The 112945-nt window shown below is 69.6% G+C and carries 100 protein-coding genes and 3 tRNA genes (2 of these 103 cut by a window edge); 53 read left to right on the top strand and 50 right to left on the bottom strand.

Annotated elements, in window-relative coordinates; all coding sequences use genetic code 11:
- The 5 genes from AC1RN0_RS15050 to AC1RN0_RS15030 form a co-directional block, all read left to right on the top strand.
- On the top strand, window positions 1–653 hold the 3' portion of the coding sequence (locus AC1RN0_RS15050; RefSeq protein WP_492788269.1) for an NADP-dependent oxidoreductase. It extends 373 nt beyond the left edge of the window; 653 of the gene's 1026 nt are visible here — the last part of the coding sequence; its start codon lies off the left edge, out of view; its stop codon occupies window positions 651–653.
- The gene (locus AC1RN0_RS15045; protein WP_492788268.1) at window positions 653–1444 is read left to right on the top strand and encodes an enoyl-CoA hydratase/isomerase family protein; all 792 of its coding nucleotides are present in this window, start codon (window positions 653–655) and stop codon (window positions 1442–1444) included. Before AC1RN0_RS15050 ends, AC1RN0_RS15045 begins: the two co-directional genes overlap by 1 nt.
- Before the next feature lie 142 nt (window positions 1445–1586).
- Window positions 1587–2750, top strand: coding sequence for an acyl-CoA dehydrogenase family protein (locus AC1RN0_RS15040; RefSeq protein ID WP_492788267.1), 1164 nt, complete (start codon window positions 1587–1589; stop codon window positions 2748–2750).
- Window positions 2747–3898, top strand: a complete 1152-nt coding sequence (locus AC1RN0_RS15035) for an acyl-CoA dehydrogenase family protein (RefSeq protein ID WP_492788266.1) — start codon at window positions 2747–2749, stop codon at window positions 3896–3898. Before AC1RN0_RS15040 ends, AC1RN0_RS15035 begins: the two co-directional genes overlap by 4 nt.
- A 208-nt stretch (window positions 3899–4106) precedes the next feature.
- Window positions 4107–4892 (top strand): YMGG-like glycine zipper-containing protein, encoded by a 786-nt coding sequence (locus AC1RN0_RS15030; protein WP_492788265.1) that lies wholly within the window; start codon window positions 4107–4109, stop codon window positions 4890–4892.
- Between the two features lie 85 nt (window positions 4893–4977).
- Here AC1RN0_RS15030 and AC1RN0_RS15025 read toward each other — a convergent pair whose 3' ends face one another.
- Entirely contained in the window at window positions 4978–5988 is a 1011-nt protein-coding gene (locus AC1RN0_RS15025; RefSeq protein WP_492788264.1) for an adenosine deaminase, read from the bottom strand.
- A gap of 122 nt (window positions 5989–6110) precedes the next feature.
- Between AC1RN0_RS15025 and AC1RN0_RS15020 the strand changes: the two genes are divergently transcribed.
- The 7 genes from AC1RN0_RS15020 (at window position 6111) to pgsA (ending at window position 13599) form a co-directional block, all read left to right on the top strand.
- Complete coding sequence (locus tag AC1RN0_RS15020) at window positions 6111–6305, top strand: hypothetical protein (protein ID WP_492788263.1); 195 nt, start codon at window positions 6111–6113, stop codon at window positions 6303–6305.
- A gap of 138 nt (window positions 6306–6443) precedes the next feature.
- Window positions 6444–7700 carry a GTP cyclohydrolase II gene (locus tag AC1RN0_RS15015; protein ID WP_492788262.1) on the top strand — a complete coding sequence of 419 codons (1257 nt, stop codon included), beginning with the start codon at window positions 6444–6446 and terminating at the stop codon, window positions 7698–7700.
- 128 nt (window positions 7701–7828) lie between these two features.
- Window positions 7829–9007 carry a DUF1688 family protein gene (locus AC1RN0_RS15010; RefSeq protein ID WP_492788261.1) on the top strand — a complete coding sequence of 393 codons (1179 nt, stop codon included), beginning with the start codon at window positions 7829–7831 and terminating at the stop codon, window positions 9005–9007.
- Window positions 9007–9645 carry a uracil phosphoribosyltransferase gene (gene upp, locus AC1RN0_RS15005; RefSeq protein ID WP_492788260.1) on the top strand — a complete coding sequence of 213 codons (639 nt, stop codon included), beginning with the start codon at window positions 9007–9009 and terminating at the stop codon, window positions 9643–9645. The genes AC1RN0_RS15010 and upp overlap by 1 nt, the downstream gene beginning before the upstream one ends.
- Window positions 9646–9866: 221 nt before the next feature.
- Window positions 9867–10658, top strand: a complete 792-nt coding sequence (locus tag AC1RN0_RS15000) for an enoyl-CoA hydratase/isomerase family protein (protein ID WP_492788259.1) — start codon at window positions 9867–9869, stop codon at window positions 10656–10658.
- Window positions 10659–10892: 234 nt separating this feature from the next.
- Complete coding sequence (gene uvrC, locus AC1RN0_RS14995; RefSeq protein ID WP_492788258.1) at window positions 10893–12752, top strand: excinuclease ABC subunit UvrC; 1860 nt, start codon at window positions 10893–10895, stop codon at window positions 12750–12752.
- A 214-nt stretch (window positions 12753–12966) separates the two neighbouring features.
- Entirely contained in the window at window positions 12967–13599 is a 633-nt protein-coding gene (pgsA, locus tag AC1RN0_RS14990) for a CDP-diacylglycerol--glycerol-3-phosphate 3-phosphatidyltransferase (RefSeq protein ID WP_492788257.1), read from the top strand.
- 137 nt (window positions 13600–13736) lie between these two features.
- Here the strand turns inward: pgsA and AC1RN0_RS14985 are convergent, their stop codons facing one another.
- The 4 genes from AC1RN0_RS14985 to AC1RN0_RS14970 form a co-directional block, all read right to left on the bottom strand.
- The gene (locus AC1RN0_RS14985; protein WP_492788256.1) at window positions 13737–13895 is read right to left on the bottom strand and encodes a hypothetical protein; all 159 of its coding nucleotides are present in this window, start codon (window positions 13893–13895) and stop codon (window positions 13737–13739) included.
- Window positions 13896–14048: 153 nt separating this feature from the next.
- Entirely contained in the window at window positions 14049–14912 is an 864-nt protein-coding gene (locus AC1RN0_RS14980) for a pirin family protein (RefSeq protein WP_492788255.1), read from the bottom strand.
- 72 nt (window positions 14913–14984) lie between these two features.
- Window positions 14985–16307, bottom strand: a complete 1323-nt coding sequence (locus tag AC1RN0_RS14975) for a tetratricopeptide repeat protein (RefSeq protein ID WP_492788254.1) — start codon at window positions 16305–16307, stop codon at window positions 14985–14987.
- Window positions 16288–16785 carry an Lrp/AsnC family transcriptional regulator gene (locus tag AC1RN0_RS14970; protein WP_492788253.1) on the bottom strand — a complete coding sequence of 166 codons (498 nt, stop codon included), beginning with the start codon at window positions 16783–16785 and terminating at the stop codon, window positions 16288–16290. Before AC1RN0_RS14970 ends, AC1RN0_RS14975 begins: the two co-directional genes overlap by 20 nt.
- 141 nt (window positions 16786–16926) lie before the next feature.
- On the opposite strand from AC1RN0_RS14970, the gene AC1RN0_RS14965 reads away from it, so the two are divergent.
- The gene (locus AC1RN0_RS14965; protein WP_492788252.1) at window positions 16927–20337 is read left to right on the top strand and encodes an indolepyruvate ferredoxin oxidoreductase family protein; all 3411 of its coding nucleotides are present in this window, start codon (window positions 16927–16929) and stop codon (window positions 20335–20337) included.
- 257 nt (window positions 20338–20594) lie between these two features.
- Here AC1RN0_RS14965 and AC1RN0_RS14960 read toward each other — a convergent pair whose 3' ends face one another.
- Window positions 20595–21353, bottom strand: a complete 759-nt coding sequence (locus AC1RN0_RS14960; protein WP_492788251.1) for an acyl-homoserine-lactone synthase — start codon at window positions 21351–21353, stop codon at window positions 20595–20597.
- Window positions 21354–21410: 57 nt separating this feature from the next.
- The gene (locus AC1RN0_RS14955) at window positions 21411–22691 is read right to left on the bottom strand and encodes a tetratricopeptide repeat protein (protein ID WP_492788250.1); all 1281 of its coding nucleotides are present in this window, start codon (window positions 22689–22691) and stop codon (window positions 21411–21413) included.
- Window positions 22692–22757: 66 nt separating this feature from the next.
- Between AC1RN0_RS14955 and AC1RN0_RS14950 the strand changes: the two genes are divergently transcribed.
- Entirely contained in the window at window positions 22758–23873 is a 1116-nt protein-coding gene (locus AC1RN0_RS14950; RefSeq protein WP_492788249.1) for an NAD(P)/FAD-dependent oxidoreductase, read from the top strand.
- Window positions 23874–24008: 135 nt separating this feature from the next.
- On the opposite strand, the gene AC1RN0_RS14945 is transcribed toward AC1RN0_RS14950, so the two are convergent.
- Genes AC1RN0_RS14945 through AC1RN0_RS14935 form a run of 3 tightly spaced genes read right to left on the bottom strand, consistent with a single transcriptional unit; the run spans window position 24009 to window position 28046 of the window.
- Window positions 24009–25232 carry a PQQ-dependent sugar dehydrogenase gene (locus AC1RN0_RS14945; protein WP_492788248.1) on the bottom strand — a complete coding sequence of 408 codons (1224 nt, stop codon included), beginning with the start codon at window positions 25230–25232 and terminating at the stop codon, window positions 24009–24011.
- A gap of 13 nt (window positions 25233–25245) precedes the next feature.
- On the bottom strand, window positions 25246–27018 hold the full coding sequence (asnB, locus tag AC1RN0_RS14940; RefSeq protein ID WP_492788247.1) for an asparagine synthase (glutamine-hydrolyzing): 1773 nt from the start codon (window positions 27016–27018) through the stop codon (window positions 25246–25248).
- A complete protein-coding gene (locus tag AC1RN0_RS14935) occupies window positions 27018–28046 on the bottom strand; it encodes a glycosyltransferase (RefSeq protein WP_492788246.1) in 1029 nt (342 codons plus the stop codon). Before AC1RN0_RS14935 ends, asnB begins: the two co-directional genes overlap by 1 nt.
- Before the next feature lie 123 nt (window positions 28047–28169).
- On the opposite strand from AC1RN0_RS14935, the gene AC1RN0_RS14930 reads away from it, so the two are divergent.
- Window positions 28170–28246, top strand: a tRNA-Met gene (locus AC1RN0_RS14930).
- Between the two features lie 128 nt (window positions 28247–28374).
- Window positions 28375–28911 (top strand): hypothetical protein, encoded by a 537-nt coding sequence (locus AC1RN0_RS14925; protein WP_492788245.1) that lies wholly within the window; start codon window positions 28375–28377, stop codon window positions 28909–28911.
- A gap of 15 nt (window positions 28912–28926) precedes the next feature.
- On the opposite strand, the gene AC1RN0_RS14920 is transcribed toward AC1RN0_RS14925, so the two are convergent.
- Together AC1RN0_RS14920 and AC1RN0_RS14915 are read right to left on the bottom strand one after the other, a co-directional pair.
- Window positions 28927–30435, bottom strand: coding sequence for a hybrid sensor histidine kinase/response regulator (locus AC1RN0_RS14920; protein ID WP_492788244.1), 1509 nt, complete (start codon window positions 30433–30435; stop codon window positions 28927–28929).
- A 134-nt stretch (window positions 30436–30569) separates the two neighbouring features.
- Window positions 30570–33347 (bottom strand): TonB-dependent receptor, encoded by a 2778-nt coding sequence (locus tag AC1RN0_RS14915; protein ID WP_492788243.1) that lies wholly within the window; start codon window positions 33345–33347, stop codon window positions 30570–30572.
- 375 nt (window positions 33348–33722) lie between these two features.
- Between AC1RN0_RS14915 and queC the strand changes: the two genes are divergently transcribed.
- On the top strand, window positions 33723–34457 hold the full coding sequence (gene queC / locus AC1RN0_RS14910) for a 7-cyano-7-deazaguanine synthase QueC (protein WP_492788242.1): 735 nt from the start codon (window positions 33723–33725) through the stop codon (window positions 34455–34457).
- Entirely contained in the window at window positions 34454–35086 is a 633-nt protein-coding gene (gene queE, locus AC1RN0_RS14905; RefSeq protein WP_492788241.1) for a 7-carboxy-7-deazaguanine synthase, read from the top strand. Before queC ends, queE begins: the two co-directional genes overlap by 4 nt.
- Before the next feature lie 10 nt (window positions 35087–35096).
- Here queE and AC1RN0_RS14900 read toward each other — a convergent pair whose 3' ends face one another.
- The 3 genes from AC1RN0_RS14900 to AC1RN0_RS14890 form a co-directional block, all read right to left on the bottom strand.
- On the bottom strand, window positions 35097–35312 hold the full coding sequence (locus tag AC1RN0_RS14900) for a hypothetical protein (RefSeq protein WP_492788240.1): 216 nt from the start codon (window positions 35310–35312) through the stop codon (window positions 35097–35099).
- Window positions 35313–35371: 59 nt separating this feature from the next.
- Complete coding sequence (locus AC1RN0_RS14895) at window positions 35372–35869, bottom strand: response regulator (protein WP_492788239.1); 498 nt, start codon at window positions 35867–35869, stop codon at window positions 35372–35374.
- A 145-nt stretch (window positions 35870–36014) separates the two neighbouring features.
- Window positions 36015–36710 (bottom strand): pirin family protein, encoded by a 696-nt coding sequence (locus AC1RN0_RS14890; protein WP_492788238.1) that lies wholly within the window; start codon window positions 36708–36710, stop codon window positions 36015–36017.
- Between the two features lie 170 nt (window positions 36711–36880).
- Here AC1RN0_RS14890 and AC1RN0_RS14885 point away from each other — a divergent pair, with 170 nt between their 5' ends.
- Window positions 36881–37369 carry a DUF1579 domain-containing protein gene (locus AC1RN0_RS14885; RefSeq protein WP_492788237.1) on the top strand — a complete coding sequence of 163 codons (489 nt, stop codon included), beginning with the start codon at window positions 36881–36883 and terminating at the stop codon, window positions 37367–37369.
- A 9-nt stretch (window positions 37370–37378) separates the two neighbouring features.
- Here AC1RN0_RS14885 and AC1RN0_RS14880 read toward each other — a convergent pair whose 3' ends face one another.
- Window positions 37379–37804, bottom strand: coding sequence for a hypothetical protein (locus AC1RN0_RS14880; protein ID WP_492788236.1), 426 nt, complete (start codon window positions 37802–37804; stop codon window positions 37379–37381).
- Between the two features lie 143 nt (window positions 37805–37947).
- Here AC1RN0_RS14880 and AC1RN0_RS14875 point away from each other — a divergent pair, with 143 nt between their 5' ends.
- Window positions 37948–38760 carry a helix-turn-helix domain-containing protein gene (locus tag AC1RN0_RS14875; RefSeq protein ID WP_492788235.1) on the top strand — a complete coding sequence of 271 codons (813 nt, stop codon included), beginning with the start codon at window positions 37948–37950 and terminating at the stop codon, window positions 38758–38760.
- 68 nt (window positions 38761–38828) lie between these two features.
- The gene (locus AC1RN0_RS14870) at window positions 38829–39221 is read left to right on the top strand and encodes a limonene-1,2-epoxide hydrolase family protein (protein WP_492788234.1); all 393 of its coding nucleotides are present in this window, start codon (window positions 38829–38831) and stop codon (window positions 39219–39221) included.
- A gap of 8 nt (window positions 39222–39229) precedes the next feature.
- On the opposite strand, the gene AC1RN0_RS14865 is transcribed toward AC1RN0_RS14870, so the two are convergent.
- From AC1RN0_RS14865 to AC1RN0_RS14855, 3 genes are all read right to left on the bottom strand, one after another.
- Entirely contained in the window at window positions 39230–39616 is a 387-nt protein-coding gene (locus tag AC1RN0_RS14865) for a VOC family protein (RefSeq protein WP_492788233.1), read from the bottom strand.
- A gap of 24 nt (window positions 39617–39640) precedes the next feature.
- Complete coding sequence (locus tag AC1RN0_RS14860; RefSeq protein ID WP_492788232.1) at window positions 39641–40213, bottom strand: TetR/AcrR family transcriptional regulator; 573 nt, start codon at window positions 40211–40213, stop codon at window positions 39641–39643.
- Between the two features lie 118 nt (window positions 40214–40331).
- Window positions 40332–41201: a LysR substrate-binding domain-containing protein gene (locus AC1RN0_RS14855; RefSeq protein WP_492788231.1), complete on the bottom strand. Its 870-nt coding sequence runs from the start codon at window positions 41199–41201 to the stop codon at window positions 40332–40334.
- A gap of 96 nt (window positions 41202–41297) precedes the next feature.
- Between AC1RN0_RS14855 and AC1RN0_RS14850 the strand changes: the two genes are divergently transcribed.
- Complete coding sequence (locus AC1RN0_RS14850; RefSeq protein WP_492788230.1) at window positions 41298–42269, top strand: sodium-dependent bicarbonate transport family permease; 972 nt, start codon at window positions 41298–41300, stop codon at window positions 42267–42269.
- 28 nt (window positions 42270–42297) lie between these two features.
- Here the strand turns inward: AC1RN0_RS14850 and aroC are convergent, their stop codons facing one another.
- Window positions 42298–43419 (bottom strand): chorismate synthase, encoded by a 1122-nt coding sequence (gene aroC / locus AC1RN0_RS14845; protein WP_492788229.1) that lies wholly within the window; start codon window positions 43417–43419, stop codon window positions 42298–42300.
- 51 nt (window positions 43420–43470) lie between these two features.
- A complete protein-coding gene (locus tag AC1RN0_RS14840) occupies window positions 43471–44145 on the bottom strand; it encodes a DnaJ C-terminal domain-containing protein (protein WP_492788228.1) in 675 nt (224 codons plus the stop codon).
- Window positions 44146–44242: 97 nt separating this feature from the next.
- Between AC1RN0_RS14840 and pdxH the strand changes: the two genes are divergently transcribed.
- Window positions 44243–44911 carry a pyridoxamine 5'-phosphate oxidase gene (gene pdxH, locus AC1RN0_RS14835; RefSeq protein WP_492788227.1) on the top strand — a complete coding sequence of 223 codons (669 nt, stop codon included), beginning with the start codon at window positions 44243–44245 and terminating at the stop codon, window positions 44909–44911.
- A gap of 18 nt (window positions 44912–44929) precedes the next feature.
- Here pdxH and AC1RN0_RS14830 read toward each other — a convergent pair whose 3' ends face one another.
- The 3 genes from AC1RN0_RS14830 to udk all read right to left on the bottom strand — a co-directional run bounded on the left by AC1RN0_RS14830 (window position 44930) and on the right by udk (window position 46318).
- Window positions 44930–45232 (bottom strand): TetR/AcrR family transcriptional regulator C-terminal domain-containing protein, encoded by a 303-nt coding sequence (locus AC1RN0_RS14830; RefSeq protein WP_492788226.1) that lies wholly within the window; start codon window positions 45230–45232, stop codon window positions 44930–44932.
- The gene (locus AC1RN0_RS14825) at window positions 45148–45459 is read right to left on the bottom strand and encodes a TetR/AcrR family transcriptional regulator (RefSeq protein WP_492788312.1); all 312 of its coding nucleotides are present in this window, start codon (window positions 45457–45459) and stop codon (window positions 45148–45150) included. The genes AC1RN0_RS14830 and AC1RN0_RS14825 overlap by 85 nt, the downstream gene beginning before the upstream one ends.
- A 187-nt stretch (window positions 45460–45646) precedes the next feature.
- Window positions 45647–46318 carry a uridine kinase gene (gene udk, locus AC1RN0_RS14820; RefSeq protein WP_492788225.1) on the bottom strand — a complete coding sequence of 224 codons (672 nt, stop codon included), beginning with the start codon at window positions 46316–46318 and terminating at the stop codon, window positions 45647–45649.
- A gap of 136 nt (window positions 46319–46454) precedes the next feature.
- On the opposite strand from udk, the gene AC1RN0_RS14815 reads away from it, so the two are divergent.
- Entirely contained in the window at window positions 46455–49382 is a 2928-nt protein-coding gene (locus AC1RN0_RS14815; protein ID WP_492788224.1) for a long-chain-fatty-acid--CoA ligase, read from the top strand.
- Window positions 49383–49571: 189 nt separating this feature from the next.
- Here AC1RN0_RS14815 and AC1RN0_RS14810 read toward each other — a convergent pair whose 3' ends face one another.
- Window positions 49572–50465: an MBL fold metallo-hydrolase gene (locus AC1RN0_RS14810; RefSeq protein ID WP_492788223.1), complete on the bottom strand. Its 894-nt coding sequence runs from the start codon at window positions 50463–50465 to the stop codon at window positions 49572–49574.
- Window positions 50462–51391: a hypothetical protein gene (locus tag AC1RN0_RS14805; RefSeq protein ID WP_492788222.1), complete on the bottom strand. Its 930-nt coding sequence runs from the start codon at window positions 51389–51391 to the stop codon at window positions 50462–50464. The genes AC1RN0_RS14810 and AC1RN0_RS14805 overlap by 4 nt, the downstream gene beginning before the upstream one ends.
- 152 nt (window positions 51392–51543) lie before the next feature.
- Between AC1RN0_RS14805 and AC1RN0_RS14800 the strand changes: the two genes are divergently transcribed.
- A complete protein-coding gene (locus AC1RN0_RS14800) occupies window positions 51544–51693 on the top strand; it encodes a hypothetical protein (protein WP_492788221.1) in 150 nt (49 codons plus the stop codon).
- Window positions 51694–51873: 180 nt separating this feature from the next.
- Here AC1RN0_RS14800 and AC1RN0_RS14795 read toward each other — a convergent pair whose 3' ends face one another.
- On the bottom strand, window positions 51874–52281 hold the full coding sequence (locus AC1RN0_RS14795) for a TIGR01244 family sulfur transferase (protein WP_492788220.1): 408 nt from the start codon (window positions 52279–52281) through the stop codon (window positions 51874–51876).
- A 97-nt stretch (window positions 52282–52378) separates the two neighbouring features.
- Between AC1RN0_RS14795 and oppB the strand changes: the two genes are divergently transcribed.
- Both oppB and AC1RN0_RS14785 read left to right on the top strand, forming a co-directional pair.
- Window positions 52379–53302, top strand: coding sequence for an oligopeptide ABC transporter permease OppB (gene oppB / locus AC1RN0_RS14790; RefSeq protein ID WP_492788219.1), 924 nt, complete (start codon window positions 52379–52381; stop codon window positions 53300–53302).
- Window positions 53299–54207: an ABC transporter permease gene (locus AC1RN0_RS14785; protein WP_492788218.1), complete on the top strand. Its 909-nt coding sequence runs from the start codon at window positions 53299–53301 to the stop codon at window positions 54205–54207. The genes oppB and AC1RN0_RS14785 overlap by 4 nt, the downstream gene beginning before the upstream one ends.
- Before the next feature lie 10 nt (window positions 54208–54217).
- Here AC1RN0_RS14785 and AC1RN0_RS14780 read toward each other — a convergent pair whose 3' ends face one another.
- Complete coding sequence (locus AC1RN0_RS14780) at window positions 54218–54760, bottom strand: hypothetical protein (RefSeq protein ID WP_492788217.1); 543 nt, start codon at window positions 54758–54760, stop codon at window positions 54218–54220.
- Between AC1RN0_RS14780 and AC1RN0_RS14775 the strand changes: the two genes are divergently transcribed.
- Both AC1RN0_RS14775 and AC1RN0_RS14770 read left to right on the top strand, forming a co-directional pair.
- Window positions 54759–56426 (top strand): peptide ABC transporter substrate-binding protein, encoded by a 1668-nt coding sequence (locus tag AC1RN0_RS14775; RefSeq protein ID WP_492788216.1) that lies wholly within the window; start codon window positions 54759–54761, stop codon window positions 56424–56426. The two genes, AC1RN0_RS14780 and AC1RN0_RS14775, sit on opposite strands and share 2 nt — an antisense overlap.
- Window positions 56427–56723: 297 nt before the next feature.
- Window positions 56724–59570 (top strand): TonB-dependent receptor plug domain-containing protein, encoded by a 2847-nt coding sequence (locus AC1RN0_RS14770; RefSeq protein ID WP_492788215.1) that lies wholly within the window; start codon window positions 56724–56726, stop codon window positions 59568–59570.
- A gap of 988 nt (window positions 59571–60558) precedes the next feature.
- Here the strand turns inward: AC1RN0_RS14770 and AC1RN0_RS14765 are convergent.
- Window positions 60559–62601: an alpha/beta hydrolase family protein gene (locus AC1RN0_RS14765; protein WP_492788214.1), complete on the bottom strand. Its 2043-nt coding sequence runs from the start codon at window positions 62599–62601 to the stop codon at window positions 60559–60561.
- 360 nt (window positions 62602–62961) lie between these two features.
- On the opposite strand from AC1RN0_RS14765, the gene AC1RN0_RS14760 reads away from it, so the two are divergent.
- Window positions 62962–65976 carry a TonB-dependent receptor plug domain-containing protein gene (locus AC1RN0_RS14760; RefSeq protein ID WP_492788213.1) on the top strand — a complete coding sequence of 1005 codons (3015 nt, stop codon included), beginning with the start codon at window positions 62962–62964 and terminating at the stop codon, window positions 65974–65976.
- An 86-nt stretch (window positions 65977–66062) separates the two neighbouring features.
- Window positions 66063–67661, top strand: coding sequence for a sulfotransferase family protein (locus tag AC1RN0_RS14755; protein WP_492788212.1), 1599 nt, complete (start codon window positions 66063–66065; stop codon window positions 67659–67661).
- Between the two features lie 3 nt (window positions 67662–67664).
- Here AC1RN0_RS14755 and sppA read toward each other — a convergent pair whose 3' ends face one another.
- Window positions 67665–69476 (bottom strand): signal peptide peptidase SppA, encoded by a 1812-nt coding sequence (gene sppA / locus AC1RN0_RS14750; RefSeq protein WP_492788211.1) that lies wholly within the window; start codon window positions 69474–69476, stop codon window positions 67665–67667.
- A gap of 121 nt (window positions 69477–69597) precedes the next feature.
- Window positions 69598–69674 (bottom strand) — tRNA-Pro (locus tag AC1RN0_RS14745).
- 145 nt (window positions 69675–69819) lie between these two features.
- Here AC1RN0_RS14745 and AC1RN0_RS14740 point away from each other — a divergent pair.
- The 4 genes from AC1RN0_RS14740 (at window position 69820) to AC1RN0_RS14725 (ending at window position 76120) form a co-directional block, all read left to right on the top strand.
- Window positions 69820–69893: transfer RNA gene (locus tag AC1RN0_RS14740), tRNA-Gln, on the top strand.
- A 173-nt stretch (window positions 69894–70066) separates the two neighbouring features.
- Window positions 70067–70915, top strand: coding sequence for a universal stress protein (locus tag AC1RN0_RS14735; protein ID WP_492788210.1), 849 nt, complete (start codon window positions 70067–70069; stop codon window positions 70913–70915).
- Window positions 70916–70953: 38 nt separating this feature from the next.
- A complete protein-coding gene (locus AC1RN0_RS14730) occupies window positions 70954–73500 on the top strand; it encodes a cation-translocating P-type ATPase (protein WP_492788209.1) in 2547 nt (848 codons plus the stop codon).
- Between the two features lie 94 nt (window positions 73501–73594).
- Window positions 73595–76120, top strand: a complete 2526-nt coding sequence (locus AC1RN0_RS14725; RefSeq protein WP_492788208.1) for a CHASE3 domain-containing protein — start codon at window positions 73595–73597, stop codon at window positions 76118–76120.
- 125 nt (window positions 76121–76245) lie between these two features.
- Here the strand turns inward: AC1RN0_RS14725 and AC1RN0_RS14720 are convergent, their stop codons facing one another.
- The 4 genes from AC1RN0_RS14720 to AC1RN0_RS14705 all read right to left on the bottom strand — a co-directional run bounded on the left by AC1RN0_RS14720 (window position 76246) and on the right by AC1RN0_RS14705 (window position 80786).
- Entirely contained in the window at window positions 76246–77577 is a 1332-nt protein-coding gene (locus tag AC1RN0_RS14720; protein ID WP_492788207.1) for a hypothetical protein, read from the bottom strand.
- 45 nt (window positions 77578–77622) lie between these two features.
- On the bottom strand, window positions 77623–77928 hold the full coding sequence (locus AC1RN0_RS14715; RefSeq protein WP_492788206.1) for a hypothetical protein: 306 nt from the start codon (window positions 77926–77928) through the stop codon (window positions 77623–77625).
- Window positions 77929–78072: 144 nt separating this feature from the next.
- Window positions 78073–78630 (bottom strand): GNAT family N-acetyltransferase, encoded by a 558-nt coding sequence (locus AC1RN0_RS14710; protein ID WP_492788205.1) that lies wholly within the window; start codon window positions 78628–78630, stop codon window positions 78073–78075.
- Complete coding sequence (locus AC1RN0_RS14705) at window positions 78615–80786, bottom strand: S9 family peptidase (protein ID WP_492788204.1); 2172 nt, start codon at window positions 80784–80786, stop codon at window positions 78615–78617. Before AC1RN0_RS14705 ends, AC1RN0_RS14710 begins: the two co-directional genes overlap by 16 nt.
- A gap of 121 nt (window positions 80787–80907) precedes the next feature.
- Between AC1RN0_RS14705 and AC1RN0_RS14700 the strand changes: the two genes are divergently transcribed.
- The gene (locus tag AC1RN0_RS14700; protein WP_492788203.1) at window positions 80908–81729 is read left to right on the top strand and encodes a trypsin-like serine peptidase; all 822 of its coding nucleotides are present in this window, start codon (window positions 80908–80910) and stop codon (window positions 81727–81729) included.
- Between the two features lie 63 nt (window positions 81730–81792).
- On the top strand, window positions 81793–82011 hold the full coding sequence (locus tag AC1RN0_RS14695) for a CsbD family protein (protein WP_492788202.1): 219 nt from the start codon (window positions 81793–81795) through the stop codon (window positions 82009–82011).
- A 162-nt stretch (window positions 82012–82173) separates the two neighbouring features.
- Here AC1RN0_RS14695 and AC1RN0_RS14690 read toward each other — a convergent pair whose 3' ends face one another.
- A complete protein-coding gene (locus tag AC1RN0_RS14690; RefSeq protein WP_492788201.1) occupies window positions 82174–82623 on the bottom strand; it encodes a MaoC family dehydratase in 450 nt (149 codons plus the stop codon).
- A 140-nt stretch (window positions 82624–82763) separates the two neighbouring features.
- Between AC1RN0_RS14690 and AC1RN0_RS14685 the strand changes: the two genes are divergently transcribed.
- The gene (locus AC1RN0_RS14685) at window positions 82764–83543 is read left to right on the top strand and encodes a thioesterase family protein (RefSeq protein WP_492788200.1); all 780 of its coding nucleotides are present in this window, start codon (window positions 82764–82766) and stop codon (window positions 83541–83543) included.
- A 4-nt stretch (window positions 83544–83547) separates the two neighbouring features.
- On the opposite strand, the gene AC1RN0_RS14680 is transcribed toward AC1RN0_RS14685, so the two are convergent.
- From AC1RN0_RS14680 to AC1RN0_RS14660, 5 genes are all read right to left on the bottom strand, one after another.
- Window positions 83548–84036 (bottom strand): SRPBCC family protein, encoded by a 489-nt coding sequence (locus AC1RN0_RS14680; protein ID WP_492788199.1) that lies wholly within the window; start codon window positions 84034–84036, stop codon window positions 83548–83550.
- 30 nt (window positions 84037–84066) lie between these two features.
- Window positions 84067–84858 carry an SDR family NAD(P)-dependent oxidoreductase gene (locus AC1RN0_RS14675; RefSeq protein ID WP_492788198.1) on the bottom strand — a complete coding sequence of 264 codons (792 nt, stop codon included), beginning with the start codon at window positions 84856–84858 and terminating at the stop codon, window positions 84067–84069.
- Window positions 84859–84957: 99 nt separating this feature from the next.
- Window positions 84958–86766, bottom strand: a complete 1809-nt coding sequence (locus tag AC1RN0_RS14670; protein ID WP_492788197.1) for an acyclic terpene utilization AtuA family protein — start codon at window positions 86764–86766, stop codon at window positions 84958–84960.
- Complete coding sequence (locus AC1RN0_RS14665; protein ID WP_492788196.1) at window positions 86766–88304, bottom strand: acyl-CoA synthetase; 1539 nt, start codon at window positions 88302–88304, stop codon at window positions 86766–86768. The genes AC1RN0_RS14670 and AC1RN0_RS14665 overlap by 1 nt, the downstream gene beginning before the upstream one ends.
- 38 nt (window positions 88305–88342) lie before the next feature.
- Entirely contained in the window at window positions 88343–90013 is a 1671-nt protein-coding gene (locus tag AC1RN0_RS14660; protein ID WP_492788195.1) for a GMC family oxidoreductase, read from the bottom strand.
- Between the two features lie 186 nt (window positions 90014–90199).
- Between AC1RN0_RS14660 and AC1RN0_RS14655 the strand changes: the two genes are divergently transcribed.
- The 7 genes from AC1RN0_RS14655 (at window position 90200) to AC1RN0_RS14625 (ending at window position 96428) form a co-directional block, all read left to right on the top strand.
- Entirely contained in the window at window positions 90200–91543 is a 1344-nt protein-coding gene (locus AC1RN0_RS14655) for a cytochrome P450 (protein ID WP_492788194.1), read from the top strand.
- A gap of 70 nt (window positions 91544–91613) precedes the next feature.
- Window positions 91614–92498 (top strand): crotonase/enoyl-CoA hydratase family protein, encoded by an 885-nt coding sequence (locus tag AC1RN0_RS14650; RefSeq protein ID WP_492788193.1) that lies wholly within the window; start codon window positions 91614–91616, stop codon window positions 92496–92498.
- 90 nt (window positions 92499–92588) lie between these two features.
- Complete coding sequence (locus AC1RN0_RS14645; RefSeq protein ID WP_492788192.1) at window positions 92589–93842, top strand: DUF2336 domain-containing protein; 1254 nt, start codon at window positions 92589–92591, stop codon at window positions 93840–93842.
- A gap of 212 nt (window positions 93843–94054) precedes the next feature.
- Window positions 94055–94474 carry a Ros/MucR family transcriptional regulator gene (locus tag AC1RN0_RS14640; RefSeq protein WP_492788191.1) on the top strand — a complete coding sequence of 140 codons (420 nt, stop codon included), beginning with the start codon at window positions 94055–94057 and terminating at the stop codon, window positions 94472–94474.
- 205 nt (window positions 94475–94679) lie between these two features.
- Complete coding sequence (mopJ, locus tag AC1RN0_RS14635) at window positions 94680–95171, top strand: motility/cell cycle regulatory protein MopJ (protein ID WP_492788190.1); 492 nt, start codon at window positions 94680–94682, stop codon at window positions 95169–95171.
- Window positions 95172–95349: 178 nt separating this feature from the next.
- A complete protein-coding gene (locus AC1RN0_RS14630; protein ID WP_492788189.1) occupies window positions 95350–95718 on the top strand; it encodes a helix-turn-helix domain-containing protein in 369 nt (122 codons plus the stop codon).
- Window positions 95715–96428 (top strand): DUF6456 domain-containing protein, encoded by a 714-nt coding sequence (locus AC1RN0_RS14625; protein ID WP_492788188.1) that lies wholly within the window; start codon window positions 95715–95717, stop codon window positions 96426–96428. The genes AC1RN0_RS14630 and AC1RN0_RS14625 overlap by 4 nt, the downstream gene beginning before the upstream one ends.
- Here AC1RN0_RS14625 and AC1RN0_RS14620 read toward each other — a convergent pair.
- Both AC1RN0_RS14620 and AC1RN0_RS14615 read right to left on the bottom strand, forming a co-directional pair.
- On the bottom strand, window positions 96413–96847 hold the full coding sequence (locus tag AC1RN0_RS14620; RefSeq protein ID WP_492788187.1) for a SufE family protein: 435 nt from the start codon (window positions 96845–96847) through the stop codon (window positions 96413–96415). The two genes, AC1RN0_RS14625 and AC1RN0_RS14620, sit on opposite strands and share 16 nt — an antisense overlap.
- Window positions 96848–96869: 22 nt before the next feature.
- Window positions 96870–97649, bottom strand: coding sequence for a sensor histidine kinase (locus tag AC1RN0_RS14615; RefSeq protein ID WP_492788186.1), 780 nt, complete (start codon window positions 97647–97649; stop codon window positions 96870–96872).
- A 273-nt stretch (window positions 97650–97922) separates the two neighbouring features.
- Between AC1RN0_RS14615 and AC1RN0_RS14610 the strand changes: the two genes are divergently transcribed.
- Window positions 97923–99545 (top strand): sensor histidine kinase, encoded by a 1623-nt coding sequence (locus tag AC1RN0_RS14610; RefSeq protein ID WP_492788185.1) that lies wholly within the window; start codon window positions 97923–97925, stop codon window positions 99543–99545.
- On the opposite strand, the gene AC1RN0_RS14605 is transcribed toward AC1RN0_RS14610, so the two are convergent.
- Window positions 99546–100460, bottom strand: coding sequence for a hypothetical protein (locus AC1RN0_RS14605; RefSeq protein WP_492788184.1), 915 nt, complete (start codon window positions 100458–100460; stop codon window positions 99546–99548).
- Window positions 100461–100542: 82 nt separating this feature from the next.
- Between AC1RN0_RS14605 and AC1RN0_RS14600 the strand changes: the two genes are divergently transcribed.
- From AC1RN0_RS14600 to AC1RN0_RS14570, 7 genes are all read left to right on the top strand, one after another.
- Window positions 100543–100875, top strand: a complete 333-nt coding sequence (locus tag AC1RN0_RS14600) for a DUF1491 family protein (RefSeq protein WP_492788183.1) — start codon at window positions 100543–100545, stop codon at window positions 100873–100875.
- A gap of 95 nt (window positions 100876–100970) precedes the next feature.
- Complete coding sequence (locus AC1RN0_RS14595; protein ID WP_492788182.1) at window positions 100971–101351, top strand: hypothetical protein; 381 nt, start codon at window positions 100971–100973, stop codon at window positions 101349–101351.
- Window positions 101352–101426: 75 nt separating this feature from the next.
- Window positions 101427–102944 carry a tetratricopeptide repeat protein gene (locus AC1RN0_RS14590; RefSeq protein ID WP_492788181.1) on the top strand — a complete coding sequence of 506 codons (1518 nt, stop codon included), beginning with the start codon at window positions 101427–101429 and terminating at the stop codon, window positions 102942–102944.
- 7 nt (window positions 102945–102951) lie between these two features.
- Complete coding sequence (locus AC1RN0_RS14585; protein ID WP_492788180.1) at window positions 102952–104499, top strand: DUF1570 domain-containing protein; 1548 nt, start codon at window positions 102952–102954, stop codon at window positions 104497–104499.
- Window positions 104500–104532: 33 nt separating this feature from the next.
- On the top strand, window positions 104533–106143 hold the full coding sequence (locus tag AC1RN0_RS14580) for a peptide chain release factor 3 (RefSeq protein ID WP_492788179.1): 1611 nt from the start codon (window positions 104533–104535) through the stop codon (window positions 106141–106143).
- A 164-nt stretch (window positions 106144–106307) separates the two neighbouring features.
- Window positions 106308–107657, top strand: a complete 1350-nt coding sequence (locus AC1RN0_RS14575) for a hypothetical protein (protein ID WP_492788178.1) — start codon at window positions 106308–106310, stop codon at window positions 107655–107657.
- A gap of 38 nt (window positions 107658–107695) precedes the next feature.
- A complete protein-coding gene (locus AC1RN0_RS14570; protein ID WP_492788177.1) occupies window positions 107696–108364 on the top strand; it encodes a TonB family protein in 669 nt (222 codons plus the stop codon).
- A 3-nt stretch (window positions 108365–108367) separates the two neighbouring features.
- On the opposite strand, the gene AC1RN0_RS14565 is transcribed toward AC1RN0_RS14570, so the two are convergent.
- The 6 genes from AC1RN0_RS14565 to AC1RN0_RS14540 all read right to left on the bottom strand — a co-directional run.
- The gene (locus AC1RN0_RS14565; RefSeq protein WP_492788176.1) at window positions 108368–109474 is read right to left on the bottom strand and encodes a DUF2336 domain-containing protein; all 1107 of its coding nucleotides are present in this window, start codon (window positions 109472–109474) and stop codon (window positions 108368–108370) included.
- Complete coding sequence (locus tag AC1RN0_RS14560; protein ID WP_492788175.1) at window positions 109471–110214, bottom strand: hypothetical protein; 744 nt, start codon at window positions 110212–110214, stop codon at window positions 109471–109473. The genes AC1RN0_RS14565 and AC1RN0_RS14560 overlap by 4 nt, the downstream gene beginning before the upstream one ends.
- 55 nt (window positions 110215–110269) lie before the next feature.
- A complete protein-coding gene (locus tag AC1RN0_RS14555) occupies window positions 110270–111028 on the bottom strand; it encodes an ABC transporter permease (RefSeq protein ID WP_492788311.1) in 759 nt (252 codons plus the stop codon).
- Window positions 111029–111033: 5 nt separating this feature from the next.
- Entirely contained in the window at window positions 111034–111774 is a 741-nt protein-coding gene (locus AC1RN0_RS14550; RefSeq protein ID WP_492788174.1) for an ABC transporter ATP-binding protein, read from the bottom strand.
- Window positions 111771–112766 carry an ABC transporter substrate-binding protein gene (locus AC1RN0_RS14545; RefSeq protein WP_492788173.1) on the bottom strand — a complete coding sequence of 332 codons (996 nt, stop codon included), beginning with the start codon at window positions 112764–112766 and terminating at the stop codon, window positions 111771–111773. Before AC1RN0_RS14545 ends, AC1RN0_RS14550 begins: the two co-directional genes overlap by 4 nt.
- A gap of 86 nt (window positions 112767–112852) precedes the next feature.
- Window positions 112853–112945, bottom strand: the 3' portion of a protein-coding gene (locus AC1RN0_RS14540; RefSeq protein ID WP_492788172.1) for a DsbA family oxidoreductase. Its footprint extends 582 nt past the window's final position; only the last 93 of its 675 coding nucleotides appear in the window; the start codon falls outside the window, past its right edge; it ends in the stop codon at window positions 112853–112855.

Raw genomic sequence — 112945 nt, 5'->3', positions numbered from 1 at the left:
TCGGCATCCTCGGCGTGCCGGGCCTGACGGCCTGGTTCGGCCTCAACCGCGTGGGGCAGGCGAAAGAAGGCGAGACCCTGCTGGTCACCTCCGCCGCCGGCCCGGTCGGCGCCACGGCCGGCCAATTGGCGAAGAAGCTCGGCCTGCGCGTCGTCGGCATCGCCGGCGGGACCAGGAAGTGCGCCTGGCTGAAGGACGAGGCCGGCTTCGACGCGGTCATCGACTACAAGGCCGAGCCCGACCTGACCGCCGCCATCCGCGCGGCCTGTCCGGAGGGCGTCGACATCCTGTTCGACAACGTCGGCAATGAAATGGTCGACCGGGTGCTGCCGCTGATGAAGCTGCGCGGCCGGGTCGTCGTCTCGGGCCAGGTGGCCGACTACAACGTGCCGGTCGAGCAACGGTACGGCCTGAAACACACCGACGTCTTCATCACCCACCGGGTGCGGATGGAGGGGCTGGTGGTGTTCGACGACATCCGCCAGTTCGGCGCCGCCCAGAGCCAGATGGCCGACTGGATCGCCGACGGCTCGCTGAAGTTCGCCATCGAGGAGTTCGACGGCCTGGAGCGGGCGGCGGAGGCCTTCTGCGGACTGTTCCGCGGCGAGAATTTCGGCCGCCGGCTGGTGCGCGTTTCCGGGGATCCCGCCTGATGAAGTTCGAGGACTACCAGCGCTTCACCTTCCGCCGCGACGGCCGGATGCTGATCTGCGCCTTTAGCGGCAACGCGGTGAACGCCGTCGACGCCCGCATGCACGACGAGCTGGCCGAGCTGTTCGTCGACCTGCAGCACGACGAGGACAGCGACCTGATCATCCTGACCGGCGAGAACCGCGCCTTCTGCGCCGGCGGCGACTTCGACTGGTTCGACGAGCAGATCAGCGACCCCCGGAAGTTCCGCGCCATCGCCTATGACGCCAAGCGTATCGTCAGTGGTCTGCTCGACCTGGAAAAGCCGGTCATCGCCCGGCTCAACGGCGCGGCGGCGGGGCTTGGCGCGACCATCGCCCTGCTGTGCGACGTGATCATCGCCGACGAGACGGCCAAGATCGGCGATCCCCATGTGAAGGTCGGGCTGGTCGCCGGCGACGGCGGGGCGATCATCTGGCCGCAGCTGATCGGCTTCGCCCGCGCCAAGGAACTGCTGATGACCGGCGACCTGCTGTCGGCGCCCGAGGCCGCGCGCATGGGCCTGATCAACTACGCGGTGCCCTCGCGGGAGCTCGACGCAAAGGTCGACGAGATTGCCGGCAAGATCCTCGGCAACCCGCGCTGGGCCGTGCGCTGGACCAAGATGACGGCCAACATCGCGCTCAAGCAGATCATGGTCGCCACCAGCGACGCGGCCGTGGCCTACGAGTCCCTCTCCAACATGACCGCCGACCGCAAGGAGGCCGTCGCCGCCTTCCGCGAGCGCCGGCCGATGAACCTGACGGGGGAATAGGGATGGGGCTGACATCGTGCGTCCTTCGAGACGCTCGCTTGAGGCTCGCTCCTCAGGATGACCGGAAGGGATGGGCGACACAAAAGCTCGTCATGGTGAGGAGCGCGAAGCGCGTCTCGAACCACGCAGGGTCTCACCGCGCATGAGCCTTCCCCCCGAACCCGAACACGTCACCGCCCTGCGCGCGATCCTCCAGCGGTTCGTGCTGGAGAAAGCCCCGGGCGAGAAGCGCCGCGAATGGGACCGCAGCCACACCTTCCCGCGCGACCTGTTCCGCCAGCTGGCGGACATCGGCCTCTGCGGCCTGACCATTCCCGATGCGTACGGCGGCACGGGCCCGGACATCCTCGCGGCCGTCGCGGCCATCGAGGAGCTGTGCCGGGCGGGATCGTTCCTCGCCGGGCCGTTCATCCAGTGCGCCTTCTACGGCGGCATGAACATCGTCGAGAACGGCTCGCCCGAGCAGAAGGCCGCCCTGCTGCCGAAGCTGGCCCGGGGCGAGCTGTTCTTCGCCTACGGCCTGTCCGAGCCCGACGTCGGCGGCGACCTGTCCCAGGTCACCACCCGCGCCCGGCGCGAGGGCGACGAGATCGTCATCACCGGGGCCAAGCGCTGGTGCACCGGCGCGGACTTCAGCGACTACATCTACTGCCTGGTCCGCTCGGACGCCGACGCCCCCGCCCGCAATGGCCTCAGCTTCGTGCTGATTCCGACCAACGCGCCCGGCGTGACCATCACCCCGATCGACCATGTGAACCTGCGCTACACCCTCTCGTCCGACGTCCATTTCGATGACGTCCGGCTGCCGCTGTCGGCGATCGTCGGCGGGCCGGAGAAATGGAACCAGGGCTGGAAGATGCTGGCCGGCCGGGCGCTCGACATCGAGAAGCTGGAGATCAGCGCCTGCGCCTTCGGCATCGCCCAGGCGGCGCTGGAAGAGGCCTGGCGCTACGCCCACGATCGCGTGCAGTTCGGCAAGCCGATCGGCGGCCACCAGGCGGTGCGCCACGCCCTGGTCGACGCGAAGACCAAGCTGGAGGCCTGCCGCCTGATGCTGTGGAACGCCGCGCGTCTGGCCGACGCCGGCGAGCCCTGCGCGGCGGAGACCAGCATGGCCAAGCTGTTCATCGCCGAGGCCGGCGTCGAGATCGCCCTGACCTGCCAGCGGGTGATGGGGGCCTACGCGATGTCGGCGGACTACGATATCGAGCGTAACGTGCGCGACCTGCTGGGCATGCCGATTGTCGGCGGCTCCTCGAACATGCAGCGAAACAACCTCGCCGCGCTCTGGAAACTGCCCTCATGAGTTTCAACGCCGTCGCCGTCGCCCAGTCCTTCGCCGAGGAGATCAATCGCCGCGCGCCCGAGATGGAAAGCGTCCGGCGCCTGCCCGCCGATCTTGCGAGGAAATTCGCCGACGCCGGCCTGTTCCGCATGGTGCTGCCCGCCGCCCTCGGCGGTCAGGACACCCCGCCGGCGCAGATCGCCCTGGCCCTCGAGACCCTGGCCCAGGCCGACGCCTCGGCCGCCTGGTGCGTGATGATCGGCGCGACCATGGGGGCCATGGCCAACCGGCTGCCGGCCGGCGCGGCGCGCGAGGTGTTCGGCGAGCCCGGCGTCATCTCGGCCGGGGTTTTCGCGCCGATGGGCCGGGCGGTCGAGGATGGCGACCACTGGATCGTCAACGGCCGCTGGCAGTGGGGCAGCGGCTCGCAGAACGCCGCCTGGATCGCCGGCGGCGCGGTGCTGATGGGCCCTGATGGTCCGCTCAAGGACGATCACGGCCAGCCGCTGCACCGGATGATGATCTTCCCCGCCGACCAGGTCGAACTGATCGACACCTGGCGCACGGCCGGCCTTTGCGGCACCGGCAGTCTCGACTTCGCCTTGAAGGATGTGCGGGTGCCGAAGGCGCGCAGCGTCGCCCTGCACGCCGACCCGGTGACGGTCGACACGCCGCTGGCCCGCTTCCCGGTGTTCGGGCTGCTGGCCATGGGCGTGGCCGGTGTGGCGCTGGGCAACGCGCGCGGCGCCCTGCTGGCCGCCGGAACGGCCGCCCAGACCCGCAAGGCCTCGGGATCGCAGCGCGTGACCGCCGAGCGCAACGTGGTCCAGGCCGACTACGCCCGCGCCGTGGCGAAACTGTCGGCCGCCCGGGCCCACTATTTCGAGACCATCGGCGTCCTCTGGGCCGCTGTTCAGTCGGGTGAGGCCGGGACCGAGCCGCGTAACCGCCTGCGCCTGGCCTGCGCCCACGCCGCCGAGACCGCCGCCGACGTCAGCAAGGTCGCCTACGACATGATGGGCGGATCGGCGGTCTATCTCGACAACGACCTGCAGCGCCGCTTCCGCGACGCCAATGTCATCACCCACCACGCGATGGTCGCGCCGGCGATGTACGAGCTGACCGGCCGCATCCTGCTGGGTCTGCCGACGCGGACGGACCAGCTCTGACACCGGGGACCTGTACGGCAGGTCCGTGTCCCCAACCGCTTCAAGGCTGCTGGGACGCGCACTGAAGTGCATGTCCCCGCTCCGCGCACGCAACCGGTTGACGTGACCCGCGTTCTGTCAGCGTATCGGGGGTTGGGCGCTCGCGAGAGCGTCGGCCGGTCGCAGGACCGGTCTCCGCTCCGCCCAGTCAGGAAACGGAGCGACGACCATGAAGACCAGGACCATAGCCCTCTCCCTCGCCAGCATGCTGGCTCTCGGCGCCGGCGCCGGCGCCGCGCTCGCCCAGAGCCGCGTTCCCACCTGGGACGAATACAACGCCCAGCAACGCGCCTACGAACAGCAGCAGGGCGACTACCAGCGCCAGCAGGAGGCCTACCGCGACCGTCAGTCGGCCTACGCCGACCAGCGTCGCGCCTATGAAGCCAAGCGCGCCCAGTATCTGCGCGACCAGGCCGCCTATGACCGCCGCTACGGCCGCGGCGCCTACGAACGTCGCTACGGCGCCTGGCGCTATGAACCGGGCTACGCGGCCAACGACGCCGGCTACTACGGCCGGGACGCCTCCACGGGCGGCTACGACCGCTATCGCAACAGCCCCTGTGAGCAGCGCCGCAGCGGCAACACCGCGGCCGGCCTGATCATCGGCGCCCTGGCCGGCGCGGCCATCGGCTCGAATGTCGCCGCCGGCGATGTGCAGACCGAAGGCGCGGTGCTCGGCGCCGTGGTCGGCGGCGGTCTCGGCGCCAAGATCGGTCGCGACAGCGCCCGCTGCGACGCCAGGGGCTACTGGTACAGCAAGAGCGAAACCATCCCCTACCGCGAGGCCCGCTACTACCGTGATCGCGGCGAGCGCAGCGGCCAGTACGGCTACAACGACTACTACCGTCGCGGCTGCCGCCTGGCGGCCGCCCCGACCGAATACGGCGGCCGCACGGACTATCGCTACGTCCGCGTCTGCCCCGACCGTCAGGGCCGCTACCGCATCACGGGCTAGTTGAAGACGGGGACATGTACCGAAGGTACGTGTCCCCTAAGCCCGCGCCCTCGATTGGGGGACACGTACCTGCGGTACATGTCCCCTAGGCCGCATACGCGTCGATCGCCGCCAGGTGCAGCGCGACCCGCTCTTCATCGAGGAACGACCCCGTGAAGCTGTTCTTCGCCAGGGTCACGATCTCCGCCCGCGACAGGTCGAGCGCCCGCGCGGTCTGGACGAAGTTCTCGCCGATGTAGCCGCCGAAATAGGCCGGGTCGTCGGAGTTGCAGGTCGCCTTCAGACCCAGGTCCAGCATCCGCTTCATCGGGTGGTCCTTCAGGTCGTTCACCACACAGAGCTTCAGGTTCGACAGCGGACAGACGGTCAGGGTCATTTCGCTGGCCACCAGCCGCTGCACCAGCGCCGGATCCTCAAGCGCCCGGTTACCGTGGTCGATGCGGTCGACCTTCAGCAGATCCAGCGCCTCCCAGACATAGTCGGGCGGGCCTTCCTCGCCGGCGTGAGCGCTCAGCGTCAGGCCGCGCTCCTTGGCCGCCTTGAACACCTTCTGGAACTTAGACGGCGGATGTCCGACCTCGGAGGAATCCAGCCCGACCCCGACCAGATGCTCGAGCCACGGCTCGGCAGCCTTCAGCGTGGCCATCGCCGAGTCCTCGTCGAGGTGGCGCAGGAAACACATGATCAGGCCCGAGCTGATGCCCAGCTCCCGCTCGGCCGTCTTCATCCCGGCCAGCAGGCCGTCGATGGCGATCGAGAAGGGCAGGCCGCGGTCCGTGTGCGTCTGCGGGTCGAAGAAGATCTCGGCATGGACCCCGCCGTCGGCGTGCAGCCGGCGGAAATAGGCCATGGCCATGTCGTGGAAATCCTGCTCGTTCTGCAGCACCCCTGCGCCCTGGTAGTAGATGTCGAGGAAGTCCTGCAGGTTGGAGAAGGCGTAGGCGGCGCGCACCTCCTCGACCGAGTTGAACGGCATGTCGATGCCGTTGCGCCGGCCGAACTCGAACATCTGCTCGGGTTCGAGGCTGCCCTCGATGTGCAGGTGCAGTTCGGCCTTGGGCAGGCCGCGGATGAAGTCTTCGTCGGTGTCGGTCATGACGCCATTCCACGGTTTCGGGCCGCCGGGGTCAAGGCGCGCCGGATGTCGGCGAGACGACACACCGTGTCGAACCCGCATGTTATGTATCACCTCGCTATACCCAAAACGGGGATCGAGGCTTGCGCACCTATACGTTCTACATCTGGGATGCGCGGTACTCGGTGCCGTCGCTGGCCTTCATCGATGCCCGCGCGGACGCGCTGGTCGCCGACCTCGCGCGGCGCAAGCTCGAGGAGTCCGATCATCACCTGGCGGTGGAGGTGCTCGACGGCGACACCCTGCTGCTGCGCATCGCCCGCGAAAACGCCCAGTAATCGCGCCGACCGGGCCCGCTTTTCCGCCGCTTGCCAAGTCGAAATCTCCGGAGCACTATCCTCGCTCAAAGGCTCCTCGCCGGCGAAAACCGGGAGGAGCCTTTTCGATTCTGGAGGCGCCGAGCGCGCGCGAACTGAATGTCTGTAAATCGCCAAGGCCACATCCGCCTGACATCCCACCCGGGATCAGGCTCGCCCAGCCGTTTCCCCCTGACCTGGGGCGCCCCGACCGCCCGTGAGCGCGGCCCGGTCGTCGCCACGGTCAATGCGGGCGGGGACCGCAACGCCATCGGCGCCCACGGCGGCGCCTATTCCATCTACCGCTCGCTGGCCATCGCGTCCGGCGCGCTCAATCCGCTGGTCCGGCCCGACCTGACCGACACCGCGCCGGTCGTCGACGTCGGCCCGTTCGGCCAGTGGGCTGATCCTCACAAGATCGTCTCGCTCGATCCGTGGGGCCACCGCATCCAGCAGGACTTCGCCGCCGAGGTGGCCGAGGGGGTCGACATCCGCCCCTCGATCGCCATCACCAAGGCCCGCCTGACGCTGCCGGAGATCAGCGACGCCATCGACGCCGGCCGGTTGAAGATCGACGGCACGGTGATCCACGAGACCCGCGACGTGGCCGTGACCAAGGCCGCGCTCGATCCGGTCTGGTACCTGCCCGGCATCGCCGAGCGCTTCGAGGTCGACGAAACCACCCTGCGCCGCACCCTGTTCGAGCAGACCGGCGGCATGTACCCCGAGCTGGTCACCCGGCCGGACATCAAGGTGTTCCTGCCCCCGATCGGCGGCATCACCCTGTACATCTTCGGCGACCCCGCCGCGATCGCCGATCCGGCCCGCCGCCTGACCTGCCGCGTGCACGACGAGTGCAATGGCAGCGACGTGTTCGGCTCCGACATCTGCACCTGCCGCCCCTATCTGATCCACGGCATCGAGGAGGCCGTGCTCGAGGCCCAGAACGGCGGCGCCGGCCTGATCGTCTACAATCGCAAGGAGGGCCGGGCGCTCGGCGAGGTGACCAAGTTCCTCGTCTACAACGCCCGCAAGCGCCAGCCGGGCGGCGACCAGGCCGCGACCTACTTCGAACGCACCGAATGCGTCGCCGGGGTTCAGGACGCCCGCTTCCAGCAGCTGATGCCGGACGTGCTGCACTGGCTGGGCATCAAGCACATCGACCGTTTCGTCTCGATGTCCAACATGAAGCACGACGCCCTGGTCGAGGGCGGCATCACCATCGGCGAGCGCGTGCCGATCCCCGCCTGGCTGATCCCCGATGACGCCAGCGTCGAGATGGAGGCCAAGAAGGCCGCCGGCTACTTCACCCCCGAAGGCGCCCCCTCGGCCGAAGACCTGAAGAAGACGGTGGGACGTGATCTTGGGGAGTTCTGAGGCCGGGCGGGTGCAAGCAAAAATGGCTGTCATCCTGAGCAGCCGCGCAGCGGCGTGTCGAAGGACGCACAAGCGGTTTGCGTGGTTCGACACGCGCTCTTCGAGCGCTGCTCACCATGACTAGTGAAATGCAGGCCGCCCGAACCCTGCTCTCCGCCGCCGCGGTGCGCGAGCGGGCGCATGAGATGCTGGCCATCGCCGAGGCCGGCGGCCTCGCCGACTGGCGCGTCGACCTGGCCCGGCTGCCGGCCGCGGCCGACATCGTCGCCGGCGTGATCCGCGGGCAGTACCCGACGCTGCAGGTGCCGTTCCACGCGCGCTGGCGGCACTTCGTGGTCGGCGGCCGCGACCTGTGGGCCGAGCTGGCCGCCACGGCCGACTGGCCGGACGCGCAGACGAAAGCCCGCGCGGCCTTCGACTTGGCCATCACTTCGGTCCTGCTCGACGCGGGCGCAGGGCCCAGCTGGCGCTACCTCGACGCGCCGACCTGCACCGAGACCAGCCGCTCCGAAGGCCTCGGCGTCGCCAGCCTGCGGCTGTTCCAGTCGGGCGCCCTGTCGGCCGCCGAGGACCGGCTGCGGGCTGACAACCTGGCCAACCTGACCGCCGCCGCCCTCGCCGACGCCTTCCAGGTCTCCGACCGCAATCCGCTGGTCGGGCTGGAGGGCCGCGCGGCCCTGCTGCGCCGGCTGGGCGCGGCGGTCGGCCGGCCCGGCGACCTGTTCGACGTGATGGCCGCCCGCGCGACGGACGGCCGCCTGCCGGCGCCGGTCATCCTCGAGGTGCTGCTCGAGCGGCTCGGCCCCATCTGGGAGAACCGCCTGAGCCTCGGCGGCCTGCCGCTTGGCGACACCTGGCGCCATCCGGCGATCAAACGCGACGACGCCACCGACGGCCTCGTGCCGATCCACAAGCTGTCGCAATGGCTGGCCTACAGCCTGATCGAGCCGCTGGAAGAGGCGGGCATCACCGTCCACAGCCTCGACGGCCTGACGGGCTTGGCCGAATACCGCAACGGCGGCCTGTTCATCGATGACGGCGTGCTGGTCCTCAGGGACCCGCTCGACCTGACCCGCGTGCATGGTGTCGGCGACCCGCTGGTGGTCGGCTGGCGCTCGATGACCGTGGCCCTGCTCGACCGCATCGCGCCGCTGGTGCGCGAGCGGCTGGGCGTGGCCGAGGCCGACTTCCCGCTGGCCCGCGTGCTCGAAGGCGGCACCTGGGCCGCCGGGCGCGTGCTGGCCCGCGACCGGCGCGACGGCGGCGGCCCGCCCCTGACCATCACCAGCGACGGGACCGTCTTCTGATGCGCAAGTTCTCCGGCGTCACCGTCGTCGACCACCCGCTGGTGCAGCACAAGCTGAGCCGCATGCGCGACCGGGCCACCTCGACCAAGACCTTCCGCGAGCTGATGCGCGAGATCTCGACCCTGCTCTGCTACGAGGTCACGCGCGACCTGGCCCTGACCGACCGGCCGGTCGAGACGCCGCTTGAGACCACCACCGCCCCGGAGATCGCCGGCAAGAAGCTGGTCTTCGCCCCGATCCTGCGGGCCGGGGAGGGGATGCTGGAGGGCATGCTGACCCTCGTCCCCTCTGCCCGCGTGGCCCACATCGGCCTCTACCGCGACCCGGGCACGAAGGCGGCGGTGGAGTACTATCTCAAGGTTCCCGAGACCATGGCCGAGCGCCAGGTCATCGTCATGAACCCCCTGCTGGCCACCGGCGTCACCGCCCGCGCCGCCGTCGACCGGCTGAAGGAGGAGGGGGCGAAGGACCTGCGCTTCGTCTGCATCCTGACCTGTCCCGAAGGCATCGAAGCCCTGCGCGGCGACCACCCTGACGTGCCGATCTGGACCGCGGGTATCGACCGCACGCTCGACGAGCGAGGGTTCATCCTGCCGGGCCTGGGCGACGCCGGGGACCGGCTGTACGGGACGCGGTAGGTCGAGCCCGTCCCGTTCTCCTTCCTCCCCCGTGAGGGGGAGGGGGACCAGCCGGAGGCTGGTGGAGAGGGAGACACAACGGGTCGCCGATGAAGGCACGGGCGATCCGCCCATCCCCGCCAACCCTCGCGCCTCCCTCTCCACCCTGCTCCGCAGGGTCCCCCTCTCCCTCGCGGGAGAGGAATGGAAGAGAGCGACAGGAACGGCTATCCCTTCCCCCCATGAACGAAGCCTTCGAAACCCTGCTCACCGAGACTCCCGCCGAGGGCGTGCTGCTCGTCACCCTCAACCGGCCCGAGGCCGGCAATTCGCTGTCGACCCGGATGGCCGAGGAGCTGCTGGCCCTGTGGACCGACCTGGCGACGCCCGGCGCCACGCGCGTCATCATCCTCACCGGGGCGGGTGCGAAGATCTTCTGCGCCGGCGCCGACCTGAAGGAGCGCGACGGCATGACCGACGCGCAGTGGAAGGCGCAGCACGTCCTGTTCGAGACCATGCGCGACGCCCTGGTCGCCCTGCCGGTCCCGGTCATCGCGGCCGTCAACGGCGCGGCCTACGGCGGCGGCTTCGAGATCGCCCTGAACTGCGACTTCATCTACGCCGCCGACAGCGCCCGCTTCGCCCTGCCGGAGGTCAAGCTGGGCATCATGCCGGGCCTCGGCGGGGTGCAGAACCTGGTCCGCGCCGCCGGCGAGCGCCGCGCCCGCGAGATCCTGCTCGCCGGCGACCCGTTCACCGCCGCCCAGGGGCTTGCGTGGGGCGTGATCAACGCCGTCTACAACCCCGCCGGCCTGATCCCCGAAGCCGTCGACCTCGCCAAACGCATCGCCGCCAACGCGCCGCTGTCGGTGCGCAACATTCGCCGCGTGGCGCGGGAAACGGCCGTGCTGGGCGGGGCGGAGGCGATCGCCGTCGAACTGGCCGCCTACAACGAACTCACCCCCACCGAAGACCGCCGCGAGGGCGTCGCGGCCTGGGGGGAGAAGCGGAAGGCTGAGTGGAAGGGGCGGTAGGCGCTGACCCTTCCTCCCTGGCGTAGCCGGGGAGGGGGACCGCCCGGAGGGCGGTGGAGGGGCGGCGCGAGTGCGAGCGGCCCAATCCTGAATTCGGGTCTTTCCGGCGCGTCCGGCGCTGACCCCTCCACCATGCTCCGCATGGTCCCCCTCCCCGCGAGCGGGGAGGAACAGCGTCGTGTTGCTGCCAACACCCCCTGACCAGCCCCGCCCGACTCCCCTATATCTCTACGCGTGACCACCGCCGCTGACATCCCCCTCACGGGCGCCGCCCTCATCGCCGACCACGCCAGGCGGCTGCCGGACGCGCCGGGCGTGTACCGGATGATCGGCGAGGATGGCGAGGTGCTCTATGTCGGCAAGGCGCGCTCGCTGAAGAAGCGGGTGATCCAGTACGCCCAGGGCCGTTTCCACACCAACCGCATCGCCCACATGGTCGACCTGACCCGGTCGATGGAGTTCGTCTCGACGCGCACCGAGACCGACGCCCTGCTGCTCGAGATCAACCTGATCAAGCAGATGAAGCCCCGCTTCAACGTGCTGCTGCGCGACGACAAGAGTTTCCCCGAGATCGTCATCCGCCGCGATCACGCGGCGCCGCAGCTGCGCAAGCATCGCGGAGCCCACACCATCAAGGGCGACTATTTCGGCCCGTTCGCCTCGGCCGGCGCCGTCAATCGCACGCTCAACACCCTGCAGAAGGCCTTCCTGCTGCGGTCCTGCAGCGACAGCGTCTACGAGAGCCGCACCCGGCCCTGCATGCTGCATCAAATCCGCCGCTGCGCCGCGCCCTGCACCGGGCTGATCGCGCTCGACGACTACGCCAAGCTGGTCGAGGAGTCCGAGGCCTTCCTGCGCGGCAAGAGCCGGGCGGTGATGCAGCGGCTGTCCGAACAGATGCAGGCGGCCTCCGACGAGCTGGAGTTCGAACGCGCCGCCCGCCTGCGCGACCGCATCCGCGCCCTGTCGTCGGTGGCCCAGGAGACCCAGGTCAATCCCGAGACGGTCGACGAGGCCGACGTGTTCGCCCTGTTCGCCGAGGGCGGCCAGGCCTGCGTGCAGGTGTTCTTCTTCCGCGCCGGCCAGAACTGGGGCAACCGCGCCTACTTCCCGCGCGTCGACAGGAGCGACACCGACGCGGAGGTGATGAGCGCCTTCCTCGGCCAGTTCTACGACGACCGGCCGATCCCCCGGTCGATCCTGGTCAACGTCCAGCCGTTCGAGCACGAGCTGTTCAGCGAGGCCTTCTCGATGAAGGCGGGCCGGAAGGTCGAGATCGTCCAGCCCAAACGCGGGGAGAAGAAGGCGCTGGTCGACCAGGCTGTGCTCAACGCCCGCGAGGCGCTGGGCCGCAAGATGGCCGAGAGCTCGGCCCAGGGGAAACTGCTGGCCGGGGTGGCCGAGGCCTTCGGGCTGGAGAGCCCGCCCGAGCGGATCGAGGTCTACGACAACAGCCACATCCAGGGCACCAACGCCGTCGGCGGCATGGTCGTGGCCGGGCCCGACGGCTTCCAGAAGAACCAGTACCGCAAATTCAACATCAAGGGGACCGAGCTGACCCCCGGCGACGACTACGGCATGATGAAGGAGGTGCTGCGCCGCCGCTTCGCCCGCCTGGTCAAGGAAGAGGAGGAGGGCGACGACAGCGCCCGCCCGGACCTGGTGCTGATCGACGGCGGCAAGGGCCAGCTCGACGCGGTGCTCGAGGTGATGGCCGACCTCGGCGTGGACGACATCCCGGTGGTCGGCATCGCCAAGGGCCCGGACCGCGACGCCGGGCTGGAGCGGATGTTCATGCCGGGCAAGACGCCGTTCATGCTCGAGCCGAAAAGTCCGGTGCTGTATTATTTGCAGCGTCTGCGCGACGAGGCCCACCGCTTCGCCATCGGCACGCACCGCACCAAGCGGTCGATGGAGATGAAGAAGAACCCGCTCGACGAGATCGACGGCGTCGGCCCCGGCCGCAAGCGCGCCCTGCTGCACGCCTTCGGCTCCGCCCGCGAGGTCGGCAAGGCCACCGTCGGCGACCTGATGAAGGTCGACGGCGTCAGCGAGCCGCTGGCGCAGCGGATCCACGACTTTTTCCGGAAGTAGAGCCGTCAGTCCTCCCCGCACCGCGGGGAGGGGGACCATGCGGAGCATGGTGGAGGGGTTGCGCGGAACCAGCCCGGAGGACCGGAATTCAGGATAGGGCCGCTGGGGCCGGCGCCGCCCCTCCACCGCCGTCCCGGCGGTCCCCCTCCCCAGCAGGCTGGGGAGGACCGGCCACAGCATTGGCCCCCGCGCCAAAACCCGCTACTCAACCCCGATGAAACACCTGCCCAACATCCTCACCGGCCTGCGGCTGATCCTGACCCTGGTGGTCTTCCTGGCGATGCTGGGGCTGGCCTCGCAGCCGTTCGCCATGTGGGCCGCGGGCAAGGGCGCCGATCCGGCGACGGTCCAGAGCACGCTCTACTTCACGGCCTTCTGGGGCTTCGTCGTCGCGGCGGTGACCGACTTCTTCGACGGCTGGCTGGCCCGCCGGTACAAGGTCGAGAGCCTGCTGGGCGCGATCCTCGACCCGATCGCCGACAAGGTGTTGGTCGCCGGGGCGGTCGTCGGACTGGCGATCCTCGGCTCCTGGATGGTGGCGGCCGCCGGCGGCCTGATCCTGTTCCGCGAGTTCGCCGTCAGCGCCCTGCGCGAGACCCTGGCGCCGAAGGGCCTGAAGCTGCCGGTGACCCTGCTGGCCAAGTGGAAGACGACGCTGCAGCTGGTGGCGCTGGCCGGACAGCTGTTCGTGCCCGGCTGGGGCTTCTGGGACCTGCCGCGCGACATGGCCCTGGTGCACCAGGCGATGATGGCCGCCAACGTGGTGCTGTGGGTCGCCGTGGCGGTGACCCTGTGGACCGGGATGGAATACGGCCTGGCGGCCAGGAAGGCGCTGAAGGTCGGCTAGAGCCTGCGTCCTTCGAGACGCTCGCTTGAGGCTCGCTCTTCAGGATGACGTAGAAGGTTGGGCTGCAAATCGGGTCGTCATGGTGAGGAGCGGACCCTCAGGTCCGCGTCTCGAACCACGCACGCCGCCCGACGCCCTCACTCCGCCGCCAACAGCCACGGTTCCTCCGGCGGCTCAACCTCCACCACTTCCGGATCGGTCGGCCCGAACAGCAGCCAGTCGCTGACCGGCTCCCGCTCCTGTTCGGCCCGCAACAGTCGGGCGATCTGACCGGGTCCCAGGCCTTGGAGAATCATCGTCGCCTCCGCGATTGCGTTCCAGTTGAGAATGGTTCGCAATTGGGGCGGAGGCAAGGCCCCTGGTAGGGGCTAGGGAATAGGGACTAGGGGTTAGTTGGCCTGTCGCACTGCATCTAGCCCCTAGCCCCTAGCCCCTAACCCCTGTCTGCCCTACGGCAGCGGAATAAACTCCCCATCATCCAGGTCCGGCAGCTTCATCCGGCCGGCGCGCCAGTCGGCCTTGGCCTGTTCGATGCGGTCCTTGCTGGAGGACACGAAGTTCCACTCGATGAACCGCTCGCCGACCGGCTCGCCGCCGATCAGGATCACGCTCGCCGCCGTCAGGGCCTTGATCGGCACGGTCTGGCCCGGCTCGAAGATAACCATCTGGCCCTCGCCGATCATCTGGCCGTCGATTTCGACGCTGCCCTTGGCGATATAGGCCGCGCGCTCGGGGTATTCCGCCGGCAGGCCCGCGGTGACGCCCGCGCCCAGCTCCCAGTGCACATAGAACAGCGGCGAGAACACCGGCACGCTGGCCTTCACCCCGAAGGCCGAGCCGGCCACCAGCCGCGCGGTCATGCCGTCGCCCTGGTAGAAGGGCAGGTCCGCGTCGCCGGCGTGATGCGAGAAGGCCGGCGCGGTCTCCTCGGCCTCATTGGGCAGGGCCAGCCAGGTCTGGATGCCGTCCATTCGCCCGCCGTGCGCGCGCAGACCCTCGAACCGCTCCGAATGGGTGATGCCGCTGCCGGCGGTCATCCAGTTGACCTCGCCCGGCTTGATGACGATGTCCGAGCCGACGCTGTCGCGATGGGTCATCTCGCCGTCGAACAGGTAGCTGAGGGTCGACAGGCCGATGTGCGGATGCGGCCGCACGTCGACGCTGCGCGGGAAGCCGGGCTGGAAGTCGGCCGGGCCCATGCGGTCGAAGAAGATGAACGGCCCGACCATCCGCCGCGCGGCCTGGGGCAGCACGCGGCCGACCTCGAACCCGCCGAGATCGCGCCGGTGCTGGTCGAGGATGAGGTCGATCATGGAGAGCTCCTGGTCAGGGGGGCGGATCGCGGAAGATGGCCCCTGCTCTCGCGGACGGGAAGAGGGGACGGCTCAGAACATGCCCTTCGGCAGGGTCAGGCGGAACACCCGGACAGGTCCCGGCGCGGGCGTCACAAGGCGCCCGTCATCGGCCCGCGTGTCCCAGCGCGCATGGCCGACGAAGACGACCTCGGCGCCGCGCACGCCGGCGAGCGACAGGTCATCCATGCCCGGCAGGTTCGCCGCCAGCACCATGGTCCGCTCGACCTCGCTGCAGCCGGGATTGATCTGCAGCAGCATAACGCGCTGGGGCGAAACACCGTTCTGGGTGATCACGGCCGCAAACGGCTTCTCGCCCCGCAGACCGAAATCGAACCCGGGCGCGGCCACCAGGCCGTCGGTTCCGGCGAGACCGGCCATCAGCCCTTCCAGCGGCCGGTCTTCACCGCTGGCCAGGTCGACCCGGTGCAGGCCGGTCGCGTAGTCGGCGACCAGCATCGCTGTCTCGCCCGGGCACAGGACCATGCCCTGTGGCGAGGCCATGTGGCCCGGCTCGACCACAGGGTCGAGCGCCGCGCTGCCGGGCTTCAGCCGCCAGACGCCGCCGCCGACCGAGTCCGTGGCGTAGACGGTCCCGTCCTTCGCCAGCACCAGGTCGCCGATCTGGCGCCGTGCGCCATCGTCGGGCAGCGGGTAGCGCGCGAGGATGGTCCCGTCCCGGACGGAGACCTTGAGCAATCCGGTGCGGGCGGGCCCCGCCGCGCCGGGCACGCCGTCGCCCCTGGCTTCGGCGGCCCAGAGCACGCCCCGCCGCGCGTCGATCGCCAGTCCGAAGATGGCGCCGGTATCGGCGTCCGCCTTGAGAAAGGGCGTCGTTCCATCCGGTGTGAGGCGGACGATCGTCCGGCCCGCCACGGTCCCCAGCAGCCAGCCCTGACCGTCGTTGACGAGGCCTTCGCCCATCAGCTCGGGCGCGCCGCTGAGCGTGGCGACCGCCTCGATGTCGCCGACAGGCTCGGCGTTCTGCGTGAACAGCGCCGCCACGTCGGCATAGCCCGGCAGCTGTGCGAGGGCCTTGAGCGCTGGATCCTTGTCTACGTCGAACAGCAGGCCCATGCCGGCGTAGAGCTGAACATTGGTCAGGGCCGCGTCCAGGTCGCCCGCGGCGGCCTGAACCCGCGCCAGCCGGATGTAGGATCCCGGGACATCGGGGTACAGGTCGAGCGCTTCCCGGAAGGACTCGAGGGCCTTGTCGAGGTCACCGGTCTGGACGGCGGCCGCGCCTTCGCGACGCAGGCGCTGGTACTGCGCCAGCCGTCCTTCCGGCGCGGCGGCGGCGATCAGCAAAAGGGCGGCCAGCGCCGCCCCGAAAACCCTAGCCGTGCGGGCTGACATAGGGGCTGACCATGCCCAGCGGCACGGCGGTGGTGTTCTTCACGCCGCGGATGACGATGCGGCTCTCGATGTTCGACACCAGCCCGAGGCTGAGGATCTTGTCGCGCAGGAAGTCGTCGAAGGCGTGCATGTCGCGGGTGACGATGCGCAGCTCGTAATCCGCCGCGCCGGTGACGGTGGCGCACTGCACCACCTCGGCCCATTTGATCACATTGCTCTCGAACTGCTCGAGGTTCTCCTTGGTCGGCAGGGAGAGCTTCACGGTGCAGTAGACCTCGAAGCCGAGGCCCAGCTGTTCGCGGTCGAGGATGGTCACCCGGCGCTGGATGATGCCGGCGTCCTCGAGCCGTTTGATCCGCCGCCAGCAGGGGCTGGAGGACAGGCCGACGCGTTCGGCGATTTCGGCAACCGACAGGCTCGCGTCGTGTTGAATGAGATCGAGAATCTTTGCGTCAACCGCGTCTAGCTGCTCTGCCAAACCTTTTTCCCCCAATATGCCGTTCCGCGCCCTGATCGTGCCGAACTGCACGGTGAAAGGGGCACGGCTTTGGCAAGCAATTTCGCCGCGCTTGTATGATCTTGCAAGCCGAACCGACCCCGTCACAGGAAAGATTTTTCAATGCGCCACGACAATGTGACGCTAGACGACAAATATCTGCTCGAAAACGGTCGTGCCTTCATAACCGGCGTGCAGGCATTGATCCGTGTCATGCTCGACCGTCGGCGCCTCGATTTGCGTGACGGGCTGAACACGGCGGGGTTCGTTTCCGGCTATCGCGGCTCGCCGCTCGGGGGTCTGGACCAGCAGGCCAACCGCGCCGGCAAGCTGCTGAAGAGCCATGAGATCGTCTTCAAGGAGGGCCTCAACGAGGACCTCGCCGCGACGGCCGTCTGGGGCAGCCAGCAGGCCAACCTGTTCCCGGGCGCGAAGTTCGATGGCGTCAGCGCCATGTGGTACGGCAAGGCGCCGGGCGTCGACCGCACGGGCGACGTGTTCAAGCACGCCAACTTCGCCGGCACGACGCCCAAGGGCGGCGTCATCGCCGTCGCCGGCGACGACCATAACTGCAAGTCCTCGACCCTGCCGTCGCAGTCGGAATACGCCTTCCAGGACTTCGAGATGCCGGTGCTCTCGCCGGCCGACGTGCAGGAGGTGCTCGACTACGGCCTGCTCGGCCTGTCGATGTCGCGCTTCAGCGGCCTGTGGGTCGGGCTGATCGCGCTCGCCGACACCATGGACAGCGGCGTGACCATCGACGTCTCGCTCGACCGCCACAAACACGTCGTCCCCGACAACTTCGCCCTGCCGCCCGGCGGGCTGCACATCCGGCTGAAGGATCAGCCGATGGACAAGGAGCAGCGGCTCCGCAACTACCGCATCCCGGCCGCCCTGGCCTTCGCCCGCGCCAACGGCATCGACCGGGTGGCGCTCGCCGCGCCGCGGCCGCGCCTCGGCATCGTCTGTTCGGGCCAGGCCTACAAGGACGTGCTGGAGGCCTTCCAGGCCATGGACCTGGGCCTCGAGGAAGCCGCCGCGCTGGGCGTCTCGATCTACAAGGTCGGCATGCCCTGGCCGCTGGAGCCGCAGGGGCTGCGCGCCTTCGCCGCCGGCCTCGAGACGCTGATGTGCATCGAGCACAAGCGGCCGCTGATCGAGGACCAGGCCCGGGCCGTCCTCTACGATCTGCCGGCCCACGCCCGGCCGAGGATCATCGGCAAGAAGGACGAGAACGGCCGGCCGCTGATGGAGCAGACCGGCTCCCTGACCGTCGCGGCCATCGCGCTCGACCTCTACAACTACCTGCCGGACGGCCCGCACCGCGAACGGGCCCAGGCCTATCTCGACAAGGTCTCGGCCGCTTCGATGGCCGCCGTCACCCTGGCCAGCGACCAGCAACGCAAGCCGTTCTTCTGCTCGGGCTGCCCGCACAACACCTCGACCCGCCTGCCCGAGGGCAGCCGCGCCCTGGCCGGCATCGGCTGCCACTACATGGCCAGCTTCAACGACCCCTCGACCGACCTGAACACCCACATGGGCGGCGAGGGCCTGACCTGGGTCGGCGCCGCGCCGTTCACCACCGAGAAGCACGTCTTCCAGAACCTCGGCGATGGCACCTACAACCACTCCGGCTCGCTGGCGATCCGGGCGGCGATCGCCGCCGGGGCCAACATCACCTACAAGCTGCTGTTCAACGACGCGGTGGCCATGACCGGCGGACAGGCGGCCGAGAGCGGCTTCACCCCCGCCCAGATCACCCGCCAGCTGGCCAGCGAAGGCGTGACGAAGACGGTCATCGTCGTCGACGAGGTCGATCGCTACGCGGCCGTCACCGACCTGGCCCCCAATGTCGAGATCTTCCCGCGCTCGGACCTGATGAAGGTCCAGCGCATGCTGCGCGACACCACCGGCGTGACGGTGCTGCTCTATGACCAGACCTGCGCCACCGAGAAGCGCCGTCGCCGCAAGCGCGGCACGATGGAGAAGGCCCCGCGCCGGGTGTTCATCAACCCGCTGGTCTGCGAGGGTTGCGGCGACTGCTCGGTCAAGTCCAACTGTGTCTCGGTTGAGCCGCTGAACACCGAGTTCGGCCGCAAGCGCAAGATAAACCAGTCGACCTGTAACCAGGACTACAGCTGCGTCGACGGCTTCTGCCCATCGTTCATCACCCTGGAGGGCGCCGAGAACGCCACCCGCCAGAAGATGGCCGCCCTGACCGCCGACGCCACGCCGCTGCCCGAGTTCGAGCCGCTGACCGGGGTGCGCCGCATCCTGTTCACCGGCATCGGCGGCACGGGGGTGACCACGGTCGCCTCGATCCTGGCCATGGCCGCCCACGTCGACGGCCGCGCCGCCAGCGTGGTCGACATGACCGGTCTGGCCCAGAAGGGCGGCTCGGTGTTCAGCCACGTCAAGATCGGCGAGCGCGAGGACACCGTGGTCGGCGGCCGCGTGCCGGCGGCCTCGACCGACGTGCTGATCGCCTGCGACCTGCTGGTCGCGGCCAGTCCGGAAGGCCTGGCGCTGTTCTCCAAGAAGACCACGCGCGCTTTCGGCAACGCCGACTTCTCGCCGACCGCCGACTTCGTCACCAACCGCGACGTGCGCTTCGATACCGGCGGCATGGCCCGCAAGATCGCCGCGGCGACGAAGAGCTACGAGGCCTGCCCGTCGCAGGCCCTGGCCGAGCACAAGCTGGGCGACGGCATCTACGCCAACATGATCATGCTGGGCTTCACCTGGCAAAAGGGCGTGATCCCGATCTCCAGCCGCGCCATCTATCGGGCGATCAAGCTCAACGGCGTGGACTACGAGTCCAACCTCCAGGCCTTCGAGGTCGGCCGCAAGGCCGCCATGGACCCGGACTTCAGGGGCGAGCCGGAAGACGCGGTCGCCACGCCCGAGACCATGGCGCTGGACGACCTGATCGCCAAACGCACGGCCGAGCTGACCGCCTATCAGGACGCCGCCTACGCCGACCGCTATGCCAGGCGCGTCGCCCAGGTGCGGGCGGCCGAGGCTCCGCTGGGCGGCGAGGCCCTGACCCGCGCCGTGGCCGTCAACCTCTACAAGCTGATGGCCTACAAGGACGAGTACGAGGTCGCGCGGCTCTACACCGACGGCCGGTTCGCCTCGGAGCTGGCCGGCACCTTCAAGGGCGGCAAGGTCAAGGTGTGGATGAGCCCGCCGCTGATCGCCCCGAAGGACGCCGACGGCAAGCCGAAGAAGATCGCCCTGGGCGGCTGGATGATCGACCTGGTGTTCCCGCTGCTGACCAGGATGAAGGGCCTGCGCGGCGGTCCGCTGGATATCTTCGGCATGACCGGGGAGCGGAAGATGGAGCGCGGGCTGATCGTCTCCTACGAGGCCCAGCTGGACATGATCCTCGCCGGCCTGACCGCCGAACGCCTGCCGCTCGCCGCTCGCATCGCCGCCGTCCCGCAGCAGATCCGCGGCTACGGCCACATCAAGGACGCGGCGGTGAAGACGGCCAAGGCCGACGAGGCGGCGCTCTGGGCGGAGTGGGGGTAGGTGGAGCGGGGACATGTACCGACGGTACGTGTCCCCTAAACCCGTAGCCGCTCGATTGGGGGACACGTACCTGCGGTACATGTCCCCGGCATCAGACCATCCTCTCCCGGAGGGAGAGGTGGCCCGGCGGAGCCGGGTCGGAGAGGGATGAACAGCTGACAGACGGGATCGCGCGGGGTCATCCAGCGCCGGCGTCTCCCTCTCCACCATGCTCCGCATGGTCCCCCTCTCCCTCCGGGAGAGGAAAGATGCGTCAGCTACCCCAACCTCTCCCGCCAGTAGGCCTCCGCCATCTCCTCCGGCCGCAGGTGCACCCGCTCCAGCGGCGTGAACCCCGCCGGCGGCCGCCAGTCCGGCCCCACCGGATCAACCCGCAGCACATCCGCATACAGCCGGGGCGCCTCGTCCGGCCCGTCGGCCCACCAGATCGCCGGCCCCGTCTGGCCGCGCGCCCGGCGCAGGTTGCGGGCGGCGATGGCGGTGGCGTGGGTCATCACCCCGACCAGCACCCCGTCGCGCGTGCGCTGTGGCAGGCCCAGCGGCTCGGGATGGCCGCCCCAGGCGAGCAGCGCCTGGGCCAGCTTCAGCTCCATGATGGTCAGGGCCCCGCGTCCGCCGACGATCCGCTGCAGTTCGGCCGCCGCCACCAGCAGCTCGCTGATCACCGGGCTCAGCAGGTCCTTCAGCGCCGCATGCGACCGGGCGAACAGCCGGCTCATCTCGAGGAAATCCTCGCCGATCGGCGGGGCGTCGGCGAACAGCTCGGGCAGGATCTGGCCGGCCAGGGTCGGTCCGCCGCCGCCGTTGAACCGCGCCCCGCCCAGCACCCGCCCGTCGACCACGGCCAGCAGATAGGCGGCGTCCGCCCTGTCCCACGGATCGGTCTCGCGACCGTCGGACCGGCGCAGCTCTTCCCAGCCCTTGAGGTCGACGAACACCTCGTGGCGGATGCGGAACATGTCGTCCATCAGCGCCCGGAAGGCGTCGCGGTTGGCGGCGTTGAGCAGCAGGATCACGGGCCAGGTCTCCGGCCCACCCGAGGATGTCAGTCCCGCGAAGACAACTATAAGGTGTTAATCGATCACGCGCAACCGCGCGGCGGCCCGGTCGGCTTCCAGCGCGGCGACAAGGCCGTGGTCGCCCGCCCGCCGCGCCGCCTCGACCAGCGTCAGGTCGATGACGTCGCGCTGGGCATGGCTGCCGCCGAAGCGGTGGGCCACGTCCCGCACGGGCCGCAGGGCCGCCAGCGCGCCGCGCCAGTCGCCCTCGCCGAACGCGGCCAGCCCCCGCACCACCGGCTCGCCGACCTGCACGAAGGCGGCGTTGTCGCCGCCGGCGGCGATCGCCCGCGCCTGGGCCTCGCGCAGGGCCGCCAGGGCGTCGGTCCGTCCGGCCCCGACGAAGGCCATGGCCGCGTGGGCGTCGTTGAAGGCGTAGAGGCTCTCGGCCACCGCCGGCTGCCAGCGGTCGGCCAGCTCGCCCCACCGGTCGCCGACGTCGACGCTCTGCAGCTGCAGCCGCCAGAGCAGGGCCGAGGCGTCGACCATATTGTAGGCCAGCTCCGACCGGTCGCCCCAGATGGGATCGTCGTACAGCGCCAGCGCCGCGTCGGTGTCGCCCAGCCCCAGGTGGAACAGCGCCAGATGCCACCAGTTGTGCACCTGGAAATAGCTGTCGCCGGTCCAGCGGGCGAGGTCCTCGCGCATCCAGGCGACGCCTTCCTCGCGGCGGTTCTGCATCTCCAGCACATGGGCCACGGCGTGCTGCGCCCAGCCGTTGCGCGGTTCGATCTCGATCGCCCGCCGCCCGGTCGCCTCGGCGGCGACGTAGTGGCCGGTCTCCTCCAGCCCGAAGGCGTGCAGGCCGAGCACGGCGTGATAGCCGGGCATGTCCGGCGTCCAGTGGGGCAGGGCGGCGCCGATCCGGTCACGCAGCATCCGTGCGTCGCCGCGCAGGAAGTCGAGCAGCTGGCCGATCTGCAGGGCCAGGGCGTCGCGGGGATACCGTGCCGACACGTCCCCCAGCACGCGCGCGGCCGCCGCGATCTCGCCGCGCGCCATATGGCCCAGCGCCGTCACATGGCCGGCCTCGCGGTCATTGGCCGGCAGGGCCAGCGCCCTGGCATGGCAGTCGAGGGCCACCGGCAGCGGGGCGGCGTCGGTGCCCGCCGCGTGCAGGTAGCCGAGGAACACATGCGCCATGACGAAGTCCGGACTGTCGGCCAGCGCCGCGCGCAATCCCCGCACCGGGTCGCCGATGAAGCACTGATGCCCGGCCAGCACCGTCTCGTAGAGATCGAGGGCCGCCGCGCTGGCCCCCGTGGGCCGCTGCGCGGTGGCGATGTCGAAGGCCATGGTCTGCTCGTCCGTTGCGGAAATCACAGCTTGGCCTGACCGGCCGCCGTGGTCTACGCCTTGGACATGAGTGACTTCGACTTCGACGCGATGGTGGTCGGCGCCGGCGCGGTGGGCCTGGCCACGGGCTACGCCCTGGCGCAGCGCGGCCTGTCCGTGGTGGTGCTGGAAAAGGAGAAGATCATCGGCCAGGGCGTGTCCTCGCGCAATTCCGAGGTCATCCACGCCGGACTCTACTACCCGACCGGCTCGCTGAAGGCGCGCTTCTGCGTCCAGGGTCGCCGGCTGCTCTACGCCTTCCTCGACAGGCACCACGTCGACTACCGCAAGTGCGGCAAGCTGGTCGTGGCCAACGGCCCCGCCGAGGTCGAGCATCTCGACGCCATTCTCGAACAGGCCCGGATCAACGACGTCGAGGGCATGGCGCGGCTGACCGGCGCGGCGGCCATGGCCATGGAGCCGCGCCTGAAGTGCGACATGGCCCTGCTGTCGCGGGAGAGCGGCGTTTTCGACAGCCACGGCTACATGACCGCCCTGGTCGGCGAGATCGAGGCTCACGGCGGGGCGGTGGTCACCTCAACGCCGTTCGAGGGCGCGACGCCCCTGCCGGGCGGCGGGTTCAGCGTGCGGGCCGGCGGCGAGGCGCCGACGACCCTGACCGTGCGCAGGCTGGTCACGGCCGCGGGCCTGGGCGCCCAGGCGGTGGCGGCCCTGATCGAGGGCTTCCCGGCCGACAGGATCCCGGCCCGCCACTTCGGCAAGGGCGTCTACTTCCGTCTGGCCGGCAAGGCGCCGTTCGAGCACCTGATCTATCCGCCGCCGATCCACGGCGCGCTCGGCACCCACTACCGCAAGGACCTCGGCGGCCAGGCGGTGTTCGGCCCCGATCTGGAGTTCGTCGAGACCGAGGACTATTCGGTCGACCCGACCAAGGCCGCGGCCTTCGCCGCCTATATCCGCAAGTTCTGGCCCGCCGTGCCGGAGGACCACCTGTCGCCCGACTACGCCGGCCTGCGCCCGAAGATCCACGGTCCCGACGAGCCGCAACCGGACTTCCGGCTGGACGGCGAGGACGTGCACGGTCTGCCGGGCCTCGTGGCGATGTTCGGCATCGAGAGCCCGGGCCTGACGAGTTCGCTGGCGATCGGGGAGGAAGTGGCGGTGCGGTTGGGGCAGGACTGATCAATGCCCTGCGTCCTTCGAGACGCGATCCTGAGGGATCGCTCCTCAGGATGACGTGGAGGGTTGGGCTTCACCGATAGTCGTCATGGTGAGGAGCGAGGCCGCAGCCGAGCGTCTCGAACCACGCAGTTCGGCTCAGCTCTTCGGAACCAGCCTCAGCACCTTCCCGTCGGCGTCGTCGGTGGCGACATAAACCGCACCGTCCGGCCCCACCCGCACATCGCGGATGCGCAGGCCAAGGTCCTGCAACAGCCATTCCTCGCCGACCACGCGGTCGCCCCTGAGCGTCAGCCGTACGAGCTTCTTGCTCGACAGGCCGCCGACGAACAGGCTGCCCTTCCAGGCCGGAAACAGGGCCGCGTCATAGAAGGCCATGCCCGACGGGGCGATCACCGGATCCCAGTAGTAGACCGGCTGCTCCATCCCGGCCCTGGCGGTGATGCCCTCGCCGATCGGCTGGCCCGAATACTCCTCGCCATAGGTGATGGTCGGCCAGCCGTAGTCCTTGCCGCCCTGCGGGATGTTCAGCTCGTCGCCGCCTTTGGCGCCATGTTCGACTGTCCACAGCCGGCCCGTCCACGGGTTGATCGCCGCCGCCTGCAGATTGCGGTGGCCGTAGGACCAGATCGACCGGTTCGCCTCGGTCACGGCCGCGAACGGATTGTCCTTGGGAATTGAGCCGTCGGGATTGATGCGCACGACCTTGCCGAGGGTCCCGTCCAGCCGCTGGGCCTGGACGCGACCGGGCAGGATCGACCGCTCGCCCGTGGTGATGAACAGGTGGCCGTCCGGCGCGAAGGCCAGCCGGCCGCCGAAGTGCATGGTCGAGTCGAGCGTCGGCGTCATGCGCCAGAGCACCTGCACGGCCTCGACCCGCGCCCGGGCCCCTTCGACCACCAGCTTGCCGCGCGCGGCCGCCGTGCCGTTGCCGCCGTCGCGCGGCTCGGCGTAGGTCCAGTAGATCAGCCCGTCCGTCGCGAAGTCCGGCGACAGCGCCACGTCCAGCAGGCCGCCCTGGCCGCGCGCGTCGACCTTCGGCAGGCCGTCGACCGGCGCCGACAGGGTCCCGTCCTTCGCCACGATGCGCAGCCGGCCGGCCCGCTCGGTGACCAGCATCCGGCCGTCGGGCAGCCAGGCCATGGCCCAGGGATGGTCGAGGCCCGTGGCGACCGTCTGGACCTCGAAGGTCACGCCAGCGCTGACCAGCGGCGCGCGGGTCTGGCCGGGAAAGGCCGGCGTCTGGCCTTCGGCGTTGGGCGGCCGGGTCTCCAGCGGCTGTCCGGCGGTCTGGGCGCCGGACGGCTGTCCGCCGCAAGCGGCGAGGATCAGGGCGGCGAGAGCGAGCGGGGCAGGGCGCATGGCGGCAGTCTCCTCAGGCGTCCCCGGTCAAAGAGGCCAGCGCCGCGCGGGGTTCCGCGCCCTCGAGGTGAATCCGCGACCACAGGGCGAAGACCATCAGCGGCCAGCGGTTGTGGGCCTGGGCCGGGTCGGTGAACACGGCGCGGACGGCCTCGACATCGCAGGTCTCGGCCACGGCCTTCACCCCGGCGATGCGCGGACCCAGGTCCCCGGCGCGCGGCGCGATCCAGCTGGCCACCGGGACGGTGAAACCCTTCTTCTTCGCCCACGGCTCGGCCGCCGGGCAGTGCCGCTCCAGCCACTTGCGCAGGATGTACTTGCCGTACTTGCCGCGCACCTTCATCCGGTCCGGCAGGTTGAACGCGAAGGCCGCGACCTCCCTGTCGAGGAATGGCGTGCGGCCCTCCAGCCCATGCGCCATCAGCATCCGGTCGAGCTTCAGCAGCAGGTCGTTGGGCAGCCAGGTGGCGATGTCGGCATACTGGGCGCGCTGGAGGGGGGAGAGGCCGGGCGGCGGCGCCGACGCCTCCCGCCAGCGTGCAAGGGCGCCCTTGCCGCCATCCTTGAGGAAGGCCGCGTCGATCTGCGGCTCTGCCGGTCGCCCGCCGAGCCAGGCCGGCCGCAGGGCGCGGCGATAGCGGCCATAGCCGCCGAACAGCTCGTCCCCGCCTTCGCCGCTGAGCACCACGGTCAGGGTGCCTTTCGCGGCCTCGGCCAGCTTGTAGGTCGGCAGACAGGCGTAGTCGGTGGTCGGATCGTCTAGGGCCCAGGCGACCTGTGGCGCGATGCGCCAGAAGTCCTCCTCGCCGAAGGTCGTCTCGCGCCAGTCGAGGTTCAGCGCCTTCGCGACCCGCTCGGCCGCCCCCCGCTCGTCGCGCGCGTCCGGCGCGTCAAAGCCGCAGGTGTAGGCGGTGACCGGGCGTTCGTTCAGGCGGGCCATCAAGGTCGCGATGGCGCTGCTGTCGATCCCGCCCGACAGGAACAGGCCGTAGGGGACATCCGACCGCTGATGGACAGTCACGCTATCCTCAAGGACCGCGTCGAGGCGATCGAGCAACTCTGCATCCCCGAGAGACGACGATGGAACCGGCCTCCGAGCGCCGCCTGTGTTCGAGGGTTCGAATAGCAAACTGCCCGTCCGGAAACCCAGAAGCCCGTGGCCGGTCGTGACCTGAAAGCCTTCTAACGGGCGCAGACGTATAACGTTTTCTGCGGCTTGCGGATCAGTGATCCCATAGCCCAGTGCCAGTACCTCGCCCGCATTGTCAGCTGACGCCCCGGTCAGGGCTTCAGGCGTAGGGCCAGGCAAGGCCCTTAGTTCGGAGGCGAAGGCCGTGCCTTGGCCGCGTTGGGTAGTATACAGCGGCTTGATCCCGAACCCGTCGCGCACCAGCCAGGTCCGCCCGTCACATCCGATCAGGCAGAAGGCGTACATGCCCCGCAGCCGCTCGAAGGCCTTTTCCCCCTCCTGCGCATACATATGCAGCAGCGGTTCGAAGTCCGAGCCCGTCGCCAGCTTCCCCTTCAGCTGGAATTCCTCGGTCAGCTCCAGGTAGTTGTAGATCTCGCCGTTGCCGATGATCGTCGAGCCGGCGGCGTGCAGCGGCTGCCAGCCGCCTTCAAGGTCGATGATCGAGAGGCGCGCATGGGCCACGCACCAGCCCGGGCCGCTTTCGACCCGGATGCCGTTGGGCCCGCGGTGGGCGATGCGCTCGATCATCGCCCGCACATCGCGCTCGGCCTGCGCCGGGTCGGTGACGCCCAGAATGCCCGCGATGCCGCACATCAGCCTTCACCCAGCCGCGAGAACAGATGCCGCCATTCGGCGACCACGGCGGCCTCGGCGAACTCGGCCTCGACGCGGGCGTGGCCATTCTGGATCAGCCTGATGCGCAGCATCGGGTCGGCCAGCACCGCCTTGACCCGGTCGGCCAGGGCCTCGGCGTCGTCCACCGGCGTCAGGAAGCCGTCCTCGCCGTCGCGGATCAGCGCGCCCGGTCCCTGGCTGTCAGCGGCGACCACGGGCAGGCCGTGGGCCCAGGCCTGGATGACAACATTGCCCAGCGGCTCGAACCGCGAGGGAAACACGCAGACGTCGGCCGCGCGATACAGCGCCGCCGCGTCCTGCCGCCAGCCGAGGAATCGCACCCGGTCGGCCACGCCCAGGGCGCCGGCCATGGCCTTCAGTTTCTCGTCCAGCGCGCCGGACCCGGCGATCCACAGCACGGCGTCCGGGATCAGCGTCAGGGCCTTGAGGCTGACGTCATGGGCCTTGGCGTCGTGCAGCCGGCCCATGCCGAGCAGCAGGGGAACGCCCTCGGGCGTGTCCAGCGAGGCGCGGCTGACCGGCGCGGCCTCCTCGGTCCCGCCGGCGAAGTTGGGGATGTAGCTGACCTGCGGCGACGGCCAGCCCTGGGCGATCACCCAGTCGACGATGTCCCGGGTGTTGCCGACCAGATGGTCGAAGCCGCGATAGTATTTCAGGCTGTAGTAGCCGCCGAGCCGGCCGATCCGCTTCCACGGCCCGGTCGGGGTGTGGCGCGCGGCGCGGTTCATCCAGGCGACCATCACCTTCGCATCCATGCGCCGGCCGAAGGCGGCCACGCCCGGGCGGGTCAGGATGTCCAGCGGACTGCCGAAGCCGAAGTCGCGGCTGACGACGCCCGCCTCGGCCAGCGCCTTGCCACGGGCGGCGTGCCGGCGGATCGCGCAGGCCTCCGCGACCCCCGCGCGATGCAGGGCCGTGACGAGGTCGACGAAGTAGGTCTCGGCGCCGCCGTCACCGCCGGACCCGAGCAGATGGAGCACGCTCATGTGAGCGGGACCCTATCCGCTGAGCCGCGCTTTCCCAAGCCGCATGACGCGCTCTTGAAGCGGAACCGATGCGCCCGTATAAGGCCGCCTCTCGCGCTCGCGGATTGATTTGCCGTCGCGTGTGGCTGGGTAGCTCAGATGGTTAGAGCGGTGGATTCATAACCCACAGGTCGGCGGTTCGATCCCGCCCCCAGCTACCACTTTTTCCCGAACCCGGGCCGCTGGCGGGCCCGTTTCAATCTTTACACGATCGCGCCCTATTCCCGCTCCCGGGCAGGGCCTAGGGTCCGGACGGCTCCCGCGTCTCCCCCGGAGCCCGGGAAGCGTCATGCACAGTCCAGCCGCCATCGCCTTCGTCGCCGTCCTCGCCCTGGCCGGTCAGGCGTCGGCGCGGACGCCGCCCGTGGACGGCCCTGTCAGCACGGCGCCGGCCGGCGGCGGCTCGCCCCTGTCCACCCGGCAGCAGATCGACCAGTACCTCGCGCCCTCGGCCGGGGACGCGTTGTCACGCGCCGATCTCGCCGGGGCCGACCGCGACGCCGACCGCCGCATTCACGGCGAGGTGTCGCTGGCGGTCGGCTCGAACGGCTATCGCGGCGGGTCCGTCATCGCGGTGATCCCGCTCGGCGAAGCGTCGACGCTGGCGCTCAGCTACAGCCGGTCAAAGGGCGGCTATGGCTACGGATACGGCTATGGCTATGGCGAGCCGGGGTACGGATACGACGGCCTGACCGCGCCGCTCGACCCCGACGCAGCCTGCGTCGCGACCCGCTACGGTTACGGCGGCTATGACCGGCCGGTGCTGACGGGGTCCTCGATGGATACGGTGCAACGCTGCCCGTCCCGCCTGCGCCCCAACGACTAGGTCGAAAGGGGTGGCCTACGCCGCCGCTGACTGCGCGTCGGCGGCGTCGAGCGCGGCCTGCAGGGCCGCCAGCATGCGCTCGGCCTTGATCGGCTTTTCGACCACGTCGTTCATGCCCGCCTCGAGATAGTTGCGCACGTCCTCGGGGTCGGCGTTGGCGGTCAGGGCGATGATCGGCGTCCTGCTGACCGGGCCGGGCAGGGCGCGGATCGCCCGGGTCGCCGCCACGCCGTCCATGCGCGGCATCTTGATGTCCATCAGGATCAGGTCGAACCGGCGGGCCTGCACGGCGTCCAGCGCCTCCAGGCCATCGACGGCCTGTTCGGAGGTGCAGTCGAACATCTCGCACAGCGCCTCGGCGACCATGCGGTTGGTGGCGTTGTCGTCGACGATCAGGATGTGCGCCGCGTGATCGGGCGCGGCGGCGCCCACCGGATCGGACGAGGCGGCGGACTTGGCGGTGCGGGCGATGAACTCGAACACCACGGTCACCCCGGCGCCCGGATTGCTTTCGGCGTGGATCACGCCGCCGGCGCTGGTGGTGATGCGGCTGGCGAGCGCCATGCCGAGGCTGACCGACAGGCCTTCGGAGGGATCGTCGCCGGTCGAGACGGGCTCGAAGATGCGCGCCAGCCGCTGCGGCGACATCTCGCTGCCGGCGTCGCGCACGCGGCCTTCGAGGATCAGGCCGTCGGCGGTCGGGCGGACCTTCAGGGTCGCCTCGATGGCGCCCCGGCGGGTCTCGTTCAGCGCGCGGTAGATCAGGGCGTCGAACACCTGCAGCAGGCGCGCCTCGTCGATCTGCGCGGCGTCCTCGGGATCGCCGTCGTAGGCGGTCAGCAGCGTCAGGCCGCTGGCGGCGGCGCGGGCCTTCCAGCGCGCGTCCACTGTGTCCATGAACGGCTGCAGCTGGCAGGGATGGTTATTGAACGACAACACGCCCAGGTCGGCCTCGTGCAGGTCGACGGCGCGGCGCATCAGGGCGGTCAGGTCGTCGCCGGTCTCGCTGATGGCGCGCACGCAGGCCTGGGCGTCCGGCGGCAGGTTCTGGCGCGCCAGGCGGGCGGTGAAGTCGGCGACGCCTTCCAGGTGGCGCAGGATCTCGCCGCTCATGCGCTGCACCAGCAGCGCGGCCGGATCCTGCTTCGGGGCGGGTCGGGCGCGGCGCGCCGACAGCAGCACGGCGGGCGTCCCCGCGCCGAGATAGCGGCCGTCCTCGACGATGATGAAGCCACGGCCGAGGGCTTCGGGACGGGTGGCCAGCAGGTGTTCGCGGAAGCCCCAGGGCGAGAGACCGGCCTCGGCGATGGCGGGGCTGGCGTCCATGACGGCGTCGACCAGGCGCTCGCCGTCGGTCTGGGACAGGATGACGTCGCGGGTGACCAGGCCGACGGGCTGCTCGCGCTCGGTCACGGCCAGCACAAGGGCCTCCGGCTCGGCGGCGAAACGCGCCGCGGCGGCCGCGCAGCTGGAGCCGGCCGGCAAGGGCGCACGACGGTCGGCAAAGGTGGAAAAGGTGTCCATCGGGTCGCACGCAGGGGTCAATTCGACCCTCACCCTGACAGATTGCGCTTGAAGAGAGGTTAAGCGCCGGGCGGACAAAGAAAAACGGCGGGGATTTGCATCCCCGCCGTTCCTGTCTTCAAAGGCCTTGCGGCTTAGAAGGACTTGGTGATCGAGACGCCGTACAGACGCGGGTCCGTGATCTGGATGTTCGTGAACAGGCCCGACGAGTCGTCGGTGACGTAGGACGCCTGGATGGAGTCATCGTCGCCGAGGTTCTTCACGTAGGCCTGCAGCAGCCAGCCGGCGCTCTGGTTTTCAACGACCAGGGAGAGGTTGACGATGCTGTAGGCGTCCAGGTGGTCATGCGAGGAGTTGTAGATTCGCGAGAACTGCTCATCCTGCCAGTAGTAGTCGGCCCGCGGCGTCACGGCCCAGTCGCCCATCACCCAGGTGTACTGGGCGCCGAACGACACCGTGAATTTCGGCGCGTAGGGCAGCTCCTTGCCTTGCAGATCGACCGCGAAGCCTTCGCTGACGATCGCCGAGGTGCTGGAGGTGCTCAGACCCAGCGGAACGCCGGAGTGTTGGATGGCGGCCAGGACCTGCATGCCCGAGCAGCTCATGTAGTAGTTGTAGCTGCTGAACAGGGGCGAGATGGCCCCGCCGCTGGCCGTGCTCGGGTTCGGCAGGCCGAAGTGTCCGGGGGTGTTGATGATCGTCTGGGCCACGGCCAGGTCAGCGGTCTTGGCGATGCAGTTGGACGTCGTCAGGTCCTTCAGCACTTGCCAGCCCGCCGTCCCTTGCGTGCGGTCCAGGGTGTCGATCGAGTCGCCGCCGGTGATCTCGGTGTCGAGGTAGCCGACGGTCAGGTTGAAGCGCAGGTTGTCGACCGGCTCGACGATGGATTCCAGTTCGAGGCCCTTGATCTTGGCGTCGATGTTCTCGTTGACCGACGTGCGGTTCACGATCTTCGAGATCTGGTAGCCGGTGTAGTCGTACTGGAAGGCCGTCAGGTTCAGGACCATCTTGCCGCCCATCAGGACGTTCTTCATGCCGAATTCGAAAGCGTTGACGAATTCAGGCGCAAAGGCGTCCGGCGTGCCGCCCAGGCCAACCGCGCCCGGCGGGTTGAAGCCGCCCGGCTTGTAGCCGCGCGAGAAGCCGCCGTAGATCAGGGTGCGATCGGTGAACGACAGGTCCGGCGTCCAGTCGACGTTGATGCGGCCCGTCGACTCTTCAAACGTCGTCACCTGGTTTTGGGTGGCGCCGGTGCTGGAGCCGAGCAGGGTCGTCTTGTAGGTCTCGGCGGTCTTCTGGTCGCGGTTGAAGCGCAGGCCGCCCGTCACCTTGATGGTGTCGGTGGGCTGCCAGTAGATTTCACCGAACGCCGACCGCGAGGTCAGGCCATAGACGGTGCGGTTGTCGAAGGTGTTGAACGCGTTGCGACGGGTGGGCGGGTTGCCCAGGTCGAGCGTGGAGGCCGGGAAGAGGATTTCGGCCGGCACGTTCAGGCCGTTCGAGAACACGAAGTAGTCGCTCTGGGCGTTGAACTCGATGCCGTTGACGCCGGCGCTGAAGTTGAACGGCCCGTCGAACGACGACTGGATGCGCAGTTCGACCGTCGACTGGTCACTGTTGCCGCTCTGGATGTCCTGCACCCGAAGCTTGTTCGACGTGCCGACCTGCGGGTCGGCGACCACACCGGCCGTGGCGACGCCGGGCACGGTGAACAGCGGGTTGAAGCTGCCGGCGGGCACCGAGCGGTTGTAGTCCGCGCGGGTGAAGTAGGTGCCCTCGGTGTAGGCGCCCTGCAGCGAGACGGTCAGGGTGTCCGTAACGTCCCAGGACGCGAAGGCTTCATAGGCGTCACCGGTGCTCTTGTACTGCGGGTCGAGCGAGGACTCGATCGAGCGCAGGTCGCTGCTGATGACGGTGGTGGCGTTCATGTCGCCGGTGGCCAGCGGCTGGCCGGTGAAGGCGGCGATGGCGGTGCCGTAGTAGCCGGCGAGGCTTTCAGCGGTGTTGAAGGCGCCGAAGTTGGCGTTGCCGTAGATCGAACCGTTCTGGCAGCCCTGGCTGAGGAAGTTGGCGGTGACCGAGTTGGTCGCCACGCCGCCGACGGTGGCCTTGCCCGGATCGTGACGGCAGAGCTGCTTGCCGACCCGGTTGCGGTCGTCGTCCTCGTTGAACTTCGAGTACATCAGGTAGGCGTTGAACGTGTCGCTCGGGTTGAACGCCAGCGTGAAGCGCGTCGAATAGAGGTCGCGGCCGTCCTGCGTGTCGTTGAGGTAGGTGTTGTCGAAGAAGCCGTCGCGCTTCAGCACGATGCCGGCGGCGCGGAACGACAGCATGTCGCCGATCGGCAGGTTCACGAAGCCCTTCACGCGGGTCGAGTCGTAGTTGCCGTATTCGCCGGTGATCGAGGCGCCGAACTGGTCGGTCGGCTTGGCGGTGATGATGTTGACCACGCCGCCGGTCGCGTTGCGGCCGTACAGGGTGCCTTGCGGGCCGCGCAGGATTTCGACGCGTTCCACGTCGAAGAAGTCGGCGTCGCCGAGGTTGTTGCTGATCTGCGGGACGTTGTTGGAGTGGATGCCCACGCCGCCGTCGCCGGTGACCGACACGGCCGCCGAACCGATGCCGCGGATCTGGAAGTTATAGCCGCCGAAGTTGCCGCGACCGAAGCTGACGTTGGGAACCTGTTGTAGCAGGTCCTGGCCGCCTTCGATGCGCTGGCTTTGCAGGGCTTCGCTGGAAATTGCCGTAACGGCGATGGGGACTTCCTGCAGCGACTCTTCGCGCCGCTGAGCGGTCACGACGACTTCACCGACGGTGGTGTCCTGGGCGAAGGCCTGTGCCGCGCCGCCAAGCATGGCGGCGGCGGACACGCCGGCGATAAGCAGACTGCGCAGGCGCAGAGATTCGGTCATTCGTAACCCTCCCCGGACGGCGCGGCCCCATCCAGGGGGCTCGGCGGCGTCGTTGTTTCCTCGTATATCGCGCTTTGTTTACCACCGGGGTCGCACGACACATCCCCCCGCAGCTTCCTCGAATTCGATACGGGCAAAGGGCGGGTGTCAACGGGCGCCGTCACGTAAACGCCGTCAAGTTGCCGCTTTTCACCTTGGTGTTGCAGGCCTGCGGCGCCTTGCCACGCTTGGAAAACGACTTCTTCGCCCCTTGCGGGAGCCGCGCGGTCCGATACCCGCCGGACAGGATCGCGGCGCCGTTTCGGCGGACGGCCGGGTCGTGTACAGAAGCCGTGCCGACGATCCTCGTTCCGACCCGCCTGAAAAGCCCCTTTCATGACCCCCACGCCCCCGCTCGCCGACGGCGCCCTCGTCCTGTTTTCCGGGGGGCAGGACTCGGCCGTCTGTCTCGCCTGGGCGCTCGACCGTTACGCCCGGGTCGAGACGGTCGGCTTCGACTATGGCCAGCGTCACATCGTTGAAATGCAGGCGCGGCAACGGGTTCGCGCCGGCGTGCTGGAGCGGTTTCCGGCCTGGGCGGAGCGCCTGGGCGAGGATCACGTGCTCGATCTGCGCGGCTTCGGGGCGGTGGCGGAGTCGGCCCTGACGGCCGATCGCGAGATCGAGATGACCGCGCGCGGTCTGCCCTCGACCTTCGTGCCGGGCCGCAACCTGGTGTTCCTCGTCTACGCCGCGGCCCTGGCCGACCGGCGCGGGCTGACGGCCCTGGTCGGCGGCATGTGCGAGACGGACTACTCCGGCTATCCCGATTGCCGCCGCGACACGCTCGACGCGATGGAGGCGGCTCTCAATCTGGGCATGGAGCGCACGTTCCGCATCGAAACGCCGCTGATGCGGCTGACCAAGGCGGAAACCTGGCGGCTCGGCGCGGCGCTGGGCGGCGATTCGCTGGTCAGCCTGATCGTCGAGGAGAGCCACACCTGCTACCGCGGCGAGCGTGGCGAGCGTCACCCCTGGGGCTACGGCTGCGGCCAGTGCCCGGCCTGCGAGCTGCGCGCGGCCGGCTGGGACGCCTGGGTCGCCGACGGTCGCCCGGCGACCGCCCCATGACCTACAGCGTCAAGGAGATCTTCCTCACCCTGCAGGGCGAGGGCGGCCAGGCCGGCAAGGCGGCGGTGTTCTGCCGGTTCGCCGGCTGTAACCTGTGGAGCGGACGCGAGCAGGACCGCGGCAAGGCCGTCTGCACCTTCTGCGACACGGATTTCGTCGGCATGGACGGGGAGGGCGGCGGCCGGTTCGTCACGCCCGACGCCCTGGCCGCGGCGGTCGAGGCGGCGTGGACCGGCCCGGCCGACAACCGGCTGGTGGTCTGCACCGGCGGCGAACCGCTGCTGCAGCTGGATGAACCCCTGATCGAGGCCCTGCACGCGCGCGGCTTCATGATCGCGGTCGAGACCAACGGCACGCTCAGGGCCCCGCCGGGCGTCGACTGGATCTGCGTCAGCCCCAAGGCAAACGCCCCGGTGGTCCAGACGTCGGGTCAGGAGCTGAAGCTGGTCTATCCCCAGCCGGGCGTGGATCCGGCGCGCTTCGCCGCGCTCGACTTCGAGCGCTTCTACCTGCAGCCGATGGACTCCGCCGACCGCGAGGCCAACACCGCCGCCGCCGTGGCCTACTGCCTGGCCCATCCGCAGTGGCGTCTCAGCGTCCAGACCCACAAGTATCTCGGCCTGCCCTGATCGGCGGGGATCAGTCCCTGCGGTCGTTGTTTTTCTTCTTTTTCCGGTCGCCGTCGGGGATCGCCGCGCCGACCACGGCGCCGCCGACCCTGGCGGCCGTGCCGACCACCGCGCCGGTCACGCCGACGACGGCGCCGGCCGTGGCGCCCACCACGGTGGCCACGCAGCCCTGCAGGCCGACGGCGGCCATCACGGCCAGAAGCGGAACAAGGCGGCGCGGGGTCATCGGCGAAACTCCAGGATCGCCGCCACCCTGACGGTCAAACTGCACGAAAGAATGGCCGGTCAGGCCTCAGGCTGCGGGTCGCTGCTGCGACGCCAGGGGCCGGCGTAATGGCCCTCGACCTTGCGTCGACGGTCCGGGCCGAAATAGTCGTCGGCCCGGACGTAGGGCCGCGGATGCTCGATGATCTCGCCGATCCGCTCGATGACGCCGCGCGCGGTGACCGGCTTGGCGAGGAACTCGTTGACCCCGGCGTCGCGCGCCTCGGCCACCCGGCGCGAGGTCGAATGGCCCGTGATCATGATCACCGGGCACATCTGGTTGGGGCTGTCGGGCGAGTTGCGCAGCAGGCGGACGAAGTCGATGCCGTCGAGCGGCTGCATGGCCAGGTCGGTCATGACCACGTCGATCTGGTGCATGCGCATGATCTGCAGCGCCTCGGCCCCGTCGGTGGCCTCGTGGATGTACCGCACGCCGATGGCGCGCAGAATCTCCGTCAACAGCACCCGCATGTGGTGGTTGTCGTCGACCAGCATGATCCGGACGAGATCGAAGCGCACGGCGGCGAGGTCCCTGAACCGACGGGTCCGGCGACGTCATGTCGCCGGACCTCCATTACGGAACGGTAACTCGTAGGGGGCTCGTTCCGGGCCGGTCAAACGAAAAAGCTGAACCCGTTCACCCACTTGCCCGGTTTTGGGGACTTCACGCGGAGTCGACGAGCACCAGTTCGGCGTCGGCGGCGGCGGTGATGGTCAGCAGCGGCTCGTCCTTGATGGCCGCGCCGTCGCGGGCGTTCAGCGTCACGCCGTTGACCGAAACCTCGCCCACGGCGGCCACCAGATAGCCGTGGCGGCCTTCGCCCAGCGCATAGGTCGTCGACTCGCCGGCTTTCAGCGTCGCGCCCAGCACCCGCGCATCGGTGCGGATCGGCAGCGCGCCCTCCTCGCCGAAGCCGCTGGCCAGGGCGACGAACTTCCCGGACCGGTCGGCCTTCGGAAACGGCTTCTGGCCCCAGGACGGCGGCGCGCCGCGCTCGCGCGGCTCGATCCACAGCTGGAACAGCGTCGTGGTCTCGTCCTCGAGATTGTACTCGGCGTGGCGGATGCCCGTGCCGGCGCTCATCACCTGCACGTCGCCCGCGCCGGTGCGGCCCTTGTTGCCCAGGCTGTCCTGGTGGGTGATCGCGCCGGTGCGGACATAGGTGATGATTTCCATGTCGTTGTGCGGGTGCGGCGGAAAACCGGACTTCGGCGCGATCTCGTCGTCGTTCCAGACCCGCAGCGCGCCCCAGCCCATGCGGGCGGGGTCGTACCAGTTGGCGAAACTGAAGTGGTGACGGGCGTTGAGCCAGCCGTGGTTGGCGTGGCCGAGCTGCCCGAAAGGCCTGCGATCAATCATGGGGTATCTCCCTTTCGACAGGAGAGATAGGAAGGGGCGTGACCAATTGCAACTGATCTGGTGCCAGATTATCGACGGTCGGCGCCGACCCCGCCACCATGCTGACAGGTCCGGGTCCAGGCAACGGGTATGAGGCAGCTCCACGTCACGACAACGCGAGCCTTCAGCCCATGACCACAGCCGCAGACATCCGCGACGGCCGCGAGGATTTCGACTTCCTCGTCGGCCGCTGGACGATCCGCCACCGTCGTCTCAACGCCCGGCTGGCGGGCTGCGCCGACTGGACCGCGTTCGACGGGACCTGCGTGATGCGCAAGATCCTCGGCGGCCTCGGCAACATGGACGACAACGTCCTGGATTTGCCGGAAGGCGGCTATGCGGCGGCGACCTTCCGCCGCTTCGACCCGGCCCTGCGCCGCTGGTCGATCTGGTGGCTGGACGCCCGCTGCCCGGACATCGACCCGCCGGTCCACGGCCGGTTCGACAACGGCGTCGGCGCGTTCTACGGCGACGACCTGTTCGAGGGGCGCCCGATCAAGGTCCGCTTCCTCTGGTCGGCGATCACCGCGACCACCTGCGAATGGCGCCAGGCCTTCTCCGCCGACGACGGCGCGACCTGGGAGACCAACTGGGAGATGGCCTTCACGCGGGCGGACTAGGCCCCGCCGTCACACCGGCCGCTTCAGGGCCCCGCTGCCGACAAGGGCCACGACATACATCCCGGCCAGACCGAGATTGGGGACCACGTTCAGCCCGAACCCCGTCGCCACCGAAAGGGCGCTGTCGATCAGGAACCAGCTGACCATGCCGGCGGACACCGCGGTCCACAGCGGCCGACCCTGGTCGCCGAGGGCGATGGCGGCCCTGATCACGGCGAACAGCGTCACCGCCCAGCCGATCGACACCGCGCCCATTACCGCGAGACTGAACCGTAACGCGGGATCGAACAGGGCCTCGCCCGGCCCCCGGAGGCCGGCCAGAACCAGGCGGACCGGCCCGCTTGTCGCCTCGAAGGCTCCGCCCGACAGCACCGCGCCGAACAGGCCGATCAAGACACACCAGATCGCGAACCACCCGCGCCAGAACCCGCTCATCGCCATCTCCGCCCTGCCTGTCCGGCCAGACTGGTCTCGACGGTCAGGCGCGGCAATTACCTTGCGGGTCATTGAACCGCTTCGCGCGGTGGGTGACACAGGCGAGAGGCGGTGAGGGGTCGGGAATGTCAGTGTCTCCGCAATTGCGTCCGCGGACGGAAGCCGGCTTTCCCCGGCTGTTGCGCGCGTGGCGCCAGAAGCGGCGGCTGTCGCAACTGGATCTGGCGCTCTCGTCCGGGGTGTCCCAGCGCCATGTCAGCTTTCTCGAGTCCGGCCGGGCCAACCCCAGCCGCACCATGATCCTGCAGCTGAGCGAGACGCTCGACGTGCCGCTGCGCGATCGCAACGACTGGCTGGCGGCGGCGGGCTTCGCGCCGGTCTTCCGTTCCCGCGCCCTCGATGACCCGCAGATGGGTCAGGTCATGGCCGCCGTGCAGATGATGCTCAAGGCGCACGAGCCCTTTCCGGCGATCGCGTTGGACCGGGCATGGAACGTGCGCCTGTCCAACCGGCCGTTCGATCTGCTGGGCGCCATGCTCGGCGATGACATCTGGACCCGGGTGGGCGGAGGGGAGCGCAATCTGATGCGGCTGTTCTTCCACCCGCAGGGCATTCGCCCGTTCGTCACCAACTGGGCGGCCGTCGGACCGCTGATGTGGCGGCGCGCCCAGCGCGAGGCGGAGACCCTGGCCGGGCTGGAGATGAAGGCGGTGCTCGATGACCTCGCGCCGTTTCAGGACCCCGACATCCTCTGGTCGGCCGTGGATGCCGCCCTGGTGCCGGTGATGGCGTTCAACATGCAGGTCGGTGACCTGAAGATGTCGATGTTCGCGGTGGTGGCCACGTTCGGCACGGCCCAGGATGTCACCGCCGACGAGCTGCGGATCGAGACGCTGTTCCCTGCCGATCCGGAGACGGAGGCGCTGTTCCGCGGCGCCGCGGCCGGCCGCCCATAACCCCGTGGGTAATTGCGCCGGAGGCGACGGGTCCTGACCATGGCGACCTGCAATTCACGGAGATCCTCATGTCGGCAGCCCCCGCGACGCCCCTCGACACCGTCACCCGGTTCATGAAGCTCATGGAGCCGTTGAACTACGACGACGCCCTGAGGCTCGTCTCGGACCAGTGCGAATACACCAACCCCCCGCCGCTCGGCACGGTGCATGGCCCGGCCGCGATCCGCGCGGTGCTGGAACCCTTCTTCGGCCCGACCGTGGAAAACGAATTCCGCGTGCTGCGGGCCTCCGCGGCGGGCCCGGTGGTCTTTCTGGAACGCCTGGACCGGCACCTCTTCGGCGACCGCTGGGTCGAGCTGCCGGTGACCGGCGTCTTCGAGGTGCACGGCGGCCTGATCACCTACTGGCGCGACTATTTCGACGCCGCGACCATCCTGTCGCAGCTGCCGCCGCCCCGGTAACCAGGCGGCTAGCCCCGTCCGGCCGGCTGGAACAGCTCGACCAGGTTGCCGGACGGGTCCTCGGCGAGGATCTGCGAGCCGCCGGGGCCCGAGAGAATGTCATTGCGGAAGGTCACGCCGCGGCCCTTCAGGCGTTCCACCTCCGCGGCGATGTCGGCGACGACCAGCTGGAAGCGGTTCCAGCCGCCCGGCTGGGGCAGCCGTCCGTCCGGCATGGCGCGCCCGGCCGAGCTGGCCCGACCGCTCAGCAGCAGCCGCAGGGGGCCCAGCTCCACCGAGGCGAACGCCGGGGCGGCGTTCATCTGCTCGCGGAAGCCGAAGTGGCCGACGTACCAGTCGACGGCCTGTTGCACGTCGCCGACGATGTAGCGGACGTTCACGGCGGTCTCGCTCATGGGCAGGTCCTCCTTCTGTGACGGTCAGGGCGCCAGCGCGCGGCGGAGCAGGGTCCGCAGCGCCGCCAGCGTGGACTCGCGGTCGGCCCCGCCGGCGACGGCGTCGGCCGACTCGTGGATCACCGCGAACAGCAGCCGCGCGGTGGGATCGGGATCGACGGGGCCGAACGCCCCGGCCTCCTGGCCCGCGCGGATCACGGCCGACAGGCGCAGGATGCCGTTGTCGGCCAGCGGTCGCCGCTCGGCGAAATCGGAGTGGAACACCGCGTCGCCGAAGCCCCGCCGCGACAGGGTCCAGTCGATGAAGGCGGCCGCCTGGGACTCGACCAGCCCCGGCCAGTCGATCGGCCCTTCGGCCTCGGTGGGCAGGGGATACGTCCGGTCGAACTCGGTCACCAGCCGCTGGCGCACGGTCTCCAGCAGGTCGTCCCAGCTGGGGAAGTAGAGGAAGAAGGTGCCCTTGGCGACGCCGGCCTCGCGTACCACGTCCTCGACCCGCACCCGGGCGCCGTCGACGGCCAGCAGGCGTTCCGCCGCCTCGATGATCTCCAGCTTCCGCGCCTCGGGATGGAGGCGGCGACGGACGGGTCTGGGCATGGGGTCGCTCCCTAATGACCGGGAGTCATTAACTACTGACCAGCGGTCAGTGTCAAGGCGTGCGGCCGGGCCAGCGCCATGTCAGCGTTGCAGGGATGAGCGGTCTTGAGCACTGACGCTAGGCTGTCGGCGGTCCGCGTTCGAGCGCGCGCAACACCTCCTGGGCCAGCAGGCCGGCGGGGCCGCCGGCGCCGCGGGCGACCATCAGGGCGATCTCGCTGTCGCTCAATGGGGGAAGCGGGGCGTGGAGAACGGTCAGATCCCTTGGCGCCATCGCGGCCGGCAGCACACCCACACCCAGTCCCGCGCGAAGAGCGGCCATCTGGCCCGCCAGACTGGGCGAGGTGAAGGACGCCCGGAAGGGAATGCCAACCTGCTGGAGCGCGCCCAGGGCCCGCTTGCGATAGATGTCTGGCGCCGGCGCAATGATCAGGGGCAGGGGCGTGATCTCGGCCAGGGCGGCCTCGATCGCCACCCAGACCAGAGGCTCGCGCCAGACCCTGACTCCAAGTTCGGGCCCTACCGGCTCCCGTTTTATCAACGCCAGATCCAGCATGCCGCGCGACAACTGGTCCAGCAGATTGGCGGTGTAGTCGCAGGTCACGGCCAGCTTGATCCGCGGGTGGCTTCGGGCGAACGCGCCCAGAATGCCGGGCAGGTGCATGGTGGCGATGTCTTCGGGGGCCCCGAACCGCACCTCACCCTCCAGGTCGCCGTCGCCGAGCGCGGCGATGATCTCATCGTGCAGCCGCAGCAACCGACGGGCCTGCGGCAACAACCCCGCGCCCTCGGTGGTCAGGCTTACGGATCTGGCTTCGCGGAGGAACAGCGGCGCGTGGAGCTGATCCTCCAGGCGACGAATCTGCAGGCTGACCGCTGGCTGGGTCCTTCCGAGACGGGCGGCGGCGCTGGTGAAACCGCCGGTCTCGACGACCGCCAGGAAGGCCCGCAACAGATCGAGATCCAAGGTCGTCAGCCGTTCGCCCATGCCATTTCAAATGGTTATCGATCGCATGATGTCAATAAATTTCCGCATGGACAGGCGCTGGCCCATATCGGCGCTCCACCCACGGAGTCCATTTCCATGCCTGATCTCGTCGCGAGCCTGGAGCTGCTCACGGCCCCCGCCATCCTGTTCTTTTTCCTGGGAGCGGCCGCGGCCCTGGCCCGGTCGGATCTGTCGATCCCCGAGCCTGTGGCCAAAGGACTTTCGCTGTATCTTATGCTTTGCATCGGGTTCAAAGGCGGGGTCGAGGCGCGGGCGGCGGGCGTCCATGGCGACTTCCATCTGGCGGGAGCGATCGGCCTGGCGCTCAGCGCCCTCATGCCCCTCATCGCCTATTTCCTGTTGCGTCGCATGACCCGGCTGGACCGGCCGACCCTCTGTGCGCTGGCGGCGACCTACGGATCAGTGTCAGTCGTGACCTTCGCCGCCGGTCAGCAACATCTGGCCGCCCTCGGGCTGGCGCCAGGAGGCTATATGGCGGCGGTTCTGGCGTTGATGGAAACGCCGGCGATCCTCACGGCGCTGGTCCTGATGAACAGCGTTGCGGGCGGGGCGACCCGCCGCCCCGAAGTCCTGCGCGAGGTCCTGGTGGGCGCGCCGACCGTCATGCTGCTGGGCAGCTTTCTGATCGGGCTCCTGTCCGGAAAGCCCGGCATGGCGCGGCTGGAGCTATTCGTTGGCCCGTTGTTCCAGGGCGCGCTGTGCTTCTTCCTGCTCGACGTCGGCCTGATCGCCGCCCGCCGACTGCTCGAATCCCGGGGCAGGTTGACGGCCGGAGTCATCACGTTTGCGCTCGGCTTTCCGCTGCTCTCGGCAATGACGGCCCTGGGTCTCTGCCGCTGGGCGGGACTGCCGCTCGCCGATGCGGCCCTGCTGGCGATCCTCGCCGGCTCCGCCTCCTACATCGCCGTCCCGGCCGCCATGCGCATGGCCGCCCCGACGGCTGATCCCGGCGTCTTTGTGACCGCCTCGCTCGCCGTCACGTTTCCCTTCAATCTGACAGTCGGGATTTCCCTGTACACGGCGGTCGCAATACTGCTCTGGCGCTGAGGGGCTGACGGGCGCGGGAGACAAAGGCCTACCCCCGCCCGTCAGCCCCCGGCGCGTACGCCCCGCCGCCCGTCTGGCCGCGGTGCCGCAGGAACGCGTCCGCCAGCACGCACGCCGTCATGGCCTCGACCACCGGCACGGCGCGGATGCCCACGCACGGGTCGTGCCGCCCCTTCGTCCGCAGCTCGACCTCGTCGCCGGCCTCGGTGACGGTCTCGCGCGGGGTCAGGATGGAGGAGGTCGGCTTGAAGGCCACGCGGGCGACCACCGGCTGGCCGGACGAGATGCCGCCCAGGATGCCGCCGGCCTTGTTCGACAGGAAGCTGAGGCCCGCGTTGCCCATGCGCATCTGGTCGGCGTTCTCCTCGCCGGTCAGGGCGGCGGAGGCGAACCCGGCGCCGATCTCCACGCCCTTGGCGGCGTTGATCGACATCAGGGCGGCGGCCAGTTCGGCGTCGAGCTTGCCATAGAGCGGCGCGCCCCAGCCGGCGGGGACGCCGACGGCCTCGACCTCGACCACGGCGCCGGTCGAGGAGCCGGCCTTGCGGATCTTTTCCAGGTGCTCTTCCCAGACGGGGACCATGTCGGCGTCGGGGCACCAGAAGCTGTTCTCGCGGGTCTGGTCCCAGTCCCAGCGGTCGCGGTCGACCGCGTGCGGGCCGATCTGCACCAGGGCGGCGCGCACCGTGACGCCGGCGATGACCTTGCGGGCCACGGCCCCGGCGGCCACCCGGGCGGCCGTCTCGCGGGCCGAGGACCGGCCGCCGCCACGATAGTCGCGCACGCCGTACTTGGCGAAATAGGGCCAGTCGGCGTGGCCCGGCCGGAAGGCGCGGGCGATCTCGGAATAGTCCTTCGAGCGCTGGTCGGTGTTCTCGATCATCAGGCTGATCGGCGTGCCGGTGGTCACCGGGCCGCCGGTGCGGTCGTCCTCGAACACGCCCGACAGGATGCGCACCGCGTCCGGCTCCTGGCGCTGGGTGACGAACCTGCCCTGGCCAGGCTTGCGCTGGTCGAGCCAGACCTGGATGTCCTCCGCCGTCAGCGACAGCCCCGGCGGGCAGCCGTCGACCACGCAGCCCAGCGCCGGGCCGTGGCTCTCGCCCCAGGTGGTCACGCGGAAAAGATGGCCGAAGGTGTTGTGCGACATGGCGGGCCTTCTAGACCAAAGGTTCGCGGGTCACAAAGCCGCGCGGCCGCATCAGGCGGCCCAGGCGGCGGCGAACTGGCGCAGCAGCCTGCGGGCCGGGCCTTCGGCGCGCGCCGCGCCGGCCGCCAGGCGCACGAACAGGTCGCCCTGGCGGTGGTCGTCGCGCGCGGGCAGACCCTCGCCCGGCAGCCGCACCAGCGCCCGCGCGCCGGCCTTGCGGTTGACCCAGACGGTGCGCTCGCCGCGCGGGGTCATGATCGCCACCCGGCCGCCGTCGGTCAGGATGGCCGGGTCGACCGGCGCGGTGATCCACAGGTCGTCGCCGCGCACGATGGCGCCGTCGCCCCGCACTACGACGGTGAAGGACTCCGCGCCGGCGCGCACCGCCTCGCCCGGCCGCATGCCCGGCGGCAAGGCCACGCGCAGCCGCCGGCCGTCGGCGGCCTCGACCAGCGCCAGCCCGCCGAGCACGGCGATCTCCGGCGGAATCTCCAGCTCGGCCCGGCGCAGCGCCGGCGCGGCCGGAACCGGCGCGTGCTCCAGCGGCTCGGGTCCGGTCGCCTTGAGGACGCGGTAAGCTTCCACGAGTTCGCGAAAGGCGACGGCGTCGCCGCCCGGCCGGTCGGGGTGATCGCGCTTGGCCGCCTCGCGGAACGCGGCGCGCAGCGCGCGCTCGTCCGCGCCCGGTCCGACCCCGAGCCGTGCGCGCGCCAGTCGCGCCGTCATGTTGCGCCCGTCCCCGGTCATGGCGGGCAAGGTGAGGGAACAGGGTCAATGGTCAGTTAAGCTGAACAAACGCGCCGGCCGCGCTATATCGTGACCCATGACCGACAAGTCCCAGCTGATCCCGCCGTCGCCCGCCGAGGCCGACTACGTCAAACAGGTGACCGAGGCCGAGCCTCTGCCCCTGCTGCCGGAGGGCGATCCGATCGATCTGTTCGAGACCTGGCTCAAGGCGGCCCATGCCTCGGAGGTCAGCGACGGCAACGCCATGGCCCTGGCCACGGTCGACGCCGACGGCATGCCGGACGTGCGCATGGTGCTGCTGAAGGATGTCGATGCCGACGGCTTCGTCTTCTACACCAACCTGCAGAGCGCCAAGGGCCGGGAGCTGGCGGCCAATCCCGTGGCGGCCCTGCTGTTCCACTGGAAGTCGCTGCGGCGCCAGGTGCGGGTGCGCGGTACGGTCGCGCCGGTCAGCGACGCGGAGGCCGACGCCTATTTCGCCTCGCGCGCCCGCCACAGCCAGATCGGGGCCTGGGCCTCGGACCAGTCGCGGCCAATGACCGAGCCGATGCAGCTGGGCAAGCGCGTCGCCGAGGCCGGCCTGCGCTTCGGCCTGGGCAAGGTGCCGCGCCCGCCGCACTGGTCGGGCTTCCGCCTCACGCCGCAGTCGATCGAGTTCTGGCGCGACCGGCCGTTCCGGCTGCACGAACGCCTGGTGTTCAATCGCTCGGTAACGGGCTGGACGACGAGCCGGCTGTTCCCGTGACCGCGGGATGACCGCGGATCAGACGCCCTTTCCCCGGGCGCCGTAGCGGGCCAGGAAGGTCTCGACCGCGTCGGCGACCACCGCCTCGACCGGCCGGTTCGGCACGACGTCGTCGCCCGCGATCAGTCCGAACGTCAGCGTGGCGTGCTCGATCATGCCCTGCAGCTGTCCGGCCGCCCAGGACGCCTTGTCGATGACGATCTGCCCGGACGCGGACAGCTCCTCGAGAATGTCGATCAGCGGCCCGGCCAGTTCGGTCCGGCCGCGCTCCTGGAAATGGTCGGCCAGTTCGGGAAACCGTCGCCGCTCGGCGACCACCATGCGGAACGTCGCCCGCGATGTCGGCTCGCAGTAGAAGGCGGCGTAGGCGCAGCCGAGGCGTTCAGCCGTGTCCGGGCGTCTCCGTCGAGCGTCGCGGTGTGCCGCACCCGGCCGGCGATGTCGGCGATGTTGTCCTCGATGACCACCCGGAACAGATCGGCCTTGCCGGGGAAATGGGCATAGAGGGTAGCGGTGGAGACGCCGGCGTCGCGCGCCACCTGTTCCATGCCTGCATGCGAGAAGCCCTCTCGCGCAAAGATTGAGCGGGCCGAGTCCAGGATATGCTTGCGCTTGCGCGCCGAGCGCGAATCCCCCTGCGACGTGGACATGAACAACCCGAACCAAACCAATATGAAACTCAGCCTATAGGCGAAAAATCCATACCGGCAAGAACGGGGCGCCTCAATTTGGGTTTCAGGCCCAGGGCCGCAGCAGGGGATGGGTCAGCACCGGCGCCAGCAGGCGGTCCAGTTCGGCGGGATCGTCGGGAATCACCGCCCCCCGGTCATCGGCGATCACGACGTCGGCCCGCGCCCGCGAAGGCTCGATCAGCCGCTCATGCGCCGGTCGCACGGTCGCCAGGTACTGCTGGATCACCGAATCCGCCGTCCGGCCGCGCTGGGCCTGGTCGCGGATCAGCCGGCGGATGAAGCGCACGTCCGGCGGCGTGTCGACGAAGATCCTCAGGTCGAACAGCGCCGCCAGTTCGGCCGTGCACAGCAGGTGCGCGCCCTCGACGACGATCAGCGGCGCGGGCGCGATGGTGTCGACCGACGCCAGCCGCCGGTGGGTTTCGAAGCAGTAGAGCGGGGCCTCGACGGCCGCGCCGGCGCGCAGCGCCCGCAGATGCTCGGCCAGCAGGCCGTGGTCCTTGGCCGTCACGTCGTCGAAGTCGAACGTCGCCGCGTCGAACCCCGGCTGGCCGCCGTAGTCGCCGTAATAGGCGTCCTCGATGACCAGGGTCACGGTCCCGGCGGGCAGTCGCGCCTCCAGCGCCCCGGCCAGGGTGCTCTTGCCCGATCCCGACCCGCCGGCGACGGCGATCAGCAGGGGCGGGACGGTCGGATCGGCGGGGGCGTCGCTCATGCCGGACTATCGGCCACAACGCGGCGCGTTTGCCAACGGTGGGCATGGTGAATTTTCCCGCTCCGCGCGCCTCGCGTTGCTCGCAACGCCCGGCGCCGCTAGGGTCCGGCCGCAAGAGCAGTAGGGGAGTCCAGGCATGCAGGGCCTGATGCAGCAGTCGGCGTTGACCGTCGACACCATCCTGGATCACGCCAAGCGGTGGCACGGCGACCGCGAGGTGGTCAGCCGGTCGGTCGAAGGGCCGATCGTGCGCACCACTTATGCCGACATGCATGACCGCGCCAAGCGCGTGTCCAACGCCCTGCTGGGCCTGGGCATCCGGCCGGGCGACCGCGTCGCGACCCTGGCCTGGAACACCGCCCGCCACATGGAAGCCTGGTACGGCATCATGGGCATCGGCGCCGTCTGCCACACGCTGAACCCGCGCCTGCACCCCGACCAGATCGCCTGGATCATCCGTCACGCCGAAGACCGCATCATCTTCGTCGACCTGACCTTCGTGCCGATCCTGCAGGAGATTCTCGGCCACTGTCCGTCGGTCGAGCATGTCATCGTCTTCACCGACAGCCATCACATGACGCCGTTCCAGATCCACGGCGTGCCGACGATCCAGTGGAAGGGCGCCCACACCTACGAGACCCTGGTCGAGGGCAGCAGCCCGGATGTCGCTTGGGGCGGCTTCGACGAGAACACCGCCGCCGGCCTCTGCTACACCTCGGGCACGACGGGCGATCCCAAGGGCGTGCTCTATTCGCACCGCTCCAACTACCTGCACACCCTGGTCGGCCTGCAGCGCGACGTGCTCGGCGTCTCGGCGATGGACACGGTCCTGCCGGTGGTGCCGATGTTCCACGCCAACGCCTGGGGCATCGCCTTCGCGGGGCCGGCGGTCGGGGCCAAGCTGGTCATGCCGGGCGCGAAGATGGACGGCGAGTCGATCCACGAGCTGATCGAGAGCGAGCACGTCACCTTCTCGGCCGCCGTGCCGACGGTCTGGCAGATGCTGCTGCAGCATCTCGACAAGACGAACGGCAAGCTGACCAGCCTCAAGCGCGTGGTCATCGGCGGCTCGGCCTGTCCGGAGGCGATCATCCGCGGCTTCCACGACCGCTACGGCGTCGAGGTGCTGCATGCCTGGGGCATGACCGAGACCTCGCCGCTCGGCACGCTCGGCACGCCCAACGCCCGTGTCGCCGCCCTGCCGTACGACGAGCAGATGGCCTACAAGCTCAAGCAGGGCCGTCCGCCGCTGGGCATCGACCTCAAGCTGACCGACGACGAGGGCCGCGAGCTGCCGCACGACGCGCGCACCTTCGGCCACCTCAAGGTCCGCGGCCCGTTCGTGGTGCGTGAGTACTTCAAGGGCGCCGGCGGCCGCATCCTCGACGACGAGGGCTATTTCGACACGGGCGACGTCGCCACGATCGACCCCGAAGGCTTCATGCAGATCACCGACCGGGCCAAGGACGTGATCAAGTCCGGCGGCGAGTGGATCAGCACGATCGACATCGAGAACATCGCCATGGGCCACCCCAAGGTGGCGCTGGCGGCGGTCATCGGCCTGCCGCATCCCAAGTGGGACGAGCGGCCCCTGCTGCTGATCAAGCTCAAGGAGGGCGAGACCGCCACCAAGGAAGAGATGCTGCACTTCCTCGAGGGCAAGATCGCCAAGTGGTGGATGCCGGACGATGTCGCCTTCGTCGACGACATCCCGCTGGGCGCGACCGGCAAGATCGACAAGAAGCTGATCCGCGAGCGGATGAAGGACTACGTCCTGCCGGCCACGCCGGTGCTGGCGGCGGCGACGGTGGCCGCCACGGTGGCCATGAAGGCCGAGCCCGATCCGGTGCTGCACGCCCCGGAGCCGCCCGATACGCCCGATCCGGCGCCCGCCGCGCCGGAGACTCCCGCGGGAAAATCTGAGGCCCCGGCCAGCCTGGCAGCTGCCGTCGGGGCCGATGAACCCGTGGACGCCGAATTCGAAGACAAGGTCGCGCCCGCGGCCGAACCTCCGGCCGGGGAACACCTCGCCTGGTCCTCCTCCGAGCCTGAGGACGACGGCGAGGTCCCCCCGCCGCTGCCCGGCATGCCGGACATGACGCCGATGACCGGCGAAAAGCCGGCCGCCGAGGCGCCGCTGTCGCTCAAGGCGACGCCGGTGAAGGGCCCCGCGCCGTCGGCGACCGACGCCCCCCTGGCCTTCGCCCCGCTGCCCGTTGCGGGCGACCGCAAGCGCGCGAAGGGCAAGAAGAAGGCGAAGGCCAAGGCCGGCCGGGGCTGGGCCGACCGCTACCTGGATTTCGCGCTGCTGGCGGCCCTGGCGCCGGCGGCGATGGCCCTGGTCGGCGCCCTGGCCACCCGCTTCGGCCTGATCACCGAGCAGCAGGGCTTCGACGCCATGCTGATCCAGGGACCGACCGAGTCGCTCGGCTGGGCCCCGGCCATCGCCCTCGTCGGCGTGCTGACGGGCATCATCGGCATGCTGGTGGCGGTGTTCGCGGGGTTCTCGCGCCTGTGGGGCAAGGCCCTGCTGGCCCTGGTGGTCACGGCCCTGACCTGGGGCGCCTTCATCGGCCTCGGCCTGTGGGACATGCGCATCCCCTCGATCCACGATGTGGCGACCGACTGGAAGGACCCGCTGATGTTCTCGCCCACGGCCCTGAAGGTGCGCGGGCCGGGCGCCAATCCGGTGGATCCCTCGCCGATCCTGCCGCTGGGCTCACGCGCCTACGCCGGCCGGCCGGTGGCCGAAGTCAACGCCGAGACCTGCCCGGCGGCCCGTCCCGTGACCCTCGCCGCCAACGCCGCCCAGGCCTTCGCCGCGGCCCGCGCCGTGGTGCGGAACGCCGGCATGTCGATCATCACCGAGGACCCGGCCCAGGGCCGCATCGAGGCCACGGCCGTCAGCCTGCTCTACGGCTTCAAGGATGATGTGGTGGTCCGTGTCCGTCCCGCGGGCGCCGGCGCCCGCATCGACCTGCGCTCCATCCGCCGCACCGGCGACCGCGACATGGGCGCCAACTGCCGCCGCATCGAAAGCCTGGTTCAGGCCCTGGCGGGGTAAGATCGCCAATCCTCCCCGCATCGCGGGAAGGGCGACCGCGCGGAGCGCGGTGGAGGGGTCTGCGCCGGGCGTCCGGACAAACCGGAACACCACCGTCGGCGACGTCCGCTTCAGCGAGGCCTCTCTTCGCGCCGGCGCCGCCCCTCGGTCAGGCTCCGCCTGACAGCTCCCCACGGGTGGGGAGCACACTCAATCCGCCAGCCGGTACTCACTGTCCAGTGCGGGCTCGCCGTCGCACAGGACGCGGCCTTCCTTCACCAGCTGGACCATGTGGGCCATCACCGAATGGGCGGCGGCGGGATGCAGGCGGACGTCGACGGCCTTGTACAGCTCGGCGACCATCGGCTTGATCCGGGTGAACCCGGCCTTCAGCGCGGCGACGATCTGCGCCTCGCGGTCGCGGCGATGGTCGATATAGGCCTGGACGAACGGCCCCGGCTCGGTGATCGGCGGGCCGTGGGTGGGCCACAGGGTGGTGAAGTTGCGCGCCTTGACCCGCTCCAGGCTGGCGAAATAGTCGCCCATGTCGCCGTCGGGCGGACTGATCACCGTCGTCGACCAGCCCATGATGTGGTCGCCGCAGAACAGCGCGTTCTCTTCCAGCAGGGCGTAGCAGATGTGGTTGGAGGTATGGCCCGGCGTCGGGATCGCCTCCATCGTCCAGCCGGCGCCGGGGAAGGTCCCGCCGTCGCACAGACCGACGTCGGGAACGAAGGTCCGGTCGTCGCCGGCCTCCATCCGCACCTCGGACTCGGTGGCCACGCCCTGTTTGGCGCAGGCGTAGATGGTCGCCCCCGTCCGCGCGGCCAGCGGCCGGGCCAGCGGCGAGTGGTCCATATGGTTGTGGGTGACGAAGATGTGGGTGATCCGCTCGCCGGCGGTCGCCGCCAGGATCGCTTCCAGGTGATCGTCCATGTCGGGGCCGGGATCGATCACGGCGACCTCGCCGTTGCCAATGATGTAGGTGCCGGTGCCCAGATAGGTGAACGGCCCGGGGTTCTTCGCCACCACCCGCCGGATCAGCGGCGTCAGCCGGTCGACCACGCCGTATTCGAACGTCACCTCGCGAACGAAGGGGATCATGCGCCCGCCTCCGGAATCTTGCCGTCGATCATGGTCAGCAACGCCTTTGACAGTCTTGAAATGGCTTCGAGTTTTTGCCGCCAGGGCAGGCGCAGCGGCGGCATGTCGGTCTTGTTGACGTCGACAATGTAGAGCCGTCCGTCGGCGCGGTCGCGCAGGATGTCGAGACCGCCCCAGTCGAGCCGCATCGCCGCGCAGAACCGTTCGATGGTCGCCAGCTCTCCGGCCGAAAACAGGTCCTGCGGCCGGTGCAGCGAGACGGAGCTGTTGTAGTTGGCGAAGCGGTCGCGCACCGGGCGGCGCTTGATGAAGGTCAGCACCGGCGACCCGCCGATGCAGGGCGTGCGCAGGTCGACCACATGGTCGCCGTCGACCGTGTCGATGACCCGCTGGTAGACGCGGCCGGGCAGGGGCGCGGTCGGGCACTGCACGATGCGCCCGTCATGGGCCCCGTTGTCCTCGCCCTTCTCCACGGCCGGGCCGGTCCAGGTCTCGGGATCGACGGTCAGGGCGTAGCCGAACACGTATTCGAACACGCTGGCCACATGGCTCTTGGAGACGTCGTCGCAGCCGAAGTTGAACCGCCGCTCCAGGTCGCAGGCCGGCGGCCGGCTGATGGTCTGGTCCTCGAAGAAGATCGCCGCGTCGGCGCCGGCCGGCGAGCGGGCGAAACGCACCCCGCCCCAGCAGGCGGCCAGCCACAGCAGGTACCACGGCCGGGGAACGTCCGGCGCGAACCACACCCGCGGTCCGGGCCGGACGAGCGACGTCACCAGGCCCTTGAGCTTTACGGGAATATAGTAGGCGCTCCACAGCGCCACATCGACGATCAGGCCACGATCGATCGCCAGGTCCGCCCCGGTGGTGCGGACCTTCACGCGTCCACCCTCGAAGTGGAGATCTGACGTCCAGAGCGCGCCGGCCATTCGGTTTCCTTCGCCGCCCCCGAGGCCGCGTCGACGCCGTTAACTAGTGGATTTTGGATCACGGACAAACGACGGCTGCGTGACGGACCTGTGATGCATCGTCCGGCGCCGGACTTGCGATGCGCCCCGCGACAGCAGGGGAGAAGGCCACAATGGCGGCGGCGGCGGCGATCTTTGTCTCAAAACGGCTCCAGCGCGCGGCCTTCGCCTTCCTCTGTCTCGTCGCGGCGCAGCTGGTGCTGGCCAGCTGCGAGCCGGAACCCTCGGCGATGGCGGCAAGGGTGACGCTGGGCGGTCACTGACCAGACTCCTCTCCGCGAAGCGGGGGACCGCGCGGAGCGCGGTGGAGGGGCGGCGCAGTCGCTCCCGGACGGCCCGCAAGACTGCCGTGAGCCTTCCGGCATCGCCGGACGATCCGGCGCTTCCCCTCAGTCAGGCTCCGCCTGACAGCTCCCCACGCGTGGGGAGCAGGGTGAAAACGCCTACCCCAGCACCCCCGACAGGTCATACCCGGCCCCGCGTCCCAGGGCCGACAGCTCGCTCCTCGACCGCACGCCCGACAGCGCCTGGCCGATCGACCAGGTGACGATCGACCGCGTTCCGGACCGGCAGAAGGCCAGCACGGGGCCGTCGGCGTCCTCGATGGCCACGCGGTTGGCGGTGATCTGCTCGTCCGTCGGGCTGCCGGTCACGGGGATGTGGACATAGTCCATGCCGGCCGCCCGGGCGGCGGCTTCCATCTGCGCGCTGGTCGGCTGGCCCGTGACCTCGCCGTCGGGGCGGTTGTTGATCACCAGGGTGAAGCCCTGGGCGGCGGCCACCGCCATGTCTTCGGGCGCGATCTGCGGGCTGACGGAGAAGTCCTCGGTCACGCGGCGAAATTCGGTCATGTCGGAGTCATCCCCACTGCGGTTCGTTGACATCATCGGAGCCCGATGGAAGGTTCGCAACGCCTTTGCGGTTAACACGCCGCGCCAGTGAGCCGACATGCTGCGTTTCCTGTTCCGCCGTCTGCTCGTGGCCGTCCCGACCCTGCTGCTGGTCGTGACCATCGCCTTCTTCATGATGCGCGCCGCGCCGGGCAGCCCGTTCGTCAACGAACGCCAGCTGTCGCCTGAAGTGGAGAAGGCCGTGATGGCCCGCTTCGGCATGGACCGGCCGTTGCCCGAGCAATACCTCAACTACCTCAAGGGCGTGGCCGTCGGCGACTTCGGCCCCTCGATGAAGTACCGCAACAAGACGGTGCTCGAGATCCTGCAGGACAACTACAAGGTCAGCGCCACCCTGGGGGTGCTGTCGATCCTGCTGGCCATGCTGGTGGGGGTGAGCCTCGGCGTCATCGCCGCCCTGCGCCAGAACCGCATCGCCGACTACCTGACCATGGGGGTGGCGATCCTCGGGGTCTGCATCCCGACCTTCGTCACCGCGCCGCTGCTGGTGCTGGTGTTCGCCTCGAAGCTCGGCTGGCTGCCGACGGCCGGCTGGAACGACGGGGCGCTGGCCAATCTGGTCCTGCCGATCACCGTGCTGGCCCTGCCGCAGATCGCCATCATCTCGCGGCTGACCCGGGCCGGGATGATCGAGGTGCTGCGCTCCAACTACATCCGCACGGCCCGGGCCAAGGGCCTGCCGGAGCATCTGATCGTCCGCAAGCACGCCCTGCGCGCGGCGCTGATGCCGCTGGTCAGCTATCTCGGTCCCGCCGCCGCCGGCCTGCTGACCGGCTCGCTGGTGGTCGAGAAGATCTTCAACCTGCCGGGGCTGGGCAAGTTCTTCGTCAACAGCGCCCTGCAGCGCGACTACACGGTCGTGATGGGCATGGTCATCGTCTACGCCGTGCTGATCCTGGTGCTGAACCTGATCGCCGACATGATCTACGCGGCGCTCGATCCCCGGGTGAGGCTGTCATGAGCGTGCTCGACATGATCCCCGGATCGCCGGATCGCGCGGCGCTGCTGCAGAACGCGGTCAAGGGCCGCTCCCTTTGGGACGACGCCACCCGCCGCCTGCTGCGCAACAAGGCCGCCGTCGCCGGCATGATCGTGCTGGCGCTGATGGTCGTGCTGGCCGTGGTCGGCCCGTTCCTGGTGTCGTTTCCCTACGACAAGGTGACCAAGACCGACATCTGGATGGGCCCGCTGCGCAGCGGCCACCTGCTGGGCACCGACTCGCTCGGGCGCGATCTGCTGGCCCGGTTGCTGGCCGGGCTCGGCGTGTCGCTGGCCATCGGGGTTGTGGCGACCAGCGTGTCGCTGGTCATCGGCGTGATCTGGGGCGCGACGGCCGGCTACCTCGGCGGGCGCATCGACGAGATCATGATGCGCATCGTCGACACCCTCTATTCCCTGCCGTTCATCTTCTTCGTCATCCTGCTGATGGTGACGTTCGGCCGGAACATCTTCCTCATCTTCCTGGCCATCGGCGCGGTCGAGTGGCTGACCATGAGCCGCATCGTGCGTGGCCAGACCCTGTCGCTGAAGAGCAAGGAATTCATCGAGGCGGCGCGGGCGGCGGGCCTGACCCCCGGCCAGATCATCTTCCGCCACATCGTGCCCAACCTTCTGGGGCCGGTGGTGGTCTATGTCACCCTGACCATCCCGGCGGTGATCATCGCCGAGAGCTTCCTGTCGTTCCTGGGGCTCGGCGTTCAGCCGCCGATGGCCTCGCTCGGCACCCTGATCGCCACGGGGGCGCAGGACATGGAGATGGCCCCCTGGCTGCTGATCTTCCCCTCGGCGACGATGATCGTGACCCTGATGGCCTTCAACTTCATCGGCGACGGCCTGCGGGACGCCCTCGACCCGAAGGACCGGTGAGATGGCCCGTTCAGTTGTCGCGGTGAACGCGCAGGTGGCTGTAGCCGATGGTCATCATGAAGCTGCCCATGGCGGCCGAGCGGATTTCCACGGTCGTACCGGGCTTGGGATCGCGCGAGACCCGCTCATTGTCGACCTGGCGCCAGACCGCGCCGTCGCTCATGCGGAACACCCATTTGCCGGTGGCGTCCTGGCTGGCGGAGTCGACGGTGGCGGTGATCTTGTCGATCGTCTCGGCCTTGCCGCCGGTCATGAAGGTCGGCATCTGGAAATTGAAGCCGAACGCGGCCCGGTTGGCCTCTCGCACCTGGGCCCGGTCGACCACCACCACCTCGCCGGCCTGCTCAGCCGCGTCCAGCGAGGCCGCGGCGGCGTCGTAGCAGGCCAGCCGCTGCGTCGGGTCGGCCACCTTGCGGCAGTCGACCACCGCCTGCAGGGGCGCGGCGCGACCCTTGATCGGCGAGGCGGCCAGACCGGCCCCGGCGGTCAACGCGACGGCCGCTCCGGCGGCCAGGATGAATGCGGTCTTCCGGCGCAGGGCGAGCGATGACATGGGCGACTCCCGAACTTCTGTGGCCGCCATTGAACGGCCGGGCCGCGTGATCCGCAATCTCTTCCTCGCCGGGGCGGCCGTGCTGGCGCTCGCGGGCTGCGGCCAGTCGGCCCCCTCGCGGCCGGCCTGCCCGCCGGGCAAGGTCTGCCTGCAGTACGGCAACGCCTCGGAGCCCCAGACGCTGGACCCGCAGCTGTCGACCGGCACCTGGGAGGACCGCATCCAGAGCGACATGCTCGTCGGCCTGACGCAGTCCGACCCCGCCGGCAAGCCGATCCCCGGCATGGCCACCCACTGGGACGTCAGCCCGGACGGCCTCGTCTGGACCTTCCACCTGCGCGACGCGACCTGGTCGGACGGCGTGCCCGTCACGGCCGACGACTTCGTCTTTTCCTTCCGCCGGCTGCTCGATCCGAAGACGGCCTCGGAATACGCCTCGGTCTTCTTCCTCGTGAAGGGCGCGCAGGCGGTCAACGAGGGCAGGGCCCCGCCGGAGACGCTCGGCGTCTCGGCGCCCGACGCCCGCACAGTGCGCATCGAACTGAACCATCCCGCGCCCTATCTGGTCGAGCTGGCCAAGCACCACACCATGTACCCGGTGCCGAAGCACGTCGTGGAGCGCTGGGGCGAGGACTGGATCAAGCCGGAGCACTTCGTCGGCAACGGCCCCTATGTCCTCAAGGAATTCCGCCTGGGCAACTACGTGCGCTCGGTGAAGAACCCGCGGTTCTGGGACGCCGACAAGGTCTGCGTCGACGAGGTCTACTACTACCCCACCAGCGACGCGATCTCGGCCGAGCGCCGGGTCGCCCGCGGCGAGCTGGACCTCAACGCCGACATCCAGTCCAATCGCATCGCCTACCTGCGCACGAAGATGCCCGGCTATGTGCGGACCAACACCTACCTCGGCGTCGTCTACCTGGCGTTCAACAACAACCCGAAGAGCGGCTTTCCGCCGTTCCGCGACAAGCGGGTGCGCCAGGCCCTGGCCATGTCGGTCGACAGCGACTTCATCGCCTACAGACTGCTGCGCGGCGGGCAGGTCCCGGCCCGCACCTTCACCCCGCCCGGCGTGGCCAACTACGGGGCGGGGGCGGAGCCGGCCCACTGGGCGAGCTGGCCGCTGGCGAAGCGTCAGGCCGAGGCGCGTCGTCTGCTGGCCGAGGCCGGCTACGGCCCCGGCCATCCGCTGAAGTTCGAGATCAAGCACCGCAACACGCCCGATCCGATGCAGTTCATGCCGGCGATCCAGGCGGACTGGAAGGAGATCGGCGTCGAGGTGACCCTGGCCCAGGAGGAGACCCAGATCGCCTACGCCGACTACCGCAGCCGCGCGTTCCAGGTCGCGGACGCCTCCTGGGTCGCCGACTACAACGACCCCACCAGCTTCCTCGACCTGCAGCGCTCCTTCTACGGGCCGCAGAACTACGGCGACTACAACAACCCCGAATACGACCGGCTGATGGCCCTGGCCGATCATGAGCCGGATGTCGCCAAACGGGCGGCCTATATGGCGAAGGCAGAGCACATCATGCTCGAGGACGCCCCGATCGCGCCGGTCTACTACCTGGTCAACAAGAACCTCGTGCGGCCGGAGATCAGCGGCTGGGTCGACAACCTGCTGGACCACCACCGGACCCGCTGGCTGTGCGTGAAGCCGAAATGACGCGGCGCCGATTCGCCCCATAAGCGACGCGCCGGGGTCAATTTCGCGCGCCTGTGCGCCACGGTCGGGAATTCGGCCCTCAATTCGGGCCGCCGACCGCCGTTCTGTTGCCAAAGTGCGACATCGCGGCGTCCGTGATGTGACGGTCTTGCAATGATCGTTGACCCTCGATTGTGCGGAGAGCAAGGATCGCCGCAACCGGACGTCTAAGGGCGTCCGGAGTCTTATTCGTCCAGACTTTTAGAGGGGGCGTGGCTGCCGGAGCTTTCCGGCCCGCGCTGAACCGGAGGGAATAACTTGAGGCTCCAATCCACGCGCGGCCGCCTGCTGGCGTCCACCATCATCTGCGGTGCGGCCATCGCCGCCGCCGTCCCTGCGTTCGCGCAGGACACCACGGTTGACGCCGTCGTCGTCACCGGTTCGCGCATCGCGCGCCAGGACTACGTGGCCAACAGCCCCGTCTCCACCGTGACGTCGGAACAGATCGAAACGACCGGCAGCCTGCAGGTCGAGCAGATCCTGAACGCCCTGCCGCAAGTCGTGCCGGGCTTCACCGCCGCCTCGAACAACCCGTCCGACGGTACGTCGACGGTCGACCTGCGCGGCCTCGGCCCGCAGCGCACCCTGGTTCTGGTCAACGGCCGCCGCACCACGCCGGCGACCAAGGGCTTCTCCTCGACCGACCTGAACACGATCCCGACCGGTCTCATCGACCGCGTTGAAGTCATGACGGGCGGCGCCTCGGCCGTGTACGGCTCGGACGCCCTGGCCGGCGTTGTGAACTTCATCCTGAAGAAGAACTACGAAGGCCTGGAACTGGGCACCCAGTACGGCATCTCGGGCTTCGGCGATGGCGAGCAGTTCAACCTGTCGCTGCTGGCCGGCGCCAACACCGCCGACGGCCGCGGCAACGTCACGACCTACATCTCCTACTACGATCGCGACCAGGTCCTGCCGGACCTGACCGACCGTCCGTGGTCCTACTACAGCAACGCCGGCGGCTCGGCCACGGGCGTCGCCGGTCGTCTCGACAACCAGCCGCTGAACCCCTTCGTCGCCCAGGCCACCGCGCCGGGCTGTACCTCGAACGCCACCCGCAAGGACCTGTCGTTCAGCCCGTCGGGCGCCGTCCGCGGCTTCTGCAACAACTTCGACATGACCGCCGCGGTCAACGACCGGTACAACTTCTCGCCGGTCAACCCGCTGATGTCGTTCGACGAGCGCTGGACGGCCACCGTCCTCGGCCGCTACGACATCACCGACGCCGTCGAAGCCAACTTCGAAGTTGACTACACCGACAACCGTAACGGCGCCCAGCTGGCCCCGACCCCGGCGACCGGCATCAGCATCGCCGTCACCAACCCCTTCCTGTCGGCGTCGGCCCAGGCTGCGCTCGCCGCGCGTCCGAACCCGCTCGGCAACGCCGTGTTCCGCCGCCGGATGGTTGAAGTCGGCGCCCGTCAGCAGGACCACAACAACAAGACGTTCAACGTCAACTTCGGCCTGAACGTCGACCTGCCGAACGACTGGAAGGTCGAAAGCTACCTCAGCTACGGCCGCACCGAGTTCACCGACGCGACCCGCAACGACGTGTCGCGTTCGCGCCTGTACGCCTCGCAGTCCGGCACGACCGCCGCCTGCTCGGCCGCGGCTCTCGCGATCTTCCCGACCTGCACGCCGGTCAACCTGTTCGGCGCCGGCAGCATCTCGACGGCGGGCGCGAACTTCATCCGCCTGAACTTCACCGACCAGACGATCTTCGAGCGCACCACGGCCTCGGCCGTCGCCTCGGGCTCGCTGTTCACCCTGCCGGCCGGCGACGTCGCCGTCGCCGTCGGTGTTGAATATCGTGAAGACTCCTTCTCCTACACGCCGGACGCCTCCCACGCTTCGGGCGACATCTTCGGCTTCAACATGGAAAAGGCCGTTTCGGGCGGCTACAGCGTCGGCGAAATCTACGGTGAAGCCGTGGTTCCGCTGGTCTCCGACGTCACGGGCGTGAAGTACCTGGGCCTGGAACTCGGCGCTCGCTGGTCCGACTACAGCTCGGTCGGCAACGTCACGAGCTACAAGGCCGGCGGTGAATACGAGCCCTTCGACGGTCTCCGCTTCCGCGCCATGTACCAGCGCGCCAGCCGCGCCCCGAACGTGTTCGAACTCTTCCAGGCCGGTGACCAGGGCTTCCCCGCGGCGACCGATCCCTGCTCGACGGCGAACCCGGGCACCGGCGCGGCGACTCCGGTCACCAACGCCACCATCCTGGCCATGTGCACGGCTTCGCTGGGCGCCAACCCGAACACGATCAACTACGTCCAGCCGAACTCGCAGCTCGAAGCCTTCTTCTACGGCAACCCGAACCTCGCCGAAGAAGTGTCCGACACCTACACCATCGGCCTGGTCTGGCAGCCGGAGTTCATCTCGGGCCTGAAGCTGACCCTCGACTACTATGACATCAAGGTCGACGGTTACATCGGTTCGATCAACGGCGGCACGCAGGGCACCATCAACGCCTGCTACAGCTCGGGCAGCTTCGCTTCGGCGGCCTGTAACGATGCGGCCGTCGGCGCCCTGACCTACCGTGACTCCACGGGCGAACTGAAGATCCGCGTTCCGCTCGGCAACGTGTCCTCGCTGGAAACCAAGGGCATCGACCTTGGCGTCACCTACGGCCTGGGCATGGACTGGTGGACGGGCAAGCCGGAATCCTTCGGCGACAAGATCGACTTCCAGCTGAACCTGACCAAGCTCGACAGCTACGTGCTGGACGGCATCGACTATGCCGGCACGATCGGCGCCTACAATATCTCGGCCACGCTGCCGGAATATAAGGCCGTCCTCCGCGTCGGTTACGACATCGGTCCGGTCCGCTTCACCTACATGGGCTCCTACTGGGACGCGATGGACAACCAGGGCAACATCCCTGCCTTCGCCGACGGCGGTTACACCGGCGTTGACTCCTACTGGTACCACGACATCAACGCCCAGTGGGCCGTCAACGACACCGTGGAAATCTTCGGCGGCATCAAGAACATCGCCGACGAAGAGCCGCCGGTGTTCGACAACGCCAACGACGGCAACACCGATCCGAACTCCTACGACGTGATCGGTCGTTACTTCTACGTCGGTGGCAAGCTGAAGTTCTGATCCACCGATCAGACCTGAATTGGGGCGGCGGACTTCGGTCCGCCGCCCTTTTTCTTAGTGCGCGGCCAATCCTCCCCGGAGCGCAGCGAGGGGGAGGGGGACCGCCCGAAGGGCGGTGGAGGGGGCGACGCGACGGCCAGCGGCCCCATCCTGAATGCCGCCCGTTCCGGCTTATCCGGCGCACCCCCTCCACCCTGCTCCGCAGGGTCCCGCTCCCCAGCACGCTTCGCTCGTGGGGAGGATGCTCCGCGGGCCAATCTGAATTCCCCGCGCCCAACCCCCTGAATTCCCACGCGTCCGCGGGCGCTGTCCGACCGCGTGAAATCGAATGCGCATCACCTCCCGGGGGCATGCCTATCCTCAAGCCATCCCGCCGCACGGGGAGGGCGTCTCGGCCAGGCGATCCGATGCGGCGGCGGGATGGAGTTCGAGCGGGGTCAGGTGGGCGGGGGTTACGCTCACGGTCCGGGGATGGTCAGCCGCCACCCGCCCGCCGGAGGCTTCTGCCGGCTAAGCGTTAAAACCGCTGCCCACCGGCGGCTGCCGGATAACGGACTTCGCGGCGCGTGACGGCCTGTCCCTCTGCGACGACTACCCCAACAGACATCCGGGCAGACCGGAGCGCGCCGCACCCTCCCCAACCTCGCTGGCGACAGTGGAGGTCGCGAACCCACGCCCCGCATCCGTCATCCTCGGGCCTGTCTCGAGGCCCCATGCACACGAGCCCTGGTCGTCAGCGCGGCGATGGCGCGTTCGCCCAGGCCGCCATGGTGCTCCTGAATCCCCGGGACAGGCCCGAGCATGACGGGCCGGGGGAGGCCGCAAGAGAAGACCGGGGACATGTGCCGTCTTCGGTACCTGTCCCTTGCCGCTGAAGGCTGATGGCGACACGCCCTGAAGTGCAGGTCCCCGCCCACGCCATCGCCCACAGAAAAAGGGCGGGGATCGCTCCCCGCCCTTCGTCCTTGTCCGTCCGTGGATCTGAAGGCTAGAGCCCGCCCGGTCCGCAGTCGGTGCGCAGGTAGTCCTCGACCGCGTGCAGGACCTGGGCGATCTGGCCCGGCTCCCAGCGGTTGGACTGGTGGCCCATGTCCTTGATCGGCAGGTACTTGTACGGCTTGCCGGCGGCCTTGAGCGCCGCCACGAACCGTTCGGACTCGCCGATCGGCACCGTCTGGTCGCGGTCGCCGTGATACAGGAACACGGGGATCGAGACCTCAGGGCCGTGATCGGCGGGCGACAGGCCCTGGATCGACGGGCGCTGCAGTTCACGGCCGATGCGGCTCTGGTTGACCAGCTCGCGGAAGCGGTCGATCGAGGCCACGCCGGCGCCGGCGATGGCGCACTGGTAGATCCCGTTGGGCCGCACCGAGGCCGCCATGGCCGCGTAGCCGCCGTAGGAATAGCCGTGCATGGCGATGCGGTCCGGGGCGGCGATGCCCTGGGCGATCAGCCACTTGGCGCCGTCATCCTTGTCGTCCTGCATCTTCTGGCCCCACTCGGCGTCGCCGGCGCGCCACAGACGCTGACCCCAGCCGTCCGAGCCACGGTACTGCGGCTGCAGCACGGCGTAGCCGCGGGCGGCGAAGTACTGCGTCCAGCCGGTGCCGTCCCAGCCCATGAAGTCCCGCGCCCACGGACCGCCGTGCGGAACGATGAGCGTGGGGTAGGGGCCGGCGCCGTAGATCGACTTCTTCGGCGTGGTCAGGAAGGCCGGCACCATCAGGCCGTCGCGGGCGGCGTACTGCACCATCCGGGTGTCGCCGAGGGCCGCGGTGTTCATCCACGGCCGCGAGGCGCCCAGCGGGCTCAGCTTGGTCCCGTCGGTCAGCAGGAAGTATTCCGGCGGCTGGCTCGGGCCGGACTTGACGACGATGACGTACTTGAAGTCGTCGGACCAGCTGTTGATCGACGCATCGGCGCCGTCGGCGGTGGAGTAGCGCGACTTTTCGCCGGTGGCGATGTCGGTCCACTGCATCGGCACGGTCGTCACGCCGAGCGCTGCGCGCAGGCCCTTGGTGATCGAGGCCATCCGCTCGTCCACCCAGTAGGTCTTGGTGACCTCGCCGCTGTAGGTGAAGCCCAGCAGCTTGCCGTTGGAGGCGGCGGCGTCGGACTGGACCACGCCGTCCGCGTCGAACAGCTTGATCTCGAAAATGGACTCGAGAAGCTTCTTGTTGGCGATGTCGTAGGCGAAGATGGCGGCCTTGTCGCGGCCGACCGTGCTGCGCACGTAGATGATGTTGGGGTCTTCGCTGAAGCCGACGATGTCGGTCGGCTCACGGTCGGCGGCGAAGTAGCGGAAGTGCTCTTCCCACTGATCGTTGGCCGGGTTGCGGATCCACTGGGCGATGTAGACCTTGCCGTTCTCGAAATCGACGGACTTGCGGGCGCGAACCTCGCCGGTCAGGTCGATCTGCTCGTCGCCGAACTTGTCCGACGAGGTGAACGTCTTGCGCCGTCCGCCGGTGTAGAGATCGAGCTTGTAGTAGTTCCCGTCCTCGAAGCTCTGGATCAGAATGTTCTTCGGGTCGGTCGGCAGGGTCGAGGCGACGCGGGCGTTCGGGCCCTGGGTCTGGTCGGTGGTTCCCAGCGCGTTGCGCCAGACCTTGCCTTCGAGGTCGGTGGTGAAGAAGCGGAACAGGTGGGTCCGGGTGGCCCCCTCGGTGATCGTCTGGCGCACCTGGACGACGATCCGGTCGTTCTTCAGGAAGCCGACGCTCAGGCACTGCGAGCGGTCGCCGCACAGCAGGTTGACCGGGGCCTTGGCCATGTTGGCCGTTTCCCAGATGGACACATAGGCCTTCACGCCGTCCGGCGAGCGGATGGCGGCGATATGCTTGCCGTCGGGCGAGACGCTGACGCCCTTGATGGCCGCCTCGCGGCCAAAGTCTTCGGCGCTTGGCGGGGTGCTGGGCGAAGCGGTCGCGGGCGAAGCGGCCTGCCTCGCCTGGCCCGGAACGACCGCGGCGAGGCCGAGGAGCGCTACGGCTCCCGCGGCGATCCAGAATTTGCGAAATTGCGGCGTCACGGTGACCCCTCAGAGACTGGTGGACGCTCGTTGACCACGGGAATCATTCCCCGCAGACACGAGATGAGCGCGATGAATACGGCCGCGGGGCGGCTGTGCCCGGGCAATCTAACCGCAAACACGGTTTCGCCAAGCTGATCTTGCCATTCCCGATCTGATTGCGCCGGGGGCACAGAATGCCCGTCGGCGGGGAAACTGTGGCGAGATTGTTACGCCCCGATGGCTATGGGGCTAAATTGCGTCATCATTCTTGTAGGCGGGATCGAAGCTGCTAGTTTCGCTAAACCGCGCGGGATGGGTATCCCGTGAACGTTCGTCCGCGAGCGTTGATTCATCGGGCTACTGGGGATTTGAAACCAAATGCTGGACCGCAAGATTCTTATGGGTTCGACCGTGATCGCCGGCTTCGCCGCCGCGCTCGCCGTCTCCGCCCCCACCGTCTCGTTCGCCCAAGCGGCGCCCGCGACCACGCCGCCGGCCGCCACCACGGCCAGCGACGACGACACCGAAGTCGAGGCGCTGGTCGTCACGGGTTCGCGCATCAAGCGCTCTGAATTCACCAGCCCGGCTCCGGTCCAGATCATCACGGCCGAATCCTCGACCCTCGAGGGCCTGGTGGACACCGCCGAGATCCTGCAGCAGTCGACGATCGCGAGCGGCTCGTTCCAGGTCAACAACATGCTGACCGGCTTCGTCGTCGACGGCGGCCCGGGCGTGAACACCATCTCGCTGCGCGGCCTCGGCGCCAACCGCACCCTGGTCCTGCTGAACGGCCGCCGCGTTGGTCCCGCCGGCGTGCGCGGCACCGTCGGCCCGGTCGATCTGAACGTCATCCCCAACTCGTCGATCGAGCGCGTCGAAATCCTGAAGGACGGCGCCTCGTCGATCTACGGCTCCGACGCCGTGGCCGGCGTGGTCAACATCATCACCAAGTCGAACCTGGACGGCGCCGAACTGAGCGCCTTCTACAAGACGGGTGAAGAGCCGGGCGGCGAATACCTCCGCTTCAACGGCGTCTGGGGCAAGACCTTCGACCGCGGCTACGTCACCCTGTCGGCCGACTACTCGGAACAGAAGGCCCTGCTGCGCAGCGACCGCGACAACCTGTCGTGCTCGGCGGACTACCTGTTCGACCCGACCACCCACGCCCGCAAGGACTACCTCGGCCTCGACGGCCAGCCGAAGTGCTACAACCTGCTGAACAACGGCTTCCAGCTGGCGGGCTTCGGCGGCACGTTCCAGTATCGTGACCCGGCCCTGGCCGGCGTCTATCCGACCACCGCCGGCACCCAGCCGACGGCCCTCGGTCCGGCAGGCGTCGCTGCGCTGATCCGCGCGGCCCGCGCCGGCTTCCCGGAATCCTACCCCTACGCCAACTACGACTCGCCCTACGATCAGCGCCGCACGGTCATCAGCCCGGTGAAGCGCTCGACCGTGTTCGGTTCGTTCGGCTTCGACCTGACGCCGGGCGCCGAACTCTACGGCGAATTCCTGTTCAACCGTCGTGAGTCCGAGCAGGACAGCGTCCGTCAGCTGTTCCCGACCGTCGCCGTCGGCAACCCCAACAACACCTGGGGCAACCTGGTCGGCGCCAGCGCCGTGCCGATCATCGCCACGCCGTACAGCTTCACGCAGAACATCGACTACACCCGCGGCGTTCTCGGCCTGCGCGGCACGTTCGACGGCGCCTTCCTGAACAACTGGGACTGGGACATCTACTACCAGTTCTCGCGTTCGGACGGCGAATACACCGGCGACATCATCTATAACGACCGCGTCGTCGCCACGACCGGCGCCACGGCCTGTAACAACGCCGCGATCACGGTTTCCAACACCCTGCCGGGCGGCAACTGCTCGACCCTGCCGGCTGGCGGCATTCCGTGGCTGAGCAGCCGCGTCCTGTCCGGCGCCTTCACGGACGCTGAAAAGCTGTTCCTGTTCGGCAACGAAACCGGCACCACCACCTACGACCAGGACCTGGTCGAAGGCAGCCTGTCGGGCGACCTGTTCACCCTGCCGGCCGGTCCGCTCGGCGCCGCCATCGGCTTCTCCTGGCGTCACGAAGAGATCGACGACACCCCCGGGGCGACCGCCGCCAGCTACAACATCTGGGGCCTGACCTCGGCCGGCCGCACCGCGGGCGACGACACCGTCAAGGAACTGTTCGGCGAACTGGCGATCCCCGTGTTCAAGGGCCTGCCGGGCATCGAAAGCTTCGACCTGTCGCTCTCGGGCCGTTACACGGACTACGACAGCTACGGCTCGAACAGCACCTACAAGGTCGGCGCCAACTGGCAGATCGTTCCGGCGTTCCGCGTCCGGGCCACCTACGGCACCTCGTTCCGCGCCCCGGCGCTGTACGAGCAACACCTGGGCGGCCAGACCGGCTTCCTCGGCCAGACCTCGATCGACCCCTGCGTCCGTTGGGACGAAAGCACCGATCCGGACATCGTGTTCAACTGCGGCACCAACCCGCTGGGTCCGATGCTGCCGGTCGGCTACACGGGCGGCACCAGTGGTTCGGCGCTGATCATGACCTCGGGCGGCACCAACCTGAAGGCTGAAGAGTCCAAGGCCTACACCCTGGGCGTGATCTGGACCCCCAGCTTCATCGACCTGAACGTGGCCATCGACTACTTCGACATCCAGGTGGACGACGAAGTCACCAAGTTCGGCGCGGCCAACATCCTGAACCAGTGCTACTCGCGCGCCAACTTCGCGACCAACCCGTTCTGCTCCTCCACGTTCTTCACGCGTGGCACCCCGGCGCAGGGCATCACGCTCGTTCACGACGACTACACGAACATCGCGTCGCAGATTAACCGCGGTATCGACCTGACCTACCGCTACCAGCACGAGTTCGACGCTGGTCGCCTCACGCTGGACGGTCAGTTCACCTGGCAGCTGCACGACGTCACGACGCTGCAGCTGGGCGGCGATCGCTCGGACTACAACGGTACGACGAACGGCTACGATGGTCCGGACTTCACCGGCCAGATGAGCGCCCGCTTCGACCACGGCGACTGGACCTTCAACTGGTCCACCGACCTGATCGGCAAGGGTTCGGACACCGAACTGGCCGGCAGCGACGTGTTCCGCAGCACGAAGTACTGCACCGTGCAGGTCCCCTGCACCAACGTCGCGCCCGCGGGCGTGCCGGTGTACTTCAAGCAGTACGTCGAGTTCACCGCCTATCACGACATCTCGGTCCGCCGTAAGATGGACGACTGGACGTTCGTGGCCGGTATCTCGAACCTGTTCGACGAGCGGGCCCCGTCGGCCTCGACCGGCCAGTTCCGGCTCGGCACCGCGGCCCTCAACCAGTACGACCTGGTTGGCCGCAGCCTCTTCGTGAACATCTCGAAGAAGTGGTAATCTGACCCAGTCAGACACCTGAATGGGGCGGCGGAGGAAACTCCGCCGCCCTTTTCTTTTGTCGCGGCGACCGCTAGGCCCAAGCCATGTCCGCCCTTCTGTCTTCGCTTCTTGGCCGCGCCCGGGCCCACTACCGACAGGGCCAGCCGCGCGAGGCCCATGCCCTGGCGCTCGAAGTCCTCCGCATCGACGACCGCCAGGGCGAGGCCTATGCCCTGCTGGGCGAGATCGCCGCCGACCAGCGCGTGTTCGACCAGGGCGCGGACCTGTTCCAGCGGTCCCTGGCGATCAATCCGCGCAATGCCGCCTGGGGCGCGGGTCTGGCCCGCTGCCTGAGCGGCCTCAATCGCGAGGGGCCGGCGCTTACCGCCGCGACCCAGGCCCTGGCGCTCGGCCCCGATGATCCCCGCACCTTCGACACCCTGGGCGTGGTGTTCAGCCGCGCGGGCCGGCAGGCCGAAGCGGCGCTGTGCTTTCGAAACGCCGCCCGCCTGGCCCCTGACAACGCCGCCTATCTGCTGAATCTCGGCTGGGCCGAGCAGTATGTTGGCGACCTCGCGGCGGCCGAGGCCGCCTGGCGCCGCGCGGTCGCGCTCGATCCGACCTCCGACAAGCCGATCTCGGCCCTCGTCCAGCTGGTCACCCAGACGCCCGAGGACAACTTCATTCCCGCGCTGGAGCGGCTGTTCGCTGCAGCCTCGGGCGACGCCGACCGACGGCTGCGCATCGGCCACGCCCTCGCCAAGTCCTTCGAGGACATGGGCCGCCCGGCGGAGTCGTTCGACTGGCTGGTGCGGGCCAAGGCGGCCAAGGCCGCCGCCGCTACGGGCCTCGCCGCCTGGCAGGCCGACATCTTCGCCGCCGCGCGCGGCACGGCCCCGAAGTCCGCCGGCGCGGCGCCGGGCGATCCCTCGGCCGCCCCGATCTTCGTTTTCGGCCTGCCGCGCAGCGGCACGACCCTGGTCGAGCGGATGATCATCAGCCATCCGGCGGTGGTCTCGGCCGGCGAGCCGATGGACTTCGCGATCAACACCCGCCGCATGGCCGGCGCGCCGTCCCGCCAGCTGATGGACGGGGCGACCCTGCGCGCCCTGCCGCCGGCGGCGATGGGCCGGCTCGGCGCCGACTATCTCGCGGCGATCCGCGCGCGCCATCCGGGCGGCGACCACTTCACGGACAAGACGCCGCTGAATTTTCTCTATGCGGGCCTGATCAACGCGGCCCTGCCCAACGCGCGGATGGTCTGCCTGCGTCGCCATCCGGTCGACAGCTGCCTGGCGCTGTTCCGCCAGGTGTTTTCCACCAGCTTCGCCTTCTACGACTGGACCTATTCGCTGGAGGCGACGGCGCGGTTCTATCTCGCCTTCGACCAGCTGGTGGCCCACTGGCGCGAGGCCCTGCCGGCCGACCGCTTCCGCGAGGTGGTCTACGAGGACGTCGTCGCCGATCCGGCAGGGCAGGCGAGGGCGCTGCTGGCCTGGCTGGGCCTGCCCTGGGACGACGCGGTGCTGGCGTTCCACGAAAACGCCGCCCCGGTGGCCACGGCCAGCGCCGCCCAGGTCCGCCGCGCGGTCTACGCCACGTCGGTCGGCCGCTGGAAGGCCTACGGCGACCGCCTCAGGCCGCTGACCGACATCCTCGTCGCCGGCGGCGTGCTGTCGCCGGAAGACCTCGAGGCGGGCTGACCGCTACCGACCCTGGTGGATCGGCGTCGGGGCCAGCACGGCCGCGCCGGACGGGCTCGCCCGCAGGCGGCTGGCGGCCATCTCGTCGAGGATCGCCGAGGCCCGCGGATCGCCCATGACCCAGCCGGCCGCAGCGAGGGTGCGGATGGCGCTGGAGCTGACGCCGAACATCTTGCTGAAGGCCTCGAACGGCGAGCCCGACTCTTCCATGTGCCGCACGCGGACCTCGCCCTTCAGGTTGGCGAGGGCCTTGGCCCGGTCGATCGCGTCGTAATAGCCGCCGAGCTGGTCGACGAGGTGCAACTGCCGCGCCTGGACGCCCGTCCAGACCCGACCCTTGGCGATTTCACGCACCCGGTCGACGGGCAGCTTGCGGCCCTCGGCGACCCGCGAGACGAACCCGTTGTAGATATGGTCCATCCAGGCCGAGAAGGCGGCCCGCTGGGTCGGCGAGAAGCCCGAGCTCGTGCCGAAAGTGCTGGCGTACTCGCCGCCCACGGCGGTCGAGCGCACGTCGATGCCGAACCGCGCCAGGGCGTCGCCGAGGGCGAACTTGCCGCCATAGACGCCGATCGAGCCGGTCAGGGTCGTCGGCTGGGCGATGATCTCGCTGGCCTGCGAGCTGATCCAGTAGCCGCCGGAGGCGGCGTAGGTGCCCATGCTCACCACGACCGGCTTGCCGGCTTTCCGCGCGGCCTTCACGGCCGCCAGGATCTGTTCCGAAGCGGTGTCGGAGCCGCCGGGCGAGGAGACGCGGAAGACGATCGCCTTCACATCCTTGTCCTCGATGGCGTCATAGAAGGCTTCGGACACGTCGTCGGACCAGACGGTGTCGTCGCCGGAGAACGGATTCCCGCCGCCGCCGCGGCCGGTCATGATCGGGCCCTCGGCGCCGATCACCGCCACCACGGGCTTGCCGCCCAGGGCGTTCGCCGCCCGCTCGGTGCGCAGGGCGTGGCTCATGTAGTCGTCGAAGTCGATCAGCTTGGCCTTGCCGCCCACGCGGGCGATCAGGGCGTCGGAGGCGTCGCGCACCTGGCCGACCCGGTCGATCAGGCCCTTCTGGGCGGCGGCTTCGGCGGAGTAGGGGCCGGCCTCGACCATCCGCACGAACGCCACCGGCTCCTTCTTGCGGTCGATCGCGGCGGTCAGCACGCCGGTGCGGTAGATCGAGCCCATCCAGGCCGTCTCCGACTCGCGGTGCGCCGGGGTGTAGTCGCTGTAGAGGTAGGGATTGACGGCGTTCTTGTACTCCATGCGCTGCTCGTACTCGGCCTTGACGCCGTACTTGTCGAAGAAGCGCTTGAAGAACATGTCCTCGCTGGCCCAGCCCACGGCCTGGAACGAGCTGTCGGGCTGCATCCACAGGGCGTCGGTCGCCGCGCCCAGCATGTAGGTCGAGAGCACCGCGCCGGACGGGTAAAGGCCCTGGCTGTGCGCCCAGATCGGCTTGCCGGCCTTGCGGAAGTGCAGGAAGGCCAGGCGCAGCTCGTCGGCGGCCGCCGGCGGCATGCCGCCCTCGGGCAGGCGCACGAAGATCGCCTTCACCTTGTCGTCGCCCTCGGCGTGGCGCAGCGTCTCGATCACCGAGACGACGCTCATGCCCGGCCCGGAGAAGGCGGCGAACGGATTGTGGGGGTCCTGGTCGGTCAGGCCGCCGCGCAGGTCCAGCTCGAGCACGGCCTGGGCCGGCGTCATGTCCTTCGGCTTGCTGGCCGCGCCGATCATCGAGCCGATGACCAGGAACGGAATCAATACGAAGAACAACACCAGGCCCGCGAAGACGCCGGCCATGGTCAGGAGAAACTGCTTCATCGGGAACCCCGGGTGGACTGAACGCTCACGCTATATGGGTCGGCGTTTGCGTCAAATGAACACGGGGACACACTCCCCGCGAAATCGTTCTGAATCAGGATTTCGCGGGGCGCGGGAAAGATGGTCGGAGTGAAAGGATTCGAACCTTCGACCCCCGCCTCCCGAAGACGGTGCTCTACCAGACTGAGCTACACTCCGACGTAAGGACGCGGCTTATAGAGGCGACTTCTCTGGACCGCAAGCGACCATAGAAACCGTTTCACACGGCGTTGCATCCGGTCCGCGCCTGCGCTATCTGACCCGCCTCGCGACGCATGGCTCCCCGGAGCCGCGCCGTTCCTGCTGGGGAATGGTGTAATGGTAACACAGCGGTTTTTGGTACCGTCATTCTAGGTTCGAGTCCTAGTTCCCCAGCCACCTCTTCCCCTCATGTCCGGATCGCAGACCCGGACTCGCCCGCCGCGCCCATGCTGGCGACCAGACGCGTCAGTCCGGCTATCGCGGTCCGCGCCACCAGACCATGACATGGAACAAGGCCGACCGGTTCGGTCGGTGAGACCTTCGCGCGATCCTTCGCCGGAGTTGCACCGATGGCCTACCTCGACCTGCTGCTGCATATCGACAGTTATCCCGCGCCGATGCCGGTCGCGCTGATCGACGAATCGGTCGCCCTCGCCGCCAGCCTGGGCTCGAAACTGACCGGCCTGGCGATCGAGATCGACATCCCGGTCCACAGCAACCGCCTGGCCGACTATCTGATCGGCCTCAGCGCGCTCGGCCGCCAGGAAGAGGAACGCTGCCGGGAGGCCTGCCGCACCGGCCTGGAGCACTTCACGACCGCCGCCACGGCCGCCGGGGTGTTCAACGCGGCGATCCTTGGCCGGACCAACTATCTGGAACGGGCGGGCGACATCACCCGCAGGGCGATGACCCGCGATCTCTGCCTGCTGCCGCGGCTTGCCGGCATCGACCGCCAGCTCGACGTCGCCCAGACGGTGGTCTTCGGCTGCGGCCGTCCGGTGCTGATCTTCCAGCCCGGCGCGCTGGGCGACCTGGCGGTCTGGCCCGAGGTGGCGGTCGTCGCCTGGGACGGCAGTCGCGGCGCGGCCCGCGCCATGGCCGACGCCCTGCCGCTGCTCAAGCGGGCCCGGCTGGTCCGTGTGCTGACGGTGGTCAATGAAAAGCCCGGCGCGACGTTCGAACTGGGCGTCGATCCGGTGCGGCACCTGCTGATGCACGGCGTCGCGGCGGTCCGCGACGAGATCGACATCGGCGGCGAGACGATCGGCGTGGCCATGGAGGCCTACCTCGAACGCGAGAGCGCGCGCCTGCTGGTCATGGGCGCCTTCGGCCACTCGCGCGTTCAGGAGTTCCTGCTCGGCGGGGCGACGGACTACGCCCTGCGCGCCACGGTCTGTCCCGTTCTGCTGTCGCACTGACGCCCGGCGCGCCCGCCGCCCAGACCGGGAACATGCAGATGGAAGAGCAGGCCCTGCGGGGGCTTGATGATCTGGAGGCGGCGAGGCGGCTGGCGGAGAACGGCCCCAACGCCCTGCCGCCGCCGCCCGCCCGCGGCGTTCTCCGGATCATTCTGGAAACCATGCGGGAGCCGATGTTCCTCCTGCTGGTCGGCGCGGCCGCCCTCTATCTGTTCCTCGGCGACCTGGCCGAGGGGCTGTTCCTGATGGGCGGCGCACTGGCGACCATCGGCCTGGTCGTGCTCCAGGAGGCCCGCAGCGAGCGCGCCCTGGCCGCCCTGCGCGACCTGTCGCAACCCCATGCCCGGGTCATTCGCGCCGGCGTCGAACGGCTGATCGAGGCGCGCGAGCTTGTGCCCGACGACATCGTCCTGATCGGCGAGGGCGAACGCCTGCCGGCCGACGGCCTGCTGGTGGCCGGCGACGTGCTCCGCGTCGACGAGTCGGCCCTGACCGGCGAATCGGCTCCGGTGTCCAAGCGCCCGCTCGAGGCCGGTGAGCACCCCGATCCGAACCGGCCGCCCGGCGATGAAACCGGCCCCCATCTCTATTCCGGCACGCTGGTCGTGGCCGGCCAGGCAGTGGCCCGGATCAGCCGCACCGGCCCGCGCACGGCGCTCGGCCGGATCGGCGTCTCCCTCGCCACGATCGTCGACGAGCCGACGCCGCTGCAGAAGACCGCCGGCCGGCTGGTCACCTGGCTCGGGGTGATGGCGATCGGGTTTTGCGCCGTGGTGGTGGCCGCCTACGGCCTGCTGCGCGGCGACTGGGTGGCGGGTACCCTGGCGGGGATCACGGTGGCCATCGCCCTGATCCCCGAAGAGTTCCCCATGGTGCTGGCGGTGTTCCTCGCCCTCGGCGCCTGGCGGCTGGCGACCCGCCAGGTGCTGGTCCGGCGTGGGGCGGTGATCGAGGCGCTCGGCGGCGCGACGGTGCTCTGCGTCGACAAGACCGGCACCCTGACCGAGAACCGCATGCGGGTGGCGCGCCTCTGGACGGAGGCCGGGGACCGCGCGGTCACGGCGGACGAGCCGGGCGTCGGCGCCGGCCCCTGCGCGGCGCTGCTCGCGACGGCCGGTCTGGCGTCGGCGGTCCGCCCGGTTGATCCGATGGACCGGGCCGTGCGCGACCTGCTGGCGACGGCGGAGACCGGGATCGAACCCGAACGGGTCTGGCCCCTGCGGCCCGGGCGGATGGCGGTGATCCAGGCCTGGCGCGGCGCGGGCGAGACCCGCATGGCCGCCGCCAAGGGCGCGCCGGAGGCCATCTTCGCCCTCTGTCGCCTGACGCCCGACGAAGTGGAACGTCTGACGGCCGTCGTCACCCGCTTCGCGGCCGACGGCCTGCGCGTGCTGGGCGTCGCCGCCTGCGCCGTGGAGGGGGCCTTTCCGGACGACCCCGGCGCGGCGCCGTTCGAGTTCCAGGGTCTGGTCGGGTTCCTCGACCCCGTGCGGTCCGACGTTCCGGCCGCCCTCGCCGAAGCCCGGGCGGCGGGCATCTCCGTCGTCATGATCACCGGCGACCATCCGGCGACGGCCATGGCCATCGCCGCCGCCGCCGGTCTCGACGTCAGCGGCGGGGTCCTCGAGGGGCCCGGGATCGCCGGCCTGTCGCCGGAGGCGCTGGCCGCGCGCCTGCCGGGGGTGCGGGTGTTCGCCCGCATCGCGCCCGAGCAGAAGCTGCTGATCGTCGAGGCGCTCAAGGCCGCCGGCGAGGTCGTCGCCATGACCGGCGACGGCGTCAACGACGCCCCGGCGCTCGAGGCCGCCCACATCGGCATCGCCATGGGCAGGAAGGGTACGGATGTCGCCCGCGAGTCGGCCGACCTGGTGCTGATGGACGACAGCTTTGCGTCCATCGTCGGCGGCGTGAGGCTCGGCCGGCGCATCTTCGTCAACCTGCGCAAGGCGCTGATCTATGTGACGGCCATCCATGTGCCGATCGCCGGCCTGGCCCTGATCCCCGTCGTGCTGGGCCTGCCGCAGCTGTTGTTTCCGATGCACGTGGTCTTTCTGGAGCTGGTCATCGACCCGGTCTGCGCCATGGTGTTCGAGGCCGAGCCCGGCGGCGCGACCGCCATGAGGCGACCACCGCGGCGTCGCGACGAGGCCCTCTTCGGTCCGGCGCAGATCGGCCTTGCCCTGATTCAGGGCCTGGGAGTCCTGGCGGGCGTCCTGGGGCTCTACGTCTGGGGGCTGGCGCACGTCTCCGAGGCCGAAGCCCGCGGCCTGGCGTTCCTGGCGCTGGTCACCGGCAATCTCGTGCTGGCCCTGGCCGACGCCTCGACATCCGGCGCGCGCCTGTTGGCGCCGCACCGCCGCATCTACTGGGCGATCGCCGCGATCGCGGGATCGGTCCTGTCGGTCATTCTCCTGGTCCCGCCGCTGGCGGCGGTGTTCCGGGTGGCCCCGCCGCCGCCCGCGCTGCTGGCGCTGGCCCTCGCCACAGGCCTGGTCGGCGGCGGATGGTTCGGCGTCATGCGCGCGGTTGGCGGGCGGAGACGGCGCGTCGTCGCGCGCCCGGGACAACGACCGGTCAAGGGCTGACACGGCGCGACCACCAGTGGTCATCACGCTCGGGCTCGTCTAACCTGACCTTTGCCCTTGTACCCGCCCAGGCGGCCCAGATCGGATGTCTGTCGTGAGTTTGAGGCGCGTTCTGCTTCCCCCGATCCTGTTGATCGCCCTGCTGGCCGCGCTGACGGCCTACACGGCGTTTTCGCAGTCGGTGTCGTTGCGCGAGAGCCAGGCCCAGGTGACCCACACCCACGAGGTGCTGGAAACCGCGCGCAGCCTCTTCTCCAGCCTGCAGGACGCCGAGACCGGCCAGCGCGGGTATCTCCTGACCGGCGTTGATGGCTATCTGGAGCCCTGGCGTACGGCGAAAGCGCGCATCCCCGGGCAGATGGCGCACCTCAGGGCGCTGGTCGCCGACAATCCCGCCCAGGCCGCGCGCGTCAGTCGTCTGGCCGAGGCGATGGACGGACGCCTGGACATCCTCGAGCATAATCTCGACCTCGGCCTCGCGGGCAGGGTCGACAGCGCCCGGGCGAACATCGCCACGGGCCTCGGCAAGATCCAGATGGACCGCATCCGCGTCATCGTCGGTGAGATCGTCGCCGAGGAAAACGGCCTGCTGGCCCGCCGCCAGGCGGTGGCCGAGGCGGAGGAAAAGAAAACCCTCTGGCTGTCCCTCGGCCTCGGCGGCCTGGCCCTGATCGGGCTCGCCCTGACCGTGGCGGCCATGGCCCGCAGCAACCGCGACCTGAGACGGGCCCTCGAGCAGCGCGACGCGGCCGAGGCGGGCAAGCGCGAGGCCGACAGCCTGATCCGCGCGGTGTTCGAGAACATCCCGGACTATCTCTACACCTTCGAGGTCACCCCCGACGGCCGGTTCCTGATCGGCGACTTCAACCCGGCGCTGGCGAAGCTGCTGGGCGGCGACATGACCCCCTACCGCGGCCGCGACGTCATGGAGGCCTTCCCGGTGATGGGGCCGCGTCTGGTCGAGATGTACGGCCGCGTCATCGAGACGGGCCGGGCCACGGCGATGCGTGACTCGGCCGAGGTGCCCGGTGTCGGGGTGGTCACCTGGGAGTCCCTGCTCGCGCCGGTGTTCGACGAAGCCGGACGCCCGACCCGCATCGTCGGCTCGTCGCGCGACATCACCGAACGGGAGCGGGCCGAGGAACAGCTGCGCAAGGCCCAGCGCATGGAAGCGGTCGGCCAGCTGACCGGCGGCGTGGCCCACGACTTCAACAACCTGCTGCAGGTCATCCGCGCCAATCTCGAGATGATCGAGCGGGGCATCACCGACGAAAAGGCGCTCGCCCGGCTGGCCAACGCCACCCACGCCGCCGACCGCGCCGCCGACCTCACGCGCCAGCTGCTGGCCTTCGCCCGCCGCCAGCCGCTGGAGCCGGAGGTCGTCAATCCCGCCCGGCTGGTCCAGGCCATGGCAGACATGCTGCGCCGGACGCTCGGCGAGGCGATCGAGGTCGAGACGGTCATCGCCGGGGGGCTGTGGAACACCATCGCCGACCCGGCCCAGGTCGAGAGCGCGCTGCTCAACCTGGCGATCAACGCTCGCGACGCCATGCCGGGCGGGGGCCGCCTGACCATCGAGCTGGCCAATGCCGCCCTCGATGACCGCTACGCCGCCCGCGACGCCGATATCGCGCCGGGCCAGTACGTGATGCTGGCCGTGTCGGACACGGGGCAGGGGATGAGCCGCGAGACCATCGCCCGCGTGTTCGAGCCCTTCTTCACCACCAAGGTCGAAGGCAAGGGCACGGGCCTCGGCCTGTCGATGGTCCACGGCTTCGTCAAGCAGTCCAGGGGCCACATCCAGATCTACAGCGAGCCCGGCCAGGGTACGACGGTGAAGATCTACCTGCCGCGCACCCGCAGGGCGGAGGCCGAGGTCGATCGTCGCGAGCCGCCGGTCGGCGGCCACGGCGAGGTGGTGCTGGTGGTCGAGGACGAGGCGGCCGTGCGCGAGGCGGCCTGCGCCATGCTGACCGATCTCGGCTATGACTGCATCCAGGCCGACGGGCCGGACGCGGCGCTGGAGATCCTGCGCGGCGAGCAGGTGGTCCACCTGCTGTTCACCGACGTGGTCATGCCCGGCACGATGAAGACGCCGGACTTTGTCCGCGAGGCCAGGGCGCTTCGGCCGGGGCTGACGGTGCTCTACACCTCCGGCTACACCGAGAACGCCATCGTCCATCACGGCCGCCTCGACGAGGGCGTGGCCCTGCTGTCCAAGCCCTACGGCAAGGCGGATCTGGCCCGCAAGGTCGCCGCCTGCCTGATCGACGAGCGTCAGGCCGTTCTGGTCGTCGAGGACGAGGGGCTGGTCCGCGCGGCGGCCATCGACATGGTCGGCGACCTCGGCTTCGCGGTGCGGGAAGCCGCCAACGCCCGCGAGGCGCTGGCGATCCTCGACAGCGACGCGCGGATCGACATCCTGTTCACCGACATCGGCCTGCCGGGCATGCGCGGCGACGATCTGGCGAAGCAGGCGCGGGCCCGGCGCCCCGACCTGCGCATCATCCTCGCCAGCGGGTACACGGACCGCGGCGCGGTCGAGGGGCTCGACGACGTCACCGCGCTGGACAAGCCCTATGACGCCGCCGCGCTGGCGAGGGCCCTGCGGGGGGACTGACATAGCCCGCCCACCCCGGCGAAGGCCGGGGCCCAGATCAACGGGCGCGGAGTTGACGGGCCAACAGCGCGTCCGCCATCTGGGTCCCGGCCTTCGCCGGGATGAGCGGAACAGGATCCTCGCCGCTAGCCGATCTTCAGCCGGACAAACGCCATACCGCCGCCGGTGTCGCCATAGCTTGCGGACAGGGGCGAGGGGATGTCGAAGCCGTTGATCAGCGCCCCGACGCCCAGCTTGATGTCGTCGCTCAGCCGCCAGTCGTGGATCGCGCCGAGCGACACCTTGCGCACGGTGTAGATGTTCCCCGGGGCCAGCTCGGCCTGGTCGACCTGCTCGGCGCGGGCGAACACGGTCCAGGCGTCGTTGAACTGGATGGCGCTTTCGAACAGCCAGGCGTCAAGCGTCTCGCCGTCCTTGTCCTTGCGCGCCCAGCCGCCGGTGGCCGAGACGAAGCCGGCGCTGCCGAAAGCCCGGCCATAGAGGGCGCTCAGCGACACCCGCTTCTCGTCGACCAGCGGCTCGAGCGCCTCGGGACTGGTGATGTCGGCCCAGCTCGCCTGCAGCGACCAGTTGTCCGTCGGGTTGAAGCTGATCCGCGCCGAGCGTGAGTCGAGGTCGCCGGTCTCGATGTCCCAGCGGTTCTGGTCCGGCTCGCGGCCGCGGAAGGCGGAGGCCTCGACCTTCCAGCGGTCCCAGGTGAAGCCGCCGGTGACCACGCCGAAGGTGACGTGGGTCGAGTCGAACCAGTGGTGGCTGATCGGCGCCTCGGGGCTGTCCATGCCCGCCGTGCGGTGCATGAAGGCCGGCGGCCCGAACGCCGGCTCGCCGGGCAGGCCGCCGTAGACGAACAGGCTGCCCTTCTCGCCGACCGGCAGGCTGTAGCTGGCCGACAGCTCCATGAAGAGGTCGTGCGGGTGCTGGCGATCGACGAGGTGGGTCTTGCCGTCGGCCGTCTCTCCGGTGGCCAGCAGCAGCGGGTAGCCCTCGGGCCCCATCAGCGGGTCGGGGCTGACCATGGCCTTTATCTGCAGCGTGCCGGGGCCGAGATCGCGCTGGGCCATGCCCATCAGCATGCCGGCGGCGAACGACCGGCTGTCGCCCCGGGGGCCGGACTGGTCGCTGGCGACGAGATTGAACTCGCCATGGACCATGACCATCCAGTCGCCGCTCATCAGGTGGACGCCCCCGTGCGGGGTGGCGTCGGGCTGCCAGGCCGTGCCGCCGGCGTCGCGGTTGGCGCTGTAGGGGCCCAGCGGACTGATCATGCCGCCCATGCCGGCCATGTCATCCATGGGCGCCATGTCGGCGTCAGCCGGGACGGGCTTGGCAGGCGCGGGGGTCGCCATGCCCGGCATATCGTGCATGGCGTGGTCCTGCGCGAACGCGGCGGGGGCGAGCATCAGGCTCGTGGCGAGGACGGTGGCGCCGAACAGGCGCGTACGGGTATTGGGGGTCATCGGACCCTCCTTCTGTCTGAAGAACGAATGCGGGAGTTCGAGGGTTCAGACGGGAAGACGGGGCGGTCCGGGCTCGGGCGCGGGATCGCGGCCGTCCAGACGGGTCTCGAGGACCGGGTAGACCGGGCGCTGCGCCGGCAGGACGCCGGGCAGGGGGCCGCTGTCCACCGGCGCGGGCAGACAGCCGACACAGCAGGTCATGGCCGCCTGCACGGGCATCGACTTGCGATGGTCGGATGGGGCTTCGTGACAGGGCGGCTGCCCGGCCGGCATCGGCAGCGCGCGCGCGGTCCCGCCCGCGACGAACAGTGTCGCGATCAGGACCATCATCAGGGTGCGCAGCGCCTGCATGGCGCGGAACGTAGGGAGGAGGCGTGGCGATGGCAATGCGTCCTTCGAGACGCGATCCTGAGGGATCGCTCCTCAGGATGACGAACACCTATGCCCGTCATGGTGAGGAGCGAGGCATCAGCCGAGCGTCTCGAACCACGCATTTTACCCCCCGCCCAGCGGGAGCCCTGGTCCCTCCGGAAGGGTCGCCGTCCCACCGTTCAGCGGCTTCATCATCATCACGATGTCCATCCACCGGCCGAACTTGAAGCCGACGCCGGTCATCACCCCCTTGAGGTCGAAGCCCAGCGAGCGGTGGAGGGCGATGGACGGCGCGTTCTCCGATCCGCCGATCACCGCCATCATCTGCCGCAGGCCCAGCCGCGCGCAGTCGGCGATCACCGGCGTCAGCAGCGCCTTGCCCAGACCCCTGCCCTTGGCCCAGGGGGCGATATAGACGCTGTCCTCGGCGGTGTAGCGGTAGCCCGTGCGCGGCCGGAACGGCGAGGCGTAGGCATAGCCCGCGACCCGCCCGTCCAGCTCGGCCACGTAGTAGGGCAGCCCCCTGGCCTGGATCGCGGCCAGCCGCTCGGCCATGGCCGCAGCGCCGGGCGGGACCTCCTCGAAGGTGCCGGTCCCGTGCAGGCAGGCGTCGCCGTAGATGGCCGCCAGGGCCTCCGCGTCGCCCGCCGTCGCTGCGCGCAGGATCAAGCCTTTGTCCATCCCCGGTCCACCGCCCAGATGGCGAACGCGTAGTCGAGGGCGATCTCCTTGAGGAACTCGAACCGCCCCGAGGCGCCGCCGTGGCCGGCGTCCATGTTGATCTTGAGCAGCACGGGATTGCCGCTGGTGGTCATGTCCCGCAGCTTGGCGGTCCACTTCTCGGGCTCCCAGTAGGTCACCCGCGGGTCGGACAGCCCGCCGGTCGCCAGCACGGCCGGATAAGGCTTCGCGGCCACCTGGTCGTAGGGGCTGTAGCTGTACATGTAGTCGTAGGCTTCGGGGTCCTCGATCGGGTTGCCCCACTCGGGCCATTCCGGCGGCGTCAGCGGCAGGCTGGTGTCGCTCATGGTGTTGATCACGTCGACGAACGGCACGGCCGCGATGATCCCGGCCCACAGGTCCGGCCGCATGTTGGTGATCGCCCCCATCAGCAGGCCGCCGGCCGAGCCGCCGTAGGCCACCGTCCGGTCGGGCTTGCCATAGCCGGCGGCGTGCAGGTGCTCGGCGCAGGCGATGAAGTCGGTGAAGGTGTTCTTCTTCCTGAACTTCTTGCCGTCGAGGAACCAGCTCCAGCCCTTCTCGGCCCCGCCGCGCGGGCAGGCCGTGGCCCAGATCCAGCCCCGGTTCACCAGGCTCAGGTTGCGGATCGAGAAGGTCGGCTCCTGCGAGATGCCATAGCTGCCGTAACCGTACAGCAGCAGCGGCGCGGAGCCGTCCAGCTTCGTGCCCTTCTTCATCAGCACGAAGATCGGCACCTCGGCCCCGTCGGCGGCCTTCGCGTTCAGCCGGCGGGTCTCGTAGTCCGCCGGATTGTGGCCGGACGGAATCTCCTGGGTCTTGCGCAGCGTCCGCTCGCGGGTCGCCATGTCGTAGTCGATCCACTGCCGCGGCGTGGTCATCGAGGTGTAGGTGAAGCGCAGGGTCGTCGTGGCGTATTCGTAGCCGCCGTCGAGGCCGAGGGCGTAGGCCGCTTCATCGAAGCCGACCTCGTGCTCGGCGCCGCCCTTGGCGGTGATAACGATGCGGTTGACCGCGTCGACCTTCTCCAGTCGCACGAAGTGGTCGCGGAAGGCGGCGGTGCCGAGGATCAGAGTGCCCGGATGGTGCGGCACCCAGTCGACCCACGAGGCCTTGCCGGGCTTGTCCATCGGCGCGGTGACCAGCTTGAAGTCGACGGCCCCGTCGGCGTTGGTGCGGATCACGAAGTGGTCGTTCCAGTGATCGACATCGTACCGCACGCCGACCTGGCGCGGTTCGACCAGCTTCGGCTTCGCGGTCGGGTCCGACGCCGGGATCAGCCAGGCCTCGCTGGTTTCCTGGTTGCCGCAGCCGATGACGATCCACTGCCGCGACTGGGTCACGCCCGCGCCGATGAAGAAGCCCTCGTCCGGCTCGTCGTAGACCAGCACGTCGTCCCTGGCCCCGCCGCCGACGGGCCGGCGATAGATCTTCGCCGGGCGGCCGTTGTCGTCGCGCAGGGTCCAGAAGATCCACTTCGAGTCCGGCGAGAAGACGAAGTCCGAGACGCTCTCGACCGGCTCGCCGACCATCTTGCCGGTGGCGATGTCGCGCACATGGATGCGGTAGACCTCCGAGCCCTGCTCATCGACGGCCCAGCCGTACAGGGCGTGGTTGTCGGTGTGGCTGGCCGAGCCGACCTGGTAGAAGGCCTTGCCCTTCGACTCCGCCTCCTCGTCGAGCAGGATCACCTCGCCGGTGGTCTTGCCCTTTGGCCGCCGGGCGTGGATCGGGTGCTGCGCGCCCGTTTCAAAGCGGGTGTAGTACTCCCACGGTCCGTCGGCATCGGGGACCGAGGCGTCGTCTTCCTTGATGCGACCCTTCATTTCCTCGAACAGCGTGGCCTGCAGCGGCTCGGTCGAGGCCAGCATGGCCTTGGTGTAGGCGTTCTCGGCGGTCAGGTGCTCCTTGACGTCGGCCTTGATCAGCGTCGGATCGCGCAGGACCTTCTGCCAGTTGTCGTCCTTCATCCAGGCGTAGTCGTCGACGCGCACCCGGCCGAGCTGTTCGGTGCGTTTGGGGATCTTGCGGGCGACGGGCGGGACGGGCTTGGCGACGGCGGACATGGCGCTCCGGGTGGTGACGATGCTGGATAGTGCGGCGGCCGCGGACGCGGCCAGGAGGTTTCGCCGGTTCATGAATCAACACTCCGGGTGCGGCAGGACGCCAGCTTGTGCGCGGGCGTGGTTCTGGTCAAATGCACGCGGTGTTTGAGACGGGCGCGAACGGCCCGAAGTAAGCGTACCGGCGGGGGCGTCAATGGCCTGGGACCTTTCGGTTGACCTGATCAAGGCGACGGTTCAGCTCGAACAGCCGCTCGGCGACGGCACCCGGACCGTCGGCACGGCCTTCCTGGTCAACGCCCCGACTCCGGAGGGCAAGCCCCGGGTCGTTCTGGTCACGGCCGGCCACGTGTTCGACCGCATGCCGATCGCCTCGGCGAAGATCGGCTACCGCGTGCAGTTGTCCGACGGCGGCTGGCGCTATGATCCCGAACCCCTGACCATCCGCGACGGCGGCAAGCCGCTGTGGACCCGGCATCCGACCCGCGACGTCGCGGCCATCGTCATCGAGGCGCCGCCGGAGTTCGCCCGCGCCGCCATTCCGCTGGCCTGGCTGGGCCAGGACGAGACCTTCGACAAGTACGCCCTCGGGCCGGGCGACGAGATGATGGCGCTGGGCTTCCCGCGCGGTCTTGCGGCCAACCAGGCGGGCTTCCCGATCCTGCGCTCTGGTCGCGTGGCGTCCTACCCGCTGTCGCCCTCGACGGCCTTCCCGACCTTCCTGCTCGATTTCAGCGTGTTCCCCGGCAACTCGGGCGGGCCGGTGTTCATGGCCCAGGCCGCGCGCCGCCGGCCGGGCGCCGGCGAGGCGCAGGAGGTCCAGTTCATCGCCGGCATGCTGACCCAGCAGGTCGAGCTGTCGGGCGAGCGGCTGGAGATCGGCATCGTCACCCAGGCCCGCTTCATCCGCGAGACCATCGCCATGCTGGACGGTGTCACGCCGCCGGCGGAGCGCCGGTCCGAGCCCCCGCCGGCCGGCTCCAAGGCCGCCTCCGCCGAAGAAGCGGCGGAACCCTGACGGCTCCCGGCGGTTTCTCCTGCACGGCGTTCCCGGACGCCCCCCAATGCAAGGAGTATCGCCATGTGGGACCGTATCGAAGGCTCGTGGAAAGAGATGACCGGCAAGGTCAAGGAACAGTGGGGCAAGCTCACCGACGACGACCTGACGGTCGTGGCCGGCAAGCGCGACCAGCTCGCGGGCAAGATCCAGGAACGCTACGGCTACGCCAAGGACAAGGCCGACCAGGAAATCAGCGCCTTCGAGGCGCGCATGAAGGAAGACCGTTCCTTCAAGGAATAGTCGGCCCTTCGGCCAACAGAAAACGGCCGCGGAGCGATCCGCGGCCGTTGCTGTGTCTGCTGTCCGGATCCTCCCCCTCTGGGGGAGGTGGATCGCCGAAGGCGAGACGGAGGGGGCACCGCCAGCGATGCTGAAGCCCCCTCGGTCAGGCCGGTTGGCGATCTATCCGCCGTAGATGACCGAGATGGTCTCGGCGACGCAGGCGGGACGGTCCTCGCCCTCGATCTCGATGGTGCACTCGTTCTTCATCTGCAGGCCGCCGGCCTTGGGCTCAACGGCCAGCAGCTTTTGGCGCATGCGCACCTTCTTGCCGACGCGGACCATGTTGGTGAAGCGCACCTTGTCGCTGCCGTAGTTGATGCCGCGCGTGACGCCGTTGACCTTAAGCAGGCCGGCGCCGAGGAACGGGATCAGCGACAGGGTCAGGTAGCCGTGGGCGATCGGGCCGCCCATCTCGCGGGTCGCCCGCTCGACGTCGACGTGGATCCACTGATGGTCGCCGGTCGCCTCGGCGAACTGGTTGACGCGTTCCTGGGTGATCTGGACCCAGTCCGAGACGCCGATCTCCTGACCGACCAGACTCGCCAGATCCTTGTAGTCGACTTCCTTCATGGCGCAGTTCCCTTCAAACAGATGTTGGGACTTCCATGCCCTTTGCCGCAGGCGGTTTCAACCGCGACGCAACGGCGCCCCCTGTTGATTTCCGCAGCGGCAAACCCCGATGTGAGGCCGCGAGCGATCCTGGAGGGGTGATGGACTACGTATTCAGCGTCGAGGGCGAGCGCGCCACGGCGACGCCGTTCGCGGCCGGGCCCTGGGACCCGACGATGCAGCACGGCGGCGCGCCCAGCGCCCTGGTGGCCCGCGCGGCGGAGCGCTTTCCGGCCGAGCGGCCGATGCGCGTGGCCCGCATGACGGTCGACCTTCTGCGGCCGGTGCCCGTCGGCGTGCTCGACATCGAGACCGAGGTGATCCGCGAGGGGCGCAAGATCCAGCTGCTGCAGGTCCGGCTGCTGGCGGCCGGCAAGGAGTGCGTCCGCGCCAGCGTGCTCAAGCTGCGCGACGAGCCGCAGGACCTGCCGCCGCACGAGGGCTTCCGCCCCCTGACGTTCGAGGCCCCGCCGGAAGACGAGCCGCGCGCGCCGGGCTTCGGATCCAGCCACGGCTTCGGCTCGGGCATGTCGGCGAAAATCGCCCGCGGCGAATGGGGCAAGCCCGGTCCCGCCGCGGTCTGGTTCCGCGCCGACCGGCCGATGATCGACGGCGAGGAGACCTCCTCCCTGGTCCGCGCGGCCCTGACGGCCGACTTCTGCAACGGCGTCTCGTCGGTGCTCGACTTCGAGAAATGGACCTACATCAACGCCGACCTGTCGGTCAGCTTCGCCCGCAACCCGGTCGGCAGCTGGATCCTGCTCGACGCCGAGACCTGGGTCGGCGACAGCGGCGGGGCCCTGGCCTTCGCCCGGCTCGCGGACCGCGACGGCTATTTCGGCCGCGCGGTCCAGAGCGTGCTGATCGAGAGGCGCGGCTGAGGGCCTACAGGCCGAAGCGCTTCGGATCCGACGCGATCAGCGCCTCGAGCTTGGGCATCCCGGCCTTCAGACCGCCGGCCAGCTGGCGCGAGATCAGCCAGCCGAGCGGGAAGGGCGCGCTGGCCTTGCCCAGCCACACCAGCTCGCAGCCGCCGGCGGTCGGAACGACGCGGTAGTCCTCGACGGCGGCCGACAGCGGCAGCGACGAGCGCTCGAAGCGGAACGCCATGCGCTTGCCTTCGTCCCAGGCGAAGAAGGTCTCCTCGATCACCTGGGGTCCGACCTCGACGGTGCGGGTGGTGCCGACGGCGAACGGCCTGGGGCTGGTCCAGGTGACCTTGGTGATCGGCAGCCACTGGGTCCAGGCCTCGCCGTCCAGCAGCGCCGCCCAGACCGCCGACGGCGGGAACGGGAAGGCGTGCCGGACCTCGACGGTCCCCTTGGCCAGATACTCTTCTCCGACGGCGGTATGGGCGCGAAGGGGTTTCGACATTTTATTCATCCTTGGATTTAACGGCCGCGCCTAGCGCGGCGGCATGCGGATGGCGCCGTCCAGCCGGACGGTCTCGCCGTTGAAGTAGCCGTTGCGCAGCATGGTCACGGCCAGGTCGGCGTACTCGGCCGGATGGCCCAGGCGACGCGGGAACGGCACGGAGGCCGACAGGCTGTCGAAGATCGCCGGCGCACGGGTCTTGACCCCGAGCATCGGCGGCGTGGCCATGATGCCCGGCAGGATGGTGTTGATGCGGATGCCCTCGTTGGCCAGGTCGCGGGCGATGACCAGCGTCATGCCCTTGATGGCCGCCTTCGAGGCCGCGTAGGCGACCTGGCCGACCTGACCGTCCTCGGCCGCCACCGAGCCGGTGTTGACGATCGCCCCGCGGGCCCCGTCCTCGTCGGGCTCGAGCGTCGCCATGCCGGCCGCGCTCTTGACGATGCAGCGGAAGGTGCCGACCGTATTGAGGCCCAGCACCCACTCGAAATCGGACACCACGAACGGCTTGATCTCGCCGGTCTGCTTGTCGCGGGCGATGGTCTTGCCGCCCCGGCCGCCGCCGGCGCAGTTGACCAGGTAGCGCTCCTGGCCGTGGGCCGCGCGGGCCTTGGCGAAGCCGGCGTCGACCGACGCCTCGTCCATGACGTTAACCTCGCAGAACAGCGCGCCGAGCTCGTCGGCCGTCTTCTGCCCGGTCTCGGGGTTGAGGTCGAAGATGGCGACCTTCACGCCGAGGTCGCGCAGGGCCTTGACCGTCGCCGCGCCGAGACCGGACGCGCCGCCGGTGACCACGGCGGAAACGCTGCTGTCGAGTTTCATGGCTGTTCTCCCAGGATCGCCGACCTTCCGTGGCCGGGCTGTTGGCGCATTTGAGCGCCGGCGACGCAGGGGCAGGCAAGCGGCCGTTGCAGACCGCCGTCAGCGCCGGGGCGCGAGGCTCCTCGGCACATCGATGCCGATGTCCAGCAGCTGCTGCGCCTTGCCCTTGGCCAGCGGGTCGAGCCGCAGGCTGGAGAACTGCCCGCCGCCCAGCGCCTGGATGAAGTGCAGGTTCAGCGCGGTCATGCCGGGCAGTTCGTAGCGCACCACCTTCGGATTCACCGCGCCCTCGAACTCGTGGGCGAACCAGGCCCGCATCCGCGTCTCCGACAGGCCCGCGCGGATCCACGGCAGGAAGGCCGGGTCGCGGGCGATGACGCCGATGTTGAAGGCGTCGCCCTTGTCGCCGGACCGGGCCCAGGCCAGGTCAACCAGCGGCACGGTGACCATGTCGGCTTCCGGTTCCGGATCGGCCGGACGCGGCGGGGCGATGACCGTCGCGGGATCGTGGCCGCCGCTGGCCGTCGGCGTGATGGTCAGGGTCTGGTCGCCGATCGACACGGTCGCCGGGAAGTCCTCGCGCGGCAGCAGGATCGAGAACACCCGGGCCACCGGCGTGATGGTCGGCGCGCCGCCGAACCAGCCGGTGGTGCCGACGCTCATCGAGGTGGTCGGGGAGGCGAACTCCCGCATCATCAGGCCCAGCGCGGCGGCGTCGTCATGCTCAGCCCCGATGCGGGCGACGACCTCGCGGACGGCCTGGGCCTGCGGCGTGGCGTTGGCCCCGTAGCTGGCCTCGGCGCCGAGGATCTCGACGCGCTGGTCGCGCAGCGGCGGCAGGTTGCGGTCGCGCAGCATCTCGCCGACCCGTTCCAGCACCGCGTCCGCCTGGCGCTGCGCCTTGCGGGCGGCGTCGCGGCCGACCACCGGCATGGCGCCGATGAAGCGGAAGCCGTCGCCCCAGGTGACGCAGACCTTGTACCGGCCGCTGGCCGGATAGCCCTTCGCGCCGGTGACCCGCACCCGCTGCTCGCCGGCCGCCTCGACCCGCACGTCCGTGAAGTCGCAGATCACGTCCGGCAGGGCGTAGCCCTGCGGATCGCCGACCTCGTAGAGGATCTGTTCGGCCACCGCGGCGGGCGAGACCAGGCCGCCGGTGCCCGGCGGCTTGGTGACGATGAAGTCGCCGTTGGCGTGGCATTCGATGACCGGGTAACCGATGTGCGCCCAGTCGGGGACATCTTCCCAGTCGGTGAACAGGCCGCCGGTGGCCTGGGCCCCGCACTCGATGACGTGCCCGGCCAGCGAGCCGGCTGACAGCAGGTCAGGATCAGCCTCGGTCCAGCCGAACTCGTGCATCAGCGGGCCCAGCGTCAGGGCGCTGTCGACGACCCGGCCGGTGATGACCATCTCGGCCCCGGCGGCCAGGGCGGCGGCGATCGGGCCGGCGCCGAAATAGGCGTTGGCGCTGAACACCTTGCCAGGATCGGGGAAGGGCGCCTCGGTGAACATCTCCGTCAGGCCGCGGGCGGCCAGGTCGGGCAGCTGTCCGGCCAGATCGTCGCCCTCGATCACGGCGATGCGGAACGACAGGCCGGCGGCGGCGGCCAGCTCTTCCATCCGCGCGCGACAGGCGCGCGGATTGAGTCCGCCGGCGTTGGTGATGATCCTGACCCCCTGCGCCTTCAGCTCGCGCAGATTGTCCTTCCAGACCCAGTCGGTGAAGTCGCGGGCGTAGCCCTGGTCGGGCCGCGCCGCGCGCAGCTGGCCCAGCGACGACATGGTCGCCTCGGCCAGGTAGTCGAGGATCATGTAGTCGAGGTTCCCCCCGCGCAGCAGCTGCGGGGCGGCCACGGACGAGTCGCCGAGAAAGCCCCCGGCGCCGCCGATCCTGACGATCTTCGCCATCAGACGATCTTGCTGTCCGACTTGCCCCAGTAGGTGTCGCGGATCAGGCGCTTGTAGAGCTTGCCCGTCGGGTGGCGCGGCAGTTCCTGCATGAAGTCGAGCATGCGCGGCGACTTCACATGGCTGAGGTTGGCCTTGGCGTAGGCCAGCAGCTCGACGCGCAGGTCCTCGCCGGCGTCGGCCCAGTTGGCCGGCTGGATCACGGCCACGACCTTCTCGCCCATCTCCTCGTCGGGCGCGCCGATGACGGCCACGTCGGCGACCTTGGGGTGGCCGATCAGCAGGTTCTCGATCTCCTGCGGATAGATGTTCACCCCGCCGGAGATGATCATGAAGCTCTTGCGGTCGGTCAGGTACAGGAACCCGTCCTCGTCGACCCAGCCCACGTCGCCCAGGCTGGTCCAGCCGTGCTTGTTGTAGCTCTCGGCCGTCTTCACCGGGTCATTGTGATAGGTGATCGGCGGGCCGTTCTCGAAATAGACCTGACCTTCGGTGCGCGGCGGCAGGGGATTGCCCTCCTCGTCGCAGATGCGCAGCTCGCCCAGCACGGCCTTGCCGACCGACCCCTTGTGGTTCAGCCAGTCGGCCGAGCCGATGTAGCAGAAGCCGTTGCCCTCGGTGCCGGCGTAGTACTCGTGGATGATCGGACCCCACCAGTCGATCATCTGTTCCTTGACCGGCACCGGGCAGGGCGCAGCGGCGTGCACGGCCGAGGTCAGGGACGAGACGTCGTATTTCTCGCGCACGTCCTTGGGCAGCTTCAGCAGGCGCACGAAGTGGGTCGGCACGAACTGGCCGCAGGTCACCTTGTACTTCTCGATCAGGGCCAGCATCGTTTCCGGATCGAACTTCTCCATCACGATCACGGTGCCGCCGAGCTTGTGCACGCTCATGCACCAGCGCAGCGGGGCGGCGTGATAGAGCGGCGCCGGCGAGATGTAGACGCAGTCGTTGGTGAAGCCGAACAGGCCCTGGGTCATCATCTGCAGGGCGTTGGGCGCGTCGATCGGCAGGCCGGTCAGGGCCGGCTTGACGCCCTTGGGGCGGCCGGTCGTGCCCGACGAATAGAGCATGTCCGAACCGGCGGTCTCGTCGGCGATCGGCGTCGTCGGCATCTTGCCGCGCGCCGCCTCGAAGCTCTCGTAGGGCGCCCGGGCGTCGCCGGTCATGTACAGCTTCAGATCGCCGATCACGGCGGGCATCTCGTCGGCGATGGGGCCGACGGTCGAGGAGGCGATGAACACCTTCGCGGCGCAGTCGCGCACGATGTACTCGACCTCGCTGGTGGTCAGCTTCGACGAGATGCAGGTGTAGTAGAGCCCCGACCGCTGGGCCGCCCAGGCGATCTCGAAGTAGCGCGGGCTGTTGTCCATGAAGATGGCGATCACATCGCCCGGCTGCAGGCCGAGCGAGCGGAACAGGTGCGCGCCCTGGTTCGAGCGCTCGTCCAGCTGCTTGTAGGTCACCGTCTCGCCGGTGCCCGCCATGATGTAGGCGGCGCGATCGGGGTGGGACTGGGCGTGGAGGAAGGGGTGCATGGTTCAGACGCTTCGACTTGAGGAAAGACTGTAGGGGTTCAGGCGGCGAGGGCCGACGGCGTGGCCTTGCCCAGGATCATGTCGCTGGCCTTTTCGGCGATCATGATGGTCGGGGCGTTGGTGTTGCCGCTGACCAGCCGGGGCATGATCGAGGCGTCGACGACCCGCAGGCCCTCCACGCCGTGAACCCGGAGCTGGGCGTCGACGACGGCCTGCGGGCCATTGCCCATCTGGCAGGTGCCGACCGGGTGATAGATCGTCGTGCCGGCGCCGCGGGCGTACTCCAGCAGCATCTCGTCGGACTGGAACTCGGGTCCCGGGTTCATTTCGTGATCGATGTATGGCGCCAGCGCCTTCTGCTCGGCGATCTGGCGGCCGATCTTCAGCGAGGCCACGGCCACTTCCTGGTCGAGGCTGTCGGCCAGATAGTTGGGAACGATGCTCGGGTAGACGGTCGGGTCGGCCGACTTGATGCGGATGTGGCCGCGGCTCTCGGGGCGCAGCTGGCAGGGGGCGATGGTCAGGCCGGGCGCGCCCTCCAGCTCCATCTTCTGTTCGTTGGCCAGTTTGTCGGCGTCCATCGTCGCCGGCAGGATGTGGTACTGGATGTCGGGGTGGGCCAGGTCCGGCCGCGACTTGCAGAAGACCGCGATGTGCGCCGCCGACAGGGTCAGCAGGCCCTTGCGCTGGAACAGGAACTTCATCGCCTCGCCGATGAACCGCGGGCCGCGCGTCAGCTCGTTGACCGAGATCACGCCCGGCTTCAGCCGGTAGCGGACGCTCATCACGTAGTGGTCCTGCAGGTTCTCGCCGACGCCCGGCAGGTCGGCCACGACCTCGATGCCGTGTTCGCGCAGCAGCGCGCCGGGACCGACGCCCGAAAGCTGCAGCAACTGCGGCGAGTTCACCGCCCCGCCGGCCAGGATCACTTCGGCCCTGGCTTTCGCCGTCTTCTTCACGCCGTTCTGGGTGAAGGCCACGCCGACGGCGCGCTTGCCCTCGAACAGCACCTTCGAGGCCAGGGCGTTGGTCTCGACCCGCAGGTTGTCCCGGCCCATCACCGGATGCAGATAGGCGACCGCCGCCGAGCAGCGCTGACCGTTCTTGACGGTCAGCTGGTAGTAGCTGACGCCCTCCTGGTCGCCGCCGTTGAGATCGGCGCGGCGCGGAATGCCGGCCTGTTCGCAGGCGTCGACCACAGCGTCCGACACGGGATGGGTGGTGGTCACGTCGGAAACGTTGAGCGGGCCGCCCTTGCCGTGCAGGGCGCCGGCGTCGCGCTCCTGGTGCTGCGAGCGCAGGAAGTAGGGCAGGACGTCGTCCCAGCTCCACCCTTCACAGCCCAGCTGGCGCCAGTTGTCGTAGTCGGCCTCCTGGCCGCGGATGTAGAGCAGGCCGTTGATCGAGGACGAGCCGCCGAGCACCTTGCCGCGCGGCCAGACGTGCTGGCGGCCGCCCGTGCCGGGATCGGCCTCGGTGGTGTAGAGCCAGTTGACCTTCGGATCCTTGAGCGTCTGCGAATAGCCGACGGGCACGTGGATCATCAGGTTGGACATGAACTGCGACGGGTTTTTCGTCGGACGGTCGTCGCCGCCGGCTTCCAGCAGCAGCACCTTGGTCTTGCCGTCGGCGCTCAGGCGATTGGCCAGCACGCAGCCGGCGCTGCCGGCCCCGACGATGATGTAGTCCGCCTCGATGATGTCGGCCACGCGTTCGCTCCCGGATGTCGTGATGACCGGAACGTCTTGCGCGCGCCTGATCGCTGATCACCTTACGGACGCGGAAGCCGTTCTGGAAGGGCGCCGTGGCGTCAGGTGACGCAAGGTCACGATTGCCCCGGCGGGCCGCGCGCCTATGGTCCCCCCCGCCAGCCATATTTTGGGGAGTATGCGGTCATGCAACTGATCAGCGAGACGGCGGTCGACGGCCGCGCCGGACCGAATTTTCCGACGACCTACCCGACCCTGGAAGGGGTCGATCTGACCGACATCCTCAGCTTCGCCGGCGGCCAGCCGTGGGCCGATTTCGCCCGCATGCGCGAACAGGCGCCCGTCATGTGGCATTCCGAGTCGCGCCACGAAGGCCCGGGCTTCTGGGCCGTGACGCGCCACGCCGACGTCATGGCCGTCAATGGCGATCCGGAGACCTTCTCCAGCCAGCGCGGCGGCATCCTGATGGCCCAGGGCCGTCCCGAACAGCGTCACGCGCTGCTCTACCGCGCCTCGATGGACGCCATGATCAACATGGACGCGCCGAACCATCTGCAGCTCCGTCGCGAGCACATGCCCTACTTCACTCCGTCCTATCTGCGTGGCGTGACGGAGAAGGTGCGGGGCGAGGTGACCCGTCTGCTCGACGCCATGGCCGACAAGGGCGAGTGCGACCTGGTGGAGAACTTCTCCGCAGTCCTGCCGCTGTTCACCCTGTGCGAGATCCTCGGCGTGCCGCCGGAAGACCGGCCCCGCTTCCTCAAGTGGATGCACTATCTGGAGATGGCCCAGAACCTGGCCACCCAGCAGGCCACCGCCGGCGTCGCCCCGACGCTGGAGCTGATGCAGTTCATCGCCGACTTCAACAACAACGTCGAAGAGATGTTCGAGTACGGCCGGCACATGCTGCACAAGCGTCGCCTCGACCCGCAGGCGGACCTGCTGACGGCCATCGCCCGGGCCCAGGTCGAGGGCGAGCAGCTGAGCGACGAGTACCTCGACGGCTCCTGGCTGCTGATCGTGTTCGCCGGCAACGACACCACCCGCAACACCCTGTCGGGCTCGATGAAGCTGCTGACCGAGTTCCCCGACCAGCAGGCGAAGCTGATCGCCAATCCGGACCTGCTGCCGGGCGCGGTCAACGAGTTCATCCGCATGGTCAGCCCGGTGATCTACATGCGCCGCACGGCGACCCGCGACGCCGAGATCAACGGCCAGACCATCGCCGAGGGCGAGAAGGTCGTCATGTACTACGGCGCCGCCAACCGCGACCCGGCGGTGTTCGCTGATCCGGACCGCCTCGACGTGACCCGCGCCAACGCCGACAAGCACATCGCCTTCGGCTACGGCCCGCACACCTGCATCGGCAAGCGCGTGGCGCAGATCCAGCTGGAGGAGGCCTACCGCCAGATCCTGGCCCGCTTCCCCGACATGCGCTGGAACGGCGAGATCGACATCGCCCCCAACAACTTCGTCCACGCCATCCGCAAGCTGGGCGTCAGCTTCACGCCGGGTCGCAAGGCGGCCTGATCAGCCCTCTTGCCTTCCCCCGCGTCCGGCGGTCTTCATCCGCCGCAATGATCCAGAGCAGGAGCCTGTCATGGCCAATCCGACCTTCGAAACCATCCTCTATGACGTCAAGGACGGGGTCGCGACGATCACCCTGAACCGGCCCGACCGGATGAACGCCTTCACGGCCCAGATGATGGCCGAGATGATCAAGGCGTTCGACATGACCGACGCCGATGACGCGGTGAAGGCGGTGGTGGTCACCGGCTCGGGTCGGGCCTTCTGCGCCGGGGCGGACCTCGGCGGCGGCGAGAAGACCTTCGACTATGCCAAGCAGGAAAGCGATCCGCGCGAGGCCAACAAGGTCAACGGCGTCTACCGCGACGGCGGCGGCCTGTTGACCATGCGCATCTACGAAAGCCTCAAGCCGGTCATCGCCGCGGTCAACGGCGCGGCCGTCGGCATCGGCGTGACGATGCAGCTGGCCATGGACATCCGCCTGGCCTCGACCGAGTCGAAGTTCGGCTTCGTGTTCGCCCGCCGCGGCATCACGCCGGAAGCCGCCTCGTCGTGGTTCCTGCCGCGCATCGTCGGCCTGCAGCAGGCGCTGGAGTGGTGCTACACCGGCCGCGTCTTCGGCGCCCAGGAGGCGCTCGACGGCAAGCTTGTCCGTTCGCTGCATGCGCCGGAGGACCTGCTGCCGGCGGCCTACGCCCTGGCCCGCGAGATCGCCGACAACACCGCGCCGGTCTCGATCGCCCTGACCCGCCAGCTGCTCTACCGCAACGCCGGCGCGACCCATCCGATGGACGCCCACATGTCCGACAGCCGCGCGATCATGGCCCGCGGCGCCCAGGGCGACGCCAAGGAAGGCGTCATGTCCTTCCTCGAGAAGCGCGCTCCGGCCTATCCGGACAAGGTTTCGGCCGACCTGCCGGATATCTGGCCGTACTGGGAAAAGCGCGAGTTCAAGTAGCCGTCGGTCACGACCGGTTAACAAGGGTCTGTTGTCATCGGGGGGCAGCGGCGCGTTCCCGCGCCGCGCCTCTTCCGCCCCCCGAGTCCGATGAGCGAACCCGCCGCCCGATCCGCCTTCGATCAGACTGACCTCGGTCCGGCGCGCGGCGATGAGCCGCCCGCCCGGCCGACGGCGCGCTCGCGGACGACCCTGCTCAAGCGCCTGGCCGACGTGGTCTGTCTGCCGGGCAGCCGGGTGAACGCCTTCGAGCGGTCGATGACCGCCGACCTGCTGATCGAGCTGCTCCGCGAGGCGGCGATCGAGGAGCGGGTGCGCATCGCCCGGCGTATCGCCAACGTCTCGGAAATTCCCACCGGTCTCGCCCGCCTGCTGATGCGCGACGACCTCGAAGTCGCCCGCGCCCTGCTGGAGAACAGCGCCACGGTCGGCGACGGCGACCTGATCGACTGCGTGCGGACGGCCACGACCGAACACCGCCGGCTGATCGCCTCGCGCCGTGGGCTCAACGAGGTGGTCGGCGACGAACTGGTCCAGCATGACGAGCCGCCGGTCATCGAAGCCTTGCTGCGCAACGACCTGGCCAAGCTCAGCCATGAGGCGATCGAGACGATCGTCGCCGGCACCCGCGACCATCCGCGCCACATCCCGCTGCTCCTGCGGCGCAGCGAACTGCGCCCCAGTCATGCCTATGTGATGTTCTGGTGGTCCGACGCCGAGGCGCGCCGGGTGATCCTCCAGCGCTTCGCCGTGTCGCGCGAGGTTCTGCAGGAGGCGGTCAGCGACGTGTTCGCCATGGCCGCCGACGAGAACTGGCAGGATCCCCTGACCCGCAAGGCTCTGCAGTTCATCGAGCGCCGCCAGCGCAACCGCGCGGCCATCGCCAAGAGTCCGTTCGAAAGCCTCGACGAGGCGGTCCAGGTGGCGTCGGAGAGTTTCACCCGCGAGGTGGCCGAGGAGATCTCCTACCTGTCAGGTCTCAAGCCGATGACCGGGGCCAAGATCTTCACCGATCCGGGCGGCGAGCCGCTGGCCATTCTGTGCAAGGCGACCGGCCTGCCCAAGAATAACGTGCGTCTGCTCTGGCGGGCGCTGCGGCGTCCGGAGGCCGACGCCGCCGGCAACGTCAATCCGGGGCTGGAGCGGATCCTGACCCTGTTCGACACCATCGCGGTCGACCGGGCGCAAACGGTGCTGCGCTACTGGAACTGGTCGCTGTCTTCGGCCCTGACGCCGGCCCTGATCAAGGCCATCCGGGACGGCGACGAAGAGGCGCTGGACGAGTTCTCCCAGCCCCAGCGCGCGGCCATGCTGGCCCTGTCCGGCGACCTGCGCCGACGCTGAATTCCTTCGCGAAACCAGAAACGCGTGAGTGAAGTCGCGGCGCGTAATTGAAGCATCGCCTGCATCAATTACCGGGCCCGGGAGTATTTGCGTCCGTTTCTATGATTGAAAAGCTTGTGCCGTGGTTTGCGGCGCTATATGCAGCGGCCAATTGAATCCGTGCGTGCCGATTCCGGTCGTGCTCAATCTCTACCGTGATGGAACAAGGTCAGATGGAAGACAAATCCGCGATCATCGAGATGACGACGGACATCGTGTCCGCCTATGTCGGCAACAATTCCGTGGCAGCCAACGATATTCCGAATCTCATCCAGAACGTCCACAAGGCGCTTACCGAAGTCGCCAGCGGCTCGGTGACGGTTGAAATCGCGCCCAAGGAACCGGCCGTTCCGGTTCGCCGCTCGATCACGCCCGACCACCTCGTCTGCCTCGAGGACGGCCGCAAGTTCAAGTCGCTGAAGCGCCACCTGCGCACCAAGTACAACATGAGCCCCGAAGAATATCGCGCCAAGTGGGGCCTGCCGAAGGACTATCCCATGGTCGCCCCGAACTACGCCAAGGCGCGGTCGGACCTGGCCAAGCAGATGGGTCTGGGCCAGGGCGGCCGCCAGGCGGCCAAGAAGAAGCGCTAGGACGCCGCTTCAGACATCCGTTCAGAGGGGGCGGCGGGCTCGGCTCGCCGCCCCCTTTCCATTGTGAAGACTCATCTTTTTCGCTCGATGCTTGACTCGCGCCGCGAAAGTTCGCCTCGCCCCGTCATTTTCGCTTGCCCCCGATTCGCCGGTTAAGCGATAGTGAATCACTGGTGATTCCAAGGGGTTGTTAAGGATTCTGTAGATGGCCGCGCAACTGGGCGCTTCGGCGACAGCCGCCCGCGCCCATGAAGAGCTGTTCGCTTACTGGGCCTCGTTGCGCCAGGCCGGCCGGCTCCCCGGCCGGGCGGACATCCGTCCCGAAGACTTCAAACGCCTGCTGCCCACCGTCAGCCTCATCGACATCGTGCCCGGCGAGCGTCGGGACTACCGCCTGCGTCTGGCCGGCACCGGCCTCTACAGCGTCTATGGCCGCGAGATCACCGGCCGGGCCCTCGGCGACGTCTATGGCGCCAAGGCGGCCGATTACTGGCGCGCGGAACTCGACAAGGTGGTCGAGGAGCGGCGGCCGGGCGTGGGCTGTCACAGCCTGGCCTGGCGCGGCGCGGGCCACATGTCCCTGCTCTGGCTGCGCCTGCCGCTCGCGTCCAATGGCCGGGACGTCGACATGATCCTCGGATACGACGCCGTCGTGGGCGTCCATGGCGACACCGGCAGCGGCATCCGCGCCGCCTGATCGCGCCGTCCGGCCCGCCTGGACCGCCGAACAAATCCCGCCGATATCCGCCAAGCGCCCGCAGGGATTTGATAATTTTCCTATTGCCTGCACGAATGTAGGAATATTATCCTCATTTCGTCGACGCCGATCACACTGTGTCGACGCGCGGCCCCGGCGCCGCGCCGATGAGGACGCCATGATCACCCACGACCAGACCGATCTCTACGGCCTGCCGCCCGAGTTCCGCCGGGACCGGCTGCACGCCGCCTTCATCACCAGCCTCGTCGCCCTGGCCGTCGACCTGCCGGCCCGCGAGATCGCGGCCCGCACGCGCAGCAACCAGGCCGTGACGCGCGCGCGCCAGCTGGCCCTCTATCTGGCGCATGTGACCCTGTCCTGGCCGTTGTCCCGCGCCGCCTTCGCCTTCGGCCGCGACCGGACCACGGCCGGCTCTGCCGTGCGCATCGTGGAGGACCTGCGCGACGACCCGGAGATGGACGCCCGCATCGCCGCGCTGGAGGACTGTGTGCGGCAGGCGCCGGCGGCCTGGGAGCGGGCGCCGTGACGGTCCCGGACGTCACCCGCGTGACGCGGGCCCTCGCTCGGCCCGACGCGTGGATCGACCAGATCGGGGAGGGCGCCTATGTCGTACGCCTCTCGTCCGACCGGCGACGGCGCGCGGCCCTGGCGTTCGACGAGCCGCAGTTCATCGCCCTGACCGACACGCCGGGGCTGAAGGTCCGGCCGGAGGGCGGCTGGCGGCTGGCGCGCGCGCCCGACAACGCGCCGTCGCGGGCGGGCCGGCCGAGCATCCTCGAAGGGCGGCGGCTGGTCACGGACCCGGACGGACGCCGGACCATGGCGACGGTCAATCTCGGGGAGTCGCCGATCGCCTGGCTGGCCCGTCGGCGCGACGCGCGCGGTGAAGCCTGGCTGACGCTGGTCGAGATCGCGGCCGCCGAGAAGCTGCGCGACGACCTCGTGGTCGCTGGCACGGTCGGCCGCCTGACCATGGCCTGGGACGCGGGACCCAGGACCCGCGCCGGCCGGGGACCCGGGCTGGACCCCGCGGAACGGGCGAGACAGGCCAAGGGGCGCATCGCCGCCGCCCTGGCCGCGGTCGGTCCCGGCCTGCGCGAAATCCTCGAACATGTCTGCTTCGCCGGGACGGCGCTGGAGGCGGCGGAACGGTCGCTCGGCCTGCCGCGTCGGTCGGGCAAGGCGGTGCTCAAGCTGGCGCTCGGCCGGCTCGCCGCCCACTACGGCCTGGGCTGAGCCAGCGCCTCGGCGTCGCGGCGGATGCGGCTGACCATCGAGGCCAGGCCGTTGGCCCGCTGGGTCGACAGCGCGCCGCTGAGTCCGAGCCTGGCGAAGGCCGCGCCGGCGTCGAACGCCAGGATCTCGGCCGGCGTCCGGTCGGCGTACAGCCGCATCAGCACGGCGATCAGGCCGCGGACGATATGGGCGTCGGAGTCGCCGCGGAACCGGACCCTGCCGTCGTCCAGCGGCTCGGTGACCAGCCACACCTGGCTGGAGCACCCGCGCACCTTGTTGGCGTCCGACCGCTCGGCGTCGCTCAGCGGGGCCAGTTCGCGTCCGAGGTCGATCACATAGCGATAGCGTTCTTCCCAGTCGCCGAGCAGTTCGAACTCTGCGGCCAGGTCGTCCAGGGCGGCGTCAATCGGTGAGGTCATGCGCCGGGCACTTAAGGCTCCGTCAGGCGGCGGGCAAGGTCGCCACGGCGGACAGGCCCTGGCCCGGCGCCGAAGACAGCGTCAGATGGCCGTTCATCGACTCCGCCAGCAGGCGCGCGATGGGCAGGCCCAGGCCGGCCCCGCGACTGGTCTTGATCTGGACGTCCTGGCCAAGTTCGAACGGCGCCAGCAGGCGGGGCAGATCGGCCGGGTCGACGCCCGCGCCATGGTCGCGCACCTCGATCTCGACGCGGTTGTCGTGGCGACGGACGAAGACCTCGACGAGACCGCCCGCGCCGCCGTGCAGCAGCGCGTTCTGCATCAGGTTGAACAACAGGGTGCGCAGGCCCTTGGCGTCGGCCAGCACCGCGGGCAGCCGGTCCACGTCGTGGACGACGATCCGCACCCCGGTCGCCCGCAGGTCTTCCCGCAGGCGGTCGCGCACGTCGTCCAGAACGTGATCGAGGGGCTGGGGCGCCAGCGCCAGGTCGATCGCCTTGCCCGACAGCCGCGCGACCTCGAGCACCTGGTTGACCAGCCGCAGCAGCTTGTAGCCGCTCTGGCGCACATGCTCGGCGTACTCGCGGTACTGCGGCGCGCCGAGCGGGCCATAGAGCTCGGCCGTCAGAATCTCGGAAAAGCCGATGATGGCGTTCAGCGGCGTGCGCAATTCGTGGCTGACGGTGCGCAGGAAAGCGCGCTTGGCGGCGTCGAGCGCCGCCGACTCGCGGGCCAGCGCCTTCGCGCGATCCTCCGGATCGGCGGTCTGGGACGCTTCACGGGGCCGGTCGGGCCTGGACATGGCCGGGGTTGGCCTCAACAACGAAATCCCCAAAATGGGCTAACACACTTACGAATCAGTTTCTGTCCACAGGTCACGGGGCGAGCATTCCCGAATAACGCGTCGCCCACGGGGAGAGCGGTATGGAGCCGGGGGCCCGGGCCCGCTACTGTCCGGGTCAGGCTCCTGAATGGAGCGAGGGGACGAAAGACAGTGGGCGAAAGCGAGTCCGACGAGGCCCCGAAAGGGGGCATCGCTCCGGCGCCGCACGCGGATCTGGCGCGCGATGGGCGCGTGTGGTCCGTCGCCTGGCTGTCGGCGGTCGCCCTCACCCTCGTCGCCCTGGCCATCGCCTACCCCGGAACTCTCTGGCCTGTCGCCCCGGCGCTGTTCGTCGGCGGCCTGCCCGCGGCGGTGGCCCTGCTCACCCGTCGTCGCCAGTCGCGGCGCGCCCAGGGCTGGATGCTGGCGCTGTGGGCCGCCGCCGGCGGCCTGGCCTGTATTCTCGCCGGCGGCGTCGCCGGCCCGCTCGCGGCCTGGTGCCTGGCCCCGGTCGCGGCCTCCGCGGCCCAGGGCGGCGGACGGCGGCTGGCGCAGAGCGCGGCCCTGGCCCTGGTCGCCGGCGCGGTTTCGGCCATCGCGGCCCTGGCCGGCTTCGCGCCCGCCCCGCCGACCGGCATGGTCGCCTTCTGGATGGGGTTGCTGGCCCTGACCACCACGGGCCTGGGCCTCGGCGCCGGCCTGATCATGATCGAACGTCAGGTGAACCGCCGGGAGGTCCGCCTCGACGACGAGGTCGAGCGCCTGCGCGCCATCCTCGAGGAACAGCCGCACCTGGTCATGTCCCTGTATCCGCACGGGCGGGTGCGGGTGATGTTCGGCCATACGCCGCAGGGCGTGTCGCGCGAGTCGCTGCAGGCGATCGGCCTGGGCGCGGTCGCCCTGCCGGGAGCTGATCGCAACGCCGTGCTCGACGGCCTGCGCAAGGCGTCGGCGGACGGCGCGGCCGAGGTCGGCTTTACGCCGGTCGGCGCCATGGACCGCTGGATCGCCGTGACCCTGCGCCGGGTCGAGGAAAACCTGATCCTTGCGGTGATGCGCGACGCCACCGCCGAGCGCGACCGGCAGGCCGCGCTGGAACAGGCCCGCCAGGACGCCGAGAGCCTCGCCGCCGGCAAGACCCGCTTCCTGGCCAACATGTCCCACGAGCTGCGCACGCCGCTGAACGCCATCATGGGCTTCTCGGACATCATGCGCGCCCGCATGTTCGGCCCGCTGCCGGACAAGTACAGCGAGTACGGCGACCTGATCCACGAGTCGGGCGGCCACCTGCTGGACCTGATCAACGACGTGCTGGACATGTCCAAGATCGAGGCCGAGCGGTTCCAGCTGTCCCGCGAGTTCTTCGACGCGCGCGAGGCCGTGTCAGCCGCGCTGCGCCTGCTGCGGGTGCAGGCCGACGGCGCCGGCGTCAGCCTGCGGGGCGTGCTGCCCCAGGCGTCGCTGGACGTCCACGCCGACCGCCGGGCGATCAAGCAGATCGTGCTGAACCTCGTGTCCAACGCGCTGAAGTTCACGCCCAAGGGCGGCTCGGTGACCGTCACGGCCCAGGGCTATGACGGCGACTTCGAACTGGTCGTGGCCGACACCGGCGTGGGTATCTCGCGCCAGGACCTCGACCGGCTGGGCCGGCCCTATGAACAGGCCGGCGACGCCATCCAGCGCCAGATGGGCACGGGCCTCGGCCTGTCGCTGGTGCGGTCGTTCGCCGAACTGCACGGCGGCGACATGGTCATCGAGAGCACGGTGGGCGAGGGGACGTCAGTGACGGTCCGGCTGCCGGTGCTGGAGCGGCCGGAACGCGGCGCGCCGCCGCCGCTGGGCGACAACGTCATCGCCTTCAATCCGCAGCGCTAGCTAGCGGGCGTCCACCTTCAGGAAGGCGAGCCCTGCGGCGAAATCGCCGACCTCGACATAGGCGCGGCGCACGGTGTCGCGGTCGCGGCCGGCGAAGACGAACTCCACCATCACCGCCTCCCGCGTATCCAGCGCCGTCAGCGCCCGCACGGCCTCGGCCGGGAAGCGCACCAGCAGGGCGGACTTTGCGCCGCCGGGAGCCAGGCGTGTCGAGGCCGCGCTGCGCGCCTCGGCCGAGAAGGCGCGGGTGGCCGACGGCGGCAGCCGCCCGGCCAGCGGGATGCGGCCGTCCGGCCCGGCCTGACGGCGATCGAGATACGGGCCCGAGGTGCGCGTCACGTCGCGCATCACCAGCCGCACGGCGTAGGGCGACGCCTTGTCGGCGAAACTGGCGGAGGCCAGCAGCACGCCCTGTCCGGTCTTGCCGCCCATGCCGAAGACCATGCTGTCCCATCCGAACCGGCTGGGCTGCGACAGGCGCCAGACGGGCCCGTCGACGGAGACGTTGCGGTTGGCGTCCCAGTTGGCCAGATCGCCCGGATAGGTCAGCCGCGCGATGCGGGAATAGCCCTTGAACGCGGTCTTCACCCGGTCGGCGGCCATGACCACGTCCGGCGAGCGGCAATCGACGGCCCAGGCCTTGGCCCGCGCGCGGTCGGCGGCGCCGGTCAGGGCGTCCTCGCTGGAGCCGCCGCGCAGGGCCGCCCCGCGCGCCTGGACCCGCGCCGCGTCGAGCGCGACGGCCACCCCGGAATCGAACAGGTGGCAACGCTCGTCCGCGGCCACCATCACCGATCGCTCATAATAGAGATCGAGCGCGCCGCGCGCGAAGGCGACGGCCGGCGCGGCGCAGATCGCCACGGCGAGCAATCCGCGGCGCCACCGACGGCCGGTCGTTGAGCGCGGGCTCGTCATGCTCTCGTCTTTTCCCGTATGCTTCTACAAGGCCGGCGCACCCTAGGGGGTGCGGGTTGCGGTTCGGTTAGCGGGTTGGGTCTTGCTTCTTTCCACGGACATCTGGGTTGGCGCTCTCATCCGGCGCGCCGAGCAGGGCGGGGCTTTCCCGATGGTGATCCGCAAGGGCGACCCGCGCGCCGGGGCGGTGCTGGTCAAGGTGGTCGACCGCCGGGCCGGGATCACCCGCCTCTACAGCGAGGCCACCCGCGGCGACGGCGAGCGCGTCTGGATGCAGCCGCTGGCCTCGCAGGACGAGGCGGAACTCGACGCCTACGCCCAGCGCGCGCTGCGCATCGACCCCGACGTCTGGATCGTCGAGATCGACGACGCCCAGGGCCGGCATTTCCTCGTCGAGCCCGTCGAGCAGGGTTAACGGCGCCGTTAACCGCCTTTCTACACCGGACCGAAAGTCCGCCCGGGCCATAGGGGAGCGTCTGCTTTTTCCTGTGCCCCGGCTGTGCCCCCGTCATGCTTTTCCTGATGAACGACGTCGTTCTGAATCTCGATGCGCTGAGCCTCGCCCCGCCGGTGGCCGCGCGCCGGTTCGCGCGGCTGACGCACAAGTTCGTCGATCGTCTCGGCGCCGAGCTGTTTTCCGAGGATCCCCTGCTGCCGCATCATGATCTGGAGCGCGCGGAACGCCTCGCCGCCCTGATCGTCGCCAAGACTCCCGAGGTCAACGCGGCCCTGTTCGTCGCCACCGCGGTCGGCTGTCCGCTCGACCAGGTTCAGTCGCGCTACTGCCAGATCGGCTTCGAGGTCATGGGTCTGCTCTACGAGCGCCAGAAGAACGGCGGGCTCACCACGGTCGAGGCCGACCGGCAGGTCTGGCGCCGCCTCGCCGCCTGAAGCGACGATTATTCGCGCGCGGGACGACTCAACCTTTACGCCCCTCAGCCCTCCTGCTTAACCTGAAGCCCGGCCATGGGCGCGTTCGGGGGACAGGCGATGTGGGGATTGAACCGTTGGGGCGGGGCGCTGCTCGCCGCCCTGGGGTTGCTGCTGTCGCCGGCCGCGGCCCAGGCCAAGTGGCTGCGAGCCGAAAGCCCGCGCTTTATCGTCTACAGCGACCGCGGCGAGGCGGCCCTGCGCGACTACGTCATCCAGATGGAGACGTTCGACAGCGTGCTGCGGTTTCGCCACGGCCTGCCCGAGGCCGGCGTACCGCCGCGCAAGCTGCCGATCTATCTGGTCCGCGATCGCGACGACCTGCAACGGACCTGGAACGGCGCCGGCGACGCGGTGGCCGGCTACTACAGCCCCGGCGGCGGCGACACTTTCGCCGTGGCGGTGCTGGAGGCCGGCTCGGCGGATGATGACTCGGTGACCATCCGTCACGAGTACACCCACCATTTCATGCTGCAGAATTTCCCCAGCGCCTATCCGGCCTGGATGGTCGAGGGATACGCCGAATACTACAGCATGACCCGGATCAAGGGGGACTTCGTCGAGGTCGGACGGGTCAACACCTGGCGGTCGGACGAACTGCGCAACGGCGCCTGGCTGAAGATCGCCGACGTTCTGGCCAACAAGCGTGGCCCCAGGGGCAAGAGCTGGAGCGATTTCTACGCCGAATCCTGGCTGCTGACCCACTACCTGATGAGCGATCCCGAGCGCTTCAAGCAGTTCCAGGCCTACGCCTCCGCGGTGGCCCGCGGCGCCGATCCGGTGGAGGCCATGGTCGCGGCGACGGGCCAGTCGACCGACGCCCTGGACGTGGCCTTGCGCAAATACATGAACACCGGCCTGCGCTACATCCAGTACAAACGCACCGACTTCACCGCGCCGCAGATCACCATCACCGAAATGCCGGCGTCGGCCGACGCCCTGTTGCTCGACCGGCTGGAACTGGTCGGCCACTACTACAAGGACGCCAACCCCGGCTATCCGGACCTGATCCGCGCCCGGGCAGCGCGGTTCCCGGTGGACCAGCTGGCGACCCTGGCCCTCGGCCAGACCGAGCTTGAGCTGGGCGACCCCGCCCGGGGGCGGGCGCTGCTGGAAGACTGGATCAAGGCCCATCCAGAGGATGCCGACGCGATGTTCGTCCTCGGCGACCACCTGCTCGATCAGGCGCGCGAAGAGGAGGACGAGACGAAGTCCGATGGCCTCCGGGCCGACGCCCGCGCCCTGTTGCAGCGCGCCGCGCAGCTGGCGCCGACCGACTATCGCATCCTCTACGCCTATGCCCAGTCGCGACGTGGCGAGCCCGGCTTTCCCACGCTCGAGACCCAGACCCTGCTGGTCAACGCCTACAAGCGCGCGCCGCAGGTCGACAGCCTGCGGTTCGAGCTGGTGCAGGTGCTGATGGCGCGGAAGCACTGGCGGGAAGCCGAAGCCCTGCTCAAACCGCTGGTCAACAGCCCGCACGGCGGCGACTCGGTGGACAAGGCTCGCGAGTTGATGAAACGGGTACAGGCGGCGCTGGCCGCCGGTGAGTGAGGGTCTGATGTTCAGGCGTGTGGTTCCGAGGGTCCTGGCCGCGCTGGCGCTGGGCGTCGTTCTGGCGGGCGGTCTCGCGGCTCCGGCCGCCCAGGCCAAGTGGATGCGGGCGGAAACGCCCCACTTCGTGCTGTACAGTGACGGGCCCGAAGCGGGTCTTCGGCGGTACGCGGCGGACCTCGAGGACTTCGACGCCCTGCTGCGGTCCGCCCACGGCCTGGACCCGGCGGGCCAGCCGGCGCGCAAGCTCGACATCTATCTTGTGGCGGGGCCGAAGGACCTGTCCCGGGTCATGCCGACGGCGTCGGAGTCGATCGCCGGCGTGTATCGGGCCAACCTCGGCGACATCTACGCGGTGGCCATCCGGGGCGAGCGCGGGGCCGAGAGCGGGCGGCGATTCCTGTTCCATGAATACGTCCACCACTTCATGCTGCAAAACTTCCAGGCGGCCTATCCGGCCTGGCTGGTCGAGGGCTACGCCGAGTATTTCGGCGCGACGCGCATCGAGGCGGGGGCCATCGAGGTCGGCGTCGCCCCGACGGGGCGGGCCCGCAATCTCACCGACATCCCGTGGCTGCCCCTGAACCAGATCGCCATCCTCTCGCCGCCGACCGGGACCGGCCGGGGCCCCAACAGCGTCGGGGCGATGTTCTACGCGGAGTCCTGGCTGCTGACGCACTACATGCTGAGCGATCCCGCGCGGCGGGCGAGGCTGGCCGATTATACGGTGGCCGTCGCGCGGGGCGCCGATCCCGCCGCCGCCCTGCAGACCGCGCTCGGCATGGACTTCGCCAGCGCCGAGAAGACGCTCAAGGCCTATCTGCAATCGACGCCCGGCATCCGCTATCCGAGGGACGGACGGACGACGCCGGAGATGGTGCTGACCGAACTGCCCCCGTCGGCGGACGCCCTGCTGCTGGAGGGCCAGCGTCTGAAGAGCGGCGTTCCGGCGGCCGATCAGCCCACCTTCCTGGAAGAGATCCGCGCGAAGGCCGCCCGGTTCCCCGGTGATCGTCTGGCGGAGCTGACCCTGGCCCGGGCCGAGATCACCTTCGGTGATCGCGCGGCCGGGGAGGCCATTCTCCAGCGCCGGTTCGCGGCGGATGCGACCGACGTCGACGCCGCCTGGCTCATGGCGCTCAGCCGGCTGTTCGCGGGGCAGGCCGAGCCCGCGCGCCGGGCCGAGTTCTATGCCCAGGCGCGGCCCTGGCTGGGCAAGGCCTTCGCGCTGGACGGCAACCGCTACCAGACCCTCTATGACTATGCCCAGGCGCGGTCGGTCGACGCCGACTATCCCACCGACAACACCCTGGCTGTCCTGCTGAAGGCCCATGCCCTCGCGCCGCAGGTTGCACCGGTGACACTCGGCGCGGCGCGAGGCCTGATGAAACGCAAGCGTTTCGCCGAGGCCATCGTCCTGCTCACGCCGCTGGCCAACAACCCGCATGGCGGCGGCCTGGCCCGGGCGGCGGCCGCCCTGATCACCCAGGCCAGGGCCGGACAGACGGTCGACGCGGCGGGGCCAGGCGAAGGCGACGACGCCACGGACAGGTGACAAGCGCGGCCGGGACCGCTACCTCCCGCCGCCATGTCCAACGCCACCGCCCTTGAAGCCGCGCGCCGGCGCACCTTCGCCATCATCAGTCACCCTGACGCCGGCAAGACGACCCTGACCGAGAACCTGCTGCTGGCCGGCGGGGCCATCCGGGCGGCCGGCGCCGTGCGCGCGCGCGGCGAGAACCGCCGCACCCGGTCCGACTGGATGAAGATCGAGCGCGAGCGCGGCATCTCCGTCAGCGCCTCGGTGATGACGTTCGACCACGACGGCCTGATGTTCAACCTGCTCGACACCCCGGGCCACGAGGACTTCTCGGAAGACACCTACCGCACCCTGACCGCCGCCGACGCCGCCGTCATGGTGCTCGACGCCGCCAAGGGCATCGAGCCGCAGACGCTGAAGCTGTTCGAGGTTTGCCGCCTGCGCGACATTCCGATCGTCACTTTCATCAACAAGATGGACCGCGAGGCCCAGGACCCGTTCGCCCTGCTGGACGAGATCGCCAGCAAGCTGGCGCTGGACCCGGCGCCGCTCTACTGGCCCGCCGGCTCGGGCGGGCGGTTCAAGGGCATGATGGACCTGCGGACCCAGACCCTGATCCCGTTCAGCAAGAACCGCGACGAGGGCCATCCCGCGCCCGTGCCGTTCAAGTCGAACGCCATCGACGCCCTGCTGACGCCCGACGAGCGCGACGAGCTGGAAGAGGGCGCCATGCTGGTCCAGGAGGCGTCCAAGCCGTTTGACCACCAGGCCTTCCTCGAAGGCCACATGACGCCGGTGATCTTCGGCTCGGCCCTGCGCCACTTCGGAGTCGACGAACTGCTGGCGACGCTGGCCGCCTATGCGCCGCCGCCCCGCCCGCGCGCCGCGCAGAAGGCCGGCGTCGACACCCAGGTGGTTCCGGGTGATCCCGAGGTGACCGGCTTCGTGTTCAAGGTCCAGGCGAACATGGATCCCAACCACCGCGACCGGATCGCCTTCTTCAAGCTGACCAGCGGCAAGTTCATCCGTGGCATGAAGCTGAAGACCTATTCGACCGGGGTGCGCGGCGAGGCGCCGGGCAAGCAGATGAGCGTCAACGCGCCGATCATGTTCTTCGCCTCCGACCGCGAGCTGGCCGAGGAGGCCTACGCCGGCGATGTCATCGGCATTCCGAACCATGGCGTGCTGCGCGTCGGCGAAAGCCTGTCGGAGAGCGGCACGCTGCGCTTCGCCGGCCTGCCCAACTTCGCCCCGGAAATCCTTCAGCGGGTGCGGGTCAAGGATCCGCTGAAGGCCAAGCACCTGAAGAAGGCGCTGGAAGGCCTGGCCGAGGAGGGGGTGACCCAGCTGTTCCGGCCGATCCTCGGCTCCGACTTCATCGTCGGCGCCGTCGGCCAGCTGCAGTTCGAGGTCATGGCCGACCGTCTGTCGAACGAATACCAGCTGGACGTGGTCTTCGAACCGTCGCCCTACGCCGAGGCCCGCTGGCTGCACGGCACGGCCGCCGCCATCGAGACCTTCGCCTCGACCCACCGCACGGCCATGGCCGAGGACATCGACAATTCCCCGATCTTCCTCGGCAAGTCGGCCTGGGAGATCAACTACGTGGGCGAACGCTACCCGGACCTGGAGTTCCTGCGAACGCGGGAGCGCGGGTAGCGGGAACGCGCACCTTCGGTACGCGGCCCCTGACGTCCTGCGTTAACCATACTGAAGAAATTTACGCCTTGTTAAGGACTTGGGACCGCGCTTTGCTCCTTCCCTGAAGACCGCCCACCGGATGTTCCGGGCCGGGACGGAATTCGCCGGGGAGCAGGCGTCGCATGTTCGAGTTCGGTCGTGAGTTGCGCCGCTTCCTGGGAGGCGAGCCTGTCGCCGGCGTCTACAGGGACGGGCTGACCGGCGGGGACTCGACCCTGCTGGAGCTGCTGGACCTTCGCCTGCTGATCAACGAGGCGCGCGGCGCCGACATCGCCGCCGGCCGTCTCGGCGTCCGGGATCGCGGCACGCGGCTGATCGAGGCCGCCGTCGCCTGGCGCGAGGTCGCCCGCCGCTCGGGCGACGCCACGGCCCTGCGCAAGGCGGCCTCCAGCGCCGAAGCCGCCGCCAAGCTGTTCACGGAGCATCACAAGGCCTCGGGCGTCGCCCGGGCCAAGGCCGAGCAGGGACTGTGCGCCCTGCTGGGCGCAGACCTGTTCGGCGACGAGGGACTTGTCGCGGCCGCCGAGCGCGTGCTGGGCGAAGCCGCCTCGGCGTCCGGCGTCGGCGCCGCGCTGGCCGGGGCGACCCTGGCCGGGCTGCGCGGCCGCGCGGCCCTGTCGGCCGGCGAGGACGTCGACGCCCTGGCCGCCGCCTGGGAAGCGCCGCTGGCCGCCCTGGCCAGCGCGGGCCGGGCCAGTCCGGCCGCTCGCCTGATGGCCGTTGAACAGCGCGTGGCGCGCGCCGACCTGCTGGCCCTGGCCGGCGCGACCCTGCATGACCGCGACCTGATCGACCACAGCCTGCGCGAGGCCCGCGCAGCCCGCGCGACGCTCGATGTCGCCGTCGAGCCCCTGACCTGGGGCCGCACGCGGGCGGCCGAAGGCGCGGCGCTGAGCCTGCTGGCCGAGCTGACCGGCGACGTCGCCGCCGCCGCCGACGGCGTCGACGCCATCGCGTCCGCCCTGGAGCAGGTCGCCCGGGAGCACAGTCCGCTCGACTGGGCCCGCATCCAGGCCGGGCTCGGCCAGGCCCTGATCGTGCTGGGCGAGACCAGCGACAATCCCCGCGCCTTCGAACAGGCGGTGACCTGCTTCGACCGCGCCGAACTGGTGCTGAAAGACCAGCCCGTGCTGGCCCTGCGCGCCCAGGCGGCCGGCGGTCGGGCCATGGCGCTGGGCCGCCAGGCCGAGATGACCGGCGATCTCGCGGTGCTCGACTGCGCCGTGGCCGCCCTGAAGACCGAACTCTGCCGCCTCAAGCCGTCGGCCGAACCGGTCGCCTGGGCGATCACCCAGCTGAACCTGGCCCGCCTCTACGAGACGCGCGCCGACATCACCGGCCGCGACGATGCCGCGCTGAGGGCCGCGGCGGTGGCCCTGGTCACGGCGATGGACGTCTTCTCCGAGGAGGGCATGCGCTCCCTGACCGACCTGGCCCACCAGGCGCTGGAGCGCTTGCGCGCGCGAGGCTGACCGATCTAGGGTCCCTGCGGTTGTAGTGGGGTTCTCCGATGATCGCCGTGCTGATCGCGATGCTTCTGGCGCCATCCGAAGCGTCGGCGCCGCCTTCTCACGTCGGCGGTCTGGTGACGCAGCCGGTCTGGCTGACCCTGCCCACCGGTGAGGATATGGTCCGCTTCCGGCCCGAGGACGCCACGGCGTCGGGCCGGGCGGTCATCGAATGCAAGGTGTCGGGCCGCGGCCTGCTGGACTCCTGTCAGGTGCTGGAAGAGACCGCGGGCGAGCACTACGGCAAGGCCGCGCTCAGGGTCGCCGCCCGTTTCAGGATGGCTCCCAGGGACCGCGCCGGGGCGGCCACCGCGGGGCGCAAGGTGCGGCTGCCCATCACCTGGACGCTCACGCCGCCGCCGACGGACACCGCCGACACCAGTTCGTCGCCGCACTGGATCCGGCGTCCTTCCGGCGATGACATGGCCAGGGTTTATCCGCGGGTCGCCGTGAGCGCGAACGCGTCGGGCCGGGTCACCATGGTCTGCCGGATTATCGCCACCGGGCGGCTCACGGACTGCGACGTGGTCGAGGAAACCCCGCCGGGCATGGGCTTTGGGGAAGCGACGATCAGGCTCGCGCCCTATTTCCAGATGTCGACCACGACAGCGGACGGCAAGTCCGTCGAGGGCGGGACGATCCGCGTTCCCCTGATCTGGCGGCTACACTAGCCGTCAGGCCGCCGCGACATCCCCGGTCGCCCGGCGCATGCGCCAGAAGCGGATGGTGCGCAGGGCGGCGTCCCGGGGCAGGGCGGTGTAGAGGTCGCCGTGGGCCTTGGCGCGGGCCATGGCGTCGCCGTCGCGATCGAGGATCAGCACGGTGAACGTCAGGAACAGGCTGCGATCGAAGTCCGCCGCCTTGCAGACGATGGCCAGGGCGTCGAGTTCCTTGCGCTCCAGGATCAGACGGGCCGTGTGGAAGTCGATGTTGGCCAGCACGCCCAGCGCCACGAGGAACTTGGTCGTCTCGCGATTGCGCAGCATGGCCGCGAGGGTGCGCGGGCTGATCTCGCCCTTGGCCTTCATCGTCCGGACGACGGCCTCGGCCTCGGCGTAGTCGGCGGGCAGGGCGCCGTCGCCCAGGGCGACGCGCTTGCGGCCGGCGCTGAGGGCGGCGTCCAGTTCCGCCGGGTCGATCTCGGCGTTGCGCGACAGGATCTGGTCGCGCAGCTGCGCCTCGACGACGAAGTACATCTCGTTCAGCAGGTCGATCGGCAATGACTTGCGATTGACCACCGCCTCGTGAAGCGCGGGATTGACGCTGGCGCGGTCGACCACCTGTTCATGCGCCTGGCGCGACAGGTTGGCCCCTTCGTTGCGCAGCAGGACGCCCAGGGTCTGGTCGTCGCCGCGCTGGACGATGGCTTCCGAGACCGACACCGGCACGGAGTGGCGTTGCGAGATGGCGCGCAGATGATCCTGGCCATGGGTCTGGGCGACCTGCAGCAGGTCGGCCTCGCTCAGCGCCCAGGAATGCTGCAGCACTGGCCGGGCCACATCGATCTCGTCGGCCGCCAGCGACCGCATCAGGCCGATCGGCGCGCCCGCGCCCTGCGCCATGCGCTGGGCCAGCTCGGCGCGGACGGCCACTTCCATCTCTCCGGCCAGCTGGCCGAGGACCTGGTCGAACAGGGCCAGTTCGGAAGGTCCGTGGCGATCGCCGGAGAAGAACAGGTCGGTGACGCCGCGCAGCAGTTCACGGCGGCGGCCGCTGTCGTTTTCGCGGGCGAGGGCGATCAGGTCATGCAGACGGCTGCCGCCGGCGACGTCGGCGCTCATTGGCCGCCTCCGGTCGCGGCGGCGCGTCGGGCGGCGGCGCGCTCGGCGTCACGCTTGGCCGCGCGGGCGGCCTCGTCGGCCTCGTCGGCGGCGCCGACGCCGGCCATGCCGTCATCGTCGCCCGCGTCGTCGCCGCGCACGCCGTCGCCGACGCCGCTCAGCGCCACGGCGCCGGCCAGGCTGGCTTCCGGTCGGAACGCCGTCTGGGCGCCGGCGGGCGGCATCGGGATCGGATCGGGCGTCTCGCCATAGGGGCGATGCACCGAATAGAAGCGCGGCGCGTTGGTCGCATAGAGCCCGCCCAGCGCCGGGACAGGACCGGGCGGCGGAGCGAGGGCGGCGGCCGGAGCCGCGACCGGCGCGGGGCGGCTGTAGAGGCTTTGCGGCGCGGCGGCCGGCGGCGTCCAGGCGCTGGCGTAGGCGGGCGCGGGCTGGGTCGGCGGGGTCTGGGCGACCGGCGCCTGAACCATCGGAGCCTGGGGTGTCGGGGCCTGGGGCGCGAACGCCGGTCGATACAGGCCGCCCGGCGTCATGACCGGTGGGGCGATAGCGGTCATCGGCGTCTGGGGAACAGCGGGCGCGGCCTTGCCGGACCAGTTCAGCAGGGGACCCGAATAGGGCGCGGCGACGGCGACGGTCGCGTCGCGCGGGGCGGCCACGGTGGAGCCGTAACGATCACCGGCCTGGGCGCTGCCGGCGGCGCTGGCCGTCAAGACGGCTATGGCGAGGACGAGACGCATGACGCTTCCGATCGACTGGACCCGACCGGTCTAGCCGACGCCGCTTAATCCGCGCCTAACGGCCGCGCCACCAGACCAGGGCGCGACGTTCCGCCGCCTGCAGGATGGCGTAGAGGCCCGCGCCCATCACGGCCAGAACGAACAGGGCGGCGAAGGCCTTGGCGGTCTGAAGCCGGTTGCTGGCCTCGAGAATCCGCCAGGCGAGGCCCTGTGAGCCGCCCGATCCGGCGCCGAACTCGGCCACCACCGCGCCGACCACAGCCAGGCCCGCCGCGACCTTATGTCCCTGCAGCAGGAACGGCACGGCCGTCGGCAGGCGCAGCCGCGTCAGCTTCTGCCAGCGCGTCGCGCCGTAGAGGTCGAACAGCCGCTCGAGATCGGGATCCGCGGCCTTCAGCCCCGTCAGGGCGCCGGAGAAGATCGGGAAGAAGGCCACCACCGCCGCCAGGCCGATCACGGCTCGCTCGGGGTGCTCCAGTCCGGCCCAGATGGTCACCAGCGGCGCGATCGCGATCACCGGCGTCACCTGCAGGGTCACCACGACCGGCTGGATCGCCCGCTCGACGATCCCGCTCAGGCCGGCGATGAAGGCCAGCAGGCTGGCCAGCACGCTCGCCGTGAGCAGGGCCCACAGCGCTGTGGCCAGGGTGTTCCAGCCGGACGCCGCCAGCAGCGGCAGGTTTCCGGCCAGCGCCTCGCCGATCGCCGAGGGCGCGGGCAGGCGGTAGCTCGGCACCTCCAGCACGCGGCAGGCGGTTTCCCAGCCGAGCAGCAGCAGTCCGACGAAGACCAGCGGCGCGGCGATGGCGGTCAGCAGCTTCACGCGGCCCGCTCCATGCCCGCGGCGAGCAGGTCGGACACCTGTTCGGCCGTCCGGCGGAAGACCTCGGTCGTGCGGAAGCCGTGCGGACGCGGCATCGGCCCCTCGACGACGGCCTCGCCGGCGATGCGGCCGGGGCCCGCGGTCATGACGATGACGCGCGAGGCCATGTAGACGGCCTCCTCGACATTGTGGGTGACGAACAGGATCGCCGGCTTGAGGTCCGACCACAGCGACAGCACGTCGTCGGCGAGGGTGCGGCGGGTGATCTCGTCCAGCGCCGCGAACGGCTCGTCGAGCAGCAGCAGGCGCGGACGGGTGACCAGGGCCCGGGCCAGCGACACCCGCATGGCCATGCCGCCCGACAGCTGCGCCGGGCGGCTTTCGGTCGCCGCGCCCAGACCGACCCGCTCGAGCGCCTCGCGGGCCCGGTCACGCGCCTCGCCGCGCGCGATCCCCGCCAGCTCCAGCGGCAGGGCGACATTGGCCGCCGCGCTCATCCACGGCGCCAGGGTCGGGGCCTGGAAGACCAGCGAGGTCTCGCCCCGCCCGGCCGTGCGCGCGACCGTCCCGCGTGTCGGCTGTTCCAGCCCGGCCAGCAGGCGCATGGCGGTGGACTTGCCGCAGCCGCTCGGTCCGACCAGGGCGACGATCTCGCCGTCGCCCACGGACAGGTCGACGGGCCCCAGCGCGCGGCGGCCGCGATAGTCGACCTCGACGCTGGCGAGGGCCGCCGTCACGCCCTGGGGGTCACGAAATCGAGGGTGAAGGCCTGGCGGTAGTCCATGTCCTTCGGATAGACGCCCTGGCCTGAGGTGACGCGGAAGAACTCGGCCCAGCGCGCCTCGCTCATGGCCCCGACATTGCCGCCGGCCGCGTCGCCGGACTCGACGATGCCGTGCAGGCGCATCTGGTCGCGGGCGTTGGCCAGCAGGGCCGCAGTCATTTCCGGATTATCCTTGAGGATCAGGGCGTCCGCGGCGGCCGGGTCGCCGTGCAGATAGTCCTTCCAGCCCACGGCGCTGGCCTCGACGAAGGCGCGCACCATGTCGGGGTCGGAGTCGATGATCTTGTCTGGCGCCAGCACCATGGTGGCGTAGCCGGGGTAGCCCTCGTCGGCGAGCAGGAAGACTTCGGGCTTGAAGTGGCCCTCCTTCTCGATCTGGTAGGGTTCGCTCGACAGGTAGCCCTGCACGATCGCCCGCGGATCGGACAGGAACGGGGCCAGGCTGTAGTTGTAGCTGCGCACCTGGGCGTCGGTGAATCCGTACTTGGCCTTGAGCCAGATCCAGAAGGCGGTCTTCGAGGCGTCGGCCAGCAGGATCGGCCGGCCCGCCATGTCGGCGATTTTCGTCACGCCCGTGCCGGGGTGGGCGATCAGCACCTGCGGGTCCTTCTGGAAGAAGGCCGCGACGGCCTTCACCGGCACCTTCTCGTTGGCCATGTTCAGCGGGATGAAGCTGTTGGAGCCCATGCCCATCTCGATGGCCCCGGCGGCAAGCAGCTGCGGCACGTTCACGCTGGGCCCGCCCTGCATGATCGTCACGTCCAGCCCGCGTCTGGCGTACTCGCCAGAGGCCAGCGCCTGGTAGAAGCCGCCATGCTCGCCCTGGGCGCGCCAGTCGGTGGCGAAGCGGATGGTCTTGCGGCCGGTCGGGGCCTTGGGCTTGGGCGCGCAGGCGGCGGCGAGAACCGCCAGCGAGGCGGCGATCATCTGACGGCGTGTGGTCATGCGCGGAGTCCCCAACTTCTGCCGGAGCAAGGTAGGTCGGCTTCGATGGGGCGCCAAGGGAGAGATGGCCGGCTCTCCCGCCCGGCCTAGCACCAGCTCGCCTGGTCCGGCTGGGGCGTCCGCAGCAATTCCTGGATGTTCGCCTCGATGATGCGGAAGCCGACGTTGCCGAAGAGCTT

The organism is Caulobacter sp. GW821-FHT12F03 (assembly GCF_058806855.1).
This window is presented reverse-complemented; position numbering and strand designations above follow the sequence as displayed.

Excerpts from the sequence above, each read along its gene's own strand:
- AC1RN0_RS15045 (WP_492788268.1), top strand. The coding sequence starts at position 653 with ATGAAGTTCGAGGACTACCAGCGCTTCACCTTCCGCCGCGACGGCCGG.
- AC1RN0_RS15040 (WP_492788267.1), top strand. The coding sequence starts at position 1,587 with ATGAGCCTTCCCCCCGAACCCGAACACGTCACCGCCCTGCGCGCGATC.
- AC1RN0_RS15035 (WP_492788266.1), top strand. The coding sequence starts at position 2,747 with ATGAGTTTCAACGCCGTCGCCGTCGCCCAGTCCTTCGCCGAGGAGATC.
- AC1RN0_RS15030 (WP_492788265.1), top strand. The coding sequence starts at position 4,107 with ATGAAGACCAGGACCATAGCCCTCTCCCTCGCCAGCATGCTGGCTCTC.
- AC1RN0_RS15025 (WP_492788264.1), bottom strand. The coding sequence starts at position 5,988 with ATGACCGACACCGACGAAGACTTCATCCGCGGCCTGCCCAAGGCCGAA.
- AC1RN0_RS15015 (WP_492788262.1), top strand. The coding sequence starts at position 6,444 with ATGTCTGTAAATCGCCAAGGCCACATCCGCCTGACATCCCACCCGGGA.
- AC1RN0_RS15010 (WP_492788261.1), top strand. The coding sequence starts at position 7,829 with ATGCAGGCCGCCCGAACCCTGCTCTCCGCCGCCGCGGTGCGCGAGCGG.
- upp (WP_492788260.1), top strand. The coding sequence starts at position 9,007 with ATGCGCAAGTTCTCCGGCGTCACCGTCGTCGACCACCCGCTGGTGCAG.
- AC1RN0_RS15000 (WP_492788259.1), top strand. The coding sequence starts at position 9,867 with ATGAACGAAGCCTTCGAAACCCTGCTCACCGAGACTCCCGCCGAGGGC.
- pgsA (WP_492788257.1), top strand. The coding sequence starts at position 12,967 with ATGAAACACCTGCCCAACATCCTCACCGGCCTGCGGCTGATCCTGACC.
- AC1RN0_RS14985 (WP_492788256.1), bottom strand. The coding sequence starts at position 13,895 with ATGATTCTCCAAGGCCTGGGACCCGGTCAGATCGCCCGACTGTTGCGG.
- AC1RN0_RS14980 (WP_492788255.1), bottom strand. The coding sequence starts at position 14,912 with ATGATCGACCTCATCCTCGACCAGCACCGGCGCGATCTCGGCGGGTTC.
- AC1RN0_RS14975 (WP_492788254.1), bottom strand. The coding sequence starts at position 16,307 with ATGTCAGCCCGCACGGCTAGGGTTTTCGGGGCGGCGCTGGCCGCCCTT.
- AC1RN0_RS14965 (WP_492788252.1), top strand. The coding sequence starts at position 16,927 with ATGCGCCACGACAATGTGACGCTAGACGACAAATATCTGCTCGAAAAC.
- AC1RN0_RS14955 (WP_492788250.1), bottom strand. The coding sequence starts at position 22,691 with ATGGCCTTCGACATCGCCACCGCGCAGCGGCCCACGGGGGCCAGCGCG.
- AC1RN0_RS14950 (WP_492788249.1), top strand. The coding sequence starts at position 22,758 with ATGAGTGACTTCGACTTCGACGCGATGGTGGTCGGCGCCGGCGCGGTG.
- AC1RN0_RS14945 (WP_492788248.1), bottom strand. The coding sequence starts at position 25,232 with ATGCGCCCTGCCCCGCTCGCTCTCGCCGCCCTGATCCTCGCCGCTTGC.
- asnB (WP_492788247.1), bottom strand. The coding sequence starts at position 27,018 with ATGTGCGGCATCGCGGGCATTCTGGGCGTCACCGACCCGGCGCAGGCC.
- AC1RN0_RS14935 (WP_492788246.1), bottom strand. The coding sequence starts at position 28,046 with ATGAGCGTGCTCCATCTGCTCGGGTCCGGCGGTGACGGCGGCGCCGAG.
- AC1RN0_RS14925 (WP_492788245.1), top strand. The coding sequence starts at position 28,375 with ATGCACAGTCCAGCCGCCATCGCCTTCGTCGCCGTCCTCGCCCTGGCC.
- AC1RN0_RS14920 (WP_492788244.1), bottom strand. The coding sequence starts at position 30,435 with ATGGACACCTTTTCCACCTTTGCCGACCGTCGTGCGCCCTTGCCGGCC.
- AC1RN0_RS14915 (WP_492788243.1), bottom strand. The coding sequence starts at position 33,347 with ATGACCGAATCTCTGCGCCTGCGCAGTCTGCTTATCGCCGGCGTGTCC.
- queC (WP_492788242.1), top strand. The coding sequence starts at position 33,723 with ATGACCCCCACGCCCCCGCTCGCCGACGGCGCCCTCGTCCTGTTTTCC.
- queE (WP_492788241.1), top strand. The coding sequence starts at position 34,454 with ATGACCTACAGCGTCAAGGAGATCTTCCTCACCCTGCAGGGCGAGGGC.
- AC1RN0_RS14900 (WP_492788240.1), bottom strand. The coding sequence starts at position 35,312 with ATGACCCCGCGCCGCCTTGTTCCGCTTCTGGCCGTGATGGCCGCCGTC.
- AC1RN0_RS14890 (WP_492788238.1), bottom strand. The coding sequence starts at position 36,710 with ATGATTGATCGCAGGCCTTTCGGGCAGCTCGGCCACGCCAACCACGGC.
- AC1RN0_RS14885 (WP_492788237.1), top strand. The coding sequence starts at position 36,881 with ATGACCACAGCCGCAGACATCCGCGACGGCCGCGAGGATTTCGACTTC.
- AC1RN0_RS14880 (WP_492788236.1), bottom strand. The coding sequence starts at position 37,804 with ATGAGCGGGTTCTGGCGCGGGTGGTTCGCGATCTGGTGTGTCTTGATC.
- AC1RN0_RS14870 (WP_492788234.1), top strand. The coding sequence starts at position 38,829 with ATGTCGGCAGCCCCCGCGACGCCCCTCGACACCGTCACCCGGTTCATG.
- AC1RN0_RS14865 (WP_492788233.1), bottom strand. The coding sequence starts at position 39,616 with ATGAGCGAGACCGCCGTGAACGTCCGCTACATCGTCGGCGACGTGCAA.
- AC1RN0_RS14860 (WP_492788232.1), bottom strand. The coding sequence starts at position 40,213 with ATGCCCAGACCCGTCCGTCGCCGCCTCCATCCCGAGGCGCGGAAGCTG.
- AC1RN0_RS14855 (WP_492788231.1), bottom strand. The coding sequence starts at position 41,201 with ATGGGCGAACGGCTGACGACCTTGGATCTCGATCTGTTGCGGGCCTTC.
- AC1RN0_RS14850 (WP_492788230.1), top strand. The coding sequence starts at position 41,298 with ATGCCTGATCTCGTCGCGAGCCTGGAGCTGCTCACGGCCCCCGCCATC.
- aroC (WP_492788229.1), bottom strand. The coding sequence starts at position 43,419 with ATGTCGCACAACACCTTCGGCCATCTTTTCCGCGTGACCACCTGGGGC.
- AC1RN0_RS14840 (WP_492788228.1), bottom strand. The coding sequence starts at position 44,145 with ATGACGGCGCGACTGGCGCGCGCACGGCTCGGGGTCGGACCGGGCGCG.
- pdxH (WP_492788227.1), top strand. The coding sequence starts at position 44,243 with ATGACCGACAAGTCCCAGCTGATCCCGCCGTCGCCCGCCGAGGCCGAC.
- AC1RN0_RS14830 (WP_492788226.1), bottom strand. The coding sequence starts at position 45,232 with ATGGTGGTCGCCGAGCGGCGACGGTTTCCCGAACTGGCCGACCATTTC.
- AC1RN0_RS14825 (WP_492788312.1), bottom strand. The coding sequence starts at position 45,459 with ATGGAACAGGTGGCGCGCGACGCCGGCGTCTCCACCGCTACCCTCTAT.
- udk (WP_492788225.1), bottom strand. The coding sequence starts at position 46,318 with ATGAGCGACGCCCCCGCCGATCCGACCGTCCCGCCCCTGCTGATCGCC.
- AC1RN0_RS14815 (WP_492788224.1), top strand. The coding sequence starts at position 46,455 with ATGCAGGGCCTGATGCAGCAGTCGGCGTTGACCGTCGACACCATCCTG.
- AC1RN0_RS14810 (WP_492788223.1), bottom strand. The coding sequence starts at position 50,465 with ATGATCCCCTTCGTTCGCGAGGTGACGTTCGAATACGGCGTGGTCGAC.
- AC1RN0_RS14805 (WP_492788222.1), bottom strand. The coding sequence starts at position 51,391 with ATGGCCGGCGCGCTCTGGACGTCAGATCTCCACTTCGAGGGTGGACGC.
- AC1RN0_RS14800 (WP_492788221.1), top strand. The coding sequence starts at position 51,544 with ATGGCGGCGGCGGCGGCGATCTTTGTCTCAAAACGGCTCCAGCGCGCG.
- AC1RN0_RS14795 (WP_492788220.1), bottom strand. The coding sequence starts at position 52,281 with ATGACCGAATTTCGCCGCGTGACCGAGGACTTCTCCGTCAGCCCGCAG.
- oppB (WP_492788219.1), top strand. The coding sequence starts at position 52,379 with ATGCTGCGTTTCCTGTTCCGCCGTCTGCTCGTGGCCGTCCCGACCCTG.
- AC1RN0_RS14785 (WP_492788218.1), top strand. The coding sequence starts at position 53,299 with ATGAGCGTGCTCGACATGATCCCCGGATCGCCGGATCGCGCGGCGCTG.
- AC1RN0_RS14775 (WP_492788216.1), top strand. The coding sequence starts at position 54,759 with ATGGGCGACTCCCGAACTTCTGTGGCCGCCATTGAACGGCCGGGCCGC.
- AC1RN0_RS14780 (WP_492788217.1), bottom strand. The coding sequence starts at position 54,760 with ATGTCATCGCTCGCCCTGCGCCGGAAGACCGCATTCATCCTGGCCGCC.
- AC1RN0_RS14760 (WP_492788213.1), top strand. The coding sequence starts at position 62,962 with ATGCTGGACCGCAAGATTCTTATGGGTTCGACCGTGATCGCCGGCTTC.
- AC1RN0_RS14755 (WP_492788212.1), top strand. The coding sequence starts at position 66,063 with ATGTCCGCCCTTCTGTCTTCGCTTCTTGGCCGCGCCCGGGCCCACTAC.
- sppA (WP_492788211.1), bottom strand. The coding sequence starts at position 69,476 with ATGAAGCAGTTTCTCCTGACCATGGCCGGCGTCTTCGCGGGCCTGGTG.
- AC1RN0_RS14735 (WP_492788210.1), top strand. The coding sequence starts at position 70,067 with ATGGCCTACCTCGACCTGCTGCTGCATATCGACAGTTATCCCGCGCCG.
- AC1RN0_RS14730 (WP_492788209.1), top strand. The coding sequence starts at position 70,954 with ATGGAAGAGCAGGCCCTGCGGGGGCTTGATGATCTGGAGGCGGCGAGG.
- AC1RN0_RS14720 (WP_492788207.1), bottom strand. The coding sequence starts at position 77,577 with ATGACCCCCAATACCCGTACGCGCCTGTTCGGCGCCACCGTCCTCGCC.
- AC1RN0_RS14715 (WP_492788206.1), bottom strand. The coding sequence starts at position 77,928 with ATGCAGGCGCTGCGCACCCTGATGATGGTCCTGATCGCGACACTGTTC.
- AC1RN0_RS14710 (WP_492788205.1), bottom strand. The coding sequence starts at position 78,630 with ATGGACAAAGGCTTGATCCTGCGCGCAGCGACGGCGGGCGACGCGGAG.
- AC1RN0_RS14705 (WP_492788204.1), bottom strand. The coding sequence starts at position 80,786 with ATGAACCGGCGAAACCTCCTGGCCGCGTCCGCGGCCGCCGCACTATCC.
- AC1RN0_RS14700 (WP_492788203.1), top strand. The coding sequence starts at position 80,908 with ATGGCCTGGGACCTTTCGGTTGACCTGATCAAGGCGACGGTTCAGCTC.
- AC1RN0_RS14695 (WP_492788202.1), top strand. The coding sequence starts at position 81,793 with ATGTGGGACCGTATCGAAGGCTCGTGGAAAGAGATGACCGGCAAGGTC.
- AC1RN0_RS14690 (WP_492788201.1), bottom strand. The coding sequence starts at position 82,623 with ATGAAGGAAGTCGACTACAAGGATCTGGCGAGTCTGGTCGGTCAGGAG.
- AC1RN0_RS14685 (WP_492788200.1), top strand. The coding sequence starts at position 82,764 with ATGGACTACGTATTCAGCGTCGAGGGCGAGCGCGCCACGGCGACGCCG.
- AC1RN0_RS14680 (WP_492788199.1), bottom strand. The coding sequence starts at position 84,036 with ATGTCGAAACCCCTTCGCGCCCATACCGCCGTCGGAGAAGAGTATCTG.
- AC1RN0_RS14675 (WP_492788198.1), bottom strand. The coding sequence starts at position 84,858 with ATGAAACTCGACAGCAGCGTTTCCGCCGTGGTCACCGGCGGCGCGTCC.
- AC1RN0_RS14670 (WP_492788197.1), bottom strand. The coding sequence starts at position 86,766 with ATGGCGAAGATCGTCAGGATCGGCGGCGCCGGGGGCTTTCTCGGCGAC.
- AC1RN0_RS14665 (WP_492788196.1), bottom strand. The coding sequence starts at position 88,304 with ATGCACCCCTTCCTCCACGCCCAGTCCCACCCCGATCGCGCCGCCTAC.
- AC1RN0_RS14655 (WP_492788194.1), top strand. The coding sequence starts at position 90,200 with ATGCAACTGATCAGCGAGACGGCGGTCGACGGCCGCGCCGGACCGAAT.
- AC1RN0_RS14650 (WP_492788193.1), top strand. The coding sequence starts at position 91,614 with ATGGCCAATCCGACCTTCGAAACCATCCTCTATGACGTCAAGGACGGG.
- AC1RN0_RS14645 (WP_492788192.1), top strand. The coding sequence starts at position 92,589 with ATGAGCGAACCCGCCGCCCGATCCGCCTTCGATCAGACTGACCTCGGT.
- AC1RN0_RS14640 (WP_492788191.1), top strand. The coding sequence starts at position 94,055 with ATGGAAGACAAATCCGCGATCATCGAGATGACGACGGACATCGTGTCC.
- mopJ (WP_492788190.1), top strand. The coding sequence starts at position 94,680 with ATGGCCGCGCAACTGGGCGCTTCGGCGACAGCCGCCCGCGCCCATGAA.
- AC1RN0_RS14630 (WP_492788189.1), top strand. The coding sequence starts at position 95,350 with ATGATCACCCACGACCAGACCGATCTCTACGGCCTGCCGCCCGAGTTC.
- AC1RN0_RS14620 (WP_492788187.1), bottom strand. The coding sequence starts at position 96,847 with ATGACCTCACCGATTGACGCCGCCCTGGACGACCTGGCCGCAGAGTTC.
- AC1RN0_RS14615 (WP_492788186.1), bottom strand. The coding sequence starts at position 97,649 with ATGTCCAGGCCCGACCGGCCCCGTGAAGCGTCCCAGACCGCCGATCCG.
- AC1RN0_RS14605 (WP_492788184.1), bottom strand. The coding sequence starts at position 100,460 with ATGACGAGCCCGCGCTCAACGACCGGCCGTCGGTGGCGCCGCGGATTG.
- AC1RN0_RS14595 (WP_492788182.1), top strand. The coding sequence starts at position 100,971 with ATGCTTTTCCTGATGAACGACGTCGTTCTGAATCTCGATGCGCTGAGC.
- AC1RN0_RS14590 (WP_492788181.1), top strand. The coding sequence starts at position 101,427 with ATGGGCGCGTTCGGGGGACAGGCGATGTGGGGATTGAACCGTTGGGGC.
- AC1RN0_RS14585 (WP_492788180.1), top strand. The coding sequence starts at position 102,952 with ATGTTCAGGCGTGTGGTTCCGAGGGTCCTGGCCGCGCTGGCGCTGGGC.
- AC1RN0_RS14580 (WP_492788179.1), top strand. The coding sequence starts at position 104,533 with ATGTCCAACGCCACCGCCCTTGAAGCCGCGCGCCGGCGCACCTTCGCC.
- AC1RN0_RS14575 (WP_492788178.1), top strand. The coding sequence starts at position 106,308 with ATGTTCGAGTTCGGTCGTGAGTTGCGCCGCTTCCTGGGAGGCGAGCCT.
- AC1RN0_RS14570 (WP_492788177.1), top strand. The coding sequence starts at position 107,696 with ATGATCGCCGTGCTGATCGCGATGCTTCTGGCGCCATCCGAAGCGTCG.
- AC1RN0_RS14565 (WP_492788176.1), bottom strand. The coding sequence starts at position 109,474 with ATGAGCGCCGACGTCGCCGGCGGCAGCCGTCTGCATGACCTGATCGCC.
- AC1RN0_RS14560 (WP_492788175.1), bottom strand. The coding sequence starts at position 110,214 with ATGCGTCTCGTCCTCGCCATAGCCGTCTTGACGGCCAGCGCCGCCGGC.
- AC1RN0_RS14545 (WP_492788173.1), bottom strand. The coding sequence starts at position 112,766 with ATGACCACACGCCGTCAGATGATCGCCGCCTCGCTGGCGGTTCTCGCC.